The following is a 112,874-nucleotide window of genomic DNA, read 5'->3' as shown; positions in this document are numbered from 1 at the left end:
AGCCACGATCGTCGCGGCGCCGAAGACCCAGCCCTGGGGCGGCTACACCGGGTACTTTGCCGATCCCGACGGCTACCGCTGGGAGGTCGCCTTCAACCCCGGCTGGGAGGTCGATGACGGCGGCACTGTGACGCTGTGACTAGAACAGGCTGCCTACCGGCTTGATGAGTTCGGCGGAGTCATTCTTCACGTTTCCGACCGCGGTACCGACGGCGTCGATCGTCCAGCCCTCGGCAACATCGTGCGCCCCCGAGCGGACCAGGTCCACCAGGGTGGCGGCGTCCCCGGCGTGCGGGTCCAGCCAGGCCTGCATGGTCGCCCGGTCCATCGGCAGCGGGACCCGGTCGTGCAGGGCCGTCAGTTCCGCCAGCATCCCGCCGGCATAGCCTTCGGGCGGCGAGTCGGTGGTCAGGATCGATGTCGAGAGCAGCCAGCGGTGCGGGTCGCCGTCGGCCTTGGACGGGTCCTTCCACCATTCGTACAGTCCGGCGAACACCATCGGGGCGCCGTCGCTCGGGTGCACGTAGTACGGCTGCTTGCTGCGGCCCTCACCGGCTTTCCATTCGTAGTAGCCGTCCGCGGGGACCGCGCAGCGCCGGGACCGCACGGCTTTCCGGAACGAGGGCCTCTCCAGTACGCTCTCGCTGCGGGCGTTGATCATCTTCGAGCCGATCCCGGGATCCTTGGCCCAGGACGGCACCAGCCCCCAGCGCGCAAGGTGCAGCTGCCGCACCGGGTTCCCGTCGATGAGCCGTTCGAGCAGGATGGGCACGTCCGCGGTCGGGGCGACGTTCCACGACGGCGGGATCGCGATCTCGTGTTCGAGTTCGGCGTCGAACTCGGCCAGCAGGTCTCCGACGGCCCGGGCCATCACGTAGCGTCCACACATGCCCTCCAGCATGCCACCGCGGACCGCCGTGCGGGAATAGTGTGCTGCGCGGTACGGTTATTGGAAGTGACGTACGACTTCCGTGGGCGCCCGGCCCTCCACGCCGGCCCCAACCACTAGCTTGAGGAGAACTTCGTGGATTTCACCCCCGAAACCGGCACCATCACCATGTTTTCGACCACGTGGTGCGGCTACTGCACCCGGTTGAAGAAGCAGCTGGACGCGCAGGGCATCGGGTACACCGAGATCAACATCGAGGAAGTCGAAGGCACTGCCGATCTCGTGGAGCAGCTCAACGGAGGCAACCGCACCGTCCCCACCGTGCTGTTCCCGGACGGCACCGCCGCCACCAACCCCTCCGCGGCCGAGGTCAAGAGCCGGCTCGCCGCCTAGCCTTCCTTTATCCAAAAGCAGCATCAAATCACGACGGCGCGGCCCCCACGGGCCGCGCCGTCCCCCGTTGTCCCGGCAGGTTGTGCAGGTAGATTAGCGGGTAAGTTGTGCGGGTAAACCGCGATTCGAGCAGAGGAGCTTATGCCATGGTCCATAAAGTCAAGGGCGCAGTAGTCCGTTCCAAGAATGCCGACGTCACCCTGGAGACGATCCTGGTGCCGGACCCCGGTCCCGGCGAGGCCCTCGTGGACATCCTCACGTGCGGCGTCTGCCACACCGATCTGCACTACAAGCAGGGCGCGATCAACGACGACTTCCCCTTCCTGCTCGGCCACGAGGCCACGGGCGTTGTCAGCGCCGTCGGACCGGACGTCACCGAGGTCGCCCCCGGCGACCGCGTGGTCCTGAACTGGCGTGCCGTCTGCGGCGAGTGCCGGGCCTGCCGCCGCGGTGAGCCCCAGTACTGTTTCAACACCCACAACGCCACCCAGAAGATGACGCTGGAAGACGGCACGGAGCTAAGCGCGGCCCTGGGCATCGGCGCCTTCGCCGAGAAGACCCTCGTGGCGGCCGGCCAGTGCACCAAGGTGGATCCCGACGCCGACCCCGCCGCCGTCGGGCTGCTCGGCTGCGGTGTGATGGCAGGCATCGGCGCCGCGATCAACACCGGGAACGTCCAGCGCGGCGATTCCGTCGCCGTGATCGGCTGCGGCGGGGTGGGCGTGGCGGCCATCGCCGGTGCGGCGCTCGCCGGCGCCACCACCGTGATCGCCGTCGACATCGACCCGAAAAAGCTCGAACGCGCCAAGGACCTCGGCGCCACCCATACCGTCGATTCCTCCGCCGTCGACCCGGTCGAGGCCATCCGCGAACTGACCGGCGGCTTCGGCGCCGACGTCGTGATCGACGCCGTCGGCCGCCCGGAAACGTACAAGCAGGCGTTCTACGCCCGCGACCTCGCCGGCACCGTGGTGCTGGTGGGCGTCCCGAGTCCCGACATGACCCTGGAGCTACCGCTCCTGGACGTGTTCGGCCGCGGCGGCTCGCTCAAGTCCTCCTGGTACGGCGACTGCCTGCCCTCGCGCGACTTCCCCATGCTCATCAGTCTCTACCGGCAGGGCAAGCTGGACCTGGACGCCTTCGTCACGGAGCGGATCACGATCGACCAGATCGAAGAAGCCTTCGACAAGATGCACGCCGGTGCTGTGCTGCGCTCGGTCGTGGAACTGTGAGCGGCGGAACGGTGAACGGCCTGCGGATCGACCGGCTGGTCACCTCCGGGACGTTTTCGCTCGACGGCGGCACCTGGGACGTTGACAACAACGTGTGGATCGTCGGCGATGACACCGAATGTGTCATCATCGACCCCGCGCACGATCCCGCTGCCGTGGCCGCGGCCGTGGCGGGCCGGAAGGTCGCCGCGATCCTGCTCACGCACGGCCACGATGACCACATCCGCGCCGTCGGCGACGTCCGGGCGCTCGTGAATGCGCCCGTGTACCTGAACCGGGACGACTGGATGCTGTGGGAGCGGGTGTTCCCCGGCACCGGGCCGGACCACGCGATTGCCGACGGCGACACCTTCGACGTCGCCGGGGCCAGGCTCACGGCACTGCACACCCCCGGCCATTCGCCCGGATCTATGTGCTTCCTGCTCGAGAGCGAGGGCGCCGTTTCTGAACACACCGTGTTCAGTGGCGACACGCTGTTCCAGGGCGGCCCGGGGGCCACCGGGCGGTCCTTCAGCGACTTCCCCACCATCATCGAGTCCATCCGCCAGCGGCTCCTGCCGCTCCCGGCTGACACGGTGGTCCGCACGGGCCACGGGGACCCGACGACGATCGGCGCCGAAGCGCCGCACCTTGAGGAATGGATCGCGCGCGGGCACTGACCCCGCACCGGTGCCCCGGGCAGGCCCGGTCCGCCACTTCCGGACCGGGCCTGCCCGCCATAGGATGAGGGGCCATGAGCCCTCTTCCCAGCATGGATCCGGCAACCCTCACCGCGGACCTGCGGACCCAGTTCGATGCGTTCCTCGACGAGCACCGGGCGGCACTGCACAACTGCCTGGACGGGCTCACGGAGCAGGAGGCCAGGGCATCGCTGGTCCCCTCGCGGACCACCCTCCTGGGGCTGGTCAAGCACGCCACGTTCGTGGAGAAGGTCTGGTTTGACGAGGCCATCACGTGCCGGACCCGGGCGGAGATCGGGATCCCTGCCACCCCGGACGAATCGTTCATCCTCGATGCGGGCGATACTATCGCGGGCCTGCAGGCCGCCTACAGCCGGGCCTGCGAGGACTCCCGCCGGGCGGCCGCACCGCTGGATCTTGACGACCTCGTCCGGGGCAACCGGCGCGGTGCGCTGCCCCTGCGGTGGGTCTACCTGCACATGCTCCGGGAACTCGCCCAGCACTGCGGTCACGCGGACATCCTGCGCGAGCAGATCCTGGCCGCCCGGAGCTAACGCTGTGAGTGCCTGAAACCCGATCGAGTGCTCCAGAACTGCCGTTTTCGCCCATGAAGACGGCAGTTACGGAGCACTCGATGGTTGACCCAGCCTCCGCCGGTCTCGCCAGTTGCCCACTAGGGTGGTTCGAATGAAACAGGCAGTCATTCTTGGCGGCACCGGTGTGCTGGGCCGGGCCGTCGCGCACCGTTTCCTGGAGGCCGGGTGGCAGGTCCGCATCACGGGCCGGGACGCGTCAAAGATGCCGTCCGCTCTCCGTGCTGCGGGCGCCCGTTTCCTCGCATCGGACCGGCGCAACGGACACGATCTGGCGCAGGCCCTGGGAAACGGCGCGGACCTTGTAGTTGATGCCGCCTGTTACACAGCTGCCGACGCCCGCCTGCTGCTCCCCCACCTTTCCGGGGTCGGCTCTGCAGTCATGCTGTCCAGCAAAGCCGTGTACACCGACGACGCCGGCTACCACGTCAACTCCGATGTCCCGCCGCGCTTCCCGCATCCCATCCGGGAGGACCAGCCCACCATGAAGCCGCTGAACGGCGGCTACGATTCCCGCGAGGGCTACGGCGCCAACAAAGTCGCCGCCGAACATGTGCTGCTCGACACCGGGCATCCCGTCACTGTCATCCGCCCATCCAAGGTTCATGGCGAGGGCGCAGCCCTGCCGCGGGAGTGGATGTTCGTCAAACGCGTCCTCGACCGCCGCCCCGCGGTATTCCTGGCCGCGGCCGGCGCGGGAGGCGACCATACGACTGCCGCCGTCAACACCGCGGCCCTCATCGAAACGGTCGCCGGCCGCCCGGGACAACGGATCCTCAACAGCGCAGATCCTGATGCGCCCACCGGTCTGGAGATCGCCCGCACCATCGCGGCCCACCTCGACCACGAGTGGGAAGAGATCCTCCTCGAGGCCGGGGACCATCCCGAACTGGGTGCCCACCCCTGGAACTTCACCCCGCCGCTGGTCCTCGACACCCAGGCTTCCACGGCACTGGGTTACGTGCCTGTGGGCACCTACGCGGCGACGGTGACGGCGGAAATCGACTGGCTGCTTGCCTCCGCGGCCAACCGGCCCGGCGCCGCGGACCGGTTCTTCAGCAACTTCACCGACTACGACCTCGAGGACTCGTATCTCACCGGCCATGGCAGGGCGACAGGTGCTCATGCACGCTGAGGACACGACCGTCCCGGGTGCGGGCAAACACGATGTTCTCCCGTTCGTCGCTTACTTCGCGGGGTCCTGAGCCATTTGTCTGGACCGTCGTGGCAACCCGGTGGGAGAAGATGGCTTGTTCCCAAGCAGTTGGATGCGCTGTTCGCTGCTGTGGCAGTCGATCACCCGCCCCACCGCCGGAGGGCCTCAGGGATTAGCAAGGGACACAACTCCCCCGAGGGAGAAAATGGCCTTGGCGGGTTCCGGATCGCTGTGATTCGCAGCGATAAGTGGCGGCGTTTTCGCGGCGCTAAATGTCACATCTGGTGCCCGTAAGCGGATCCATTACCGGGCGCTGCGGCCTTAGGTGAAGGAGTCAACAAGTTCGGGGGCAGTCCCAACCTGCCCGTTTTCGCCGCAGACAATCCCTGTTCGTCCTGTCCCTGCTGTGCACAAAAGCCATGCGACGTCACAAAGGCTGGGCACCTATCACCCGAACTTCTTCCATTGTCCTTCGGAAACCACCTCGACGGAGCCGTCGGCGACCTTGATAGCTGTCTGTTCGTCGATGGCGTAGGCAGGGACGCCTATGTCGGCGGCCCACCACTCTGCGTGGGCCAGGGTGTTGCTCGGGAAAGCGTCCAGGTGCGGAAAGATCGAAAAATCCACCACCCCCAGAGTCCGATCATCCGGAGCGGACGGCCACTCGACGAAGTATTCCCCGATCCGGGGCGTCATCACCATGCTTCCGGCACTCACTCCCACCCACACCGTGTCGGGAAGTGACGGCAGCAGCTCGGCCAGCCCGGACTCCCGCATCCAATGGGACAGGTACGTCGCGTCGCCGCCTTCGACCAAGAGCACGTCAGCCTCCCGAAGCCAAGGGACCCACCGATCCGCGCCGATGGTGGGCAGCGCGGTGAGCTCGAGAACGCCGAGCGACGCCCAGCCCAGGCCGGACAAATGACGGAAGTCGTGCTCGGCGGCCAGGAGGCCCCGCACCGATGCCGGTCCGCACATCGGGTGGCCCCACTGCGCTGTCGGGACGACCAGGGCGCGGCACTGGGCGACCGGCTTGTCGAGAAGCTGCACGAGCGCCGAGTGAATGCTCGGGTTGGTCACGCCGCCTGAGGTAAGCAAGAGCTTCAAACGTGCCTCCAGAGTCCGCGCGTGGATGGTGGATGTGCCCGATACCGCGGGAACGGGCTGGAACTCACCGACAAATCCGGAAAGCACGCCCGTCTGGTGCTCGGCCCTTCAATAGGTACACACCCAGTCAAACTTTGTCCACAGTTCGGCATGGACGCAGACCTCACGTTCGTCTGTCCATCCATGAGAGAAATACCGCCCGGCGCTGGCCGACCCTGCTGACCGTCCCGGTAAGGGTCCTTCACCGGTCGGTCCGACAGTGGCTCTATTGGGGTCCTATTCGATGGCCTCGAGTCCAGCGCGGACCTCGCGTGGCTGAATGTCATAACCCGTTGCGCGCACGCCCGACCAGTTGAGGCCCACGAGAATGCCGTCCCGGTCGAGTCCGTCAATCCACCGCGTGCGCCACACGGCAAGGGGGATTGCCTCTACTTCGAAGGCTCGATAGGCTGCAACGCTGCTTACCACCTTCTCGGCTCTGCTTTGGAGCGACCAGAACGGCATGCTGCGTTCGCCATCTCCGTTGAAGGGCGCAGGGAAGCCACCCGAATCACGGATTCCCCACACCTGCTGGTGCAGGATGATCTCTCGGTAGAAGCGGCTCGCCTGGGCCGCGCTGATACTCACATGCACAGCCTAAATCACTGCCCTCGACCGGGTCCGACCAAGATTCCCTGACCCCAAAAGCAGGCGAGAGCGCCCCCGTGAGGGATCGGCTAGCGGGCGCGGAACTAGCAGACTCAGCGTCCGGGCAGACGATAGATTTGGTGAGTGACGGAACCGCCCCGAATCTCTGCGAATGCGCGAAAGGGACTGCCGTCGGTTTGGATGCGCGAGGCGGCCCGCGTGTGTGCAGTGACGGTCATTGGAGTGGCTCTAGGAGGACCTCTCGAGGTGTGCCTTGAGGCTGGACCAGATCCGCTTCTCTTGCCTGCGCCCCACTGCAGCGAACAGCGGGGTGGCAAGTTTCAGCATTCCCTTGGGCCTGAGGTCCCAGTACCAGCTCATCCGTGTTCCGCCGGCGTCGGGAACAAAGGTGAGGGCTCCATTGATGTCTGCGGTGGCCATGCGGGTCATGGATCCGAGGCGGCTTGGCCGCGTGTACTCGGTGACCTCCAGTTCGAAGGGCGTGCTCCGCTTCCCCGAGGTTGCCACGACGTGCCATAGGGTGCCGGCACCGATCGGTCCGGGCGTGGTCTTCTCGACACTTTGCAACTGCGGGTTGTAGCCGGGCTCGTTGCGCTCGTCGGCGACGTAGTCGAAGACTTCCTCGACTGGGCGTCGGATGAGGATGGAGCCCTTGATCGTCGTCATGATGTTCTCTGCTTTCATGCCACGGGCGCATCTGTGCGCACCCTGGGTTTCACGCCCCGGCTGCACCGTTGTCTGGCGGGCCGGGTCGTCGGAGTTCGTGGGCGAGCTGGCGCAGCGCCATTCGACGGATGAAGGAGCTGAAGGGGCCGACGAGCGCCCAGTAGCGGCGGAAGCGGCGGCGGCTCTTCTCGTCCCTGATGGCGACACGCGTCTCAACCGTCACGATCGAGGAGCCGGCCCCGTAGGGATCGATCCTCAGGCCGGCGGCGATCTTGGCGTAACCCGGCTGGCTGAAGCCGGCGAACTGCTCGGGGGTGGTCGGTACATCTGCAGAGGCTGCGACAGTCTTCCAGGGCCGGCTCACCTGGCCCAGGACCATCTCCGCCCCCGGGGTCTCACCGAGCAGGATCCAGCCCAGGCCGACCATGTCCTTGAGCCGGAACGTCCCCCGGGGCGCTGCGGCGCCGGGTGTCCTCCCGCGTCCCCTCACGGTCTCTGCCACACGTTGCGGCAGTGCCCGGAGGCCGAGCAGGGCCCGGGCCAGCGGGGCCTGGAAGAGGTCCATCTCGCGGGCAGCCTCGTAGCACTCGGCCGGGGGTGCCCGGACGACGTCTGCGTGCACGATGGAGAGGTCGTATTCCGGCAGGAACCGGTCCATGAGCAGCCGGGGGGCAGCTGCGCCTCCAGCATCTGGTTCGGACGGTTGCGCCCGTGCCGCGCTCATAAGGGGATCCCTTCGTCCATATATCCGGCGTCCAGCTGCGCCGGCGCCGACGCCTGTCATCCCTCTGCGGATTCCGCCGGCGACGCGATCAGGACGAGGGCGCCGATGGCGTCTCCGCCCTCCAGCAGCGTGTGGGCCCGGGCCGCCTCCGACAGCGGGAGGCGGCCTGCGATCACCGGACGGATCCGCCCGGCCTCGAGCATCTCGTAGAGGGTGGCCCAGGCCGCCAGCAACGGACGGCGGTCAAGCCGCCACAGCCCTGTGCTGTAAGACCGGATCCTCGCCCCGCGCCCGGCCAGGTTGTGGCGGACCGCCCGGAGCAGCAGGCGCAGGGTCCTGCCGGGGCTTCCGGGATTGGCGTACTCCACCAGCACACCCCCGGAGCGGAGCACCGTCAGGGCATGCTCCACCCACTCGCCGCCCAACCCGTCGAGCACCGCGTCCAACCCCTCAGGCTCGAGACGCCGCACGGCGTCCACGGCGTCCACGATGTCCGCACCCCGCGAGCCGATGGGCACCACCCCGTGGTCGGTGAGCCAGGGGTACTTCGCGGCGTCGGCGGCCCCGTACATCCTCAATCCCAGCAGCTGACCGAGCTGCACTATGGCCGTGCCGATTCCACCGGCGGCCCCGGTGACCAGGACCACCTGCCCGCGCTGGATCCGGGCAGCACGGGAGAGTGCCTGGTGGGCAACCAGGTAGTTCAGGGCCACGGCCACCACCTCACCCGCATCCAGGCCGTCGGGGATCCGCATCATCGGGTGCCGGCGCACGAAGACGTACTCTGCGTATCCGCCCGTCTCCGTCAGTACCACCACCCGATCCCCCGGTGCGACGGCGGTGACGCCTTCCCCCACGGCGTCCACCACGCCTACAGCGGTGTAGCCGGGGGTGAATGGGAACCGCGGCGGATATGTCGACAGTCCTTGGCGCATTTGCACATCGACGGCACTCACGCCGCAGGCCTCGACCCGGACCCGCGTCTCACCCCTTCGGGGTTCCGGCAGCGTGCGGCGCACGACCTCCAGCACCTCCGGGCCGCCCGCCCGGACCGCGACCACGCTGCGGTACTCCGCGGGTCCCGACCGCTGCGTTGTCTCCGCTGCACGAAGGGCCGCGAGGGCGTCCGGGTGGGGAGTCCCCCCGGCGCGCACGACGCGGCCCCAGGACAAGAGCAAGGCAAGATCGGAGTGTGACGGGATCGCGTGGATCCCGACAAATGCCCGTACAGCTGCCATGAGAACCTCCAGGAGCACGATCTCAGGAGTGAGAGGAAAGAACCCACTGCGTGGTTCCTCTCCACTGTCACAACTCCCGGAGGCGCAGAACAGGGCCATTCGCCTCGCACGCAGATCTCAGAACCCTCATCATCGGCCACTAAGCGCTGCAAATTCACTATTTCGTTGTTCAATAGGGTGACCGCCCACTTTCAGTCGGGGGAACTGGCCTTCAACGATGCCGGCCGCATCGGCTGGGCGAGCAGGATCGCAGTCAAGCTCGCTCCGCAGCGGATGTTCAAGGTCGCCTCCAGTCAAGGGAGTGGCTATCCCGGGTTCAAGGACGCACACCAGCCCGAGGTGTGGGACCAGCGGTTGAGACTGGTCGAGGAGACTAGCTTGGCCCATGCCCCCGAGGTGGAGCTTTTCCCGACTTGGTTACGACTGGCGACTCGGCTCTCCGGGAGAATCCCAGGCATGGCCCGCAAAGCTCGAATCCTGCGCTACAGCTTCTAAAGCCCGCCTCGTGCCCCGGGCCACCAACCACCGGCGGTGCGCCGGTGGTTACGAAGGCTGGGCCGTCGTTCCCAGCTGGGCTGTGACGGCTGTGACGGCTGGGACGTGGGCCAGTGGCCCTATGTTGTGGCCGTGGTTGGCCGCCCAGACACCCCGAGCCATGAATCGACAGAAATAGGAGCATCCCGAGGCGATTCAACCTGGTTCCGGGCCTGTTGACGACGCTTCCTACCCGGACCTAGCATGGCGTTGCTGGCCGGTGAAGCTCTTGGTCATAAGCGGAGGGGAGCTGAAGACGGCGGCTCCGGTGATCACCGATTTCGGCGGGGTCCCCGTCGCGGCGATTCCCCGAATTCGGGCAACTAAGCGCCTGGTCCCCGGTCTCGGGGAAGGCTTGGTATGCCGTCTCGGCCGGAGGTCGTTTAGCGGACGCTGGGGGCGACGGGAGCAGCCGCCTGCCGGCTGTTGTGGACCGCGTTCAAGGGACATTCCCTGAACCAGTTTGCGATGCTGATGGTCATCGTCTTCGGACTCGGTCTGGGCCTTTCTTTCCTTACCGGTGACGCGCGGTTTCTGCTGCTCAAGGACTCGGCCATCACCGGCGGCCTTGGTGTTTCGTTTCTGGTTTTGGCCGCCCCTGGGACATCCCCTGACTTTGGACGCAGCCAAGACCTGGAGTCCGGAGCGCGCCGGGGAAATGGACCGGGAATTCCACCGCAACCCGGCCGTGCACCGCTGGCACCTGAAGGTTTCCGCCGTTTGGGGTCGGGACTGATTGCTGAAGCCAGCACGCGGGCGGTCCTGGTCCATCTGCTGCCTATTCACGTCATGGTGGGGGTTTCGGCCGCCCTGGCAGTGACCGTTTTCGCCGCCCTCATCGCCTGGACGGCCTGGGACCTGAAACGACGGCAAGCAGCGTGGTCTTCCTGACGGCTCTATCGCAGCTCATAAGAAGCCCATTGCCTCAGTAGGACCGCTACGCTTTTCGAACAAGGCAGGCAGGACACTCGGGGTAATCAAGCGCCTCCTAACGGGCCCCTGCAGGAGAGCCCAGCCCAAATTACACCTGCGGTCGATGCTCTGTTGCTTAATAAGCATCACAAGTTGATTGGAAGGCTACATCGTGAAGAGGCTCACAGCAAGACTGTGAAGCGGCGGGTCCGCTGCACCGGTTAGGCTGAGGCAATGACGTTGGGGGACGCTGCGGGCAAACCGCCTACCGGGGCTGCGCAGCCCGATCGCGGGGCCGGGCAGCCACCTAGCGGCGCACAGCCGGGGCCACCTCAGGTATTGGACCAATCAAAGCTCCAGGAGTTGGTTGTCCACGTAGGGCGCACCGCTGCAGCAACGTTTGCATCCAACTTCCTCGCCCTGCTCCAGGACCGCCTGACGCAGGTGCAAACGGCTCTGGGCACCGCGAATCTGGCGGCTGCGCTCGGTGCAGTCCTGAGCCTGAAGACAAGCTCGGCAATGGTTGGAGCGGAGCAGTTGACCCGCTACTGCACAGGCCTCGAGAAGGAACTGCGCGAGGGCCGGATCCCGAACGCCGACGCACTCCCCCGCATCGCGGCAGACCTCCGCCCAGCTTTGACGGACGTGCTCGCCAGCATGCCTCCGGACGCTGACGGCTGACCCGGGGCCTACTCGGCGGCAGTTTTGGAAACCGTACCGGCGGCGACGCGTTATTCTTGCGACCGTATCGGCGAGGCAATCTGAGGGAGAATCCGTGATCAAACGAAGCGATGTGCTCGAGGCAACGCGGCGCACCAACGGCTATGTGCGGCGCACGCCCCTGCTCCGCGGAGGCACTCCCACTGCCCCGCTCTGGTTCAAGTGCGAGTTCCTGCAACACACCGGTGTTTTTAAGGCCCGTGGGGCCTTCAACCGTCTTCTCGCCGCTCGCGAGCGCGGAGAACTTGATCCTGAGATCGGCGTGGTGGCGGCGTCCGGCGGCAACGCGGGCCTGGCACATGCCTACGCCGCAGCGGTGCTGGGGGTTCCGGCGACGGTGTTCGTGCCGGAGACGGCACCGCGCGTGAAGGTCGAGCGCCTCCTTGGATACGGGGCAACCGTCCGTCAGGTCGGCGCCGAGTACGCGGAGGCCTATGCGGCTGCCATGGAGTATGTGCAAGCCAGCGGTGCACTGTTCTGCCATGCCTACGACCAGCTTGAGATCGCCGCGGGGGCAGGCACGCTCGCCGAAGAGATCCTGGAGGATGAGCCCGGCATCGACACGATCGTCGTCGCCGTCGGCGGGGGCGGCCTGTACGCGGGCGTCGCCGCCGCTGCCGCGGGCCGCGCGCGCGTCGTAGCGGTGGAACCTTTCAATATTCCTACCCTGCACGCGGCTCTCGACGCCGGCCGGCCGGTCGATGTGCCCGTTTCCGGGATCGCGGCGGACTCCTTGGGCGCCCGTCGCCTGGGTGAGATCGCGTTCAGCATGACGTCGCGTGTCCCGCCGGTCTCCGTCCTCGTGGACGATGCCGCCATTGTGTCCGCCCGGGAACAGCTGTGGAGCGAGTACCGCATCCCCGCCGAGTACGGCGCGGCCGCGGCCTTCGCTGCGCTCACTTCCGGTGCCTACACGCCCCGTCAAGGGGAACGGGTGGCGGTGATCGTGTGCGGGGCCAACACGGACGCCTCCACGCTGGAGACAATCCCGACGCCCGCATCCTGGCAGCGTCCGGCAAAGACCGGGGGCACATGCGAGCGGGACCGTTGCCCGGTCGGCGTTCTTCCGGGGCCGCCACCAGCACGGACTCAGTCTGCGGCCGACTGACGTTCGACCTTGCTTGAATGCCCGGAGACGGGAAACAATGTCCCTGCCGAACTATGGCCCGACCCGATCAAGAGGGTTCCACCAATAGGAAGGCTCCTCAATGACAGCGCGTGATATCTCCTCAGTCGGTGCGCCATGTTGGGTTGACACTCTCCAGCCAGATCCCCGGGCCGCCAAGGACTTCTACGGACCACTATTTGGCTGGAGTTTCGACGATCCAACGCCGATGCCGTCCGGTCTCGATGGCGATTATTTCGCGGCGCGCCTCCGCGGACGACTGGTGGCCGGAATCGGACAGACGCCGCCGCAGTCCCCGCCTGGGTGGACGACCCACGTGCGTGTCGACGACGTCGCGAAGACCGTGGCTCGTGCCGAGCAATCGGGAGGTAGGCATCTGGGACTGTTCGGGGCCGGCAACGACAGCAGCGTCGCCGTCCTTGCCGACGCCACCGGCGTCCCGTTCTGCCTGCGACAGGCTGGCGAGAACGACGGCGCTGAGCTGGCCAATGAGCCGAACTCCTGGGCGATGAGCTCACTTCACACCACGGATGTCGAGCGAGCCCAGGCCTTCTACGGCGCAATGTTTGGCTGGGAACTCGAGCCCGTGCCGGGCGCCCCCTTCTCGCTGTGGCGGCGCTCAGGTCTCGTGGTCGCCGTAGTGACGGCGACGGACGGCGTCGCGGTCCCGCCGCATTGGAGTGTCAACTTCGCCGTCCGCGATGCGGATTCCCTTGTCCGGCACGCCGTCGCCCTAGGTGGCAGCGTCTTGATGGCACCGATGGACACACCGGGATTCCGCAGCGCGGTGATCCGCGACCCCCAGGGCGGCACCATCGCGGTCAGCGCCACCGCCGGCTGACCCATTCCATGGTCTGGCCGTAATTTGGACGGCCTGCACCCCCTAGTTCTCGAACCTGCCGTGTGTGCCTTCTCCGCCTCCGGGTGGAAGACTGGCGCGATGAGGTCGAAGTGGGGGATCTTTCGCTCTGCCGCTGCGCTCGTGTTTGCGGGCCTGCAACTAACGGCTTGCGGAATGACCGACGTCGTTTGCCCTGCAGTTGGTGACGACGCGCACGGGCGCGCACCTGCACGGGGTCTTCGACGGCGCCCGGCAGCCGCCGGCCCCGGCCCTCCTGCTGAGAAACGGCGGCGGCAAGGAGACGACGACGAGTTCTCCGGCACAGCCACGCTCTGGTTCTGACTGGTGACCGCCCCGTGCCGGACTTCAAGATCGTCAGCGCCGCCAGCGATACGGGGTGGTTGTTGAAACCCGGAGCAAACCGTAGCGTTCCAGAATAGGGCGTGAATACTCGGTTGAATCGCTGTGGATGAGTGTCTTGCCCATCGCCAGCGCGGCCCGGGCCCGGGCCGCGGTAACGGCCCGGTAGATGCCTTGGCCGCGCCACTCGGCGCGCGTCGCCCCGCCCCAGATGCCGGCAAATTCCGTGTCAGGAACCGGTTCGAGGCGCCCCGCACTCACCATCGATCCCTGATGTTCGGCCACCCAGAGTTCCATCCCGTCGTCGCGTGCCGCGCGGGCCAGGATTGCGTCGGCATTGCCGTTGGAGACGGAAACGCCGACGACTTCGTCCTGCATTGCGCTCATGGCGCGGATGTCCCGTTCCTCGCTCACGCGGCGGAGGCTGACGCCGGGCGGAAGTTGCACATCCACGGTCAACGCCTCGGCTGGCCCGATCATGATCGACTCGGGCTCATCGGGCTCAAATCCGTTGGCGAGCAACGCGTCATGGAGTCCGGGTGCATCATCGTGTCCACGGGTTTTCCACTCGACCCGCACGATGGCTGGATCGCTGCGGTAGAACGCCAGTGCCTCGCCCACCCATCGCGCGATCGTCGGCGCGCCGGCGCCACCGAGGTCCCGATAGGTCACGAAGCCTCGGCCGCCGGCAAACGTCACCAGACGCAACGGCCCCAGTAGTTCAACGGCGAGCGCGCTCGGGGTCTCCGCATCTGTTCGGAGTTGCTGGTCATAGGCCGTAAGAAGCTGCGTCGAAAGTGTCATCGGCCTCCACGCTACAACGGCGCGGCGGATCCGTCCCGCCAGGGAGTGAGCCTGGGCAGCCAGCGCGGGACATTGGCGCGGTACATCTCATACTCAGAGCCGAACGTCCGTGCCAGCGTGGGCTCTTCGTGGAGTACCACAAACGCGGCCACGGGGGCGGCACCCACGGCGGCAAGGGCAAAGAGCCTGGGCTGCCCCAGCAAGAGGCCCTGCCCGGTAATCGAGGCGGCGAGGGCGACATAGATGGGGTTGCGCACGTATCGGTACCAGCCGCCGACCACCAAATGCTTCGTCGGCGCAAAGGGGGCCGGGGTCCCCTGGCCCTCGACGGCGAACCGGACAAACGAACTTGTGATCACTGCCGCGCCCGCGCCGATGAGCACGACGCCGGCGCATTGCGCGGGCAGTCCGCCCGGCACCGGCCGCTTCACCTTCCAGCGCGTCAACAACCACGGAACGAGTCCGGCCGCCGTCGCCGGCGCGACGGCGAACACCGCCGTGCCAATGGCTGCGAGCCTCTTCTCCCGCGACGTCTCTCCGGATGCCGTCATGCTGATCATTTGAGCCTCCTAAGCGTGCGTTGTTTCCTGGGTTGGCATGGTCCCGGTGTTCCAGGAGCTGACGAAGGCAAGACCGGCAGCCACTGCCGAACTCAGCACAATGGCCCCAAGCCACATCGACACCGGCCATCCAATCCCTGACACCAGGGCGATCCCGATCATCTGGCCTGTCCAGATAAGAGCCGCCAGTACCGCGCTGACCGCCGGCAGCCGGCGGCGGGTCAATTGGCCGCCCCTTCGGGCGAGCAGCACATCCACCACAACTGCAGCTAGCGTGGCACCCGCCGCTCCGGCGACACCTGCCGGGCGGAATCCCGACATCGCCAGGGGCAGCCACGCCACGACGGCGACCAGCATGGCGGCGATGCCGCGAGGTGGCCGCAGGGCTCCCGACCAGGTGTAGAGAAACGGAGCGATGATCAGTGCCGTGGTCACCAGGTAGCTGGCCATGCCGATCGCCGCGGGCATCTCCGCTTGGGTGTGGCCGGGACTGCCGATCGGCGTCGGGACGTATGGGACCGCCGGAGCGGTCCGGACAAAGGCCGAGCAGTAGATGAGGAAGAAGGCGCCCAGACCGGTCATCAGGGCGACGGCCAGCAGCGCCGGCGCCGACAACGCGACGGCGCCCGACCGGCCACGGGCCCGTGCGCTGCGGACGCCGGTGCCGAGTATGAGGAAGAGGCTAAAGCCCAGCAGCAAATGGGTGGGGCTTACCAGCGCATCGAGCGAGACTTCGATTCCCAGGATTTCATGCCATGCCAGGTCCAGAACACCGGCGACGGCAAAAAGGACAACTCCAACCACCGTGCCCCGGTAACCGGCAGGTATCGCGCGGGCGAGCGCCTGCCCGGGCTCGCGGTTCCTCCAGATCACGGTGGCCGTCCACGCTGCCATAGCAAGGAGGCCGGAATAGAGAGCGGCGTGCCAGGGGGTGAAGAACGTTTCCAGTCCGGGAACGTGGAGGTGTGCCCAGCCATCCAGGAAGACCGCCAGGAGGAGCCAGATGCCCAGCAGTTCTGTGACCAGGTCCCGCCCGACGCCGGTCCTGAGAGCCGGGGCTGCCGTGTCAACCATGGTCGTTCTCCTCGCACTCCGCAGACCGCGCTCGGCGATCCGGCACCGCCCGACGTCGGGCTGCAGCCCGACTCCTTAAAGCGTGGACCTTCCGGGGTCCATCCGCCAGATGCGTATCCGCGACCGGTTGTGTTTTGTTCGGCCCCGTCCCATCATGGAGCCGTGGGGCCGCCCGATGAGACTGCCGGCCGGTCACCGCGCCTGTGGCCCAAGGAGGTAGGGGCATGACCGAAACGGCCATCGAGCTCACAGAAGTCACCAAAAGATTCGGCTCCTTCACCGCCATCGACAACCTCAGTCTGCGGGTCGAACGCGGGGAAATCTTCGGCCTGCTCGGGCCCAACGGATCCGGCAAGACAACCACCATCAACATGATCAGCGGCCTGAGCCGTCCGACCTCCGGCGCGGTCACGGTCCTTGGCGTGGACATGCTCGTGGATCCTCAGAGGATCCGACGTTCGCTGGGGACGGTGCCGCAGGAGAACGCCCTCTACGAGGAGCTCACGGCCGAGGCCAACCTCCGCTTTCACGCCGACCTCTTCGACGTGCCCCGGAAGGGCCTCGAGAAGCGGATCACGTCATTGCTCGAGCTCGCGCAGCTGGACGAGCGGCGAAAGAGCCGCGTCTCCACCTTCTCCGGCGGCATGAAACGACGTCTGGCCCTGGTCCGGGCACTGCTCCACGAACCCGAGCTGCTCTACTTCGACGAGCCCGCCCTGGGAGTCGATGTGCAGAGCCGGCGCGCGCTCTGGGACCGGATCCTCGAGCTCAAAGAGCGCGGAACCACCGTGCTCATCACCACGAACTACCTCGAAGAGGCGAACGTCCTCTGTGACCGGCTGGGCATCATCGACCGCGGGCGCCTCGTGGCGCTGGACTCGCCGTCGAACCTTCGCCGCAGCTTCGGTGACACGGTCCTGGAAATGCGCACCCAGCCGGTGCCGACGGAGGACATCGTCCGGAAAGTCCGCGCCCTGCCCGGTGTGGTTTCCGCTGTCGCTGCCGACGAATGGCTGAAGGTCACTGTGGAAGGGGGCGCCGCCGTCACCGGCAAGGTGGTGACGGCGGTGGTCGAATCCACGAGCCTCGAGGAGATCCAGAGCCGGGAACCGAGCCTGGACGAGGTCTTCCTGAGCCTGACAGGCAAGGAGCTCAGGGAATGAGCCTCCGACACAGCCTGCGTGTGGTCCGGGCCGTCGCGGCGGTCGACATCCGCCTCACCCTCCGGGAACCGCTGTTCGCGATAGCCGGCATCATCATCCCGATCAACTTCTTGCTGCTGTTCCTGCTGTTCGCCATCAGCGGGGGCCAGGCGCCGATCGCTGTGGTGATGAATGACCGGGGACCGTTGGCCGGGCAATTCGTTCAGGCCATGGAGAACTCTCAGTCGTTTATCATCCATACGGCCTCCCCGGCCGACGCGGAGCGCGAGATCCGCGCGGGAACCGTCGTCGCCGTCGTGACGGTACCGCAAGACTTTGATGCCGCGCTCAACACCGGACGACGGGTGGACATCCCGGTCGAGCTCAACAACCTCAACGTCGATTTCACCAACGACATCCGGCGGGCGGTGCCGCTGTCCATAACATCCTTCTACGCCAACGCGTTCCCTGAACAGGTCGTCGTGAGGGCGCTCGAGTCCGACGTCCAGGAGCACGACACCGGCTACATTCCCTACCTGGCCGTCAGCATCGTGGTGGCCGGGCTGATGCTCGCCGCGCTGTTGCAGGGAAGCGTCAACGCCGCGCGGGACTACGAGCTGGGAACCATCAAGGAACTGGCACTGGCCCCGGTTAGCCGGCTTGCGATCGGGCTCGGAAAAATTCTTGGCGCAGCCGCGCTCACTGCAGCGTCGGCCATTCTGGTGCTGGGCGTCGTCATCCTGGTGATCGGGGTGCAGCCCCTCCATCCCCTGGAGGTACTTGGGTTTGGCCTTTTGATGATCGCCGCCTTTCTTGCCCTCGGTGTGCTGGTCGGGACACTGGTCCGCCGGCGCCAGCAGGCGATCCCGCTCTCCATCGCCTGCGTCCTGCCGCTGTTCTTTCTGAGCGGTCCGTTCGGACCGGCGAACTGGCTGGGCGAAGTTCCCGGGGCGATCGCGGCCGTGTCCCCGCTCACCTATGCGATCGCCGCCTTCCAGCACGCTTTTCACGGTTTCCAGACGGCCACCCAGGACCTGACCGTCGACACGATGGTCCTGGCAGGGTTCACCCTTCTGACAGTCGCGCTCACCGCGTTTGTTTTCGGTCGCCGGGGGGTCGCGCACTGATGGGGTCCCTCCGGGCGGTGCTTGCCATCGCGGCCAAAGACATCGTGACGTGGGTGCGCACACCCTCGGCGATCGCGGTCAGCCTGCTGCCGCCGATCGCCTTCTTGCTGATCATCTTCGTCGTGGCGGGGGCAACCGGCCGCAATCCGGTGGCAGTGGTGGCCGAGGACACCGGCCCGCAGGCTCAGCGCCTGGTCTCGATCCTCAATGACTCCGACGCGTTCCGCGTCCAGGCCGCAACACCGGATGAGGCGGCGCATTTGCTCGACACCCTCCAGGTGGCCGCCGTGATCACCATCCCTGTCTCCTTCGACGACGACTACCGGATGCACCGGCCGGACCCGGTACAGATCCGGATCAACAATCTGAACCTGGACTTCACCAACGACCTCCGCCGATCGCTGCCGACGGCGATCACGCGCTTTTACGAGGGCGAGCCGGACAACCCCATCATGGTCGGCGTCGCCGAGTCGGATCTGAGGCCGCATGACGTTGACCTCGTGCAGTTCGAACTGGTGCCCATCCTCGTGCTGCTGCTGACGCTCATGGGTGTCGTCAACGGCGGGCTGGCCACCGCCCGGGAATTTGAGGACCTGACCATCAAGGCGCTGCTGCTTGCACCGATCGGCCGTGGTGCCCTGATCGCCGGGAAGATCCTTGGATGCTGGGTGACCACCATGCTGGTGGCAGCGCTGGTGCTGGTCCTGTCGGCGGTCTCGGGCTTCCTGCGGCCGGCGGGCTGGTACTGGCTGCCGGCGCTGGCCGTGATCGGGCTGATCGCACTCGCGGCGGCCGGGGTCGGGGCCGCCCTTGGAGCCACCTTTCGCCGGTTTGCGCCGGTATCGGCGGCCGGGATCAATGTGGCGATCTACCTCTTCTTCCTGAGCGGCGGAATCAGCGTCGCGGCGTTCCTGCCCGGGTGGATTCAGACCATAGCGCACTTCACGCCGACGTTTTACGGGGTGGATGCGCTGGAGGCCGCGATCTTCTACCAGTCGACCGACAACCTTGGCCGGGACGTGGCGGTGCTGGTGCTGACGGCCACAGGCGGCCTGGTCTTGGGCATCATGTCACTCCGGCGGCGGCTTGAGGCCTTTTAGGGCCGCCCCGGAGGAAGGCTTGGCCCCGAAACGTCGGGGACGGGAACCTCGGTACTCGAGATCACTCCCCCAGAGGAACCACCATCACGGGAACACCGGAGAACTCCAGAACACGCAGGGTGTGGCTGCCGATGTAGCGGGTTGCACTGCCGGGACGGTCCACCAACGCCACTACGATCAGGGCCGCCTTGGCTTCGCGGGCCTCGGCCAGGATTTCGGCCGCAACCCGGCCAGAGCGACGGCTAAGAGACACCTGCACTCCTGCCGCCGCCCCCAGCGCGGCCACGTGGCGGAGCGCGGCCTCGGCTGCCAGATCCGCATGTCTGGCCAAGGCGGCCGGGTCGATGGCACCGGGATGTCTATCAAGCGCCCCGGGGTCCCTGACCGTCACGACCCGCAGGCTCGCGCCCAACCGGCGCGCATACTCGACGGCCACTTCCGCTGCGCGGAAAGCTGCCCGGGAGTCATTGACTGCCACCAAGATCACATCGCTCATCGGGTCCCCCTCGTGTCGGAATCCTGCGCCAGGATTGCTGAGTTTCCTGTGGTTCCCGTGTTTCCTGAGTTCCGGTCAGCCGCCCAGCGCAGGCGCAGGCTCTCTTCAAGTTCCTGCGCGTCAAGCTGCCGCCGGATACTCTGCAGTTCATCTTCCAGTCTGGGAATCCAGCGGTTTTCAACCGCCCGCTGCCGGGTCCGGGTCGCGGCGAGTTCGGCAGCCAGCAGCAGTTCCGCACGCTGCACCGCGGCGTAGCGCACCCCGGCCTCGAGAGCCCTGCGATGAACGGCGGCCGCGTAGGACAAGGCCGAGCTTCCCCCCGCGTGTGGCGCCGCCGGGAGCCGGCACTCGGGGTCCTCCGGATACAGCACACCCATGGCGCTGCCCCACGGCACGCTGACCCAGGCGGGCTCCAGCGGAGCCGCTGCCTCAATCCGCATGCTGCCGTCCAGGGCGGCAGCCCGACGCAGCCAGAGCGCTGCTTCCTTGGCCAGCTCCTCCCACTCCGCCCGGCTCAGTTCCATGCGAAGTTGGAACCGTTCCAGCTCGTCCGCCAGGATGTGCTGCTTCCGGTCCAGCAGGCGCGCGCCGTGGCGGGCTGTCATCAGCCGGCGCTCCACCCGGACCTTGCCTGCCCGGCCCGTGCTGGTCATGGCCGGCCTTCCCGATGGGGAAGATACCGTTCCAGGAACGCGGTCGAAACCATGGTCAGCTCCTGTTCCGGAAGCGCACCCAGCGCCGCCCATGCCCTGCCCAGGGTGTCGTCCAGGGACCTGATTTCGTCGCGCCCCTGGTTGAAGAGACCCGTTTCCACCAATTCCCGGTAGTGGATGTAGCTGCGGTCGGTTTCGCTCAGCGCCGCCGCACCCACTAGTTCCGCCAGTTCCGCCGCCTGCCGCGCGCGCGCCATGGCGGCAAGAACCTGGGCGGCCACGTCAAGGTGGTCCTCGCGGGTCCGGTCTTTGCCCGCGCCGCTGCGCATGAGTCGGGACAGCGAGGACAGGACGTCCACCGGCGGGTATATGCCGCGTGCCGCAATGTCGGGCGCAAGGACAATCTGCCCCTCCGTGATGTAGCCGGTCAGGTCCGGTACCGGATGGGTGATGTCGCCGGCCGGCATCGTCAGCACCGGAACGATGGTGACGGAACCATCGTGGTCCTTGACCCGCCCGCACCGCTCATAGAGGGTGGCGAGATCGCTATAGAGGTAGCCGGGGTAGCCCCGCCGGGCCGGGATCTCCCGCCGCGCCGCAGACACTTCCCGAACCGCTTCGGCATAACTGGTCATGTCCGACATGATCACCAGAACGTCGTGGCCCTCAGTGTAGGCGAGTTGTTCGGCAATCGTCAGCGCGATCCGCGGCGTGAGGATCCGTTCAATGACGGGATCGTCGGCAGCGTTGAGCAGGAGCACCAACTCCTTCCCGGCGGAGCGTTCTTCAAGACGGTCACGCACATACGCGATATCCGCGTGCGTCAGCCCCATGGCGGCGAACACCACCCGGAATGAGTGGCCGCCTGACGTCGCCTGTGCCGCGATCTGGGTCGCCAGCGTCAGGTGTGGCAGACCCGGAACGGAGAAGATGGGGAGTTTCTGTCCCCTGACCAGCGTGGTCAAGGCATCGATGACCGAGATGCCGGTCAGGACCGGTTCCTGCGGGGGCTGCCGGTAGACCGGGTTCAGCGGCCAACCGCTGACCGGCAGGCTTGCCGTGCCCGTCACGGGCGGTCCGCCGTCGAGCGGTTCCCCACGTCCATTGCAAACTCTGCCGAGCCACTCCGTTCCCACCTGGACGTGAAGGGGACGGCCCTCGAAGCGGATCCGGATTCCTCCCAGCGACATGCCGTCGGTGCTCTCGAGGACCTGCAACGTCGCGAGGTCCTGGTCCACTTCGAGGACGAGGCCATGGCGCCGCTCGCCGCCGTCCATGTCGATGGTGGCAAATTCATCCCAGCCAACGCCATCAACCCCGCCCGCAATGAGTAGCGGCCCGCGGAGCTCCCGCACATCTCCGTAGGAGATCTGCGCGGCGAAGCCTGCCGACAACGGGACGGACCCGGCACCGTCGGATGCCGAGGCTGTTGCATCATTCATTGCAGGGCCTCCAATGCCTTGAGTACCTCGCCGCTGAGGGCTTGGACAGCGGCCGCGTCCGACGGACCCGTTTCCTCACGGGCGCGAAGCACCCGACCGAGATCGGCTTGTTCGATCGTGGTGGCTGCCACGCCCCCTTCCACAAGTCTCTGGCAGGAATCAACGACGTCGAGCACAAGATCCAGCAGAGCGGCACCTTTGTCCGCCGAACAGAAACCATCGTTGACGCTGAGCGCGTTCTGCATTAGCACGCCATCGCGCAGCAGGCGCCCGCCGAGCAGCACCATCCGTTCGTGGCCCGGCAGCGACGATGTCCCGATGATCTCCGCCAGTTCGGCCAATCGGTCTGACTCCGCCAGAAGGGCGGCGGCCCGGGCCCGGCGCTCGGCCCAGCCCGGATCCCCGTTGGCCGCATGCCAGCTGCCGAGTGCTTCCGCGTCGCGGGCGAACGAGCCTGTCCAGCTCACCGCCGGATAATGCCGGGAATAGGCGAGGTCGCGGTCCAGCGTCCACAGGGAGCGGACGAAGCGCTGGGAGTCCGTGGTTACGGGTTCCGTCATGTCGCCGCCGGGCGGCGAAACGGCCCCGATCACAGTGACGGAGGCGGTCATCCCACCGAGCGTTGTCACGCGGCCGGCCCGCTCGTAGAAGGAGGCAAGTTCGGACGCAAGATTCGCCGGGTAGCCCTCTTCGGCAGGAAGGTCGCCGTTGCGGTTGGCGAATTCACGCAAAGCTTCGGCCCACCGGGAGGTCGAGTCCGCGATCACGACGACGTCGTACCCCATGTCCCGGTAGTACTCGGCGACCGTGATCCCGGTGAAGATACTGGCCTCTCGCGCCATCATCGGCATATTGGAAGTGTTGGCGATAATGACGGTGCGTTCGATCAGCTTCCCGCCGGTCCGCCCGTCCTCGAGCTGGGAGAGTCCGTCGAGGACATCAGCCATCTCGTTGCCCCGCTCCCCGCAGCCCACATAGACAATCACGTCGGCGTCGCTCCACTTGGCGATTTGCTGCAGCAGGAGTGTCTTCCCTGTACCGAAGCCGCCTGGCACCGCTGCCGCGGCCCCGCGCGCCACCGGAAATATCAGATCCAGGACCCGCTGGCCGGTATGCAGCGGCACGGTGCCGGAGTGCCTGGACTGGAAAGGACGCGGCCGGCGCACGGGACAGCGTTCGGCCAGCTCCACCTCGCGGCCGCCGATCACGGCTACGGTGTCGAGGACGTGGACCCGACTCTCCGGGGCCAGCCAGCTGAGCTCGCCGGACACGCCCGCCGGCACCAGGACCCGGTGTTCCACCGCCCCGGAATTGGGGACCGTGCCCAGGACTTGGCCGGCAGAGACAGTGGTGCCGGGCACCGCCGCCGGTTGAAAGGTCCAATCGCGGGCCAACACCGCGGGGTCTTCCGCGGATCCGGACCGCTCCGGGGTCAGCCACATCGGCGCGGACGACAACGGCCGCATCAACCCGTCAAACACGTGTCCCAACAGTCCCGGCCCCATGAGGCCCGCGAGCTCATCACGCGTGGGGACGGCAACATCGCCGGCTTTCAACCCGCCGGTATATTCATAGGCCTGCAAGGTTGCCCGGTTCCCTGCAATGGCGACAGCTTCGGCGCTGATGCGCCGGGGACCGACGGCGATCAACTCCAGCATGGACAGTCCTTCCACCCCCTCGATCTCCACCAGAGGTCCGCTGACACGCACCACGGTGCCGACCCGCCGGGCCGTTACGGGGTCCACAGCTCACGCGCCGCGGGCATGGCGTCCAGGGTCATCTCAGCCAGTACAGGCAGGGAAAGGTCCAGGCGGCGCGGACCGGTCTCGGCGAAGACGCCGCCCTCGAGGGTCTCTGTCACGAGGGCATCAGGGCCCAGCAGTTGCCGGCACAGTACTGTCAGCCGTGCCACCAGTTCCGGGTAGCGCGGGTCTGACGTGAGTCCGGCCGCAGCCTCCCGCACCCGGCGGTGCAGTTCCAGCCGGAGGGAACTGCGCTGTGCCAGGACCAGCTCGTGGGCCTGGCGGCGGGCCCGCGCTGAGCGTAGTGCCGCCTCGGAGCGGGCCGCGTCTTCGCCTTCCTTCACTGCTGCGGCGAGGATCGCTGCGGCTTCGGCCCGTGCGGCATCCAGCAGGGCACCGGCTTGCCGGCTTGCGTCGTCTTTGAGCTCAGCGGCCTGCTGTTCGGCCGCCGAGCGCAGTGCCCGCCGCACCGGCTCCAATGTGGCGTCTGCTTCCGGTGACAGCCCGCTCATGCGGGAAGCACCACGGTCATGGGCGAGAGGGGATCGGTCAGGGCCGGCTCCAGCGCGCGTGCAGAACGGGGGGTGAGGATCACGATGGCCGTGTCCGGGGGCAGTGCCGTCCACGCGCGGCGGATTTCCTCATCCGTGGAACCGGTGAAGATGACGACGCCGGCGAGCCGGAACCCGTCCAGCAACGCCAGTTCACCAATCGCGGCAATGGTTCCGGGCATCGTTCCAGCTCTCCGCGCTCATGCCTTGCCGATAAGGATGATGGCGATGATGAGGCCATAGATGGCGATTCCTTCCGCGAGCCCGACAACAACCATGGCCCGGCCGAAGATTTCCGGGCGTTCACTCATTGCCGCCAGTGCCGCCGATCCGGTGTAGGCCACGGCAAATGCCGCCCCGATCGATGAGCCGGCCACGGCGATGGCCGCCGCGATCAGGGCCGATCCGCCGGCACCGGTGGTCGTGTCAGCGGCCGCCGCGGCCAGGGCAGGCACCTGGCCTGTTGCGGCGGCCGGGCCTGCACTCAACGCGCCGGCCAGAAGGGCCAGGGCTCCTCCCATCACGGCGACGTTGAGCGCCGCCAGCACCTTGAATGCCGATTTTCGCCAGCGTTTGACGAGGAGGACGGCTCCTGTAGCGGCGATAAGGAAGACAGGGATGGCGCCGAACCAGAGGTTCACGGTGATTGCCTTTCAGCCGGTGTGCCGGACGGGATGACCGAAGTGGCGGCGGCCGGATCCCCGGCGGTGGTGGTCAGTTCCGGTGACCACGGCCTGAACGGGCGCCCCTCGGCCTGGAAGACGCGGGAAAAAAGTTCGTAGTATTCGAGGCGCAGGGCCTGGATTCCGGCCACCAGCGCTTCAAGTGCGAAAGTCACGGCATTTCCGACGACGAACACCAGGACGGCGGCGGCAGCGCGCCAATCCGGTCCCCACAACGCCGTCGTCCCGTTCCAGACCACCGTCAACAACGCTGCGTGCGTCAACCCGAAGGCAGCGAGTCGGGCAAAGGAGACCAGGTTCGAGCCCAGCCGGATCACCGTGTCCACAAGCTCGACCAGGGCCTGGAAGACGGCGGTGGCCCCGCCTCCGGCTTCTACGAAGAGTCCGATGTAGATGAAGATGAGTGCGCCGAGACAGATGACCGCCGCGGCAGCCGTCAGGGACCCGGTGCCCGTCGCGAGTCCCCAGACGAGGAGCCCCAGAGCAAGGAACAGAAGGGAGCCGGCGACGCCCGAGCGGGCGTACAGGGCGTAGGCCCAGCCGCCCTCCCTGACACGGTTGATGGTGCCGACGGCGTAGGAGCCGGCAAGCAGCAACGCTCCCACCCACAGGCCGGCGATCAGGAACTGCACCGGGTCTTCCAGGGGTTGCAGCCACAGCACCGGCACCAGGCCGGTGGGGCCAAAGGCCTCCCCGTACAGCGCGCCGAAGAACATCGCGGCCAACCCGGCTGCGCTCACGAACGGCCAGGTCTTGTGCAGTTTGGCCAGTCTTTTGCTCCGGCCCGTGCGGAGGAAGAGTCCCATGCCCAGCAGGATCGCGCCGTGTCCCACATCGCCGAACATCATCCCGAACATCAGCACGTAGGCCACGCCGGCGGCCCACGTGGGATCCAGATCCGCGTAGGGAACGGTTCCATAGGTATCGACGAGTGTCCGGAACACGCCGCTGCGCGCTTGTCCGCCAAGCAGCGTGGGTGGCTGGATCCACTTCGGCCGCGGCAGCGGGACAACGGCGGCCCCGAGCGGGGCAAGCCTGGCCGTCAGTGCGGGAATTTCGCGCCGTGGTGCCCAGGCCGCCAGCGCCGCGGCAGGCCCGGAGACGCTAGCGGCGGCCACCGCCTTGTCCAGTTCCTCGGCGCCGCGGCCCGGCGCGTAGGGAAGGTCAAGTTCGACGACGGCGCTGCGGGCCACTTCTGCGAGCATGCGCTGACGGTCCTGCTCGGGGACCACGAGGGCCACCCGTTCCATCCGGACGGGAGCCAGAGATTCACGCCGCGGCATCGAGCACCTCGCTTGACCCCGCGCCGGCGGCAGCCGCCGCCAGCGCCGCTCGGACACGCCAGGCATCCAGGGCCAGAACCGCGATGGCGCCGAGTACGACGTCCGGCCCGGGCATCGAACCCCGGAGTAGACGGAATCCATCGTTCTCCGCCGCGGCATACGCCCGCGCCTCAGCACGCCAGAGGTCCTTGGGGGACGCAACGCCAAGCACTACGCCCTGTTGAGAGTGCGGAAGGGCGGCGGTGAACCCTTGGATGTCGCTAGCGCTTTCCCAGGAACTGCCAAGTACTGGACGCAACAGGTGCAACACCTGCGCGGAGGGAGCGGCGCCGTCGACCAGCACGATCCTGGCGGCCACGAGTACACACGCCGCGCCGCACCACGGCCGCGCCGCGGCTGCCGTGGCGGCCAGCCTTCGCGCCCATGCGACGGTCAGTGCATCCCGCATCGGGCCCGGTCCGGCGGTGCCGACGTCACCCCAGGCGCTGGCGCGCAGGATGGCGGCGAGTTCTTCGGCCGAGCCCGCCGTCCGGAGCCGGGGCCACGCGGTGGCGAGCGCCCCAAGAGCGTAGAACTCCGGGGTGGGTCCTCCGCCGGCAAGGTGATGAGCTAGGGCCGCAATGTTTTCGATTTCATAAATCCCGGCAGCAGTCCGAGCGAGCGCCGTGCCTGACGCCGGAAGCCAGCCCGCCAGCACCCTCAGTTGCCACAGGACGGTTTCCTGGACGGCACGTTCGGCGGCCGCGAGCCCGCGGGCCCCGGCCAGGCGTTGCCCGTAGCTCGATTCCCGCAGGAGGGCCACGGCACTGTCCAGCGTCGGCTGGGTGGCCATCGCCCGGCTGGTCCCGGCACCGGCGCGCCGCTGCGCCATGGACCGGGCACGCACAGAGGCCGCGACCCAGTCGGCTTTCATGACTGCTCGGCGCTCTGTGGAGTCAGCAGGTTGTCGATGACCTCGCCGACGACGGCGGGAATGCGCGCCAGGCCGGTCTTTTCCAGTGTTGCAGCCTCTTGGCGTGCCTGTTCCAGCAGCTGCGCGTCCCGCTCCGACGCATCCTGTTCGATCCGGGCGGCGGCCCTGACGCGTGCCGCCTCGGCGTCAAGCCGGGCCCGGGCCACGATTGCTGCCGCTTCGGCGCGGGCCCGGGCCACGTCTCCTTCCGCGCTGAGGCGTGCCTCCGCAACGAGCGCCTCGCATGCTGCTACGTCGCCGGCGAGTGCAGCGAACACAGGTGCCAGTTCTGCAGCCCGCCCTTGGTCGTCTGCAGCCGGCACCCCGGCCGGCCCGGCAGCTCCCGGGGTACCTACAGGCCTGAAACGGTCCAGAATACTCAATCGCGCCATCTCGTCTCCCGGGAATTCCTCAGGGCCGCCTTCCGGGTCCGCAGAGCCACATTCCTGAGCAGGTCCTCACATCATCCCCTCGCTCCTGGCACGAAGGCAGAGACTAAAGACCCCAAGGTCGTCCGTCCTCATTGCGGCCGACGACCAGGATGCCCAACCGTCCCGACCCGTTCGCTAATTATGCTGCGCAGGAGCCGGAACCCCTCCCCCAGGGACAGGTCCGGCAGGTAGGCGCGGGTGAGGGCATTGGCGATGCCGGGCAGGGCTGCCGAGTCCGGATAGACCATGTAGAGAGGGACATAGCGGGGATGAAACTTGCTCTTGAAAGCCAAAAGGGACCGGAAGCCGTAGACGGGTTCAAGGGCGGATCCCAGACGATCCAAGAGCCGGTCCAGGCCGGCGGTCGCAGGCGGACGATCCGGCGTCCCGTCCGGGTGGAGGGTGGGAGACACCCGGGCCAGTGGCGCCCCCGAGAGGCTGATGAATTCGCAGTTCTCATCCTTGAGGGTCGTTGCTGCGGAGGCTATGAGGAACTCGATAGCCGGCCGGAAGCCGGTGCTGCGCCTCCTCATGAAATCAAGGGTCCAGCCGACGATCCGTCCGTTGCGGTAGACCGGAAGCCAGGAGGTGACCGCGTGGACCTGTTGGTGGGCGTCAATGGCGAGCAGGCAGCGAACTTCAGGGTCGTTGAGTTCGTCGAGCCCGCCAAGGGTGAACCCCATTTCGGGCATTTTGCGGTCCGCGACCCATTCTTCGGAGATGGCCAGGATCTGGGTCTGGATGCCCAGGCCGGCCGTGGGATAGCGAACCCATTCTGCATGGATTCCGGCCTTGGCCGCGTTGTTCAAGGCCGTGCGTATGTCCTGGAATCTCTTCCCTTTGAACGACAGGGTGTCCAGGGGCAGGACGGTTTCCTGGGCGACCTGGACGGAATCCCAGCCGAGGCCGGATGCGGCATCCCGGACCTCCGCAGCAACGGAGTAAAAGCAGGGCGTCCACCCATTGGTCCGGCAATAGCCGTAGAACTCCTCCACTACCGCCGGGGTCAGGTTCTTGGGTCCGACGGGGCCGCCGGCCGTCAGGGCGATCCCCGCGATGACGCGGTAGGCAATGAAGCTCTGACCCGTGTGGGAGAACCAGTAGGCGTTCCCGGCCCACGTGGTCATCCAGGACATTGAACTGCCTTCCTGTGATGTGAGAATCGCCAACGCTTTGTCTTTGTCATCGCCGTGCCGGGGGTGGGTCGGACGGACAAAGGACTTAAGGACCAGCACGCCCGTGATGGCCCAGAAGACAATGCCGACTCCCTCGTAGAGCAGAACTGCCAAGGTGCTCTCCGGGAAGAAGGCAGGTGGAACGTCCACCGTGAAGCCCAGCGGCAGGAATCTGTCGGGGACGTCGGCCACCAGATCGGCGAGTCCGGGGACGGGGGTGAAATCCGCTGCGAGGACCAGCCCGGCCGCGACATAGATAACGCCCAGGACGCCGGCCAGGGCCAGGACCTGCAGGGCGAGCCGGGTGTACGTCCCGGGGGGTGCGGCGATAGGAAACAACTTCCGGCAGGCCAAGACCACACCGAAAATCATGACGGGGACAAGAAGCGGGACCACAAGTGCCAGCGGTTGGGTGCTGTGGCCCGGCTGGCTCGCATCCACCAATGCCCCCGCGACCGTGTCCGGCCCTGCTGCCAGGAGCACCCCCACCAACGTAATGAGGGCCAGCAGTGATAGCGCGGCCTGGACCACCAGCACACCGGCCCAGGCGAAGCGCCGTCCGCGTCGGAGGCCCTCAGAGAGCAGCAGCAGAAGAAAGGACGGAACAATCGCCATGAAGATTGCGCCCGCCCCTGCCCTCAGTTGCAGGTGCGCGGCCTCACAGTCCCGGTGCTGGGCCGGGACTGCGCAGATGTTCTGCAGTGTCTGGGGGTCCACGGGCCGGATGTCCGTGAAGAGGAAGCGCAAAACCGAGAGCGGCCCGACAGCGTGGGGGGCCAGGCCCGCAACGACCGGTCCGACGGCCGAGACTGCCACGAGGAGGGCTATGAGGATCCTCCCCTCATGCCTTGAACTCACCGGGCGTACCAGCCGGGGGCGGCGGCCCAGAAGGACCGGGCCCAGGAGCGCGCCCGCAGCACCGGCTCCAAGTCGCGCCAGATCGGCGAACCCCCCGTTGTAGAGGGCGAGAAGAATCAGGAGCCCAAAGAGTCCCAGGCGGATCCGCCGCCGCCACAAGGTGCCCATGGAAGCCGTGGCGGCCATGGCGGTCCCGCAGATGAAAGCGCTCGGGCCAAGAAAAAACGTTCCGCCCACTTCCCGGGCCCAGTTCCCCGTCAGGGCACGGGTGCCCGCCCAAAATCCTGCGGCCGCCATGAGCCCCGCAATCTGGGTCGCAACCGCCGCCAGTGCGAATTTCCTGCTGCCCAGCTGCCGTTCCAACGGTATGCAGGCCAACAGCACCAGCACCGTTCCCACCACATAGCCGAGCAGGTCCCGGGCCCAGAACGCGGCGGTCAGAGGCGTCCACCAATGGTTCGGAAACGACTGCGCCGTTGCCGCCACATTGGCCCTCCAGTGCAGTGCAGGGCCGGAGACGATGCTCGAGGAAAGAAGACCCAGGATCCAGAAGACGGCGACAAACGCCAGTGTGACGGGAGCCCCTCGCAACACCGAGAGCAGCCAGCTCGCTGACCTGCGGCGACGGGTCCGCCTGTGCCCGGCGAGGGGCGGCGATTCTGGCACTGGGGATCCTTTCAGGATTTCGGGACACTCAAGGCAGGCCCATCCTGTCGCTTCCATTTGACCACTTACGTCCGAGCCCGCAAAAGGCTGTTCCCCTGATCGTTCATCGACGGCGGCCCAGGGCCGGAACGATGCTAGCACCCCTCAAACTCCCAGCTTCGCCCACGGCTGGCGTGCTATAAAAGCCCCTGAAGGCGCTTGCATTCCCTGTGCGGAGCAGCGTCCGGCCTTGGTGGACCGCCGGCCGTAACCCCAATCGCGGACAGGAGGAAACACGATGGAGCAGCTCCTCAATGTCAGTGTCATCGATGCGGCGTTGCTCTATTCCTTCTATGCCGTTTCCGCCCTCGCGGTCCTCTTCCTGTTCCTGCGCGCCGGGCTCCTGCCGCGCCGGGCCCGCCAGACGGGGCCATCAGCCGGGGAGGTCAGTGACCCGGCGTCGGCCGAAGCAAGACTGCCCGGACGGCGGAGGTGGCTCGTCACAGCGGCCGTAGCCGCGGCCGCCGGCGCCCTCACCGGAGCACTGACACTGTTTGTCTCCGAAGTGGTGCTGAACGTCTTCGGTTTGCCGCTGGACACGGACACCCGCACCTGGGTGATTGTCGCGTTCGCGGGGCTCGGCCTGGCTAGTGCGAGCCTGTGGCGGTCCCGCTGGTGGCGGAAGGCGGTCGCCGTCCTCGCCTGCCTGTTGTTCGTTGCGACAGCAGCGCTCGGGATCAACGCCGGATACGGACTGAACCCGACATTGGGAGCCATGGTGGGCATGAACCAGGCCAAGCATCTGACCCTGCCCAAACTGAATACGGCACAACAGCCGGGAGCCGGGTCAGCCCTCTGGCAAAGCTGGAAGGCACCTGCGGGGATGCCGGCGGTCGGACGCAGCGGGTCAGTCACGATTCCGGCCGATGCCTCCGGATTCCACGCCCGGGACGCCTTCCTCTACCTGCCGCCCGCCGCCCTGGTGGATAACCCGCCGTCCCTGCCGATCGTCATCATGATGATGGGACAGCCCGGAGGCCCCGAACAGAGCAAATCCGCCGTCGAGGAACTCGATGCCCTGGCACAGCAAAACCACGGACTGGCCCCGCTGCTCCTCACGGTGGATCAGCTGGGCGATCCCTACAAGAATCCTGTCTGCGTCGACTCCGCCAAAGGCAACGTCTACACCTATGTCACTACCGACGTCGTCAACTACATCCGCAAGAACCTCAACGTGGCGACCGACCGGACCCAGTGGGCCGTGGCTGGATATTCCAACGGCGGGGAATGCGCGCTCTCGTTCGCGGCCAAGCGACCGGAGATTTTCGGCTCGCTGCTGGACATCTCCGGAGAGCTGGAACCTGTGGACGGCACCGCGGCCAATACCGTGAAAACCATTTTCGGCGGGAGCCAGGCCGCGTTCACTGCGGAGAAGCCCGCAACGATCCTCAAAGCCCACAAGTACGCCGATGAGCTCGCCATTTTCACTAACGGCGCCCTTGACCCGCAATACGGGCCCCAGAGCGCCGCGGCCGAGAAGTACGCGAAGGCCGCCGGCATGACAACGCGCCGGTTCGTCGGGCCCGGAATCGGACACCGCGGGGACGCTGTGAGCTACGGCCTCAAGTCCGGTCTGCCGCTGCTCTTCCAGCGATTCGGCCTGGCCCCGTCATGAGGGCCGCTACCGCCCTCAGTCCGCTGGGCTTCTGAGCTCGCGTGCCGGGCGGCCGACGGCCCGACACCGCCTAACCCTCCTCCCCTGACCTTTATCTAGTCCCACCTCCTGATTGGAACCCCATGTCTGTGCCAATTCTGGCCGCCCAAGACCTCACCAAGACCTACGGTCGCGGGCCCGACCGCTTCGACGCCCTCAAAGGCGTCTCCCTGGAGATCGGCCGCGGAGATTCCGTGGCGATCGTGGGAAAGAGCGGCTCCGGAAAATCAACGCTGATGCACATCCTCGCGCTCCTGGACACCCCCGGCGGCGGGCAGGTCCACGTCGACGGGACTGACGCGAAGACCCTGAGCGGCCGGCGGCTCAACGCGCTGCGGAACACCATGTTCGGCTTCGTGTTCCAGCAGTTCTTCCTCAACCCCGGTTCCACCGTGCTGGAGAACGTCGTCCTCCCCCTCAAGATCGCCGGCGTCGGCAGCCGTGAACGACGCGCCCGCGGGATGGCCGTCCTGGAACAGCTCGAACTGGCCGACAAGGCCAGCAACAAAGCCGGCAACCTCTCCGGCGGCCAGAAACAGCGGGTCGTCATCGCCCGGGCCCTGATCAACAGTCCCCAGGTCCTGTTCGCGGACGAGCCCACCGGGAACCTGGACACGGCCACCGGGCGCATCGTCGAGGACATCCTGTTCGACCTCAATTCCAACCACGGCATCACCCTGATCACCGTCACCCACGACCACGACCTTGCCGCCCGCTTCAACCGCCGTCTCTATATCCGTGACGGCCTGCTGATCAACACCGACGAGGAGCACGCGGCATGAACCCGCTCGAAATCCTGAAGACCGCCATGGCGAACAGCTTCCGCAGCAAGTTGCGCACGCTGCTGACCATCCTGGCGATCTTCGTCGGAGCCTTTACCCTGACCATTACCAACGGCCTTGGCACCGGCATCTCCAATTACATCGACAGCCAGATCGCCGCCGTCGGCTCCAGCAATTCCTTCACGGTCGGTAAAACTGACACGAGCGGCAATCCTGCCTCCGGACCGAAGAAATACGACGCCACTACGAAAGTCCTTGCGGCCGGCGGACGGCCGGGTTCCACTCAGCTGGCCCTCGGCCAGGCCGATCTGGACGCGATCGGCGCCATCCCGGGTATCACCGGCGTCACCCCGGTGACCCGGCTCAGCCCGGACTTCATCCAATGGAACGACCACGACAGGTACCAGCTGTCGGTCAGCCCCCTTGCCGGGGCGCAGCCGCAGCTCGCGGCGGGCGCTGCCCTGGACGATTCCGCAGCCCAGCCGCAGCTGATCCTTCCCTCCAGCTACGTGGCCCCGCTCGGCTTCGCAGACAATAACCAGGCCGTGGGTCAGGACGCCACGATCGGCATCACCGACGCGACCGGAACCATGCACCCTATCACCGCCCGCATCACCGGCATTGAACAGAGCGCCCTGCTCGGCGGCGGCGGCGCTTTCATCAACAAGGCCCTCTCAACAGCCCTCGCCGATGCCCAGGGGACCGGCGCACCGGCCGCGTCAAAGTCCGTCTGGGCGAACGTGACAGCCAGTTTCGCACCGTCCTCCGCCGCCCAGGTCAACGACATGAAGGGCAAGCTCGCCGCAGCCGGCTACACCGCCCAGACCCTCGATGACCGGATCGGCACGGTCAAAACCGTCATCAACGGGATCATCGGCGTCCTGGACGCCTTCGCCGTCATCGCCCTGGTGGCCGCAGGCTTCGGGATCGTGAACACCCTGCTGATGTCCGTGCAGGAACGCACCCGGGAAATCGGCCTCATGAAAGCCATGGGCATGGGCAGTGGATCCGTCTTCGCGCTCTTCAGCACCGAAGCGGCATTTATCGGCTTCCTCGGAAGCGCCATCGGCTCCGCTGCCGCAATCGGGCTCGGCACCGCAGTGAGCGGCGCCTTGGCCCGCGGGCCCCTCAGCGATCTGGAGGGGCTCCACATCCTCGCCTTCGCTCCCGGCTCCGTTGCCGGCGTCATCCTCCTGGTGATGGCCATCGCCTTCATCGCCGGAACCCTCCCGGCGTGGCGGGCAGCGCGGCAAAACCCGATCGATGCCCTCCGCTACGAATAAGGCAGGCCAGGGCCTCGCCGCTGCCGGCCGCAGGCCTCTTCCGCGGCCGGCTCGCGAGGCTTAGACTCGATTGGCTTGACGAAACAGGGAGAAGTTCGGCATGAGACTCGTCGTCGATCTCACTAAATGCCAGGGTTACGCGCAGTGCGCCTTCCTCGCCCCGGACGTCTTCACGATCCAGGGGGACGAGGCACTCACGTACGACCCCGCCCCTGACGAGGAACAGCGAACACGGATCCGGCGGGCCGCGGCCGCCTGCCCCGTACAGGCCATCCGGCTCGACCAGCTTGAGGAGCCGGCGAGTTCGCAACCTCCGGCAGAAACCCCAGGTACGGCAGCCGCTATCGGAAGCAACGGGGGCACGTTCAAACGATCCGGAAGGATCGTCGTCGTAGGCGCGTCACTGACCGGCCTGCGTGCAGCGGAACGGCTGCGCGAGGAGGGGTTCACAGGCTCGCTGACCCTGATCGGCGAGGAAACACACGAGCCGTATGACCGGCCGCCGCTGTCGAAACAGGTCCTGGCCGGTGCGGTACGGTCCGAAGACACGTCGCTGCCACGCCGCCGGCCCCTCGACGTCGACTGGCGTCTGGGCGTCGCGGCCACAGGACTGGATCTGGCCGCACGACAGGTACAGCTCGCCGACGGTAGCCGGATCGGGTTCGACAAGCTGTTGATCGCCACCGGGGTGCGGGCCCGGTCCTGGCCCAACGCAGCGGAGGCGGCGCTGGCAGGAGTCCTGACCTTGCGAACCCGGGAGGATGCGGCCACGCTTCGGAAGCTCCTGGCCGGCCGCCCTCGTCGGGTCCTGGTCATTGGCGCCGGGTTCATCGGTTGCGAAGTCGCTTCGGTGTGCCGCGAACTCGGCCTGCCGGTCACTGTGGCGGAGGCGGGTCCGGCACCGCTCGGCGCGGCGCTCGGCGGTGTGATCGGCGCAATCGCCGGAGAACTGCAGGAAGAGAACGGCGTGGATCTGCGCTGCGGCGTCAGGGTGGTTTCGCTCGAAGGCGACGCGACCGGACAGCTGTGCCGCGCCCACCTGTCCGACGGCACAACGCTGGACGTGGACGTGGCCGTCACCGCGCTCGGGGCCGTCCGTAACGCCGAATGGCTCGCCGGTTCTGGGTTGGCGAGCGGCCCGTGGGGCGTCGCGTGCGACGCCGGCTGCCGCGCTTTCGATGTCAACGGGCTGGTCACTGACGATGTCTTCGTCGCCGGCGACGCGTCCCGCGCCCCGCAGCCGATGTTCGGCTACCAGTTCCTCGCCGTCGAGCACTGGGGCAACGCGATCTCCCAGGCCGAGGTTGCAGCACACAATATGGTCAGCGGTGAGACCGAACGCTGGCCGCACCTTGCCGTGCCGAAATTCTGGTCCGTCCAGTTCGGCACCGAAATCAAGAGCGTGGGCGTGCCTTCGGTCGCGGATGAGGTCGCCATCGTGCAAGGATCGGTCGCGTTGCGGCGGTTCCTGGCCGTCTACGGCTACAAGGGACGCATCGTGGCCGCGGTGGCGTTCAACCAGAACAAATGGCTGGAATTCTACGAACCGCTGATCGAGCAGGCGGCGCCGTTCCCGCCCGCGTTCCACCATGTTGACGAACCCGCCGAAGCCCGGCCGGTGCCGGCCGGATTCCCGGCCGCCGCCAACCCCACCCAGGACGCGACCGTCGTCGTAACAGGCCACTATCCCAATGAGCGACGCGCCAGGCTGACTGACCGCCGCGTCCCGTAGACCGCCGCCCCGGAGACCGGCAACCACCGGCCCCACGACCCAAGGAGCCTTCGCCTTGTCCCAGCCCAGCACATGGGAGCAGATCCTCGACTACTCCAACCGGGCCAACCCGTACCCCTTCTACGACGAGCTCCGCAAGACCCCGGTGACACGGCTTCCGGACGGAAGCTACCTCGTGAGCACCTACGCGGAGATCGCCGCCCTGCTGCACGATCCGCGGGTCAGTTCCGACATTGAGCGCAACCCGGCGGCCGCTGCGATGCGCGCCGCCGCCGGTGAGGACGAGGAAGGGGACGGGCCGGGCATGACTCCAACGTTCCTGAGCATGGATCCTCCTGATCACGACAAGTTCCGGCGGATCACCATGCGGCATTTCGGATCGCCCACCACGCCGGGCAGGGTCGCGGGGATGGAGGCAAGGATGACGGAAATTGTCACCGACCTCATCGACAACATGGCGGCCCGAAGCCGGATCGACGTCGTCGATGACCTCGCGTATCCCCTGCCCGTCACGGTGATCTGCGAACTTCTTGGAGTGCCTCCGGGGGACGAACAGCGCTTCCGGGTCTGGGTGGACGTTGCCCTGCAATCCACGGATCCCGGCCTCGATCCCGAAACACAGCAAAAGAAGCGGATTGAGGCCGGCAAGGAACTGCGGGCTTTCATGCAGGAGCTGGTCGACGCCCACCGGCGCGCTCCGGGGACTGACCTGCTGTCAGCTATGGTCACCGATGACGGCCCGGAAGGCCGCATGCCGGACGAACAACTGGTGGGCACCGGGCTTCTCCTGCTCATCGCCGGCCATGAAACCACCGTGAACCTCATCTCCAACGGCGCCCTGACCTTGCTGCGCCACCCGGCCGAGCTCCAAAGGTTGGGCGATGATCCCGGCCTGGCCATCCCCATGGTCGAGGAGCTGCTTCGCTACGAGCCGCCCGTACATTTCGTCCCGTTCAGAACCGCCCTGGATGACATCGACATCGCCGGCACCACCATCCCGGCCGGTGCTTCCCTCACCCTGGTCCTGGCCGCGGGCAACCGGGACCCCGCCCACGTGGCTGATCCCGGCCTCTTCATCCCAGACCGGCGCAACAACCAACACCTCGGCTTTGGCGGCGGCGTCCATCTCTGCTTCGGGGCGCCTCTGGCCCGGCTGGAAGCGCAAATCGCCCTCACCGCCTTCGCCACCAGGCTGGAGAACCCGCGGCTGGTCTCCGACCCGCCCCCGTACCGGCCGAGCCCGTTCCTGCGCGGCCCCTCCCACCTCCGGGTGGACGTCGACGGCGTCCGCGCCCTGGCCGGGCCACCGGCGGCGGCACGGTCCGGTAGGGCCGACTGACCCGGCGTTGGCTGCGGCCCCGGCGTTGGCCTTGGCCTTGGCCTTGGCCTTGGCCGGCTAGCGGTAGATGTTCTGGTGAATCCTGGCGGCGCCTTCCGATTCCAGCTTCTGCGTGTCCGCGTCGTCTCCGACGAGGCGAAAATTGAGACGGCCGTGGTCGAGGCCCAACTCCAAGATGTGGGTCCCGTGGGACAGGTCCCCACATGCTGCAGCTGATGACGGCGAGCTTACTCGACGTTCAGGGCGCAGAACATACGCCACGGGTCCTGAAGCTCCCAAAAAGTGCCTTCCCCGCGGCACGGCTCTTAACGCCTAATAGCCAGGGGCTTCATCGGAATCACGCACGACACCCGCTCCAGAAGGACATCCCCTGAGCCCGCCACGCGGTTGTGCCTACCGGTGTCATCGCCAGTCAATGTTGTACGGCACGGCGGTGACCACCGCATCTCCGGCCACCGCCCGAAGAGGTACGACAAATGTGTAGGAGAACTGCCGACGAAGAGCAACCCGAAATCGGGGCAAGCAGCAACAGGGCACCCATCAGCGCAGCGGTCGTGAACCGCCGGCCACGGTACTTCAGACAGAATGCCATGCGGTCATTGTCGGCGGAACAACAGCCCGGGGACACGGTTGTGCCGGATTCGTGCCCTGATCGTTGCCGAAGTCTGCCACGTCTGAATGAGCCGGTTACCTCACCCGAGGGAGGGTCCGGCTGTGCCGGTTCTCTGACACGGGAGGATCGAATCTGGCGTCCTCCAGGGTCGCTCCGTCGTGGAACCAGCGACGGTTGTTGTAAAAGCTGATGGCCGGGACCGAGAATGGCGAATCCCGTCACCTCATGGCCGCTTTGGACAACGAGGTGCTTGGTCCCCTCGCGGGGCTCGAGGATATTGCGGCGCCACACAGACGCCGCACGTCCGACGTCGAGGCCGTCAAGATACTGATCGGTCATGACGCCACGGTACGTGGCCCGCCAGGCCGCAACGTGAATCTCTGCCAGCCGTGCGGCGTCGTCTTCGGTCGCGGCCCTGACGCTGGTATCCGGAGTGGTCATGCTCGCGAATCTACCAACTGAGGTCACCGGGGCCGTGCGGCGCGCGCGGGAGGGACTCTCCCGCACGGAAAGAGGTTAGGATCGCAACGCCGGGATGCCTCTCGCCCGCTCGGCCACGCATATTCAAGGAGCCCAAGTGAACCGCGCCCTTCTCGTCATCGACGTGCAGAACGAATACATCTCCGGAAATCTGCCGATCGGTTTCCCCGACCCGGAAGTGAGCCTCGCCAACATCGGCAAAGCCATGGACGCCGCTACGGAAGCGGGCATTCCTGTCATTGCGGTCCAGCAAACTGCGCCGGAAACATCGCCCATTTTCGCCCGCGGCAGCCACGGATTCGCCTTGCATCCCGTCGTCAGCAACCGTAGCCATGACCACCTGATCGAAAAGACCCTTCCCTCCTGCTTCGCCGGCACAGATCTCGCGGAATGGCTCGCTGAGCGTGACATCGACACAGTCGTGATCGCCGGGTACATGACGCAGAACTGCGACGAATCAACCGCCCGGGACGCGGCACACCGTGGACTGAAGGTCGAGTTCCTCTCCGACGCCACAGGAACTCTAGCCATGTCCAACCACGCGGGATCACTGGGCGCCGAAAAGCTGCACACCGCCGTGCTCATGGTCCTGCAGTCGCGCTTCGCCTCTGTCCTGACCACCGGTGAGTGGATCGACGCTGTTGAACACGGCACGCCCGTCCCGAAACCGGACATTTTCGCCAGCACTCAGGCAGGACGCGACGCGGCCGCAGGTCGGGGCTGACCATCCTGCTCCATCCGGCCAAGCAACGCCCTGACATAGGTGCGCTTCCACCCGGGTCGGCCGGTCCGGAGGGGGCCTGTCACTACCTGTATCAACAGCCACTCCCAAACATGCCGATTCTGCGGTTTTCTGTAGAGGAAACCCTGGCGGCCCCACGCGGACCGTCTCCAAGCTCCGGTTCCGGAGACATGAAAGGAAGTCCCGATGTCTACATGGCTCATCACAGGATGCTCGACCGGACTTGGCCGGGCCCTCGCTCAAGCAGTGCTCGCGCACGGCCACAACGCCGTCGTCACGGCACGAAACGCCGCCACCCTGGAGGACATCGCGGCCGAATACCCGGGCACCGCACTGGCCCTCCCCCTCGACGTCACCGACAAGGCACAGATCAGCCAGGTGGTTGAGCAGGCCCGGACGCGCTTCGGCGGCATCGACGTGCTGGTCAACAACGCCGGCTACGGCTACCGCGCCGCGGTGGAGGAAGCGGACGACGCCGACATCCGGCAGTTATTCAACACGAACGTCTTCGGCGCCGTCGACATGATCAAAGCGGTCCTCCCGGACATGCGCGCGAGGAGGGCAGGGAACATCCTGAACATCTCCTCCATTGGAGCACGCATCTCACCGGCCGGGTCCGGCTACTACTCGGCAACCAAGGCGGCCCTGGAGGGCCTGTCCGGGTCCCTCCACAAGGAACTGCAGCCCCTCGGCATCAAGGTCACCGTGATCGAGCCCGGTGCGTTCCGGACCGACTTCGCCGGCCGCTCACTCACCCAGTCGGCGACGGCGATTCCGGACTATGCGCAGACGGCCGGGAAGCGACGCAAGGAGAACGACACGGTCCACGGCACTCAGCCGGGCGACCCGGCCAAGGCCGCAGAAGCCATCCTGGCAGTTGTCGACAGCGCCAACCCACCCTCGCTCATGGTGCTCGGCAAAGACGCTTTCGACGCCTTTGCCGCCGTCGCCGACGCACAGCGCACGCAGCTGGACCAATGGCGCGAGCTCAGCCTCAGCACGGGCATCGACGGCTGAACAGGCCCGGCGGCGTCAACGCCCGGGCCTACGTTCAGACCGCGCGGTACCGGAGCGAGCCGGGAATCTCGCCCCGGGTCCCCAGGCTCTCCCCGTACGCGAATTTTGCCCAGAGTGCCCGCATCGCCCGGCCATGGGCGTTGACCTCGTCCCAGGTCGCACCGGCAAGGAGTCCGGCGGACTCCCACGTCCGCTGGTGGCCGAACAGCAGCGGCAGGTCAACCGTGTGTGCGGCGCCGTAAATGTTGCCGGGTGCCCGCCAGGACAGCACGTAGCTGTGGGCCCGTCCGCCCGCGCGCACATGCCGTCTGGCAAACTGTCTGGCTGACTTGCCGTACACCACTTCGGTGACCACCCAGGTGACGGCCTTGAGCACGGCGCTGCCGACGACGGGAATCCGCGCCACCCGGCTGAGGCGGGGGCTTTGGGGCAGGAACAGCCGGGCCTCCTCCGCCGTGTGGCCAATGAGGATGTCGATCCCCGGCGCGGCAGCATTCCAGGCCTGGTCAACCTCGGATTCCTTCGGCAGGGGCGCGTGCCCGTACTGGGTTCCGAACGGCATGGCAGCCATGAGCCCGAATTTGCTGGCAGCCCGGGCCACGTCCTCCTCGAGGGCGACGACCTCCATCGCCGGGGTGGCGTCGGTGACGGCTTCCGCGGCGGCGCCCATGGCGGCGCTCATCTTTTCCCGCCCGCGGGTAATCCCCAAGGGTGCGCTTTGGATGATGGCCCGCTGGAAGAGGGACGCCGCGTCCGGCGTCGCCATGAGGTGCGCGACGGCGTCGCCGCCGGCCGACTGCCCGAAAGCGGTGACCCTGCCCGGATCGCCACCAAAGGATGCGATGTTGCGCTGCACCCAGCGGAACGCCTCGATCTGGTCCAGCAGGCCCAGGTTGGCGGGCCGGCCGGTGCTGGTGGACAGATATCCGAAGATGCCCAGCCGGTAGGTCACCGAGACGACGATGACGCGGGTTTCGGCAACCAGCACGGCCGGGTCGAAAATCGCCAGGTCCCCCGAGCCGGACGTGTAGGACCCTCCGTGCAGCCACACCATGACCGGCAGCCGTTCGCCGTCCTCGACGTCGGCGGGCAGGGTGATCGACAGATGCTGGCAATGCTCGTCGCCGGGGAGTTCGCCGTAGCGGGTGCCCAGCACGTCGTCCAGGAAGGGGACCGGGGCCTGCGGGCACGCCGGGGAGAGGGACGTTGCCGTGAGCACGTCCGTCCAGTCGGAGGCCGGCGCCGGCGGCTGAAAACGGCCCGCGGTGGCGTATGGAATGCCGGTGGCACGCACGACGGCGCCGTCGCGCCATCCGGTGACGGGACCGCACGGCGGTACGAAAGAATGGTCCGCAGTCATACCGGTTCAGCCGTTTTTCAGCAGGGCCACATCGGAGACAAGGTCAATGTGCTCCAGCATTGCCGCCGCGGCGGCAGCCGAATCCTGAGACCTGATCGCATCGGCGATTTTGCGGTGGGAGGCGAGCGACTGCTCCGGACGGCCGGGCTGTCCAAGCGATTCGAGGCGCGTTTCCAGGACCATTCCGGCGATGAACGTCATCAACTGGGCCAGCACGGCCGAATGGGCGGCGGCGGTCACCGCCTGGTGAAAGAGCTCGTCGCCTCGTGCACCGCGGTCTCCGGTGGCGACTTCTTCCGCCATGGCCTCGAGGGCCTGATCGATGGCCTTCATATCCTGCCCGGTGCGCCGTGCCGCGGCCAGCTCGGCCAGCTTGACCTCGAGCGTGCTGCGCGCCTCAACGATCTCGGGCAGCCGGCCGCGGTGCTCGCGGACGCCCTTGATCACCGAAGGAACGTTGGGCCGGTAGACCAGCACTGCACCTGTGCCGTGCTGGACGTCGATCACGCCGAGCACTTCCAGGGCCACCAGGGCCTGCGCCAGCGTTGCCCGCGAAACCCCCAGCCGCTCGGCAAGGTCCCGCTCAGCAGGCAGCGTGTCGCCAGGACACAGCTGGGCGGCCTCGATGAAATCCATGATCTGCTCCACCAGCTGTTCGTAGAGCCGCGGCCGCGAAACGCGGGAAATCTGATGCGTTGCTGCCTGCTTTGCCATGCGCGTCCTTCCAGCCTGTCCTGACTTCTAAGACTACCGGAGAACTATTGACAAAGACACCTAGTGTCTAGGAGGCTAGGCCACTAAGCCAGTAATCCAATTATCGCCAGATCCGGAGCCCACCTCATGACTTCTGAACCCACGCCGCGCGCCCACGGCCCACTGACCGGTTATCTCGTGGTGGACCTGAGCCGCGCCCTTGCCGGTCCGCATGCCGGGATGATGCGGGCAGACCTCGGCGCGCGGGTGATCAAGGTGGAGAACCCCGGCACCGGAGACGACACCCGCGGCTGGGGCCCGCCGTTCGTGGGCCCCGAGGACGATCCCCAGGCCGCGTACTTCCTGTCCTGCAACCGCAACAAGGAATCCATTGCCCTGGATTTGAAGAGCGACGACGGGCGGGCAGTGCAGCGCGAACGCACCGGCCAGGGCCAGATCGTCCGCACCTCGCTGCTGGCGGCCCTGATCGGGGTCCACGCCTTCCAAGGCACCAGGGCCACCGTGGCCGGCGAGGTTCCCAGGGCCCAGGGCAACCACCACCCCTCCATCGCCCCCTACGGCCTGTTCCACTGCCGGCAGGGCCGGGTCCAGATCAGCGTGGGCAGCGAAAAACTCTGGCGCACGTTCGCTGCCGAGTTCGGGATCGACGCCGCCCGGCCCGAGTTCGTCTCCAATGCCGACCGGGTGCGGAACCGCGAGAAAGTCATCGAGGAAGTCGAGCGGGCATTCTCCGATTTCGACGCAGAGCCGCTGCTCGCCAGACTCAACGGGGCCGGCATCCCGGCCGGCAAGGTCCGCACCCTGGACGAGGTCTACGAATGGGACCAGGTCCGCTCGCAGGGGCTCGTGATCGACGTCGACCACAAAATCCTCGGCACCGTGAGCCTGCCCGGTCCCCCGCTGCGGTTCTTCGGCCCCGCCGGCACTGCCGAAACCACCCCCACCGCGCACACCGCCCCGCCGCTGCTCGACCAGGACGGGGAGCAGATCCGGCGATGGCTCGGGCTGACGGCGGCCAACGGCACGGCCACAGAATCCGGCACGGCACAGGAAGGTCACCAGGCATGCTGACCCAACAGAAAGTCCGGCACATGGACGCGACCGGACTCCTCGCCGCGGTCCTCGATCCGCGCCGGTCGTGGACCCCGATCCCGGGCCGGACTACCGGCAGGAACTCGCCGCCGCCCGGGCCAAGACGGGAGTGGACGAATCCGTCCTCACCGGTGAGGGCCTCATCCGCGGGCGCCGGGTCGCCGTCATCGTCAGCGAATTCCGGTTCCTCGCGGGCTCCATCGGCCTCGCCGCGGCGGAACGGATCGTCAACGCCGTCGAACGGGCCACCCGCGAAGGGCTTCCCCTCCTCGCGGGCCCGGCGTCCGGCGGCACCCGCATGCAGGAAGGGACCATCGCGTTCCTGTCCATGGTGAAGATCAGCGCGGCCGTCCGCGCCCACCGGCAGGCGGGCCTGCCCTACCTGGTCTGCCTGCGGCATCCCACCACCGGCGGCGTCATGGCGTCCTGGGGATCCCTCGGCCACATCACGGCCGCCGAACCCGGAGCCCTGCTTGGCTTCCTTGGGCCACGGGTGTACGAAGCCCTCCGCGGCGAACCGTTCCCGGAGGGCGTCCAGAGGGCAGAAAACCTCTTCGACAAAGGTCTGATCGACGCGGTGGTCCCGCCCGGGCAACTGTCCGACGTCGTCGACCGCGCCTTGAGCATTGTGACCCCAGGCCCGCACCCGCGGGTGGCGCCTCCCGCGACGCTGTCGGTGAAGCCGTCCGACGCCGGCGCCTGGGAATCGATCAGGATTTCCCGCGATCCCCGCCGGCCGGATGTCCGCCAACTGCTCGCGCACGGCGCCCGGGACGTGCTCCCGCTCAACGGCACGGGCCAGGGTGAAAAGGACCCCGGCCTTCAGCTCGCGCTGGCACGCTTCGGCCATCAATCCTGCGTGGTCATCGGCCGCACCCGGCCCCGGCCTTCCCGGCAGACGGCGATGGGCCCGGCGTCCCTCCGCGAGGCCCGGAGCGGCATGCGTGTGGCCGAAGAACTCGGGCTGCCCCTGCTGACCGTGATCGACACCGCCGGCGCGGCGCTGTCCCCGGAGGCCGAGGAAGGCGGCCTGGCAGGCGAGATCGCCCGTTCCCTGCATGACCTCATCGGACTGAACGCCCCCACGGTGTCGGTCCTGCTCGGCCAGGGTGCCGGCGGCGGGGCACTGGCCCTCCTGCCCGCGGACCGGACCATCGCGGCCCAGCATGCCTGGTTGTCTCCCCTCCCGCCCGAAGGCGCCAGCGCCATCGTGCACCGGAGCACCGGCTTCGCGCCGGCCATGTCGGAAGCCCAGGGCGTCAACGTGGCATCGCTGCACGCCAACGGACTCGTGGGGCACATTGTGGACGAATGCCCCGACGCCGCCGACGAGCCGAAGGCCTTCTGCCGGCGGCTGGGGCAGGCCATCGAGTATGAACTCGGTTCCCTCGCCAGTGCAGGAGTCGCCGAGCTACTCCCCCTGCGGCTGGCGAATTACCGCAACCTGGGCGGCCTGCTCGCACCAGTTGCTCCCCGGTCCGGGGCCGGTCCGGCTGGGCACCGCGCCTAGCGCAGGCTCGAGAACTCCGCATCGCGGAGCGCGGCGTAGCGGCCGTAGGCGGCAACCACAGCGGCTTCGACGGCGTCGACGTCGAGGCCCGGCACGAGGTCATCGGCCGCGCCCGCCGTCGACGGGTCCCAGTCCAGGCCGAGCGCGGCGTAACTGGCCTCCAGGACCGAGCGGATCGGGGCGGAATTCTCCACCACGATCACGGAGCTGAAGAGCCAGCCGCCGGCGACCACCCGCTGGGCGGTGCCCACGAGTTTGATGAGGTGTTCCGGCACCTGCGGGTCCCGGCCGTGCACGCTGAACTCGCCGGGGCAGTATTCGCCCGGGATCTCTCCGACGCCGGCGTCCACGCCGGCGTCGCGCAGCGCCCGGGCGAGCAGTTCGCCAAACAGCGAAAACCGGCCTTTGGCCCCGGCGATCGCGTCCGTTTCGGGTTCCAGGTGGTCGATGACCAGCGTTCCTTGGTGGTACGCGGCGGCGCGGCCGCCGGCCTTGCGGACCAAGGGCTCGAAGCCGTGTTCCCGGCAGGCGGCGGCGGCCGCCTCGAAGCCGGCCAGGTGCGTGTCGCGCTGCCCGAAGGCGACCGTGGGAACCGGCCGGTAGAGCCGGAGGGTGGGACCCAGCGCACCAGTCTTGACCTTCTGGAGGAGCCCGAGCGCGAAGTCGAGGTCGGCGGCGGCGCCGAGTGATTCCTCCTGCCGCACCACCGACAGTGTCCGGGGTCCGGCTGGCGCCTGCGGCATGTTGTTATGCTCCCTTATGGTCATCCTGCAATTCCTCGTCGTAGCCGCCGCGTTCGCCATCATCGACGCCATCTGGCTCAAGACGATGAACCCGTTCTACCGCCGCCAGATTGGTGACCTGCTGGCCGACAAGCCCAATCTAGGGTACGCGGTGGTGTTCTACGTGATCTACATTGCCGGGATCGTGTTCTTTGCCCTGCGGCCCGCGCTCGACGGCGGCAGTTGGCTCACCGCCGTCGGCTACGGTGCCGCGCTGGGCGTGTTTGGCTACGCCACTTACGATCTGACCAATGCCGCCACGCTCAAGACCTGGCCGTGGCAGCTGATCGTGGTCGACATCCTCTGGGGTGCGGCCTTGACGGCCCTGGCCACGCTGGCCGGCTGGCTCGTCTTTCACACGAACTAGGAATCTCCCGGACGAACTAGGACTTGCGCAGCGTCAGGATCTGTTCGGCACGGCCGAACGGTCCGGTGAGGTCATGCAGCACCGTGGAGGTCAGCCCGATCCCGTCCGTGCCGAACGAGACCTCGTTATCCAGCCCCAGCCACTCCCCCTCCGGCTGCCGGTACATGTGGATCTGCAGGTCCAGGTTGGGGAAGGCGTAGCTGCCCTTGCCCGGCGGAACCCGGGCGGCAATGCCGTTGGCGGTATCCACGAGGCCGATCAGCCGGGCGAGGTCGCCGCTGTCTGCCCGGTCGGTCAGCGGATAGTCGGTACGGAGCCACACGGTCCCGGAGCCCGCGCGGTGGCCCTCGGCGATGCGCATGTGCAGGGAGGCGATGTAGCCGCCGGGCCAGACGACCGCGGCGTCGTAAGGTTCGCAGTCCTCCGGCGCCGGGATCCGGGGATCCTCGAAGGCCGCGATCGCGGAGGTGTCCGAGGTGATCATCCGCCAGGCGGTGGCGCGGATGGCCGTGCGGCCTGCGGCGACGAGTTCGGCCTGCACCAGCTCGATGGTACGGCCCGGACGCAAGGTGGAAGTCACCACCTCGAAGTCCCCGCCGGGGATCAGCCCGAGGATTTCGTAGCTGAGACGCGCCATGCGCATGTCCTCGCGCGGCTCGTGCCTGGCCAGGCAGTCGGCCATGATCCCTGATGCCGGGGCCATGTGCTGCTCGTGGACGTTCCAGGCGCCCTGGGCGTGGATCGTGGAGCGGAAACGCCCGTCCCCCAGCGCCTCATAGTAGAAATCACCCTCGGCCAGAACAGGCAATTCAGCAGTCAACGTCGACCTTTCGCAGCTTCCATCGGAGAATTCCAGACCACCCTATCGCCGAACGCCGCGCCGGAAGGCCACGGGGTCCTTGATGCGCTCAATATTCAGCGTTCGGCCAGCCGAACTGGGTAGACTCGATCACAGCGTTCGCAACTATCATCCGAAGGGGTGCTCTCCTGATCCGAGTCATCAGCTACAACCTCCGCAAGCACAAGGCCAGTGGCGAGCTGGTCGATCTGGCCCGCGATTTCGAGATTGATGCTTTGTGCCTCCAGGAGTGCGATACCGAGGACCTGCCGGCCACCATCGGCAACCTCCACCTGGCGGACGCCACCCGGGGGAACCGGCTGGGCCTGGCGATCTACTACCGCAAGGACCGCTTCACCGCTTACGACACCAAGACCTTCGCTTTGAAGAAGTCCCTCCACGACCGTGTCCTGGCCCCCGCGCATGAGCGGCTCATCGGAACGCGCGTCACGGACAACGAGACTGACCATGAGCTCGTCATCGCCTCTTTCCACGCGGCGCCGCTGACGGCGTCGAACTCGTTGCGGCGGAACCAGATCCATGCCGCGCACGCCGAGCTGCTCAGCATGGGCGGCGGCCTGATGTCACTGATGGTGGGTGACTTCAACTATCCGTTCTTCACCAAATCCCTCACAGCGCAGATGAAGGACGCCGGCTACGACCTCACGATGAGCGACCGCCGGACCTACACCCGCTACAAGGTCTTCAAGGGCCACTTCGACTTCGCCACCTCCCAGGGGCTGGAGATCGAAAGCGTGGAGACACTGCCCCGCGGCGCCTCGGACCACCTTCCCATCCTGATCACGGCCGAATACGGCCAGGAGGCGTCCGGGAACGGTTCGGGACCCGCCGCTTCGTAGCGGCCGTTCCCGCCTGCCCGGACCGCCCGGGCGTTCAGGGCGTCCGGGGCATCGTGCCGCCGTCAGGAGCCGGCGTTGAAGACGTCCGCGCCAAAGCTGTTCAGGCCCGGCGCCCCGGCATACCCGAGCCGCGGCAGAGAGAAGGCGTCTTCGATGCTGGCCAGGAGGCTGAAGTGGTTGTACGCCTGGTCCGACGTCGTGCCGCCCTTGGTGAACGGTGAGATGACCAGCGCACCGATCTTGCCGCCGGCCGTCCCGCCCGGCAGCAGGGCTGACGGTCCTACCGTCTTTCCCTCGGTTTCATCGAAGGTGATGACCAGCATCCCGTCCTGTTTGAACGCCGGGGAGTCCAGGATCGCCGGGACCTGCTGGCTCAGCCAGCTGTCCGCGGCGGCCAGCCCGCCGGCGCTGCCGTCGACGCAGGGGCTGTCGTGGCCGTCGTTGCACAGATTCGGCGAGATGTAGGCCAAATTCGGTGTGGTGTCCACGGACTGGAGGTCACCGGCAAGCTGGCTGAAGTCCACCACGTTGCTTTGGCAGTCCGGGGACGAGGTGATGGACTCGAAATACACGAACGGATTATGCCGGGTCGCGTACTGGTCGCCCACCTTGGCACCCTGGCTGGTGTCCTTCGCGCCGAGCTGGGGATGCCGGCACGGCGTCCCCATGTCCTCCATGTAGCCTTTCCACGTCTTGCCGGCCGCGCTGAGCTGCCCGGCGACCGTGGGGACCGATGCCGGATACACGCAGCCGGTTCCCTCCACCTGCCCCAGCGCGGCCGTCCCCGTTGGCTTGAAAGCGGCGTACGTGGGGCAGTCGTCGCGGGTCATGGCGTTGGATGCCTGGCCGGAGATCTGGGCCAGGTAGTTCGGGTTCGAGTTGTGGGCGATTCCGTAGTACTCGGACAGCAGGACGCCCTGGTTGCGGAGCGTCTGGGAGAGATAGGTGGCCTCAGAACCGGCACCCCACACCTTGTTGTAGCCCTTGTTCTCGAGGTTGATCACGAACACGTGCCCCGGTTTTGAGCCGGCCTGCGCCGAGGCAGAGCCCCCGGACGTGGTGCCGGGGCTGCTGGTGCCGGCTGACGCGCCGGTACTCGGCGTGGCACTAGGCGTGCCGGATCCAGTTCCCGGGCTGCCACCGGGCGGCGAGGGCTGACACGCTGCTGCTGACAGCACCAGGACTGCTGCAACAAGCAGCCGCGCGGCGATTCGACGTTGAGCTTTCGTGGCGTTCCGGCGCATGGCTTCCGGCTTTCTCGTTAACTCGATCAGCGTGGCATTGGCAACCCTCGTTGTTGAACTCTTACACACCGCGATCAAGAAAGCCCGCGAGGAGCCTAGGCAATAGCTGGGAACCGGCACCGCCAATTCGCTTGGCGTCCGGGCAACCGGAATCGGCCTACCGTTCAGTAGGGGAAGCCGTGGTGGTAGTTTGCAAGCATGAACGCACCATCGGATTCGATTCCGTTGCTGGATCTCAGTGCAGCCAGAGGGCGGGACGGCACTTTTGACCCGGCGTTTATTGAAGCCTTGCGCGATGCTTCGCACCGGGTGGGCTTCTTCCAGCTCACGGGCTACGGGGCCACTCCCGGCGAGGTGGACGAACTCTTCGACGTCACCCGGCGGTTCTTCGAGCTTCCGCTGGAGTCCAGGCTGGAACTGGACAACCGGCTCTCACCGCATTTCCGCGGCTACACGCGGTTGGGCCACGAAGTCACCCGGGGGCGGCCGGATGCCCGTGAACAGCTCGATTTTGGACCGGAGCGCCCCGCCGTCGAGGGCTACCCGCCGGATCAGCCGTATTGGCTGGTGCAGGGGCCAAACCTGATGCCGGACCGCACGTTGCCTGAGCTGCGGAGCGTGTGCATGGCCTGGGCGGACCGCATGTCACGGATCGGAGCAGAACTGCTGAGCGCCATCGCCGTGTCCCTGGAACTGCCGGAAGACTACTTCGACGAACCGTTCCGGGACTCGCCGGCCTGGATGGCCAAGCTCGTCCACTACGTCGGCGGCGTCGTCGCCGATGCCGGTCCCCAGGGGGTCGGCGCCCATGCGGACTACGGATTCGTCACCTTGCTGCTTCAGGACGGGGTCGGCGGACTGCAGGTGCTCCCGCCGGGCAGCGACAACTGGATTCCGGTGGAGCCGGTTCAGGGAGCCCTGGTGGTCAACCTCGGGGAAATGCTCGAAGTCGCGACCCAGGGCTACCTGGCGGCCACCATCCACCGCGTCGAGGCGCCCCCGCCCGGCGTCGACCGCTACACGGTCCCGTTCTTCTGGTCGCCCCGGCTCGACGCCGTCATAGATCCGGTGCCTCTCCCGCCTGCGCTCGCGGCCCGGTCCCGGGGGATCACCGATGACCCGGACAACCCGATGCTCGCATCCTACGGCGCCAACGTGCTCAAGGGCTGGTTGCGGGCCCACCCGGAGGTTGCCCGGATCCATCACCCCGAACTGGTCCCCACCACCGGGTCCTGAACTGCCCAGACGGCGGGGCAACCTCACCGGGCGGGACTTCCCTGCTCAGGCCTTTGGCTGTGCGGCAGCCGTGGCGAGCGCGGCGAGCCCCTTCTCGAAGTCTGCGCCAACCATCTTGTCCATGTTCATGAACAGGGCGAAGACCTTGCCGATGCCCTTGTTCTCCCCGGTCATGGTCCACGTGACCTGAGTGCCGCTGGCTGACGGCGTGAAAGTGAACGTCGTGGGGTTGACGGCCTTGAAGGGCTTGGTGAACTCCAAGCGGATCTTGATGCTGCGCGGCGTGGCGGCGTCCACAATTTCCATGGTGCCGGAGCCGGCCTTCCGGTTGCCGCTCCAGGCGTACTTGGCGCCGACGCCGGATTCGCTGCCGGAATAGCTGCGCTCCATGGCAGGGTCAACCGACTCCCACGGCGACCACTTGGTCCATTCATGGAAGTTGTCGACCAGCGGAAAGATGTCCTCTGCCGGTGCGGGAATGGCTGCGCTGCGCGTGACTTCAAAGGTAGACATGCCGCCATCCTAGGGCGTGGCCGGCCCCACCGGACGCAGGACAGACGGTCAGCCTTGCAACGGGATGACGTCGATCCGCCCGTGCTGATCCGCAACAACCAGAACCCTGGCCGCTGACACGCCTTGCAGTGCCGCCGCCAACTTTTCTTCCTGCGCCGCTCCGGCCCCCTGGAGTGGCCCGGGCGGGCCGCCGGGAAGTGCAGGCACGCCGGTCAGGTCAGCAGCCCTGGCGTCGGCCCGCGTCCAGACGGTGACCCCGGCCCCCGTGACCTCGCTGATGACGCGGCGCAAGGGCGCGGCATCCGTTCCCGCCACCAGGATCACGTGGCCGATCGTTCGCGGACGGACCGGACCGGCCGCGGCGAGGACGGCACGGTCCTGCCTCCACACCGCGAAGTGGTAGCCAAACACGAGCCCGGTGGCGACCAGGAGCCCCAGCGGCGCGCGGATCCGGTCCACGAGGCTTCCGCCGCTGACATCGCTCAGGAAGAACTCGAACAGCCGGAACCCGATCACCAGCAGGGTGACCACCGCAACGACGGCGCTCAGGCCGAACACGGCCACCAGGTAGATCCGCCGGGCGTTCAGTCCGGCGCCGGTCGCGGCGGTTGTCCCCGCCGGCTCCAGTGGACGCCACGCGAGCCACCAGACAGGCCCGCCGACCAGGAGGGAGCTGATTCCCCCGAGCAGGAGGGTCCGCGCCCCGGTGCCGGCCAGCGGCGTCGCCGTCATGGCCAGGACCGAATTGACGATCACGCCGATCCCCGACGCCGCCGCGACCAGCGCGACGCCGGAGGTCACGAGCCTGCCGCCCTGAAGGGTGGCTTCCGAGCGCCCGCTCGCAATGTTGCGGTGGTAGACCCAGACGAGGCAACCGATGGCAGCCGCGGCCACGGCGGGAGCGAGGGGCTCCAGCAACAGCTCCAGCGGTTCGGTACGGTCAAACAGCAGGCGGAGGGCCACAAACAGTGCCACCCCGGACCCGGCCAGGGTGAGGATGCCGGCGCCGAGCACCCCGACGGTGATGAGTGCGACGTCGGCCAGCCCGGTGCGCAGCCGCCGGCCGCCGTCGTGCTTCCAGTGCCACCACCAGACGGCGGTTCCGCCGACGGCCCAGACCAGGGACTGCAGCGCCGACACCCACCATGGCTTGCCCACCGATGCCTCAACCGCGGCGCCCCGCAGGGCGGCATCCAGAAGGGTGGACAGGGCCGAGACGGCGCCGCCGACGCCCAGCACGAGCCCCAGCACCGAGCCGAGCACCGTGGGGACATCGGCCAGCTCGGCCGGACCCTTCCGGGGATGGCGCCACATCCACCGGTGCCAGATCCAGACCGCCGCCCATACCAGGCCCGTGGCCAGCGACAGCCGCCACTCCTGGCCCGGGCCGCCGATCAGCGAGGAGAGCGTGTTGATCAGATTGGTGGAGGCGATCAGCAGGGCAACCATGTAGGCGCCCGTCACATAGAGGCCCCACCCGACGGCGGACCGTTCCTCCGGGTCATCGAGCCGCCGCCAGACCACCCACCACAAGAGGGCCGCGAGCGGGCCGCCGATCAGGGCGAAGGCCAGCGAGCGCGCCAGCCCCGCGACATCGTCCACGGCCAGTTCCGTTCCCGTCACGAACAGGCGCCCCAGCAGTCCGCCGAGCCCGACGGCGGCGATCACCACCAGCGCGAACAACAGCGCGTAGGTGATCAGCCGGCGCACCGTCCGTTGGGCGCTCATTGCTTCACCTGCCCGGGGCACACCGTCAGCTGCCAGGGTGCGCTGTCGATCTGCCAGCCGTTCCCCGACCGGACGAGGTCGAAGACGTCCTCCACCTGGTATTCAGCACTGCCGAACGGGCCGCCCGGCTCGGACACGGTGATGAGCACCCGCACGTCCGCCGACTCCGGCCGCTCGGTGGTGGAGACCAGCGTGACACGCAGGTTCTGCGCGGCCGGACGGCCCTCGGTGTTGCACTTGCTCCGTGCGGCCGGGGTCAAGTAGGCGGACGCGGCCGCCTCATCCCCGGCAATGACGGCAGCGGCATAGCGCTGCACGACGCCCGCGGGCGTCGACTCGGCCAGTGGCGCCGGTTCTCCGCGGGTCAGGACGACAGCCAGGGCAACGATCACAATCACCGCGATCGCGACCATGATGGCCAGCAGGGTCCGGTCGGGCCTGGCGGGGCGCGCCTGCCCGGGCTTCGTTCCCTCCGGTTCCGGTTCTCCTGGAGGTCGTTCAGGCTGGGATCCTTCCGGCGGAGAACTCATGCCGCAAGTATGGACGCGGGGCCGGTGCGCCGTCATGGTGTCTTTCGTCCCGTTCCCGCGGCGGTTGCATCGACGCGGCCGGGGTCACCCACTACGCTCGGAAAATGGGAATCATGCGCAATGCCCTCGCCGCTGTGCTCCTGCTCATGGTCGGCCTGCTCGGCGGAGCCGCCGCGGCGCTCGCCGTGACACCGACCGCCGTCGTGGTTGAGGACCGCGCCGGGGTCCTGGACCAAAACACGCTCCTGCCGGCGGTACGGGCCACCGAGTTCTATCAGCCCACCAAGGTTGCGATCTATACGTACAACGGCACGGCCGCGGACAACCTGAACGAGGAAGTCCTGCGGTTCGCCCGCGCCGAACATCCCGAATGGATCAGTCCCGACGGGCAGAAGTGGGCGGACGGGCTGTTCATTTTTGCCCTGGATCCGGTCGGCCGGCATGTCGGGACGTACATGGGTGAGGACCGCAAGGTCTCCCCCGAACAGCGCGAGGACATCCAGAATGCCTCCAAGGAACTGTTCCGCGATGCCCAGTGGACTGACGGCACCATTGCCGGGGTCCGCCGCGGCGCCGAACTCATCAACCAGCCGTGGTACCGGTCCACGGCTTTCGTCGCCTCGGCCTGGCTGACGGTGACCGCCGCGGCCTGCGGCGCAGCAGCATGGCTGATCGTCCGCTGGCGGACCAGGGTGTCCTGCCGGAAGGAACTCGCACGGGGCGACGCCAGCTACGCGAACGTCAGCATGGATCTGCAGGTCACCGAACTCAACGCCAGCACCATCCCCGAATCCTCGCGGTACGGCAGCACGGTCCTGGAAAAACACCGCACTTTCATGAACCGCTACAACACGGCCACCGAGCTTTCCAACCAGGTGCATGCCCTCAGCCGCCGGGACCTTGGCCGCCGGCCCAACCTCAAACTGATCCGGAACTACGCCGACGCGGCGGCGGAACTGGACGTGCTGGATGACGTGATTGCCGATACCAATGCCCTGCTCAACCGCGGCGCATCCTGGCCGGCCGCCTGGGACCACCAGCTCGCACCGTTCCGCAGAGACCTGAACGGCCTGGAAGAGATGCTCAGCCAGCGCCGTGCCGAGGGATCCTCGGCGACGGCGGCCGCACTGCGGTCCTTCCGCGATGAAAGCCGCAGCGACCTCGAACGCTGGTCATCGGAACTGGCCGACGGCTCAATCTCGCCCGAGACGGCGCTGGACCGGTTGCGTGATGCCCGGACCCGCCTGTCCGACCTGCTGAAGCACCACGCCGAAACCGTGATCGGGGCCTACGCCCGCAACGAGAAGGAGGCCGGACTCATGCGCAAGGACATGGAGAGCGCCCAGGCCGAGACCAAGACCAGGTACGGCCGCTCCTACGAACCGAGCATCCTCGGCACGGTGTATCCGTCCTACTACTTCTTCTCGGTGCCGAGCTTCAATTCCGGCTTCAGCACCGGCGTCAGCAGCGTCAGCAGCGCCCGCGGCGGCGGAGCCACCACCGGGTACGGGTCCAGCGGAGGCAGCTTTTCCGGCTCCGGGAGCTCGTCGGGTTTCTAGGGCGGAGCGTTCTCGGGCCCAGTTCCCGGCGCCCTCCTCGGGTCCCCTTTACGGCCCGTTCCCGGCCCGTTCGACGACGAAATCCCCGCCGGGGAACATGATGGTCTCGTGGCCGTCGTCGAATCTGACATGGTACGGGGGTGCCCCATCGGCCCCCTTGACCTCAAGGATCAGACCGTGCCGGTCCGTGGACTCCACCGTGGTCCCACGGATGATGATGCGGTCTCCTGCGGCTGCCTTCATGGCGGTCACCTGCATTTCTATTGACGCCTGTGTGCCCGAAGATCATTATTGCCCTTGACGGCTGGGGGCGCTATGGCCTTGGACCAAGGAGCCGCGCCGTGCATAGCAAACGGGCAGTATTCCAAACAGGAAAAGCCGCAAAAACCCTTTTCCCGGTGATCAGATTCGCGGCAGGGCCACTCCACGGCCCCGGATACAGACGACGCCGACGGCTCGACTTTCATTCCCCTGATGTGTGCACTCCTGGGGAGCCTGCGCGGTACCGGCCATGATGGGTGCAATCCTCCGCTGGGTCTTGCAGTTCCGTCTGTTGGTCCTCGCCGCGGCGGCGGGAATCCTGGCCCTCGGGCTCACCAGAAGTCCGTGCCAGGCCTTTCCTCAATCCGGATGGTCTTCAAGCCCGGGACCGACCTCTTCCGCGCTCGCCAGCTGGTCTCCGAACGGCTGACCCAGGCACGCGCACTCCCCAACGTGTCGGCGGCACCCGCTGATGCAGCCGCTGTCCTCGACGAGCCGGGTCATGATGATCCGTCTGACCTCCGAAGACATGTCGGCCCTCGACATGTCAGGCTGGCCCGCTGGACCATGAAGCCCGGACTCCTGGCCGTGCCCGGCGTCGCGAACGTGGCGATCTGGGGCCTGCGGGACCAACAACTTCAAGTCCCAGTGGATCCGGCGCAGCGCCAGGCCAAGGGAGTCACGCTGGATGAAGTCATCAAGACGACCGGCAACTCAGTATGGGTTTCGCCACTGAGCTGCCTGGAGGCATCCACACCGGGCACCGGCGGCTTCTTCGAGACGGGCCACCAGCGGATCGGTGTTCAGCATGTCCTGCCGATCACCACGCCGGAGCATCTGGGCCAGGTTCCCATCGAAGGGGCCGCCGGCAATCTCCTAGGAAGTCCTGAACCTCGACTCGACCACGACGCTTGATGCGGCTGCCCTGGCCGCCGTCAACAAGCGTGCGCTGGCGCAAGACCGCCACGGCTATAAAGTCAGCCCTGACATCTACGGCACCACCGAAAGGGCCTGCGCCGGTTCCTAACAGCCATCGTGGCTCAGAACAACGCGGCGGTCACCGTCCGGGTGAGCTGCTGAATGATCGCCGTCCGGGGGCCCATGTCCGAATAGTCGCGGCCGCGCGTGTACACGACGAACACGAAGGCGCGGCCGTCCTTGTCCAGGACGCTGGCATCATGCAGGTTTCCAAACAGCAGCCCGTACTTGTGGTGAACTCCTATGCCGGGCGGAACCGCGGGCGGGATCAGCGTCTCGTAGTTGGTGTTCTGCATGTAGGACAACAGCTGGGCGGTATTGCGCGCATTGAGCAGCTGCCCCGTGTAGAGCAGGTAGAGGGTCCGCGCCATCTCCTCCGGGGTCAGCAGGTTCACCGTGAAGTCGTAGCCGATCCCGATCGACGCGGCGTAGTCCGTCATCCGCCGCTGACCGACTGCCCTCAGGATCAGAAGCCATGAATCGTTATTGCTCTGCTGGACCATCTGGCGGATCTGGACTCCGGCCGTCGAACCGCCCAGCGGGGCACTAAGCGAGGCACGCCCAGTCTCCACGAGGTGGTAGTAGGCCGACGCGGCGAGGATCTTGGCTGTGCTGGCGGCCACGAAATTGCCCTGGACGCCGTAGCCGTGGACCACGCCGTCCGAGACATCGATCAACGACACCCCCAGTGCATACGCGCTGTTGGCCGCGATGATCGCGTTGATCTGCCCGCCCAGTTCGGGGGTGATCGTCGGGACCGTGACGGCAGCGACGGGCTCGTCGGCTATTTTCGCGGGCGTCGTGACGGAGGGGGCCGCAGTCGCGGTCGGCGCGGGGAGGGCCAGATCAGTGGTTTCCGGCTCGGCGGCGTCCGGCGCGGCCGCCTGGCTGGCGTCAGTGACTGCCGGCGATGCCTGCGCCGTGAGCGGGGCCGTAACGGCGGTACCGGAAGCCGCAGCGGCCGCAGCAGCCGCGGGCTCATCCGGGATCCCCGGCATCCCCGCCTGGCCGCTCGCGTAGACGCTGCCGGTCACCGCCAGGGCGACTGCGACGGCGGCCGCCGTCAGGTACTGCGGCCGGATCCTTCCCACCCGCCAGGCGAGGGGCCACGGCCCGGGCTTCGACCCGTCGGCGGCCCGGTGCCCGCCGGACCCGTAATGGCGCGCCGGCTCAGCCATCCCGAACTTCCCGGGGTATCTGTTCGAAAACGTTCGCAGGCATGTTTCTCCCTCGGACGGCGACTGGCCGCTGTGGGGCACTAAAGTCCCTGCATTCTGCCCCCTCCCCGGGCCCCGCGCAAGAGCCTGGCCGTGGGAAAAGCTGCGATCAGCCGGTGAGCTCCCGCCGTCGAAATCCCAGTTCCCGCTGCGCACCGCGCAGCGGCGACCCGGTGAACGGCAGGTCCTCCAGCCTGACGGTGCCGGCGGCGGCGAGCGCGGTCCTGTTGGCCGAGGCCGCCGCTTTCGGCGGAAGGCCCAGCGTGCCGGCAAACTCTGCCCAGTGCCTCGCCTTGAGGTTCCTGGTCTTCCCCGAGACGGGCAGCGCGAGGGTCTCGTCGCCGTAGAGGAGGGTGCACGGGACGTCGAAGACCGGGGCGATTGTGCGTCCCGGTCCGTTCCCGAGGACGGCCAGGTTCTTGGCATGGAGGTCACCGTTGCCGGTCAGCCAGGCAAAGACAAACTGCAGGTAGAGGTTGCGGCTCGCGACCACCGGTGCCTTGCAGATCCCGGCCAGGGCCGCTGCCACCTCCTCCGAACTGACGCCGTACTTCGCCGCCGGCGGCAGCCCCAGCACCTGGGTGCCGTCCTCGAGGGGAAGCCGGATCCAGTCGCCGGCCGGATTCCTGACGCGGTCGAACCGTTCCACCAGCAAACCGGGGAGTCCGTTCCGGTCCGCGATGACCCGGCTCTTGGCCACCGGGATCTTCAGCGACTTCGCGGCACGCAAATGAGCGGCCTCGTTGACCACCAGATGCGGATGTTCCGGCGGGTCCAGTTTAAGCACGTAGCGGTGCCCGCGCAGGGCGAGCGGCGTGGTCAGCATCGAGGCGCTGGTCTTCCGCTGGACCCCCGGCAGGCCGTGCAGGTCCACCGTGTTGGCCAGCATGGAAAAGTCGAGTTCCTCCGGCCGGGACGTGTCTGCCAGGCTGGGCGGTTCTGCCGGAGGGGCGCCCGCGGGGACCACCTGAACGTCCCCCGGCACGTCCGCCCCCACGGCCAGCAGGAGGGTGAGTTCGTCGTCGAAGCTGGTCTTGGTCGCATTCTTCAAGACCGTGAGCCGGTGCCCCTCCGGCAGGAGTCCGGCGAAAAACGCCGGCAACGCCCCGGCAGGGCTCTCCACCGCTGCCGCGGACAGCGGGAGGGAGACGGCCACGGCAGGCTGGCCGGACGTGAGATAGTCCGGGAGATAGTCGAATCTCACCGCGCCGGAATCGGTCCGGCTCAGGTGTCCTGCCCAAACGCCGCTCTTATATACGTCCGCGGACCGGACGAACTTCAGGTCCTGCAGGTCTCCCGGCGCCAGGACCCCCATCACTGCACCGTCAGATGCAGGCCCAGGACATTGCTGACGGCGATGACTGCCTGCAGCGAGGGGTTGCCGCTTCCCGTCTCGATGGCCCGGACGGTGCGCACTGACGTTCCCGCCAGGTGGGCCAGGTCCTCCTGCGTGATTCCGGCGTCCTTGCGGGCGCTCCGGATGCCCGCAGCGACTGACAAAACATCACTCATAGCCCGCCCGCCTCCCGTATTCCCCGCACCGGAAGAGGCAGGATGCTGCCGCTTGGGCGGTTCATGGCTCCCATCCTGCCTCAGTGGCTACAATTCGGCAAGATCCTGCCGGATTGGAGCAGAAGGCAGACATACGGCATGCCCAAAGCCGCCAACCGGCAGGATTCTGCCTTCAACAAGACAATTCAAGCTAAGGCGTTGTGGGCTGGAACTGTGAATCGCAGCGGCATCTGGCGCGCATCTAATAGCGCTATTTGGCGCAACCAGTGCTGTAGGCTCCGAATCGAACCGTGGGGAGACTGATGTTGAACTACTTTCGCGAGACGCAAGAGGCAAGATTCGCGACCTCTGCGCGTCGAATCTATGGCTATGTCTCTGCCGGCATCGTGATGGCCGTCATGGCCTTGGTTTTTTTCCGGCCTCGCACCTCTATGGATTTCCTGGGCGGCCTTCGCCGTTTCTTGCGCTCTGGACGCTTTCCTGACCAGAAAGTGGATCAGAGAGGACGCACTCGAAGCGTATCGGGGCGGCCCGCCCGGCTGATTTTGCTCAGGGCTGTGTGCGCCGGACAGTGTAATGACAGTGGCTGCAACGGCCACCATCGAAACAAAACGGGGAAGCTTCGGACCAACGTCCGACAAATGAAACTGGAAGGCCATCGGTACTGTCCGTCGTCCAACTTGTCGTCAGCCTCTGCGCCTTGGTGGCAACAAGCGCCGTGGCCATCCTGTGGAATCCGATCGACGCAGACTTCATCAATCGCGCCGACAATGCGGGGTGGGACGAAACCATGCTCCTGCCTCACCAAACGGAGCTCTCGCTCGTCGTCAACGCGTCAGTTCTTGCAACGTTTGTCCTCGTCGTGACCGCGTTCCATGGCGTGCTGGCCACACGCCGACGGGCCGGGGTGAGAACTCCTCTCCAGTTCGGCGCGTTCACGCCTCACAGCAAGGCCCCAGGGAATCAACAGGCCCAGCGTCAGGGCCAGGGGAATGGCGATGCCCGCCGTATAGACGGTGAATAGCGCCACCGAGGGCCAGAAAGACAGCCCCCAGTTAGCCACCACCAGCCATGCGAGCACATCGAAGAAGGCCACCCACAAGACTGACCGGATGATCCCTATCCTCTTGGACGGCAGGGCTGGGGATCCCTTTTGGCTGCTCACGCCTCGATGCTACGCGCGGAGGCAATGCGCTGCCTGCAGGCCCTCAATATCGTTTGCTGAGTGCCAACGTGACGACCATCAGTTGGCGGCTGACCGGTGAACCGCGGAGTCATCCGGCTCGTTTTTCGCAACGCGAGGGACTGCCGCTTCGATTCCAGCTCCCCGGCCAGCCGCGCCATAAGACCGAGCTCGCCAGGCATCTTCCGAAGTCGCCGCGCAGGTCCTTGACCGGCGCAGTTATCGCCGGACAACCTTGGCGTATGACAGTTCGAAGCATCGCCGCCGCGGCAGCCACCTTAGCGGTGTTGTGCGGATGCGCCCCGCCGGCAGCGCCAACAAACGACCCCTCGGCATCTCCAACAACCACCGCCGCCTCGAGCAACCCCTTCTCGCTCTTCACGCACTGCGGCATCTACGAGATCCAGGTGCAGCACACGTTCTTTGTTGCCGACCAGCCACTTGACGACGGTCACGGCAATCCCCCTGCAGGCTGGGCAAACCCCTACCAGCCGGGCACCATCACCGTGGCAGGCTTCACGGCCGTCTTCCATGACGACACGGGTCACGCGGTGACCTTCCACGAACGCCCCGGCGCCACGAGCTTCCTGAGAACCTGCTCCTGAGGGTAGCAACGCGGCCGCGCCTGCGTACGCTAGGGGAAACGCAAGGAGCGCCCGATGCGGAAGATCATTATGGCCATGCAGGTGTCCCTCGACGGGTTCTTTGAGGGCCCGGACCGGGACCTGAGCTGGCACATGGTCGACGACGAACTGCACTGCCACTTCAACGAGCAGCTGGCTGCCATGGGCGCCTTCCTGGACGGCCGCGTCACCTACGAGCTGATGGCGGAGTTCTGGCCGACAGCGGATGCGGACCCCGGTGCCAGCGCGCCAGTGGCCGAGTTCGCCCACATCTGGCGGGAGATGCCCAAGATCGTGTATTCCCGGACGCTGACGACGGCCGGCTGGAACACCACTGTGGTGCCGGAGGTCGTGGCCGAAGAAGTCCTGGCGCTGAAGTCGCAGCCGGGCGGCGACCTGGCCCTTGGCGGAGCGAATCTCGCGGACACTTTCCGGCGGCTCGGACTGATCGACGAATACTGGCTGTACGTCCATCCGGTTCTCGTGGGACGGGGTCATCCGCTGTTCAAGCCTGAGGACAAAACAGTCCAGCTCCGGCTATTGGAGACCCGGACCTTCGGCAACGGGGTAACCCTGCTGCGCTACGCGGCGTAATCAGCCCTGCGGAACGTCCGGACGGCACTTCTTAAGCGTTTCTTAATTGCCTCGCGGAAGAGTGGAAACCGGCGCCAACCTGGCGCCCTTGTCCCGAGCCGGAGGATCCCATGACTGGACCCGTCCCTGTTGAACGCGATACAGCACTAGGTCGCCCAGACGCTGTGCGACGAGACACAGCTCGTACCGCCGCGCGGCCGCAGCTGCTGGCCCTCCCCCAGGTCCGCCACTGGTTACTGCTGGGACTCCTGCTCTCCGCCGCCGTCCTGGCTCTCGGCCTGGCGGCTCAGCTGACGCCGGGCTTCAGCGCCACCGAACTCGGGGTCGATCAGGACCTCAGCCAGCATCACGCCGCGGCCCTGACCGCCGTCGCGATGATACTGAACGTCGTGTTTGGCCCGGTCGCCGGCGTCGCACTGATCGCCGCCGTCGCCCTGTGCATCTGGCTGTTCCGCGGCGGACTGGTCAAGGCGATAGCGTTCGGCCTGGTGGCAGTCTCCGGCTGGGTGGCCAGCGAATTCTTCAAGATCCTCGTGGCCCGCCAGCGGCCGAACCCCGCGCTGCTGTTCGATCCTTTGGCACCGGAAACCGGCTCCAACAGCTTCCCGAGCGGCCACGTGTCCTTTGCCGTCGCTCTCGGTTTCGCGCTGTATTTCCTGGCCCGCGGGACCCGCTGGGCCAAGGTAACGGCCTTCGCGGCCGCGGCGATGGCGCTCATCGTGGCGTGGTCCAGGCTGTACATCGGCGTCCACTACCCCTCCGACGTCACGGCATCATTCCTGGCTGCGAGCGCAGCCGTGGTGATGCTCACCGGCCTCTGGAACGTTGCCGCGCCGAGGATCGCGGACCGGCTACCTGCCCGTGCCATCGCCCGCCCGCTGGCCTCTGAGCCGGCATCTGAGAGGAAGTAACCCCCTGCACACCGTGGACATCTCAGCCCTCCTTCCGGCCGCGCAGGCCGCCGGGTCACCGTCGCTGCTGGATCCGGCGAGCCTGCTCGCCGGTCTGGGCCCGGGAGCCTTGGGCGTCATCGCGCTCATGGTCTTCATCGAGTCCGGCGTGCTCTTTCCCTTCCTGCCAGGAGACTCGCTGCTCTTCACCGCCGGGCTCCTGCACCAGCAGCTGCACCTGACGCTGCCGGTGCTGATCGGCGTCGTCACCGCGGCCGCCGTCGTCGGGGACCAGGTGGGGTACATGCTGGGCCGGACCTTCGGCCGGCGATGGTTCAAGGACGATGCCCGGATCCTGAAGACGGCCCACCTGACCACCACCGAAGACTTCTTCCGGCGGCACGGCGGCGCCGCCGTCGTGCTCGCGCGCTTCGTCCCCATGGTCAGGACCTTTGCGCCGCTCAGTGCCGGGATCGCACGCTATGAGTACAAGTCCTTCGTCCTCTGGAACATCACCGGCGCGGCGGCGTGGGCAATCTCCGTGACGATGCTGGGCACCTGGCTGGGGCACTTTGACATCGTCGCCAAAAACATCGACGTCATTGCCGTGGGCATGGTCCTGCTCTCCGTCGTGCCGGGTATCGTGCAGTTCCTCAGGCGCCGCCGCACCAGCCGGCGCGCGGGGCCAGCTGCCGGCGACACGGAAGCGGAAACCGGGGAGGGACTGCCGGCCCGGGAATTGGTCACGGAAGAATAGCTGACATGACAACCGCTGACCGGCCGTCTCTGCTGCTCGTTGAGGATGACGCCGCCCTCGGACCGCTCATCGCCGAGCTGCTGGACCCGGATTACCACGTCCGGCTGGTCACCAACGGTCGTGACGGCCTGCACGCGGGGCTGACCGAGGCCTGGGACGTCATGGTGATCGACCGCGGTCTGCCCGTGATGGACGGCATCGCCCTCATCGGGGCCTTGCGGTCCAAAGGCATCGGCACGCCCATCCTGATCCTGACCGCGCTGGGCGACGCAGAGGAGAAAGTCAGGGGTCTGGACGCCGGCGCCAACGACTACGTGACCAAACCGTTCGACGCCGGCGAACTGGCGGCACGACTGCGCGCACTGACGCGCACCTATGCCGCCGTGCCGGCACCGCTGAGCATCGGGGACTGGGAACTTGACCCGGCGCAGCGCTCGATCCGCTCGGTCTACGGGCACACGGTGTCGCTGACCGCAAAGGAAGGACAGCTGCTGGCAGCCCTGGCCGCGGAACCCGACCGGGTCTTCACCCGGGACGAACTCCTGTCAGCGCACTTCCATGCCTCCGACCAGCCCGGGGTGATCGATACCTACGTCCACCACTTGCGCCGGAAGATCTCCAAGGCCGTCATCCGCACCGTACACGGCGTCGGCTACCAGATCGGCGATGCCCATGAGTAACGGCGGGGGCGCCGGCGAAACCCCGGACCACTCCACACTGCGCAAGGCCTCCCTCAAGGTCGCCTTGCGGATCAGCGCCGCCTGCGCGGTCATGGTCCTTGGACTCCTCGCCGCCACGGCCCTGTACCTCGTCAACCAGCTGGCCCATCCTGAAGTTCCGCGTTCGGCATCGGCCGGGACGGCCTACGCCTACCTGGATTCCCGGGACGTGCTCGAAGCCATGCTCATCGCCGGGGTCGCGGGAATCGTGCTGGCGGGCATCGTCGGATGGCTCAGCGCGCGCAGCGCCATCCGCCCCCTCGGCGACGCCCTGGCCCGGCAACGGCGCTTCGTCCAGGACGCCAGCCATGAACTGCGCACCCCCTTGACCATTCTGGACACCCGGATCCAGCTTGCCCAGCGCAACACCGAGCCCGGCTCCAAACAGGCCCAGGACCTGGCCCGGATCCGGGAGGACGCGGCAACGCTGACCGGGATCGTCAACGAACTGCTCCTGGCGGCCACCACCGACGCCCCTGACCGCTCGGCAGCGCCTGCCGACCTCGCCGGCACCGCCTCCGGCGTCGCCGAGGGCCTGCGGCTGGTCGCGGAGCAACGGGACGTGCGCCTGGACTTCTCCGCCGATGCCCGGCCGCTGGCCCGGATCGACGCCAACGCCTTGCGCCGCGCCGTCCTGGCCCTGGCGGACAACGCCCTCTCCCACACCCCGCCGGGCGGCCGTGTGACCATCACGACGGCGATCGAGCAAAACCGCGCGGTCATCACGGTGGCTGACACGGGGACCGGGATCACCGGCGTGGACCAGGCCCGGATCTTTGACCGCTTCGTGCGGACCGCCAGCACCGGAGGAACGCAGGGACAACGGAGCTTTGGCATCGGCTTGGCCCTGGTCCGGGAAATCGCAGTGGCTGCCGGAGGTGCCGTCGAGGTTGCCTCCACCGGCAGCGCCGGCACCGTCATGAAGATGACGCTTCCGCTCGCCGCCGTCGGGAATCCCTAGGAATCCGTGAGAATCCGGGCAAGGGAAAGACCGGCGATCGCTTGCCCCCAAGGGAAAATCGATCGCCGGTCTTTCCGGACTGGATGGCCCCGGGAGGGCTGTCTGGCCCCTACGGGGTTTAGGCGCGGACGAAGGTCACGCCGCCGGTCGCGGTGAGCCAGGACAGCGGGTGCACGATCGTCTGGTTGGCGCCGTTCATGCCGCCGCTGATCACCTGGCCGTTGCCGGCGTAGATGCCGACGTGGCCGGACTGGACCACCATGTCACCGGGCTGCGGGGCCGCCACAACGGTTCCGAGGCCAAGGAAGGCCCGGGGCCCGATGTCGCCGACGGGCTTACCGGCCGCGCCAAGGGCCTTTTCCACCATCGCGGTGCAGTCCTGGGTGATGCCCAGCTGGCTGTACGCGGCAGAAAGCATGATGGCGTTGCGGCCGCCTGCAGCCGGTGCCGCGGCCGGGGCGGGCGCCGCCGGAGCTGCCTGCACCTGCACGGACGGCGCAGCGGCCACCTTGGGTGCTGCCGCCGGCGCTGCTGCGGGAGCAGCGGCAACGGGCTTGGGCTGTTCGATGACCGGCGCTGCGACAGAGCTCACTGCGGGGCGGTCGAAGCTGATCTTGACGCTTGAATCGGCGCTGACGGGCGCGCTGAGAAGTCCCTTGACGTCTGCGGCGGAGGCCGGAGCAGAGTCCCGCTGCAGGGGTGCCGGGGCTGCGTTGGCGGCCATTCCGCTGGTAAGAACCAGGCCGGATGCGGCGGCGAGGACGGCGGCATGGCGCGCAAAAGTATTGATTGAAGACATGGATGTAGCCTCTCCCAGTGCCTGCGAGGTGAGCTGTCGGATTCGGATGGGAGTCACCCGGCCGCACTCCCGGGCCCGTCGTTGCGGGCACTGTGCGGCTTCACCCCAAGGCCTGCGTATCAGCAGGCCAAAAGTGGTTTCCCCGTCTCTGCCGGTCGTTGGTGCGAGTTACCCCCGGGCCGCGGCAGAGTTAGGCAATCGGCTGGGGAGCGCCCGTATCGGAGACAACAGGCACTTATCCACCGTAGCGCGAACCGCAGGCGAATGTCACATTCAGGTAACGGGCCACGGTGCGGTCCGGCAGTTGCCCATAGGGCGGCGCAGCTTTTCGACCATAAGATGATGCCATCAGCACCACCTTGGAAGCGGAGGCCCGAAATGAACAGCCACTGTGTCGCCATCTGCCAGTTGAGCAACCAGCCCCAGGAGGATTTCGACGTCAATACCGAACTGCTGATCCTGGACGGCCCGGACGTCCATGTGTCCACATGGGATGCGGAGCCACGGGACGGCGGCTTCGACGAACACGTCCTGAACGACCGGGTGGACGCCCTCGGGTTCATGGTTGTCAGCGACTGGGCCTTCCTGGACGGCAAGGCCTACGCGGTGGTGGAACGGCGGTCAGGAACGTAGGGGCGCTGCACCCTCCACGGGACTAGTCTCATTCCATGACAAAGGATTCGGACAAGGGCCATGACGGGAACCCGGTGCTCTGGCACGGGGAGCCCGAGGAACACGACTATCCGGCTGCCGGTCGTTATCTCTCGCTGCTCACCGACGATGCCAGGGCCGCCGCCATCGTGGAGTCGTTGCGCCTGGCGCCGGTAACCCATCACGTGGCCAAGGATATCCTGCGGGCCTCAGGCCTGCCGCTCCTGACCCGGGACAACCCCCATGTGGCCTCCGACCTGGCCAAGATTGCCGACGGCCGTCCGCTCTCCCCCGTCCTCCTGGTCCGCGGGGACCTCGACGCCGGAGTCGCGGCCCAGATTGCCGACGGCTATCACCGGGTCTGCGCTTCCTACCTCACGGACGAGAACACCGACATTCCGGTGAAGCTTGTTGCCCCGATTGGCCCGGGGCCGTCCCGCAGTCTCGAGCCATGACTTTCCTGACCCTGGCGCTGATCGCCGTCGTCGCCTTGGCTGGTCCCTTGCTCGCGCTGCCGGTGCACTGGCGGCTGCCGGTGGTACTGGGCGAACTGCTGGCCGGGATCGCGATCGGACGGACGGGCCTGGGCCTGGTGAACCCGGCAGATCCTACGTTCAGCTTCCTGGCTAACATCGGGTTTGCGCTGATGATGTTCGTGGCCGGAACTCATGTTCCCGTGCGGGATCCTCAAATTCGCTCCGCCCTCGGCAAAGGCACGCGCCGGGCCGTAGCGGCCGCAGCGGCCGCAGTGGTCGTCGGGACCGGCATCGGCCTGCTCTTCGGGACTGGACATGCTCCCCTCTACGTCGTGCTGCTGGCGTCCTCCTCGGCCGCGCTGGTCCTCCCGATCGTCGATTCTCTGCGCCTCGGCGGACCCGACGTCGTTTCCATGACCGCACAGGTGGCGATCGCGGACATAGCCTGCATTGTGGCGCTGCCGCTCCTGGTGGATCCGCCGCACGCAGGCCGGGCGGCCCTGACCGTACTCACCGTGGCGGGCTGCGCTGTGGGGCTTTTCTTCGTACTCCGATGGCTGGAGAGCACGGGAATCCGCGGCCACGTGCACCAACTCTCGGAAAACCGCAAGTTTGCCCTGGAGCTGAGGATCCAGTTGGCGGTGCTGTTTGCCCTGGCCGGTGTCGCGACTTTCGGCAATGTGTCCGTGATGATGGCGGGCTTTTCCTTCGGCCTGGTGGTGGCGGCCGTCGGCGAACCGAGACGGCTGGCCCGGCAACTTTTTGCCCTCAGCGACGGCTTCCTGGGTCCGCTGTTCTTCGTCTGGCTGGGCGCATCCCTCACGCTCAAGGACCTGGCCGGGCATCCGGACATGATTGCGCTCGGTCTCGCGCTGGGAGCCGGAACGTTGCTGGCGCATGCCGGTTTGGCGCTCCTGGGGCTCCCCCTGCCGCTCGGCGTGTTGTCGGCGGCCCAGCTCGGCGTGCCGGTGGCAGCTGCGAGTATCGGCACGCAGCTTGACGTACTGTTCCCCGGCGAGGCAGCAGCCCTGCTGATGGGTGCGTTGATCACAATCGCCGCAAGCGCCGTGGCCGGGTCTCGGGCAGCCAAGAGGTTCACGCTGCCCGCGAAGGCCGGCGGCGGGTCAAGCGAAGCCGGCAGCACCGCCGGCCAAGGTGATCCAGGCGATCCAAGCGCTCCGAAACACTGAACGAGACTGGGTAAGGAAACATCACCCTCCGACGGGCGTGAACTGTAGCTCGGGTCTCCTCTTGGCCATTTCCGCCAGGACCCGCGTTACGGCGGCCCGGACGGCCGCGGCGTCTTCGTCTGTGTCGCGGTCGGATCTGGCGCCGTCGGCGTCCGTGTCGGCGTCGAACGTGAAACCCGGCACGTCCTCGCCGAGCACCGCGCGCGCGTGGCGGACAAACCTGTCCCAATCCCCGGCGCCGGCGCGCAGCGCCATCAGCGGCGAAAGCAGCGCGGCCCGGCGCAGCCAGGGATCGGGCTCGCGCACCCACCGGTCCAGCACGCTGACAGCCCGCACCCTGCCCAGGACGTCCAGACCGTCCACGAGCGGCCCGACGACGTCGACGGCGAGCGGATCCACGAGGTCCGGCAGCCGAGCCTCCCGGATGAAGCCCTCCAACCGGGTGAGATCCGAGTTAGTCAACAGCTTCACGTTGTCCTGCAGCAGCACCACCGCTGCCAGGCGGCGCTCGAAGACCGGCACGGCCCACAGTTCGGAACTCAGTGCCGTGATCTCATCATGCGCGAGTCCGGAATACCGGCGGCCGGCATCCCGGACGGTCCCGCGCACGGCCCCCACGGAGGCGCCGTAGAAACCGAGGCCACCGCCCCCAGGATTCCTTCCCAGCCCGTACCGCAGCGCCTCCGCACGGCTCCAGGAGCCTTCCCGCTGCAGCGCGAGGTCAATGAATTCGCCAGCATCACTCACGGGTCCATTCTTTCCCCTCGGGGCGCGGGCGGGAAAACGCGGAATCGCGCTCCGGCGGCTGCGCCTACCTAGACTGATTGGGACAGGTTTCCGATCGAAAGCGGTTCTCGCAGCCATGCACACCACCACCAGGCACCCCAAGCTGGCCCTTGCCGTCGCACTTTCCGCCGTGACGTTGGGGGTGGCGTCGTGTGCTGCTTCCGGGCCGTCCCCCGAGGTGCCCGCGACGTCAGCGGCGCCGACGACCTCCCCGGCCTCCGCCGCCGATTTTGGCCTCGACATCGCAGGGGCTCCCGGCCGGATCGCCCAGGCCGGTCTCTCGGTGCTCACAGCCGAGGGGAACGTGGACCATTACCATGCGCATCTGGACGTGCTGAAGGACGGCAAGGCCGTAGCTGTGCCGGCCAACATCGGCATCACGGCCGGCCCGGACAACAGGGCCAACGGCATCTCCGCGCTGCACACCCACGACACCACCGGCGTGGTCCACATCGAGTCCCCCACTGCCGGCCAGGTCTTTACTCTCGGGCAGCTCTTCACGGAATGGGGCGTCCTTGGAGGCAGCGGCGCCCCGGGTACCGGGACGGGATCGCTGGACGGCTGGACCCTCTACGTGAACGGCCAGAAGTACGGCTCCGGCATCCGGGACCTCCCGTTGAAGGCACACGACGAGATCGTCCTAAGCTATGGCACTCCCCCGGCAAAGATCCCGGCCGCCTACGAGTTTCCGTCTGGAGAATGAGGGGCGCGGGGCCGCCGCGTCCGATCAAGCCGCGCGACTCCGGCACTTGCGGCGACACGCACAGGTTTGCGGGCCAAGGTAACGATCCAGTAACGTAGGCGACTGGCCGCGAAGGCCTGGCCCGAACGCAGGGTCCCGGACTGGCCCTTGCCGGGCCCGGTTGCGCCGTTCGGCGCCTGCTCGCCCGTGCCCTTGCGGCAGGGGCCGGATGAAGCTTCCCGCACTGGCCGCCGCCCTGGCAGCGACGGTTGTGTGCGCCAGTCACCAAGCCCGGAGGGGTCCGTTGTTCACGAAATCACCGTCCAAAGATGCACAGTCCAAAGAAGCACAGTTCAAGACGACACACTTCAACAAAATCGCCATTGCGCTGACCATGGGCGCACTGTCCCTGACCGGGTGCGGCGCTGCTCCAACGGCAGGAGCCGCAGCCCTTTCCCCGGCCAGCGAGGCCTCACGTCCTGCCGTGGCGTCGACGCCGTCGGCGGCCGCAGCGACTAAGGCGCCTGCCACCGGGTCTGCACTGAAGCCGGTCGGCGGGACGGCCACTGCAGCAGCAGATCCCGGGATTGTGGCGGCGCCGGCAGCCCCCGCCACACCCGCAGCCGCGCCGGTCGATGCGCCCGCCGCGGGTGCCGCGCCGGCGGCAGCCGCCGCGGGTTCGACGCCGGCCGCACCGGTTTCCGCCCAGGCCGCCGTCGCCGCCACCGGCGACGGTTTGCAGGCCGCCACGGCCCGCGGCTGGGGTGCGGTTGTCGCGGGCGACGAGTTCTCCAACACGGGCGCCCCTGACTCCACCAAGTGGAGCGTCTTCAACGGAACCGGACATGCCGGAAAGGGCCTCCGCAGCCCGCAGGCCTGGTCGGTTGCCAATGGCGTGGCCACGGTCAGCGGCAACTCGGCCGGCACCACGGGCGGCATGTCGGCCAAATTTGCCGAGCAGAAGTACGGCAAGTGGGAAACGCGCATGCGGACCAACGCCCGGGACCCGAAGTACCACCCCGTGCTGATCCTGTGGCCCAGCAACAACGCCTCCACCAACTGCGCCGAGATCGACTACGCCGAGGGCAGCACCAACACCGCCCAGATCAAGTTCTTCCTGCACTATGCCTGCAGCGGCTCGAACTTCCAGACGGCTGCGGCCACGACCATCGACACCACTCAATGGCACAACTACGCCGTCGAGTGGACTCCTGCCGGCATCACCGGCTACATCGACGGCGTGAAGACCTTCTCCGACACGAACCCGGCGCACCTGCCCTCCGTGGGCATGCACCAGACGCTGCAGTTGGACTGGTTCCCTGACGGATCAGCCACGAAGCCTTCACAGATGCAGGTCGACTGGGTCCGCGTCTACAAGTAGGCCTCGGTTGCCGGATTCAAACCTTCTGGAGTTCGCGGGCAACCACCGCTGAGACGAGCATAGAGCCGGCCGCCGTCACGGCGTCGATGACCGGCACCCCGAGCCGACGGCGGAGCACGTCCGCCATGCCGATGCTGCTCAGCCCCGTGCTCGCCTGGACAATGACGTCGGCGCCGGCATCAACCAGCATGTGGGCCGCGGCGAGGGCATCGAAAATCCCGGCGGGCATCAGGAACGCATCGGGCGTTTCGAGCCGCCCTCCGCCGTCAATGAGCAGCATGCGGTCGCCCAACGAATCCGCGATCGGGCCCGGCACATGGGCACCCAGTCCCAGGACCCCGATCCTTCCGCCGAACGTCAGTGCGGCGGCCGCGGCTGCGGCGCCCGCCCCGATGACCGGGATATCCACGGCCGCCCGGGTTGCGGCCAGCCCCGGGTCCGACGTGCAACTGATAATCAGGGCGTCGGCCTGCCCGGCCATTTCCTGCGCCAACTGGACCACCTTGGGGGCTGCGGTCTCGAGCGACGCCTGATCGTAGACGCCGGACGGCTGGTCCGGAATGCAGCGGGAGCTGACGGTGAAGCCGAATGCTTCCTGCAGGAGCTTCCCGTGGGTTTGGAGCAGGCGGCGGTCCGACGTCGTCATTACCCGGATCAGTCCAACATGAATGACGCACTACCTTTCCGAACGGATACCTTGCTGCGAGGCTACTCGGCGAGTATTTCCATGTGTTTTCGGGGAGATGACCAATGCAAGCGCTGCCGGCATTTTGGACGTGGCGATCGCGGATGCGGGGCCGCTCAGGGCCTCGACGACGTAACCTGCGCATGAGCTTGGCAAAAACTTCGCTTCCACTGGGGAAGCGCGTCCGTCGCCGTTGTATCGTGTGTCTCGGTGGTCCGCCTTCGGATCCGGGTCCCATACCCGGGATGGGGGGAAGGCGGAAGACCGGTTCCGGGCTCAGCCGGAACGTTGATCAAAGGAATTGCCATGTCGGTGGGGCCGTCGTCAACTCCAGAGCGACCGGAGGACCAGGATCGCGATGACCTGGCATCCGGCGCAGAGCATGCCGCTGGTGCGGCCGGAATCCGACATCAGGCCGCCAGAATCATCGAAGCCGTGCTTGCCGACACTACGCCGGAGCACAACCGCGCCAGGGAGCTGCTCCGCCGGCAGCTTGACGCCCATCCCGGACACCCGGAACGGGCGTTGGTGGAACACCTTGCCGCATTGAAGGCTGTGGCTGGGAAGTCTGACGAGACGCATGGAGGGACGTTTGACGCGTCGTACCGGCTCGAGCAGGACGCCACCATCGGAGAGTAAGCTCCGCTGCGGTGGCTCTCCTCGTGTCTGTTATGCCCTGAGGCTGGAATGAACTGCCGGCGCTGGTTCAAGGAGCCCGGAATGATGACCGGCTGAGGTAGCCATGCCCTCAGACATACTTGCTGAACCAGGCCAGGGTATCGTTCCAGGCGGCGGTGGCCTGCTCCTGGTTGTAACGCTCCCCGGTGTCATTGTGGAAGGCGTGGTCCACGCCGGGATAGACCTTGAGCTCATGCCGGACCTCGGTATTGGCCAGAGCATCCCGGAGCGCCGGCATGGCGCCGGTGATCCGCTGGTCCAGTTCGGCGTAGACACCAAAGACGGACGCCTTGATGGCCGCCACCTTGTCCAGATCGGGCGCGGGTCCGTAGAACGCGGACGTAGCCTTCAAACTGGGGAGCGCCGTCGCCGCCTGCCAGGTGATACCCCCGCCAAAGCAGAAACCGTTCATGGCGATCCGTCCCTGGTCGACGAAGTCCTGGGCACTCAGATAGTCGAAGGCCGCGGCGAAGTCGGAGACGTGCCGCCGGGCTCCGGCCTGGATCAGCGCTCCCGGGACGGCGTCCGGGTCCATGCTCGCCGTTCCGCCTTCCCGGCTCAGCAAGTCCAAGGCCAGTGCCGCAAACCCGGCCTTGGCGAAGCGGCGCGCCACGTCCTGGATATGCGGGGTCAGCCCGCGGTTCTCGTGGCAGATCAGCACCGCCGGTCCAGCCGGACCATGATCAGGCCGCGCAAGGTAGCCGCTGATACCGGTGCCGCCAGCGGTGAACCGCACCGTCGCCGTCGTGAGTCCGGCCGCTCCCTCGGGGACGGACAACGGACTCTTGGCCCCCGGTACCGCACCCGCGGACGACGCCCGTTGCCCCGACACGGCCGAGGACCTAGCCGGCGTCGGCATGGGGTCCGTGCTGCGCGGAACTTCGTCGGGCGTGCAGCCGACCAGGAGCATCGCTGCCGAGGCTGTCGCCATGCTGCCTGTAATGAACGCCACCCGGCGTGTGAACGTGCGTTGGCTCATGGCGCCGGCGCGGTAATCGTCGAAGAATTCCTCAATCAGATACTTCTCAAACTTGCCAAGCTGGATCATGGTGGACCTCCTGGACTTTGCCGTTCATCCTCCTCCGAAGGCCGACTCCCGGCAAGTGATGCGGCTCAGCGTGAGGCCAGCCCTATCAGTCCACGGGCCGCGTGGGCTGATCCGGCCGGCGCCCCGACAACGACTGCACCGTCTCTGCGATCCCCACGTTTTCTCGTTCAAGCTCTTCCATGTACGGCCGTCCGTCTGTTATGAGGCCGTCCCCGGACTCATGGAACAACGCAGCTGCTGCCTCGAGGTCGCGGTCATTGATCGCAGCCAGCAGGCGTTGGATGACTTCGCTCATGTGATCGCTCCTCCCCGCGGCAGGCGAACCCCCACCCGCGGTCCCCTGGCCGCTACGGCTTGAGCACGATCCGGATGGGGCTGCCGTCCTTCTCGCTGAGCATCCGCACGGCTTCGGCGGCGTCAGCGAGCGGCATTATGCGGCTCACGGAGCGGGAGAACTCGATCCGGCCCAGCTCGTAGAGCGAGACGAGATCGGCCACGTCGGCGGGTGCCGAACCGTAGTGCCCCAGAATCTGCTGCCGGAGGTAGCTGAAGAGCATCCCGTTGCTCACGTGCAGGGGTTGATCCGCCAGACCCACGAGCACCATTTTTCCGCCGGCGCCCAGCGATCCCGCCGCCTGTTCCCTGACGGCCGGCACCCCGGCGAAGTCAAACGCCGTGGCGAGTCCGCGGCCGCGCGTCGCCGCACCCATGGCGGCGGTGAATCCGGCGTCGTGGGGGTCAAGGGCGACGTCGGCGCCGAACTCGAGGGCCCGGGCGCGGGCCGCTTCGAGCGGGTCGACGGCGATGATCGGAGCGGCACCCACGAGCCGGAGCAGCTGCACCGCGTGGGCACCGAGACCGCCCACACCCCAGATCCCGGCCGCCTTGCCCGGCTGGATCCTGGCTGTCGAGGTGATGGCCGCCCACGGCGTCGAAACGGCGTCGGGGATGAAGCAGGCCTGTTCAAAGGGGAGGCTGTCCGGCAGCGGAACAACAGTTCCGGCCGAAGCGACTGCGTACTCCGCCCAGCCGCCGTCGTAGTCCACGCCGCGGGTCAGAACGGTGCCGCCGCGCTCCTCGCCGGCCTGGAGGAGGACCCGTTGGCCGAGCCGCAAACCCTCGACGCCGTCGCCGAGCTGGTCGATCACCCCGGCGACTTCGTGCCCGAGGGTCACGGTATCGCCCCGGAGGTACTGCGGCTTGAGCATTCCTTCGATGAGGTGGACGTCAGAGAGGCAGACGCCGGCCGCGGCGACGGCGATCCGTACCTGTCCGGGGCCGGCCTCAGGCTCCGGTACTTCCCTGACCGCGAATGTGGCGGTCCCAACGTCGAGTCGGCCTGCGAGCATGATCTCTCCTTCGAAAAGCGGCTGTGCGTAAGCGGATTCTGCCCGGACTTCCCGGGAGACTGAATCCTCAGGCGTAGGCATTCTTAAGGGTCAGCCGGCACCGCTCCGTAGATGCTGGTGAGCCAGATGTGGAGCAAGGTCTCAACGGTGTCCTCAACGACGCCCGGGAGGGCTGCTGCGGGAAGCGCCGGTCCCGTCGGGTCGAGCCCGGTCAGCGCCGCCGTGATGACGCGCTCGTTGAGCAGATTGAGCGCGCTGGCGAGCAGCCGCGGCTCCGGTCCGGCGGGCGAAGCGCCGCGGTCGCGTTCAGCCCCGATCGCCGCCGCTGTGGCGTCGATCCAGCGGTTTGTCAGCGTGGCCCACTCGGCAGCGAGTTCGGGTTCCGAGGAACGCGCGGCCGCGGCGGCCACCGAGACCCCCCGATGCGCGGCGAACGTTCCGGCGAAGGCTTCGATTGCTTTCCGCCAGGCGGCCGACGGCGCCGCGCCGAGGTCGCTGAAGACATCGGCCGTGCGCTTTTCGGCCTCGTGCGCCACCTGGTCCAGGAGGGTCAGCAGAACAGCCTGCTTCGAAGCGAAATAGAAGTAAAACGTCGGACGCGAGATGCCGGCGCCCCGGGCGAGGTCCTCGATCGTGACGTCCGCAAAGTCCTTTTCGCCGAGCAGCCGTTCCGCCACGTCCAGGATGGCCCGCTGGCGTTCGTCGCCGGACAGCCTGGCCGCCCGGCGTCCCCGGTTTGGAACGCCCTGTGCGGCGTCGTCGGGCGCGGCCTTCGCCGCCGCCGGGCCGGACGACGGCGGCGCAGTTTCTGCGGCGGATGCTGGGTTCATGCGGTCAGCGTAGCACCCTCTCGACAGGGTGTTGACTTCATCAACGACCTGTTCATAGACTGCGGGGCATCGGGGCGGCACCCATCGGCCGCGCAACTATCAGGGAGCACCATCATCGCCGAACATCTCGACGTCCTCATCGTCGGAGCCGGACTCTCCGGCATCGGCGCCGCATGCCGCCTGACCACAGCTTTCCCGTCGAAATCGATGGCGATCCTGGAGGCCCGCGAATCCAGCGGGGGCACCTGGGATCTGTTCCGCTACCCGGGAGTCCGCTCGGACAGCGACATGTTCACGCTCGGCTATCCGTTCCGTCCGTGGGAGACGTCGACGTCGATCGCCCCGGGTGCGTCCATCCTGCAGTACGTGCGCGAAACCGCTTCGGCCTACGGCGTTGACCGCCTGATCCGCTACGGTCACCGCGTGGTGAGGGCCGATTGGTCCTCCGAAACCTCGTTGTGGACGGTCGAGGTCGGCCGCGGCGCCGAGGCGCCGGTGACCTTCACGAGCTCGTTCCTTTTCATCTGCTCGGGCTACTACCGCTACGACGAGGGCTACAGCCCAACGTTCCCGGGCCAGGACAGCTTCACCGGCGAGATCATCCACCCGCAGCACTGGCCGGCGGACTTCGACGCGGCCGGCAAGCGGATCGTCGTGATCGGCAGCGGGGCCACGGCCGTCACCCTCGTTCCCGCGCTGGCAGCCGCCGCGGAGCACGTCACCATGCTGCAGCGCTCCCCCGGCTACATGGCCGTCCTCCCGGACACCGACGACGGTTTCGACACCCTCGTATCCCGGCATGTCCCCCGGCGTATCGCCGGCGTCGTCTCGCGTTGGAAGGGGATCGCGCGGGCGCTGCTGAGCTACCAGATCAGCCGGCGGAGCCCGGAGAAGATGAAGAGCATCCTGCGCCACCAGGTCACGAAGCGCCTGCCCGAGGGTTACGACGTCGAGAAGCACTTCCAGCCGAAGTACAACCCCTGGGACGAGCGCCTGTGCATCGTGCCGAACGGCGACCTCTTCAAGGCCATCCGCTCCGGCCGCGCCGGCGTCGCCACCGACGCGATCGAGACCCTCACGCCGGCGGGGATCCGGCTTGCCTCCGGCGCGGAACTGGCCGCCGACGTCGTGGTGACGGCCACCGGCCTGAATCTGCTGCTCTTCGGCGGCATGGCCCTCAGCGTCGACGGCGTCCCGGTCGACCCGGCAACGAAGGTCACCTATCAGGGCATGATGCTGGCCGACGTGCCGAACCTGGCCTTCGCGATCGGCTACACGAACGCGTCCTGGACCCTCAAGATCGATCTCGTGGTGCACTACGTGGCCCGGATCCTGCGCCACCTTGACCGGAGCGGTCACACCACTGTGACGCCGGTGGCCCCGCCCGACGTCGGTGAACTCAGGCCGCTGATCGACCTTACCTCCGGCTACATCCGCCGCGGCATCGACCAGATGCCAAAACAAGGCGCGCACGCGCCGTGGCGGCTGCACCAGAACTATCCCCGGGACGTCAGGATGTTCCGGCTCAGCCGGCTGCACGGCAACGGCTTGCTGTTCAGTGGACCTGCTGTTCAGTGGACACGGCGTAGCGGCTCGTTCAGGGAAACCCCACAAGTTGGCGGCGTTGTGAGTTCGGACCCGGTGCTGGCGGCACCGCGGAGCATCGCCGTGGACGGCCGCCCGGTCTGCTACCGCGACACCGGTACCGGGTCCCCGGTCCTGTTGCTCCACGGCATCGGCCGGAGCCTTGCGGACTGGGATGAGCAGCACAGGTTGCTGGGGGCCGGCCATCGGGTGATCAGCGTCGATCTCGCCGGGTTTGGCAGCTCGACGGCGTTGCGCGGACGGCACACGCTCGACGCCCTGGCCGAGTGGGTCTCCCGGTTCCTGGACGCCTTGGACGCGGAAGAGGAACTGGGTGCCGTCGACGTTGTCGGCAACTCGCTCGGGGGCGCCGTTGCGATGCGCTTGTCGGTGCTGCGCCCGGAGAAGGTGCGCCGCCTCGTGCTCATCAACAGCGCCGGATTCGGCGCGACCGTGACCCCGGCGCTGCGGCTGATCGCGGTGCCCGTGCTCGGCCGGATGCTCCTGCGGCCCGCGCCGAAGGCCGCGTACCGGACGGAGCGGGCACTCTTTGTGAACCGTTCCTTCGTTTCGCAGGAGCGAATTGCCGCGAGCCTGGCCCGCGGTTCGCAGCGGGGCGCCATGCGGGCTTTCCGCGAAGTGGCCTGCGATCTTGGCACGTTCAGGGGGATCCGGCCGAGGTGGCGGTCGCGCCTGATCGCCGAGGTCGCCGCGGCAGGGAAGCCCGTCCTGATCCTATGGGGCGACTCGGATCTCATTCTGCCGGCCGAGCACTTGGACGAGGCACGCAGGTTGTTGCCCGCGGCCCAAACGCATCTGTTCGAGCAGACAGGACACATGCCGCACATTGAACGGGCCCGGGAGACGGCCGGACTGATCCGGGAGTTCCTGCGCTGACGCCTGGTATCGCTATCCGGTTACCTGCATGGCCGTCGAGTTCCAGGTGAGGCGGCCGTGCTGAAAATCTGATGCCCTGCCGATGGGAATCGAGTACTCGTCACTGGTTGGGTAGCCCAACCGGCTTGTCTCCCAACCGATGGACCCCCACTTGGCCCGGATCGCACCGAGGACAAAGTGAGCCCCGGTCGCGGGCGACCAGAAGATCGAATTCCCACCTGCACCGGAGAAGTGGTTATACCTCCCCACCCCGTCCGCCGTCGCCTTTGTGTCGGTGGTCGGATAACCCAGACCTGTCTCCCGGCCCATTGCGGCCCATTTGGTCCGGACCGCCCCCGTGATCCAGTGCGCCCCGGTGATCTTTGTACAGTAGATCGACGACCCACCTGCGCCGGAGAAGTCGCTGTACCGCCCCAAGCCGTCACTCGTGCGTTTCTCGTCGGTGATGGGATACCCCAGCGGCCCGGACTCAGCACCCAGTGCCCTCCACTTCGCCCGGATCGCACCCTGCACGACATGGGCCCCGGTTATCTTTGTACTGTAGATCGACGACCCACCTGCACCGGAAAAGTCGCTGTACCGTCCCACGCCGTCGGCAGCGCGTTTCTCGTCGGTGATGGGATACCCCAAGGGCCCTGTCTCAGCACCCAGTGCCATCCACTTCGCCCGGATCGCACCCAGGACATAGTGCGCCCCGGTTGTCGGCGTAGCGTAGATCGAGGCCCCGCCAGAGCCGGAGAAGTGGCTATACTTCCCTATCCCGTCAGGCGATGCTTGCTCGTCGCTGGTCGGAAATCCGAGGAAGCCGGCGGCGCCGCCCAAGGCCTTGTAGCGGGCGTAGATCGCACCGATGACCGAGTGAGCACCGGTCGCCGGTGACCAGCAAATCACGCCCCTGTCATAGTCCTGGCATTTCCCTCCTGCGACGTCGTATTCCAGGGTCAGCGAGCGGCCGAGGATTGAACCCGGGCGTCCGGCGTTGGTCTTCCACGCGTACGCCGCGATCGGGTCGTCGGTGCCGTTCCCGGTGAGCATCACCTTCAGCGCGCCCTGGCCGTCGTCGGCGGTGATCAGATAGTAGGTGTCCGTCGTCCCGGCTTGGCCGAAGGCCGACGGCGTGAAGGTCACGCTCTGGTACGCGGATTCACCCGCGGGAATCTTCAGTCCCTCGGCAATGGGTGCAGTGGTCGAAAAGACTCCCTGCGGCGCCTTTGCCTTGGTGATGGTCATGGGCACGTTGCCCGTGTTCTGTATCTGGAACGCCCTGGTGACCGACGTCCCGACCGGGACGTCACCGAAGTCCAGCGAGCGCGGCATTTGCAGGTGCGCCGCTCCTTCGACGGCGGTCGCGGTTACCTTGACTGTCACCTTGCCGCGGTCACTTGCGACGACCAGCGAGTCGGTGACCGGCGTCGCCGTCGTGGGACTGAACATCATGGATACGGCCACCGACGCGAGGGGCTGGATCGTCTGTCCCACGGCCGGCACCGTGGCCGGGTCGACGCTGAGCTGTGCGTTGACCGGCAGGGTGACGCCGGTAATCTTGACGACGGTTGTTCCGGTATTGACGATGTTGACCGTCTGCCGGCTGACCGTCTTGGTGGGTACGTCGGTGAACTGGACCAGGGCCGGGGTCGCGCCCAGGCCCTCCTTCGTGCCGACACCGTGGACGCCGAGGAGGTCGGTCTCGCCGTCGGCGGTTTTGACGGTGAGCGTGCCATCGGCCTGTCCCGCGACCGTCGGCGAGAAGGTCACGGGAACCGTCATGCTTGCCCCTTTGGACAGCTTCCGTGGCAACGTGAGCGTCGTGCCGACCTTGAACGGGGCACCGGCGGTGATGGAGTTGATCGTTACCGCCCGCGACGCCGTGACCGTCACGCTGCCGGTCACCGAGGAACCAACCTTGACCTGGCCGAGGTCGGTGTCCTTCGCCCCGACCGCTGATGTTGTCGGAGCGCCGAAGGCCACGACGTGCCCGTCCCGGGTGCCGACGTATACACGACCGCCGTCAGTGGCTACCGTGGAGAACTTGGCGGCTGTCCCCAGTGGAGCACTGAACACCTCCTGGAGGTTCCCGGTGTTATCCGGAAGTGCACGGTAGGCGCGCAGTTCCGCATCTGCCCCGGTGCCTCCGCTGACGTAGACCACCCAGACCAAGGCGGACGAGCCGTCCGTACCCGAGGACGTCACCACCGGCGAACCGGAACTGAACCCGAAGGTTCCGGCGGAGGTCCCGACGGCGGCGAGACTGACGCCGCCGGTGGCGCCCGGCACGAGTTTGAAGGCCCGAAGATACCCGTTGCTCTCGACGACGTAGAGGTATCCGCCGGTGCTGGTCCCCAGAAACGCGGGCTTTCCCCACACTCCGCTGTACGGACCGGCTTTGTCGAGGACGGCGTCAGTTCCGCCCGGCCCTTGCGCCATGCCGCCCAGATTGTCGCGGTCCAGCAGGTACAGCTGGCCGCCTTTGCCGATTTGCGCCATCAGATGCGGGTGCGCCGCTGTGCCGTAGCCGTCCGGTATCCCGACCGGCGCACCGGACCCCAGATCGGCGTCGTTGCGGTTCAGTCTCGCGTTGTCGGCCGGGCTGAAGAAGTCGGTGGGCTTCAGGTTGCCGTCGGTGCCGACGCGGAGCCGGACCAGCGACTCCGCCAGGGTAGTGGGAGGCTTCGTGCCCGGGCCGGCCTTCGGCGAGATGCCGTTGCCGGTGGTGAGCAGGATCTGGCCGGGGCCGTCGGACACCAGTCCGCCGCCGGACTGCCAGATGCCGCCCTCCGCGTTGGCGTTGCCGGATTCGGTCGCCCACATCGTCGTCTGCCGCCCGGCCGTCGACACACCGACGACGTAGCCGACGAACGGGGTGTAGTCGCAGTGGCTGGCGAATCCGGCGTAGACCACGCCGTTCAGGAGCAGCAGCCCGGGCCGCTGCATCGCTGTCATGGCGTTGAACGGGCGGGCGGGGTCGTTCGTCGGGGCGCCTTCGATGGTGACGGGAAATCCGGGCCGCTCCGCTCCTGTGACCACGTCGAGGGAATGCATATACCAGTGCGGGAGCTGTTTGGTTGCGCCGTCATTCGTCTTCGCCAGCAGGAAGACGCTCTTCGTCGCAGCGTCATAGACCGGCGTCGACGTGATTCCGATATTGGGGGTGAGGTCGCCACAACTGACGGTCGACGCCGGCCACGCCGGCCCGAGTTTGCGCGTCCATTTCTTCGCACCCGTGGCGCTATCCAGTCCGTAGACGGCATTGTTTTCCGTCGCGGCGATCACGGTACCGCCGACCACAAGGGGCTGGGCGTAGACCTGCCCGTCCACGGTCGCAGAGAACAGTTTGCCGAAGTTCGATGATGCGACCGCCGACGGCGAGAGCCCTGGCTCGTCTCTATCCCAGCCCGTCCGCAGCGAATCGGTGGAGATCGTCCCAACGTCCGCAGCGGCGATCTCGCTGACACTCAGCCCGGCCAGTGTGAGCGAGGCCGACACGAGGGCGGCCCATGCATGTCGGGACCACGGGCGGTGCACGGACTGCCTTGCCAGGAGCCTCGCCGCCCGTTCCCTCCGGGCATGTGGCGCTTCGCCCCTTCGCCCACCACGCAGACGGCCAGCGGAATGGCCGGACAACACCGAAGGTACTGTTTGATCATGCATGGTTGAGACCCGTTTCTGACCACTACATTGACTTTATTAACCCAGTACTCAGGAGCCTAGAAGTCGGGCCGGAACGGCGCGCGAGTGAGGCCTACTCGACTTCCACGGGGTGACTCTTGCTTTCTTGCGGGCGCTACTTGCCCGTCGTCCGGGCCCGCCCTGCTGCCTACTTGCTTCCCCGCTGGGTGACAGCCGCGAAGTGGCGTGACGGAGCGATCGCCGAAGAGTGCGTCTGGGCCCGGGTCCTCGCCCATCGCACGAAAGCCGCTACCTCAGTGGAAGCGGCTTTCGTCGTTTCATCATGCGCCCCGCCGATTCGGAGGTCAGGGCCTAAGTCCGCCGACTCAGGCCGTCAACGGCGGTCGTTCATTCGGGGGCGCTGAGGTTGACGATATGGGCGGCCACTGTCCATCCCGAGGCGGTGTAGTCCGCCATCCGGTGCGGGGCGAGGACTGTGTAGAGGGTGTCCGCGCCGTGCACATAGGCCCCGTCCGCTAGTACCGCCACAACCGCCGGCTCAAGGCTCTTCCCGGATTCCGGCGTGAGGATCTGCAGGCCGCCGATGACGGCCAGGCCCTCCTCGATCCTGATACGGCCGTGGGCGACAGGGTGGTCGAAAACGGATATTTCCACGACGTCGTACCGCTCCAGGGGTGCCTGGGCCAACTCGGCGTTCTCGGGCAATTCGGGAGCGGCGTTCATCTCGCCCGTGGGGGCGGTGAGCAGCACCGCCTGGTTTACAGGTTCCAGGCCCCGTGCTGCGGCGTAGTCCAACGCGTCCCCGGACTCCGCGGTGACCAGCGTGAGGACCGCCCCCGGATGCTCGCGGACGGTCTCTGCGGCGCGGTCCGCGTCGGTTCCGGGCCAGGCGAAGATGTACTCCGGAGGGGCCGGGTCAGTGTCCGGTGCGGTGACGATTCCGGAACCCTCCGGCGCTGAAGATTGTCCTCGGACGGCGGCCCAGGCGGCGGCCCAGAGCGGAAGGGTGTCCTGCCAGTCGGCCATGACGCGTTCTCCTCTAAATCTGTTAGGCCGAGGATACGCTCCTGATGTGAAGATGTCGCCGCGCGGGGGCGCAGCGAACGCGGCGGTCCGAGCTCCGGTCCCAGGCAGCGCGCGTGGGACTCTTGCGGCGCCTCGGGCTGGTTCGGATAATTGATGCCGGGGCAGGAGCGGAGGAAACACCGTGGACGAATCAAACGCATTTTTGGCTGCTGTCATGCCGCCCCTGAAGGCGGCGGAAACCGCCCTGCACAACGGCGACGCCGGGCCCCGGCAGCGCCTGTGGTCTTCCAGGGATCCGGTGACGCTGTTCGGTGCCGTCATGACCAAGCGCGGCCCGGAGGAGGTCTCCGCGGCCTTCGATCTTCTCGCCTCCAGGTTTTCGCACTGCACATCGTTCGAGTACGACGTCATAGCGTCCGGCGCCAGCGGAGACCTCGCGTACATTGTGGGCATCGAGCATACGACCGCTTCGGTCGGAGGTGCCGATCCCTTGCCATATGCCCTCAGGGTCACCACCATCTTCCGGCGCGAGAACGAAGAGTGGAAGATCATTCATCGGCACGGCGACGCACTGCCGGATGGCGACCCCTCAGGTAACAACGCCGCGAGAACCCGGGTGCAGCTCGGCCGTCTGGCAACGGCCGACAGTCCGGACCATTCTCAATAGCCCCGGCGCATCAGCACCTGGCCTGGGTGTCGCGTTAGGCTCATCCCATGCTCCCCGATCGCTACCTGGCCGAACTTGCCGGCTCCCTCGACCGCCTCAGCACGCTCGCCCGCCAGCCGGAGGACGTGCTGGCCCGCTCCGTTCCGGCCTGCGCCGGATGGACTCTCGAAGAACTTTTCGGGCATCTCGGTTCAATTGAGCGGTGGGCTGCCGCAGTGGTTCGTGAGGGCACGTTCGTTGAGGAACCGGACGCGCCTGTCGAAGGCGCGGCAGCCTGGTTCCTCGACGGCGTTGCACCCTTCTTCGAGACCCTCATGGCCCTTGATCCAGAGACACGGTGCTGGAATTTTGGACCGCCGCCGCGCACGGCCGGGTTCTGGCTTCGGCGACAGGCGCACGAACACGCCATCCACCTCATCGACGCCTGCCAGACGCTGGGCCTGGAACGCCCTGCTCTCGGCGGGGACTTCATGCTCGACGGGATCGACGAGGTCCTGACGATGTTCACCCCGCGCCAGCTCCGACTGGACCGGATGCCGCCCCCGGACAAGGCCGTAACCTTCCACGTGCCCGGGACCGCGAGCTGGACCCTGGGCCCGGGTCGCGCCGTGGCGTCAATTACGGCGCCGGCGGTTGGGATGTACCTCGGCCTCTGGGGCCGATCCAAGCTCGAGGATACTGCCATCATCGAAGGTGACGCCGCCGTTGCCCTTCGCGTCCTTCGGGGCCCGCTTACGCCGTGAGACCTGGAATTCGGGCTTAGGATACGAACACGTCCCGGGAAGTTGCGGACGCTCCCGGATCCGCCCGACATCTTCCGCACATGGTCCGTATCCGTGAGCTGATTTGATCCGGTGCGCTGGGCGAGGTCCGGACAGTGATCGCGGACCACAATCAGAATCCTGCCGCCCCCGCAGAGCATTCAGGTCATGGAGGCCATGGACGAAGTCAGGCGCCAGATCGGCCTCGCATACGTCAGCGACGAGAAAGCCTAGCCCGCGCCGGCAACGTCTTTGCCTCCCTGGCCATGCGCGGGATTCAAACCCTTGCAATATGCCGCCTGCCCCACGTGCTGGAGGCAGTCGGCAATGGTGCTGACCAGCCGCACCCCAAGCGTGACGGGCGGGTCCCATCGCGTATCGACGATGCGGTCGAAGTCCTCGTCGCCGAGGGCCGTCAGGAACCGCACGGTCTGCCGGTGAACTGCGTCGTAGTAGTCGAACAACAGCTCCCGGGAAACCCGCACCGCGTCGACCTGGCTGCTCGAATGGCCGTAGCCGGTGTCGCGTTTGGGCAGCGGAAGGTCGAATCTGCCGGAGAACCCCTGCGAGGTCCAGACCTGGTCCAGGCCTGCGGCGGAGGCGAGTTGCGCGTCTTCGACCCTGCTGAGGTGCCAGATCAGCCATGCCATAGAATTTCCGTTGCCCGCCGGCCGACGCACCAGAGTCTCGTCGTCGACGCCCTCCAGCGCGGCGGCCACGGTCTCATGGATGCGGCCGAAGGCGTCCAGCAGCAGTTCGTTGGATTTCATCGAGTCCCCTCACGGTGCATCATCGCTGAGTCCCCATGCTTGCACGGAAGCCGCGGCGGTGGGTAGGGCCGGCCCTACACGGACGCCGCCACTGGTCCCGCGGGCTCCTCATCCCCCGCGGTTTGTTCAGGGGCCAGGCTGCTGTCGTCTTCGTAGTGTGTCGCGTTGGCGAGGTCGCGGCCGGCGATGTAGCCGAACGTCAGGGCCGGTCCGAGGTTGATGCCGCCGGCCGGGTAGTGGCCGCCCATGACGGATGCCTGGTCGTTTCCGGCGACGTAGAGGCCTGCAATGGGCCTTCCGGAGGTGTCCAGTACCCGGGCGCGCGAGTCGGCGGCGAGACCCGCGAAGGTGCCGAAGGATCCCGGCACGATCCTGACCGCGTAGAACGGCCCCTTTTCGAGCGGGCGCAGCGACGGGTTGGGCGTGTTCTTCGGGTCCCCGCCGTAGCGGTTGAATTCGCTGGCGCCGCGGTCGAAGTCGGGGTCGACGCCCTTGCGGGCGTTCTTGTTGAAGTCTGCGACGGTCTTGGCGAGGCTTGCCGGGTCGATGCCGCAGGCGACGGCGAGTTCCTCGATGGTCCGGCCTTTCTTGAGGTAGCCGGAGCGCAGGTAGGGGAAGAGCGGTACGGGAAGCGGCTTGGCCATGCCCAGCGGGAATTTGCGCACGAACGTTGCGTCGGCGATCTGCCAGGCCTCGACGGGTTCGCCGGGCGGGGTCGCGTTGAGCATTCCCTCGACGTAGTCGTAGTAGCCATTGGCCTCGTTCACGAAGCGGCGTCCGTCCGCGCGCACGCCGATGCTGCCGGGTTTGGCGCGGTCCATGATGTGCGGGAACGTCCCGGTGCGTCCGTTGCGGTACGGGACCAGGGAGACCGGGCACCAGGCGGCCGGGGACTTCATGTCGGTGTCGAACCGGGCGCCCACGGCCTGGGCCATGGTGATGCCGTCGCCCGTGGTCTCCTTCGGCGCCAGCGTCCAGTGCTCGCGCCCGGTGGGGGTCTTGGGGAACAGCGCGGCGCGCCGGGCGACGTCGTTCGGGAAGCCGCCGGCGGCCAGCACGACGCCGCGCGCGGCCTTGATCTGCAGCTCGCCTTCCGGTGAACTCACCACGGCTCCGGTCACTGTGCCGGCAGCATCCGTGATCAGGCGTTTCGCGGGGGTGGAGACGCGGATGTCCACGCCGAGGTCATCGGCGGATTTCATGAGCCGGCCGGTGAGCGCGGTGCCGTTGACCAGCTGCATGTTGCGCCGGTGGGTCAGGAGATCCAGCAGGTGCAGGCCCACCCGCCAGCCGGCGTGGAAGAGTCCCTGGACGTTGCCCTGGGAGGCCGAGAGGAACTTGGTCAGGTCCGGGCCGGCCATGATGCCCATCCCCAGGAAGGAGGTCTCGTAGAGCTGGTGGCGCATCTTGGCGCGCAGCTCGGGCCTGATCCGCCGGGCGTTGAACGGCTTGGGCCCCACCGAGCGGTGCCCGGTGCCGGCACCGGGCGTGCTGCCGTAGATGTCCTTGATTTTGGCGCCGGGAACAAACTGCAGGCTGGTCTTGTCGTGGAAGAAGCCGACCATGTGCGGGACGGCCTCAAGGAACGCGTCGACCTTGTCGTCGCGGTAGTTCCCGCCCAGCCGGTGGCGCAGGTAGGTGCGGAAGAGTTCGCGGTCCTCGTTGACGCCGTCGGCCTTGGCCAGCGGGTTCCCCGGGGTCCAGGCCCAGCCGCCGGACCACGAGGTGGCGCCGCCGCAGACGTCGGCCTTTTCAACGACGACGACTTTCAGCCCGTGGTAGGCGGCCGTGACCGCGGCGGACAGGCCGCCGGCTCCGGAGCCCACCACCAGGACATCACAGTCCACGCTGGTACGGTCATGATCGGTGTCGAGGGATGCAGGCATGGTGTTTCTCTTTCAGTGGAAGAAGGTGTCGGAGTCCAGGCGCGGGGGCGCCCCGGTGTCCAGTGCGTCGATCGCGTCGAGCTGCTCCTGGCTCAGGGCGAAGGTGAAGACGTCGAGGTTTTCGCGCTGACGGTCAAGGCTTGCGGACTTGGGCACGGCCACCCGGCCGTGTTGAACGTGCCAGCGCAGCACGATCTGCGCGGGGGTCTTGCCCAGGTCCCGGGCCGGGCCGGTCACGGCGGGGTGGCTGAGGAAGGCGCCGTTGCGGCCGAGCGGGCTGTAGGCGGCGGTCAGTATGCCGTGGTCCCGGTGGTAGGCAAGCTGCCTGGGCTGACCGTGTTCGGGGTCGATCTGCACCTGGTTCACCGGAACTTGCAGCCCGGCGTCGTGAACGAGCCGGAGGTGGGCTGGTTTGAAGTTGGACACGCCCCAGGCCCGGATGGAGCCCTCGTCCACCAGGCGTTGAAGTCCTTCGCAGGCCTCGACGAACCGACCTTGCGCCGGGTTGGGCCAGTGCACCAGGAAGAGGTCCAGATAGTCGGTCCGGAGGCGCGTCACGGCGTGGCCGAAGGCCTCGCGCACGCCGTCCCGGCTGTGCCATTCGGTGTTGAACTTGGTGGTGAGGAAAAGCCGGCTGCGCTCGATGCCGCTGCGCCGGATCCCCTCCCCCACGGCGGTCTCATTGGCGTAGTTCTCGGCCGTGTCGATGTGCCGGTAGCCGCTGCCGATCGCCTGGGCCACGGCCGCCGCGGCATCCTCGCCGGTCAGGGGCCAGGTTCCCAGCCCGATGAGCGGGATGCGGACGCCGGGGGCCAGTTCCGCCGTCGTGGTGTCGTCCCTGGTTCCAGTCATCGGGGCCCCGCTCCCTGGAGGATTTCCGTGTCCCGGAGGGTGCCGGCCGCCGCCAGCACCGCGTCGACGCCGGATTTGAGCCGGCGCGCCCAGCCGAGTTCGCCGAGTTGGGCCACGCGGCGGTCCGACGGCGTCTCCGCGCTCAGCGGGAGGGACTCCGGGAGGGCGGCCACGGCGGCGGCGAGGTCGAAGTCGCCTTCGCCGGGCACCTCGCGTTCCGAGCGGGATTCGGTGACGAGATCGTCGCGGCTGGCCGGCCGCCGGGCCGGCCCGTCGCACAGCTGCAGCAGTGGCACCAGGTCTGCGTTGGCGCGCAACTGCTCCCATTGCGCGGCGTCCCCGCTGTCCCGGCCGTCCCCGCCGTTGACAGAGTTGACCGAGTTGACAGAGGTGAAGTCGTTGAACCGGTTGAAGTGCAGGGTGTCCACCACGATCCTGCAGCCAGCCTGCCGGGCGATGTCCGCGGCCTGGGCGATCGAGGCCACGGGCTGGTAGGAGATCGCTTCAAGGGTCGGGGTGATTCCGAAACCGCGGCCGTCCTCGGCCATCCGGGCCAGCGTGTGGACCAGCCGGGAACTGTCCGGATCGGCTCCCGCGACGGTGAGGGATTCCGCCCCCAGGGCCTGTCCGGCTTCCATCATCCGCAGCCAGGCGTCCCGCTGGTCGGTGCCGTCAAGCAGCAGGAATTCGATGTCACGGACACTCACGCCGGAGTCCCGCATTCGGGCCAGGGTTTCCCGCAACATCGGCGAGCCGGGCTGGAGGTCGTAGGGCCGTTCGACGGCAGTCACGGGACGGACCCGGGCTCCGATGAAGTCGAAGCCGGCTGCGGCCGCGATGCCGAGCAGTTGCGGCGGGGCGGTGTTCAGGAGGGACAGTTGGGCGAGCCCCAATGGTCGCCGGGTGCCGTGGGTCATGATGCTGCTCCGTTCAGGCTCATCGTCTTGTTCTCGGTAGTGCTCTCAGTGGTGCTCTCAGTGGTGCCGGGTGTCAGGAGCGCGGCGATGCGCTGGGCTGCGTCGTACCCGCTCTTGACGGCGTTGGAGGCGATGGCCGGCGTCTGGTCCACGACGGTGCCGGCCAGGGTCACCGGCACTCCGGCGGTGCCGCTCAGGTGAGCGTCCCGGACGTCGGCCGGGACCGAGCCGTCCAGCGGGACCACGGAGCGTGAGACCAGGAGGGGCCCCGGTGCGGCCAGCCATTCGTCTCCGGACAGAAGGGCCGGCCCGCTGATCCGGATCCGGGCGCCGTCGTACTCCTCAATGGCCGCGCCCAGGCGGATACGCACCCGGGGGTTGGCGGTCAGCCGGGGCACGGCCAGGATCTTGGCGCGGCGCCCCGATTCCGGGGCGATGACCTCCTGCGGGCCCACCAGGAGCACCGCAGTCCCGCGGTCGGCAAGAGTGTCCGCAACGCTCATGGCGACGGAATCGGCGCCCCACACGGTCACGGCCTCCGGAACGGCGGCGCTGCCGTCGAGGATGTCCGGGTGGGCGGCGAGCCAGGCCCGCACGTCCAGGACGTTCGGGGAATCGTCACCGGGGAACCCGGCGGCCGGCCGAGACCCGCCGGTGGCGATCACGACGGCGTCTGCCCCGGCGTCACGCACCAGCTCGCCGAGGGCGTCGGTGTCCACGCGCGTGCCCGGACGGACGTCGATGCCGAGCCGGGCGTTCTCCTCCGCGGACCATTCGGCGAAGCGGTGGAAGTCCGGCGTGGATTTCATGCGTTCGGCCAGGGCGAACTGGCCGCCGGGGCGGGCGGCGGCGTCGAGCACGGTCACGCGAGCGCCGGCTTCGGCGAGCTCGCGGGCGGCGGTCAGGCCGGCGGGCCCGGCGCCGACCACCACAACGCGGGAGCCGTCGCGGACGGCGGGGGTGGGGACGGGGACGCGGGAACGGCCCACGGCCGGGTTGACCGTGCAGGTCACCTGGCCAAGTCCGAGGTTGTCGATGCAGACGTTGCAGGCAATGCAGGGCCGGTAACGCTCGCCGCGCAGGACGCCGCCCACGAAGGCGGGGTCGGCGTGGATGGCGCGGGCCAGGCTGACGAAGTCGCAGGTCCCCTCGCGGAGGACCTCCTCGATGATCTCCGGGGAGTTCAGCCGGCCGGCCATGCCAAGCGGCAGCCCGAACTGGCGGTATGCCTTGGCGTAGTCGGCCAGGATGCCCGGCTTCCATTCGCCGGACTGCACGATCCATTCGCCGGCCTCGTAGCTGCCGGCCGAGATGTCCAGGAAGTCCAGGTGCTCCAGGTGGGCCTTGGCGATGATCCGGAGCTGCTGCTCGGCGCTGATTCCCTCGGCGGGACCCTCCACGACCGAGACGCGCAGGCCCACGATCGTCTCCGGGACAGCTGCCCGCACGGCGTCGATGACCAGGTTCATGAAGCGTTCGGGGGCGGCGAACTCGTCGGTGCGGTGGTTGGAAATCGGTGACATGAACTGGTGGATCAGGTAGCCGTGGGCGCCGTGGATGGTGATGACGTCGAAGCCTGCCTGCACGGCCCGGCGGGCGCCCTGGGCGTAGGCGGCCACGAGCTCATAGCACTCGGCGGCGGTGAGTTCCCGCGGAACCTCCCCGCCCGCCGTCGCGCACGGGACCGGTGACGGCGCCAGGTTCTTGAACCCGGAGACGGCGGCCTGCGCGGTGCGGCCTCCGTGGTTGAGTTCGACGGCGGCGAGCGCACCTTCGGCGTGCAGGGCGTCGGTGAGCCGGCGCAGCCCGGGAATCATGGCATCCGTGTGCAGGCCCAGCTGGTGGGTGCGGCCCTTGCCGTCGGCGCGGACGAAGGTGGCTTCCGTGGTGACCAGGCCGAGGCCGGCCTTGGCCCGGGTGACGAGGTAGTCGATGTACTGCTCCGTGATGGCGCCCTCGGTGGTGCCGTAGTTGCGCTCCATCGGGGCGGAGGCGAGGCGGTTGCGGAGGGTTTTCGGGGTGCGGCCGTTGCGGCCCAGCGTCAGGGGCTGTGCGCTCAGGGTTTGGGCGCTCAGGGTTTGGGCGCTCAGGGTTTGGTCGACGGGGCGGGTGTTGTGTTCCATGACTGTTCCTTAGCCGGCGACGGGCGCCGGTGTTTGCTGGATGGACGGTAGATCGGCGAAGCGCACGGGTTGCCCGGACCGTGAGGACTCGTAAACGGCGAGGAGGATCCGCAGTGCTTTGGTGGCGTCGTGGCCGGTGATGGCGGGGTCCGTGCCGTCGCGGAGGGCCTGGACGAAGTCACGGACCTGCGTGGTGTGGTGCGGGATCAGTTGGCCGTTGATGGTGGCCAGGTCCACGTTCGGGTGGACGTCTTCGGGATGGACCGGCTCCGCGCTGATCGTCTCCGCCACGGCCCACAGGTCCACGCGGCCGTCGCTGCCTTCCGGAAATTCGGTGAGGGAGGCGGAGGCGCCCGTCTCCCCCGTGACGCGCAGCTGCACGCCCAGGCTCGGGGACACGGCCGTCGAGGCTTCCAGAGTGGCAATGGCCCCGGAGGTGAAAGTGATGACGGCGGCTGCCGAGTCTTCCACCTCGATGTGGGCGCCGTGCTTGTAAGTGTTGATCCTGCCGTAGACCTCGGCCACATCGCCCATGAACCACTGGAGGAGGTCGATGTAGTGGATGGCCTGGGTCATGAGGACTCCGCCGCCGTCGTTGGCCCAGGTCCCCCGCCAGGCGTCCCGGGAGTAGTACTCGGGGTCACGCTGCAGCATCACCGAGCACTGGCCCATGATGGGCCGGCCCAGCGTGCCGTCGTCGATTGCGGCGCGGATGCGCTGCGCCGCCGGCCAGAAGCGGCGCTGGAACAGGACGCCCAGCAACACTTCAGCGGCATCGCAGGCCGCCACCATGCGCTCCGCGGAGGCCAGCTCGATGGCGATCGGCTTCTCGCAGAGCACGTGGACCCCGGCGGCGGCAGCCTGCAGCACGACGTCCTCGTGGGTGGGGTGCGGTGTGCAGACGGACACGAGGTCCAGGTCCAGGTCCAGCAGCTCGCCCACGGTGGCGACGGCCGTCGGAACACCCCACGCGGCAGCGGTGGCCTGCGCCCGGTCCAGGTCGACGTCGCACACGCCAGCGATCTGCACGTTGTCGAGGGCACGGAAGGCCGCCAGGTGGTTGCGGGAAATGGCGCCGCAGCCGGCTATTCCAACGCGGAGCGTGCGGGGGGCCGGGGATGCTGAGGGGGTCATCGGAAGAGCCGTCTTTCTGATCCGGGGATCGTGGAGAAGTGTGGTGGGCTGAGGTGCCAACGCCGCTAGTACGTGGCGCGGCCCCCGGAGAGGTCGAACACGACTCCGGTGGTGTACGAGGCCGCGGGCGACACGATGAATTCGATGAGTGCAGCGGCTTCGGCGGGTGTGCCGAAACGGCCCATGGGGATCTTGGCGGCCTGTGCCGCCTGCTGTTCCGCCGGGACTTCCTGGAACAGCGGTGTCATGACGTTGCCGGGGGCCAGGGCATTGACCGTGACGCCGGAGAGGGCAAATTCCTTGGCCAGTGACTTCACGAGGCCCAGGATGCCGGCCTTGCTGGCGGAGTAGGCGGGCATGTTGATCACGCCCTCCTTGCCCGCTGTCGACGAAAGGTGCAGGAGCCGCCCGTAGGCCGCCGCCGCCATGGCGGGCAGGACTGCCTGGGAGACGATGAAGGCTCCCGTGAGGTTGACCGTCAGGATCCGTTCGAATTCTTCGACCGTAGTACCCAGTGCTGAGGCCACCGGCCCCAGGATGCCCGCGCAGTTCACGACGGCGTCGAGGCCGCCCAGGGCCTGTACGGCCGAGGCAACGGCGGCACGAACGGACTCGGGGTCCGTCACGTCCATCGGAAGTGATTCGGGGTCTTCGCCGGGCCAGCGGGCGGACGGGAGATCCGCCCCGATGACGACGGCGCCTGACGCCCTGAGACGTTCCGTCGTCGCCAGGCCGATGCCGCTCGCTGCGCCGATGACCAGGCAGCGTGACTCCGCGATGGTGCCGGGTGTTGCGGTGCCGGGTGCCACGTCTGAAGTCATGAGCGGGCCTCGGCCCGGAAGCTGGCCAGCATGCGTTCGGCGTCGGGCCGGATGCCGGTGAAGAGCTCGAAGGCGGCGACGGCCTGCCCGACCATCATGCGCCCGCCGTCGAGCACCGCGCAGCCGCGGTCCCGGGCGGCCCCGATCAGTTCAGTTTCGAGGGGCCGGTAGATGACGTCCGCGACCCAGAGTCCGGAATGAAGGAGCTCGGGATCCACCGGAAGACCCGGATGGCCGCTCATGCCGATCGGCGTCGTGTTCACGAGCCCGTCGGCAGTCCGGATGCTCGGGGCCACGGAGTCGGTGCGGGTGACGGACACCTCGCTGTCCGGAAAGTGCGGGGCGAGCCGTGCGGCGAGGCCCTTGGCCCTGGCCGGTTCGATGTCGGCGATCACCAGCTGTTTGGTGCCGGCGCGGAGGAGTCCGTAGGCGACCGCTGCTCCCGCTCCGCCGGCGCCGATCTGGACCACCAGGTTGGTCGCGGCGGTGGGGAGGCCTGCCCGGAAGCCGCCGATGAAGCCGAGGTGGTCCGTGTTGTGGCCGACTGCTTTTCCATCGTGGAAGGTGATCGTGTTCACTGCGCCCAGGATGCGGGCGTCGGGTGAAAGTTCGTCCAGGCCGTCCTGGACCAGCTGCTTGCTGGGGTGGGTGACGTTGAGTCCGTCGTAGCCGAAGTCGGCTGCGGTGCGGACCAGGGCGGCGGACCGCTCGGCGGGCTGGCCGACGGTGTCGAGGTCGATCACCCGGTAGGTGTAGGACAGGCCGAGGTGGTCGGCTTCGGCCTCGTGGAGGCGGGGCGTCAGCGATCCGCCGATGCCGGCGCCGAGCAGGCCGACGACGTGCCGGTGGGTCGGATCGGCAGTCCGGGGCTCGAACGCCCACGTGCTCTCCAGCGTCTGCAGGCTCATGCCCGCACCTTCTCTGTCAGGGCTGCTTCTGCCCCGGATGCGTCTGCCACAACGACTTCTGCCATGACGGTCGACGGCGTCCGGCGCTGCGTGCGCGACTTCTTTAGGCCCAGCAGCGCGGTGGGGGTCCGGTACGTCTCGGGACCGGTGAGGGTCGCGATCGCGGAGATGAGGCAGGCCAGTGCGGCAAAGGTGGCCACGGGGATCCAGTTGGCTTTGTTGCCGCCGATCAGAAGTTCGGAGATCGCGGGAGCGAACCCGGCCAGGAGCAGGCCGAACATGAGGCTGATGGCCATGCCCGAGTACCGGACCTTGACCGGGAACTGCTCCGGGAAGTAGGCGGGGTAAATGGCATTCGCGCCGGTGTAGGCAACGCCGATGAGCAGGATTCCGGTCAGGAAGATCAGCGGAACGTTCGCTGCGGACAGGGCTGAGAAGAACACGTAGATCATCCCGATCTGCAGGACGAGTCCGGTGAGGAAGACCGGCTTGCGGCCGATGCGGTCCGAAAGAAGTCCGGCCACGGGTCCCATGGCCACTGCGGTGACGTTGGCCACGGCGATCACCACGAGCATGAGGCCCTTGTCGATTCCCACCACCGATGTGGCGTAGGAGAGCGCGAAGACGTTGATGATCGTATTGATGATGGTGAACAGTGACATCGCGGTGATGCGGAGCACGGTGACCCAGTGGTAGCGGAACAGGATGACCAGGGGTACCTTGACCACTTCGTCATTTTCTTTCACTTCTTCAAAGACCGGAGGCTCTTCGAGGAGACGCCGCAGCACGAAGGCGATGACGGTCACGATTGCGCTCGCGAGGAACGGGATGCGCCAGCCCCATGCCAGGAGCTGCTCTTCCGGCATGGACGCCACGGGAATGAAGACCAGGGTGGAGAGCACGATGCCGAACATGATGCCGCTCATCGTCCAGCTCGTGTAGAAAGCGCGCTTCGTGTCGGGGGCGTGCTCGAGGGTGAGCGAGCTCGAGCCGGGCGACTCGCCGCCGGCGGACAGTCCCTGAAGCAGCCGAAGGGCCACGATCAGGACGGGTGCGGCCATGCCGATCTGGCTGTAGGTGGGAAGGCAGCCGATCAGGAACGTTGAGGTGCCCATGAGCAGCAGGGTGAAGAGCAGCACGCGCTTCCGCCCGAACTTGTCCCCGAGGTGACCGCAGATCACGGCCCCGAGCGGGCGGGCGACGTAGGCGACGCCGACCGTTGCGAAGGACAGCAGCATCGACGACGGGCCGGGGGCGAAGAACAGCTTCCCGAAGATCAGCGCTGCCGCTGAGCCGAAGATGAAAAAGTCGTAATACTCCAGAGCGCTTCCGACAAACCCTGAGACCGCCGCGATTTTAGCGTTGTTCCGAGGCCGTGCTGACGCCGATGTCGACATTGACATGGTGTTCCCTTCGTGTGACCGGGAACCGGAGCTCCGCTGCCTCCTGACGTGGGCGACAATGCGGATCGGTTCCGCCGCTGTGTGCGGCTCATCCACAAGTGTGATGCGTCGCACTGTGTAAGTCCACGACAGAAATGGTCTATCACTAAGTGGATTTGGGTCCTAATTGCGGTCAGTCGAGCGGGTCCGGGAAGATCTCTTCGACGACGGCGAGGACTGCCGCCAGGACGGCGGAGTCGTTTTCGGAGGACCACGCAATGGCGTGGTTCATGTAGTGCTGCGGGTCCTCCAGGGCCACGTACGTGGCGCCCGACGGGATGATGTTCGCTATTCCGCTGCTCATCAGCGTGACGCCGACGCCGGCCGCGACGAACGTCAGGACCATATACGGATCCGACAGCTCCTGGACGACGCGCGGCCGGAACCCCGCCGCCATGCATGACGCCAGCAGCACCTCCGTCATCGAGGACGACCCGTCCATCGGCGGCGATATGAAGTCATCCCCCGCCAGGCTTTGCAGCGGGATGGACCTTTCGCGGGCCAGCGGGTGATCCAGCGGGAGCACAGCCCCGATTTCCTCGCGGGCAACCAGCCGGGCCGTGACCGAGGGGACGGGGGTTTCGGGGAAGCCGACGAAGGCCAGGTCAAGGGTGCCGTTTGCGACGCTCGCGAGACCGTCCGCTGTGCGCACCCTGCTGGTGAGGTCCAGTTCGATGTCGGGATATCGACGCCGCAAGGCGCGCGTGAGCGGCGGAAGAGTCAAATGGTTCACCGCTCCGGAGAAACCGATCCGGATCTTGCCCCGGATGCCCGCGACCTCCGTTTGGGCGGCCTCGCGCGCCAGGCGCATTTCCTGCAGCACGCGGTAAGCCCGCGGCAGGAGGGCGTAGCCGGCGGGCGTCAGCGCCACACTACGGGTGTTGCGCTCAAAGAGCCGCGTCCCGAGGTCGGCCTCGAGCTTGCGGATCGTCTGGCTCAGCGGGGACTGCGAGGTATGCAGGCGCACCGCCGCGCGGCCAAAGTGGAGCTCTTCGGCAACCGCCACGAACGCTTCAAGCCATCGGATTTCGGTCATTTCAGGCGCCCTAACTCCTCGCCGCGACGGCCCCTTGCGGACCCCTGTCCGGCTCTCGCGTGATGCGGATAATGCTATGAATCAAAACAATAGTGCGGCTATTGAGCCTGCTTCAAGCCTGATGCCCCACGCGGAGTGGATCACGCCAGCAGGGGTGCTTTATCTCAAACAGCGCTGTATGATTTACACAGATCATCGACAGCGCGGAGACGTTGCACCGCATCCCTCAATCCCCTCGTCCTGGAGCCCTGCCATGTCCCTTCGCACCGTCGGTCACACCCTTTCAGCCTCCCACCACCGGCCCGGCCGGCACCGGCGGGGACGGCCCCTCCGGCTGGCAGGGGTCGTGGCGCTGAGCCTCTCCGGGCTGCTGCTCGCCTCCACCTCAACAAACCTCATGGTGGAACAGGTCGAAAAGACCAACACGGCCGCCTACGGTCAGAAGGTCCACATCACCGAGGGAACCATCAACGTCACCAGGACCGGCGGGACCGGACCCGCGATCGTACTGCTCAGCGGGCTTGGAACCCCGGCCCCGGGCCTGGATTTCGCCCCGCTGATCCGCGAGCTGGAAGGCTACCAGGTCATTGCCGTCGAGGGGTTCGGCTACGGCTACAGCGACATGACCGCACGGCCCCGGACCATAGAAAACATCTCCGAAGAACTTCACGAAGTGCTGTCCACACTCGGCGTCAGGGCGCCATATACCCTCATCGGGCACTCCATTGCCGGCTTCTCCACCCTGTACTACGCCAGTAAATATCCGCGCGAAGTGTCGGCGGTGATCGGCATCGACCCGACCGTCCCGGCGAGCAAAGCAACCACGAGCGGAACCCCCGCCCCCGCGGAGACGGCCGCAGCGGACTACTCCTGGGCGCACATTCCTTCGACCATGGGCCTGGTCCGCTGGGCCACAGCCCTGGGTTACGGGGAGCCCGGGGGTGACAGCTTCACGCCGGCCGAACGCGAACACATGCGCCAGATGACCAGCTGGAACTTCGGGAACCAGGCCGTCACGGACGAAACTCTCCGGGTGGGCGAGAACGCCACGAAGCTCCAGGATGTCCGGTACCCCGACAACCTCCCGGTGCTCGACTTCCTGTCCCGGGACACGATGCAAGAGCAGCCGGACTGGTATGCCGCACACGAACGCCAGTTGGCAAACGTCACGCACCACGAGCTGGTTGTCCTCGAGGGAGACCACTACCTGCACTGGACCCAGTCCAAAGCTATGGCGAAGACCATCACGGAGTTCCTGGGCCGAAGCGGGGTGAAGCAGGGCGTTTAGGGCGCCGGATCCGCCGGCGGGATCAGGAGGGCCCGGATGGTTGCCGGAAGGACCCCTGCCGCATCGTCTTCCGTGAGACGCCCCGCGCGGATTTCCGCCGCTGCGCTGTGGAGGACGGCGTAAAAGCAGGCCGCCTGCCACGCGAGAGACTGATCGGCGCGGAAGGTTCCCTCACTCCTGCCTTTTTCAAGGACGGTCATCACCCGCGCGAGCGGCTTGTCATGGTGGGCTCTGATTTGCTCGGCCGAAAGGTACGGTTCGGCCGCCGCCAGGAGCGAGTTGAACTGGTACAGGACCCGCCAGGATGACTGGACGAGGTCCCGGAGGCATTTCCACGTGTCCTGCTTGATGTCTACTGCGGCGAGTTCGGCCTCGGCACGGTCCATTGTCCGGGCGAAGACGGCACCGACGAGTTCCTCCCGGTCCGCGAAGTGTCCATACAGGGTCACCCTGCCCACTCCCGCGACGCGCGCAATTTCAGACATGCTGGCCCCCGGATCATCGCTGAGGCAGGTCAGCGCCGCATCGATGATGGCGTCCTTGTTCCGGACGGCGTCCGCCCGCTTGGTCCGCTCTTTCTGCACCTCAGACACCCGGCCTCCCCGCCCATTCGATTACTCAAACAATTATGTTCAGGTTACCAGCGGGGACCGACGCGCTTCCCTGCTATGACCAGGCCTTGATCGTCTGCCCCGTTTCGGAACCGTAGACGCTGCGGACAAAGGCCGCGGCCGCCACGGCGCCGGGAACGGCAGCGAAACCGGGGAATACCGCCGCATAGGCATCAGCGGACTCCTCCAGCACCGTGGCGCTAACGGTGTTCAACCGCAGGTGCGGCAGCTCCGCAGCGGCACTTTTCACGAAGGCGTCAAGGCCAATATTGGCGATGGCGCTGGGCGATCCGCCCGGGAACGCATAATTTCCCACAATCCCGCTGGTCAGGGTGATGGATCCGCCGTGACGGACGTGGCCGCGGGCGGCCAGGGTGATGCGGACCTGGCACAGCAGCTTGCCGTTGACGGTCGACGCGTAGGTATCCAGAGTCGCATCCGATGCCGACGCCCATTTGGCTCCCCCGATGGTGCTGACCACCGCGTCCACCGTCCCCACCCTGTCAAAGAGGGCCGCGACGCTGGCATCGTCCCGGCAGTCGACGGGATGTTCGGTCGATGACCGTGACGCGCTGATGATGTCCAGCTGCCCTTCACCGACCTTGTCGTGGTGCGCTGACAACGCCCGTACCACGTTTTGGCCGACGGTTCCGGTAGCGCCGATGACGAGGATTCGCATGAGTGTGCCCTTCGTTGTTGATGATGTGCAACCGGAACCCCCGGTTGACGGTCCTATCTGCCCATCTATCTGCGCATTTATCTCCGCAGCGGGTTGAACGCCGCTATCTGGTGCGGCACGGCACCCGTCACGATGTGCTCGGCCAGTAGCTTGCCTGTTGCCGGTCCCAAAACCATCCCCCACATGCCGTGTCCGCCCGCCGCATAAATTCTGTCCGAGGCCAGGCGGCCAACAACGGGCAGACCGTCGGGCGTGATCGGGCGGGAGCCTACCCACTCGTCACGACGAGACCGCCAGTCGATGCCCCGCAGCAGCGGACGAATGGCTCGCGCTACGGACTCAAGCCGGGCAGAGTTCAGAGGCTCGTCCGGATCAAGGAACTCCATGGTTCCCGCGATCCGGAGCGCCCCCTGATAGGGCGTGCAGACAACCCGCTGTTCCGGAAAGTACAGGGGTCCGGCCGGTAGACAATCGCCGTCGACGGTGAACGAGTAGCCCCGACCGGCCTGGACGCCGATTTTCAGCCCCCACCGAGTGGCCAGCCTGGGCAGCAAAGCGCCGGTGGCAAGGACGACGACGTCGGCCGTGAGCCGGTTGCCGTCGTCGGCCGTCACGGTTGCCGACGACGGCCCGGCGCCAACGGAGCATACGTTGGTGCCGTCCATGATCTGACCGCCGGAGGCCTTAAAGGCCTGGGCAAGGTCCCAGACGAAGTCACCCGGATCAAGATAGCTCTGTCCGGATATCTCCAGGCCGTGCGCCACTGCGTCGGAGAGGACCGCCGGACGGTTCCCGTCGGCCAGGGTGCTGACACCGATGCTCTGGCCCATGGCGTGGAGATGTTCCAGTTCCGTCCGGAACGCCGCGGCGGCCCTCGCGCTGCTGAAGCCTGCAACGTAGGGCGCCGCAATGACCGGTGAGGCAATGCCGTGCGCCTTGAGCTCGGCGAAGGACTCATCGACAGCCTTCGTGATGGGCTGGAGCGCTGACATGGTCTGCCGCCACGTCCGGGCGTTCATGTTGGCGGCGAATCGCAGGAGGAATTTCCACAGTTGCGGGTCGAAACGCAGCGGCACGTGCAGCGGGGCGTCCGGATCGGTCAGGCTTTGCAGGGCGTGCTTCCAGGCGCCCGGTTCCGCCAGGGGCATGACCAGGCCCGGGGTCACCCAGCCGGCGTTGCCCCAGCTCGCTCCGGCGGCCGGCCCGGCTTTGTCGATGACGGTGACGGATAGCCCCCGTTGCTGCAGGTGCCAGGCCGTCGACAATCCAACGATGCCGGCGCCGACGACTATGGCTGATTGCGGTGTGTTCATCTGGTTGCTCGCTGTCATCGTCTACAGGTGCCTGCTCAGCATGCGTTCCGCGAAGACGGACAGCCACGTTGCGGGGATCGAGATGGCCGCGTAGAGCAGGCCGGCAATGATGAACACCGGCAGGTACTGGAACGTGGACGAGCCGATCGAGTACGCCTGGCTCATGAGTTCCGGCACGGCAACTGAATAGGCCAACGACGTCGCCTGAAACAGGAGTACTGCGAAGCCCATCAGCGAAGGAAGGGCAATGCGCAATCCCTGCGGGATGACCACGAACCTCAGGCAGTCCCGGTAGCTCATGCCCAGCGCATGGGATCCCTCGACTTCACCCGAGGGCACCGACTGGATGCCGCCGCGGATCAGCTCAGCACTGTAGGCCGCCGTCGTCCAGGTCAGGGCCAAACATGCCGAGGCCATGGAGCTGAGGGTGATCTCGGCGTTCGGCAGGCCGTAGTACATGAGCTGCAGGAGGACCAGGGCCGGCGCGCCGCGGCCCACTTCGACGAAGAACACCGAGAGATAGCGGAACGTTTTGTTGCGGGCGGTCACGCCGAAGGAGAAGACCAGCCCCAGGGGCAGTCCAAAGGCCAGGCTCAGGAGCGTCAGGGTGAGGCTGACTTTGAGTCCGTCAAAGAGTGTCGGGCCGTATTGGATTGCGACATCGACCAGGTTGTTCATCGGGCCACCGCCTTCCGCATCTTGATGTCAAGGTGCCTCGAGAGCAGTCCCAGCGGAACGCTCAATAGTATGTAGACACCGGCAGCCACGAAGAACACCATGATGCCTTCGCCGGACTGCCGGGCGTATTGGCTGGACATGAAGACGATCTCGGCCACGCCGATGGACGACGCGATGGAGGAATCCTTGAGCAGCCCGATGGCAAACGTCGTGTAGGCCGGAACGACGGCCCGCGCCGTTTGCGGGCCGATGATTCGGCTCCAGACCGTGGCCCGGTGGAAGCCCAGCGCCGAGCTGGCCTCCCACTGGCCCTTGGGAATTGACGAGATGGCGCCGCGGAAAATCTCCGCGAGATAGGCTGCCGCCACCACGCCAAGGCCCAGGACGCCGGCCTGCAGGGCGGTGAGCCGGATGGCGCCGATGGAGACGCCGTAGTACAGGATGAAGAGCCACACCACGGGCGGGACTCCTCGCAGCAGGTCAACCAGCCCGCGCGACATCAGCCAGACGAGCCGGTTCCGGCTCCGCAGCCCGGCAACGATGGGCAGCGCGACAACCGTCCCGATCATCAGGGCCAGAATGGTCACGAGGACTGTGAGCGGCAAGCCGATGGCGATGGCCCGGAGCATCTCCATGGCTCAGCGCTCCAGCACGGCGCGGAGGAACCGGCGCGTCCGCTCGTGCTGGGGATCCTGCAGGATTTGTCCGGGCTCGCCCTTTTCGATGATTCCGCCGTCGGCCATCACGACGAGCTCGTCGGCAACGTTTCCCGCGAACGCCATCTCGTGGGTCACCACCACCATCGTCATGCCGGTGCACGCGAGCTCTTTCATGACCTCGAGCACTTCAACCCCCACTTCGGGATCCAGCGCCGAGGTCGGCTCGTCAAACAACATCACCCGCGGGCCAAGGGCCAGCGCCCGGGCAATGGCGATGCGCTGTTGCTGGCCGCCGGAACACCGCGAGGGATATTGGTCGGCCTTGTCGGCCAAGCCCATGCGCTTGAGCAGCTCCATGGACTTCTCGTTGGCCTCGTCGCGGCTGCGTCCAAGAACGCGTTCCTGGGGCAAACTGATGTTCTTCAGGACCGTCATGTGCGGGAAGAGGTTGAAGTGCTGGAAGACCATGCCGGCGCTGCGGCGCAGGGCTGCCAGGTTCTTGGGGTTGGGCTTCCTGCCGGCGTTGATGCGGTGTCCATCAATCTCGATTTCGCCGCTGTCCGGCTGCTCCAACAGATTCATGCACCGCAGGACGGTGCTCTTCCCGGCGCCGCTGGGCCCGATCATGGCCGTGACTGATCCCTCCGGCACTGACAAGGAGACGTCACGAAGCACCACGTTCGAACCGTAGGCCTTGGCAAGATTCTTCACCTGGACCACGGGTGTCCCGGTCCGGATAGTCGGTTCAATCATCAGTTGTTCCATTTCTCATAGTCGTGCCGGGTGCAGGCTTCGTAGAGGGCGGTCGCGACCGCAAGGTCCTCCCACGGCATGCCGGTGGTCTTGAAGACGGCCGGACGGTCCGCGGCCACCTCCCGGCGTTTCAAAACAAGGTCGGCCAGGGTGATCAGGTGGGCGGGCCCGGCGATGGCACCTGATTCCATGGCCTGAATGACATCGCCGGCCTCCCGCGCTGCGGAATCCCTGGACTCCACGCACACCGTGGCCCTGGCCAGCAGCGTGTCATCGAGCTCGCGGTGCTCCCTGTCATGGGACCCGATGGCCACCACCACGGCGGATTCCTTCACCATGGCGCCGTCAAAGAGGGCAGTGGGCGACGCCGTCGCGCAAATGACGATGTCGGCCTCCCGTACGGCTTCCGGTCCGGCGACGGCCGCAGGCAGGCCGAGTCCTTCGGCATTTTTCACAAGCCGCTCCGCTGCTTCCGCGTTGCGGCCGACGATGTCAACGCTGTCCAGCTCAAAGAGTTCGGCAAATGCCACGACGTGGGCCCACGCCTGCACCCCTGTGCCGAACACGACGAGACGCTTCGGTCCGGGCGAAGCCAGGAGCTTGGCCCCCATCACCGAAACGGAGGACGTCCGCAGTTCGGTCAACGCGACGCCATCGAGCACGGCCAGCGGACGCTGGTCGTGTCCGCCGAACAGCGCGTAGAGTCCCTGGATCACGGGAGACGCGGACGCTGCGTTGCCCGGCGTGATGGTCAGGAGTTTGGTGCCGACGTACTGGCCATGGCTCGCCGGCATCTGCATGAACGTTCCGCTGCCCGTTTCTACCCGGGTCCTTGGCGCGCTCGTTTCGGGATCGAACCCGGAGGCCAGGACCGATTCCATGGCGGCCACCGCCTCGCGCGCCGTCAGTGCCGACGCTATGGTCGCGCCGTCGAGGAAGACGGGTGCCGACGGTCGAGGCCAGGTGGGGGTGGCAGGTGAATCCATGGAATCGGTTTCCTTTGCTCGCGGGGCCGGAACGGTCTACGGAGGCGTTCCTACTTCACCAGGCGGGGTTCACCGGTTTCGACGGCCGACTCGGGCAGGCCGTACGACTTCACGATCTCCGCGATCTTGCCGCTGGACTTCATGGCTGCGATGGAGGAATCCACGGCCTTGGTCATGTCGGTGTTGTCCTTGCCGATCGGGAATCCGATCTGGGCAGGTTCCTTGGAGGCAATGACGCGGGCGTCGGCGCTGGCGCCGGCAACCTTGTATTTGGCATCGGACTTGTACATCTGGACGGCGGAGCCGAATCCGTCGATGCCGGCCTGGATGCGTCCGGCCTTGAGGTCTGCCTGCATCTCCACGGCGCTGGGGTAGATGGTCAGGTTGGCGCCCATGACCTTTTTCATGTCCGGCACCCAGAGGTAGCCGTCGACGGTGCCCACCTTCATGCTCTCGAGCTCTCTAATGTCCTTGACCCCGGACTCGGAAATGATCCCCATCTCGTCGGTGTAGACCGGAGCCGACAGGCTGACGATGTCGGCCCGGACAGCGGTGCGGTAGTAGCAGCCGATGGCGACGTCGGCGCGCCCGCTTTGGACGGCCGGGATGGTCCCCGCGTACGACGTCGCCTCGACCTTGATGTCGAGGCAGTTCTTGGCGGCGAACTCCTTAATGATGTCGGCGTCGACGCCGGTGAGCTTGCCGTCCTTATCGGACGAGAACGGGGGGAACTCGGGCGCGGCAACGGTCAGGAAGCCGGCGGAAATGGTCTTGAAGGTTGATGCCGGCTGGCAGCCCTTGGCAACGGAGCTCTCGGCGGCGCCGCCGCAGGCGGACAGGGAGAGCGCCAGCAGGGCAATGGATGTGCCGCCCACCAGAATTTTGCGAGTGTTCATAATGATCCCCTTTGATCAGAGCTGAATTTTGTGCGGTGTTCGACGGTTCGATGCACATCGGAGCAGTTGGTGATGTATGACACACTATCGATTGTCGATTACCAATCTCCATCCATTGCCCGTGGATGTCAAGCATTAAAAATCGCCGCAGAATATGTGGAAACAAGTCGGAAATCGTCGCGACCTTTCCCGGCGGCGCACATGTTTTGACTTAGTGTTAGCCGTGAGGACCACCGTCTGAGGAGCGAAATGCAGGAACAGCGAATAGCCGTTGCGGGAATATCCGAGCTGGGTGAAGGCCGGGTCACGCTCAAAGACGAGGCCACCTCCATAGTCCGCCATGCCCTCATGTCCGGCGACATGCAGCCGGGCAAGATCTATTCAGCCAACGCCCTGGCCACCCAGCTGGGCGTCTCCAACAGCCCCGTACGCGAGGCCATGATGGCTCTGAGCGAAAAGGGTCTCCTTGAAGTGGTTCGGAACCGCGGCTTCCGGGTCGTGGAGATGACCCCGAAGGACCAAAAAGAGGTCTACGACCTCCGCCTGCTGATCGAGGTGACCGCAGTGGGCCGCGTTGCCGAACAAGGCGTCTCCCCTGCAGACGCCGAGCGTCTCACGGAGCTGGCAGAGGCCACGCTCGCAACGGCCAAGCCCGACAAAATGGTCGACTACCTCGAACACGATCAGCAATTTCACTTGGCCATCGTTGAGCTGCTGGGTAACACCCGAATGACGAAGATCATTGAAAACCTGCGGGACCAAAGCCGGATCAGCGGCTCCTACCATCTGGCCGAGCGCGGACTGCTCGCCACCAGCGCCGCAGAACACGGGCCCATCCTGGCCGCCCTGGTGGCCGGCGACCGGAAGCTCGTCGAGTCCCTCATGGTCCAGCACCTCAGCTACTCCCTGCCCTAGGGGATGCCGGCGGCGGACCTGCCGCGCACTGTCCGGCACCTCCTGCCGCCACCGGCCGCCGGAGAATCCGGCTGAAAGTTTTGCTTGACGTAGATCACATCGGACTCCAAGATGGTTATATATAACCCATTACCGATAGTTGTTACCCACAGAGCGGTGGGTAGGCTTCCGCAACTGAGACAGGACGATCAATGTCAAATGTGGTCTCGCTCCAGCTTCCCGCCGGAATCCGGCAGCCTTCGCATGCAGCCGTCGTCATCATCGGTGGCGGCATCATGGGAACCAGCATCGCGTTCCACCTGGCCAAAGCCGGTGTACGCAACATAGTTCTCGTTGACCGGTCCGTTCTGGGCGCAGGATCATCGTCCAAACCCCTTGGCGGCGTGCGGGCGACGTTCTCGGATCCGGCAAACATTGTCCTTGGCCAGCGCAGCCTGCGCGCGTTTGAGGATTTCGGGCAGCGCTTCTCCACGGACATCGGACTGCGCAAGGTAGGCTACCTTTTCCTGTGCCGCAGCGAATCCGAACTTCTGGACTGCGAGCGCAGCACCGTTATCCAAAACGGTCTTGGCAGCACCAGCCGAATGATTTCTCCCGCCGAGGCGGTGGACATCAATCCCTTTCTCCGCCAGGAAGCCTTGATCGGCGCATCGTTCTCACCGGAGGATGGTTTTGCCGAACCGGGGAAAGTGGTCCAGTCGTACGCCGACGCGGCCGCCGCGCTGGGCGTGTGCATCCTTGAGCACACGGAAGTCATGGATGTGGCCGCCTCAGGCGGAAGCATCAGTTCAGTGACCACCAACCGCGGCACCATCACCACCGATGCCGTCATCTGCTGTGCCGGCGCCTGGTCCCAGCGCGTGGGCGACATGGTCAACGTCAACCTGCCGGTGGTCCCGGTGCGGCGGCAGATCGGCATGACCCGCCAGATGAGCTCGCCCATGCCCACCGTGCCGTTCACGCTGGATCTGTCCACCACAATGTACTTCCACAACTACCGCAACGGCATGCTCCTGGGGATTTCCAACTCGAACCAGGAGCCCGGCTTCGCCCGTGACTTCACCCATGAATGGCTCCCCGAGTTCAATGCAGCGGCCCGCGTGTGCGCCCCCGCACTGGAGGCCCCGGAGTTGGAGTGCGGCTGGGCCGGTCTGTATGAGAACACGCCGGATCACAATGCACTCATCGGAGCGTCCAGCTCAGTTGGCGGCTTCTACTACGCCACGGGATTCTCCGGCCACGGCTTCCTGCAGGGCCCTGCCGTCGGCGAACTCGTCAGGGACCTCTACCTGGACCGGGAATCCTTCATGGACCACACCTCGTTTTCCGCCGATCGTTTCCGCACGGCCGACCAGCTCATCCAGGAAGTGCACATCATCTAGCGCGGAACGCCCCGCCGATTTGGCGCTCAAGCCGCATCCCCCGCTCCATCAGCAATGATCGTGAAAGGAACCACGCCATGACCGCCCTTGAAACCTGGGAACTTCGAGCCGAATTCGCGCGGCGGCTCTCCGCCATGTACGGGAGGGAAGTCCCCGCCTACAACACGCTCGTGGAGGTTTCCACCGAGGTGAACGAAGCGTATGCCGCCAAACACGGTGCCGAAGCCGAGCGGCTGGGCAGCATCGCACGGGTGACGGCGGAGCGCCACGGCGCCATCCGCGTCGGCTCCCCGAAGGAAATGGCCCAGGTTGCCCGCATTTTTGCGGCCTTCGGCATGTACCCGGTCGGCTTCTACGACCTTCGGGATGCGTCTTCCAGTTCCGTTCCCGTGGTCTCGACGGCCTTCCGCCCGATCGACGGCGCCGAACTGGCAAAGAATCCGTTCCGTGTCTTCACCTCCATGCTGGCGGCCGAGGATCCGCGGTTCTTTGACCAGGAGCTGCGCGCCGAGCTGGCCGCATTCATCGGCGCCCGGCAGCTGTTCGGTGAGGAACTGCTCACCCTGGCGGACAAGGCCGCCGCGGACGGCGGTCTCGCCGCGGACGACGCCGACCGGCTGCTGGAGCTGGCCACCGCGGCCTTTGAACTCTCCGGCGACCCCGTCGACTATGAGTGGTACAAGAAGCTGGAGGCGGTCTCCGCCGTCGCTTCCGACATCGGCGGCGTTTCCACCACGCACATCAACCACCTCACGCCCAGGGTGCTGGACATCGATGAGCTGTACAAGCGCATGCAGGCCCGCGGCATCAGCATGATCGATGAGATCCAGGGGCCGCCGCACTGGGATGGGCCGGACCTGCTCCTGCGCCAGACGTCCTTCCGGGCGCTTGGTGAAAACCGGGTGTTCCGGTACGCCGACGGGTCCACCAGCGAAGGCGAACTGCGTGTGCGCTTCGGCGAGGTCGAGGCCCGCGGAATTGCCTTGACGGTGGCGGGACGCGACCTCTACGACCGGATGGTCGCCGAGTCCGATGCCCGGTTGGCCGTGGCCCCGGCCGGCACGACGCGTGTCGAGGTCGCCGCCGGGGTCTGGGCGGAGAACCTGCCCCGCACCGAGAAGGAGCTCGCCCTGCAGGGACTGGCCTTTTTCACCTACCGCCTCGACGACGCCGCCCTGGACAGCGCCTCCCTCCGAAGTGCATCCCTGGCTGGCACCGCTTCCCTGGCCGGTCTTGTTGACGCCGGAATCGCCGTCCCGGAACCCATCGTCTACGAAGACTTCCTCCCCCGCTCTGCCGCCGGGATCTTCCAGTCAAACCTCACCGAGGAGGGTTCCAAGGACGAAGCCCAGCTGGGAACCAGCTACGACATCCACCGGATGTCCGAGATCGTCGGCTCCGAAGTCCACGACCCCAACGATCTCTACCAGCGGCAGCAGGACGCATCGATCGCGGCCCTGGGCCGCCGGCTCAACATCACCATCACCCACTAATCAGCCCGCCAGACCAACCAACCTCAGGAGATCACGATGACCGAAACTCTCACCCAGACGTCCGAACTTGCGGCGATCGTCCGCGACGCGCTGGAAGCCTGCGGCGTCAACGTTGACGCCCTCGGAGGCCCGCACGAAGCGTCCTCTCCGCTCACCGGCGAAGTCCTGATGACCCTGCCGGTCAACACACCGGCGGTCATTGAGACGATGATCGGCCAGGCCCACGAGGCCTTCAAGACGTGGCGTGATGTGCCCGCGCCGCTGCGCGGCAACCTGGTCAAGCGCTGGGGCGAGCTGCTGACCGAACACAAGGAGGACCTGGCCAGGATCGTGACGGCCGAGGCCGGCAAGATCCAGTCAGAGGCTCTCGGGGAAGTCCAGGAAATGATCGATATCTGCGACTTTGCGGTCGGCCTGTCGCGTCAGCTCTACGGCAAGACGATGCCCTCGGAGCGCCCCGGACACCGCCTCATGGAGACCTGGCACCCTCTTGGCGTCGTCGGCGTCATCTCCGCCTTCAACTTCCCGGTCGCCGTCTACTCCTGGAATACGGCACTGGCCCTGGTATGCGGCGACACCATCGTGTGGAAGCCATCAGGGATGACCATGCTCAGCGCACTGGCCGCCGATGCCCTGCTGGCCCGCGCCGTCGCCGATGTTGGCGCTCCGACAGACCTGCACAAGCTTGTTCTGGCGGACCGGTCCGGCGGCCAGGTGGTCGTCGATGATCCACGCGTTGCCCTGCTCTCCGCCACCGGTTCGGTCCGGATGGGCCAGGAAATCGCCCCCCGCGTGGCCCGCCGCTTCGGCCGCGCCCTGCTCGAGCTCGGCGGAAACAACGCGGCGATCGTTGCGCCGTCGGCCGATCTGGATCTGGCCCTGCGCGGCATCGTCTTCGCCGCCGTCGGAACCGCCGGCCAGCGTTGCACGTCCATGCGCCGCCTGATCGTGCACGAATCGATCGTCGACGAACTGACCGACAAGCTTGTCAACGCCTACGCCACGCTGCGCATCGGCACCCCCCTGGACGAGGAGAACCTGATCGGGCCGCTGATCAACAAGTCCAGCTTCGATGGCATGCAGGCCGCCATAAAGGCGGCCCAGGAACAGGGCGGCACGGTGCTGTGCGGCGGCGGCCGCGTGAACGCCGACGATGAGCCCGGCGCCTACTACGTGGAGCCGGCGATCGTACGGATGCCGGCCCAGACCGCCGTCGTCAAGGACGAGACCTTTGCACCCCTGCTGTACGTCATGACGTACACGGACTTCGATGACGCCATCGCCATCCAGAACGACGTTCCCCAGGGTCTGTCCTCGGCCGTGTTCACCAACGACCAGGCCGAGGCCGAACGCTTCATGTCGGCCAGCGGTTCGGACTGCGGCATCGCCAACGTCAACATCGGCACCTCGGGAGCCGAAATAGGCGGCGCCTTCGGCGGCGAGAAGGAAACCGGCGGCGGTCGCGAGTCCGGTTCCGACTCGTGGAAGGTCTACATGCGCCAGGCCACGAACACCGTCAATTACTCGGGACAGTTGCCGCTCGCCCAGGGCGTGAAGTTCCTCTAGGCACCCCGGCGGAGACGGTGCCGGCCGGTCCGGCCGGCACCGTCTCCGCGGCCCGTCCCCCGTCAGATCACTTAGCCGCCAGCACCCTTGGCCCCAGCACAGAAGGAGTATCCAACGATGACCAGTCTGTTCGACATGATGGATGAATGGGGACCGGAAAAGATCGTCACGGTCAGCGACGCAAAAACAGGGATGAAGGGCGTGCTGGTCATCGACAACACCGCCCGCGGCATGGGCAAGGGCGGGACCCGGATGCAGCCCGGCGTCACCGTCGAGGAAATTGCCCGCCTGGCCCGGGTCATGACCTGGAAGTGGGCCGGCGTCGACCTTTTCTTCGGCGGCGCCAAAGCCGGTATCCGCGCCGATCCCAACTCGCCCCACAAGGAAGCAATCCTTCGCTCCTTTGTCCGGGCCCTGAGCAATGAGGTCCCGTCCGAGTACGTCTTTGGCCTCGACATGGGGCTGACGGAAAACGACGCAGCCATCATCATCGACGAATTGGGCGACCGCGGCGCTGCGGTGGGCACTCCGTACGACCTCGGCGGCGTGCCCTACGACCAGCTGGGCATTACCGGCTACGGCGTCGCCGAAGTCACCGATGAGGCCGCGGCAACCATCGGCCTCCAGGGCCAGCGCGTGGCCATCCAGGGTTTCGGCGCCGTTGGGCACGCCACGGCGGCCCGGCTGCATGAGCTCGGCTACAGCGTTGTGTCGATTTCCACCGCTGAGGGCGCGCTTCACGATCCCGCCGGGCTGGACATTCCCACGCTGCTGGCCATGCGGCCGCGGCTCGGCGACGGACTGGTCCACGAGTTCCCGGAACTGGCCATCCCGGCGGGCACCGAGTTGTTCGTCGACGCCGAAGTCGCCATCCCTGCGGCCCTGCAGGATGTCCTCCACGCGGGAAACGTCGGCGGCATCTCGGCCAAGCTCGTGGTGGAGGGCGCAAACCTTCCCACCAACGCCGCGGCACAGCAGGCGCTGCGTGCGGCATCCGTGACGGTCGTGCCCGACTTCGTCGCCAACGCAGGCGGCGTGGTCAGCGCAGCCTTCGCCATGGAGTCCCGGTATTCGCCGTTCCGTCCCGAGACGGACCAGATCTTCACCACGGTCTCCCACAAGCTCCGCGAGAACACGGCCATCGTCCTGGCAGAGGCGGAGAAGCTGGATTCCACCACCCACCATGCCGCCCGCTCACTGGCCCAGAACCGTGTCCGCCGGGCCATGGAGCTGCGCGGCGGCAAGCCCCTGCAGTACTAACCTCCCACCACGCAACGCCGCAGGGACAAGGAAGAGCACCACGCATGAACATTGACCAGATTGTCGAAGAACTCACCGCAGCAATTGCGGGCATCGTCGACAGCAGCACCCGTCGGCGTGCGGAATATTCGACCGACGCCTCGAACTACCGCGTGGTGCCCCAGGTGGTGGTCATGCCCAAGACTGCGGACGACGTCGTCGAGGCGGTCAGGATTGCCCGCCGGCACGGACTCGCCGTCACCGGCCGCGGTGCCGGGACGTCGTGCGCCGGCAACGCGGTGGGGCCAGGACTGGTGCTGGACTTCAGCCGGTTCATGAACCGGATCATCAGCATCGATCCGGAAAACCGGACGGCGGTGGTCCAGCCCGGTGTTGTCCTAAGTGACCTGCAGCGGGCTGCCGCCGTCCACGGGCTGCGGTTCGGGCCTGATCCGTCCACGTCCACGCGGTGCACCATCGGCGGGATGATCGGCAACAACGCGTGCGGCCCGCACGGGCTCTCGTACGGGCGCACGGCGGACAACGTGCACCGGCTGCGCTGGCTGACCGGCTCGGGACACGTGGTGGAGCTGGGCGCGGGCAGGGATGCCACGGCCCGGATCCCCGGACTCGATGAGTTCATCACCGCCAACCTGGAGGTCCTCCGGCTGGAATTCGGCCGGTTCGGCCGCCAAATCTCGGGCTACAGCCTGGAGCACCTCCTGCCGGAGAACGGCGCCAACCTGGCCGCCGCCCTGACGGGGACGGAAGGTACCTGCGGCATCATCCTGGAGGCCGAGGTCCGGCTGGTTCCGCTGGCGGCGGCCCCGGCCTTGGCCGTCTTGGGCTACCCGGATATGCCGGCCGCGGCCGACGCGGTTCCCGGCCTGCTTCCGCACCGTCCGCTGGCTCTGGAGGGCCTGGACGCACAGCTGGTCGACGTGGTCCGCAACGCCAAAGGCGTGCACGCTGTCCCCACCATGCCAGCCGGCAACGGCTGGCTCATGGTGGAAGTGGGCGGAGCGACGTCGGAGGAGGCGGTGGCGGCAGCCGAGCGGATGGTCCTGGATGCGGGGGCGATCGACTCGCTGATCCTTCCGGCCGGCCCGGAGGCCACGCGGTTGTGGCAGATTCGGGCCGACGGCGCCGGGCTGGCCGGCAGGACCGCCGCCGGGACCCAGGCCTGGCCGGGCTGGGAAGATTCGGCCGTCCCGCCGGAGCACTTGGGCGACTACCTTCGCGATCTTGAACTGCTCATGGCACGCGAAAACGTGTCAGGGCTGGCGTACGGCCACTTTGGCGACGGCTGCGTCCACGTCAGGATCGACTTCCCGCTGGACGACGATGCCGGTGTGATGCGCCGCTTCCTGACGGCGGCGGCGGACCTCGTCGCCAAGTACGGCGGCTCGCTCTCGGGCGAACACGGCGACGGCCGGGCGCGCGGCGAACTGCTGAAAACCATGTATTCGCCCCGGGCCCTGGCCGCGATGGCCGGGTTCAAAGCACTCTTCGATCTCCAGGACATCTTCAACCCCGGCGTCATCATCAATCCGGACCCGTTCGACGCGCACCTGCGGCGCCCGCACGCCGGCAACCTGCTGGCATCGGACGGTTTTGCGTTTGCGCACGACGGCGGCAACATCACCAACGCCGTGCACCGCTGCGTTGGCGTCGGCAAATGCCGGGCCGATCTCCGCGAGGAAGGCGGGTTCATGTGTCCGTCCTACCTCGCCACCAAGGATGAAAAGGACACGACCAGGGGCCGGGCCCGCGTCCTGCAGGAAATGCTCAACGGCGGCGTAGTGGACATGTCCTGGAAGTCCCCGGAAGTCCATGAGGCCCTCGATCTGTGCCTGAGCTGCAAGGCGTGCGCCAGCGACTGCCCCACCGGCATCGACATGGCCATGTACAAGTCAGAGGCACTGCACCAGAGCTACAAGGGCCGGCTGCGTCCGCTGAGTCATTACACGCTCGGCCGGTTGCCCGCCTGGCTGGGATTGATCGGGCCCCTGGGCCCCCTGGTCAACAAGGCTGCCTCCGTCGGGATCCTCCGCCGGACCATGCTGCGGCTCGCCGGGGCGGATCCCCGCCGGTCCCTGCCGACATTCCCGAAAGCGCCGTTCCATGCCTTGGCGGGGGCCCGTTCCGCAGCCCTGAACACCGCACGGGTCCCGGCGGCGGGCGGCCCGGCAGTGCACACGCCGGCCTCCGCCCACAGGGTCCTGCTCTGGGTTGATTCGTTCTCGGACGCGCTGAGCCCCGAGGTCCCCCTCGCCGCGATCAAGGTGCTGCAGGCCGCGGGATGTGACATCGAAATTGCCGGCCCCGGAGCGTGCTGCGGATTGACGCTGATCTCAACAGGACAGCTGACCGCGGCCAAGGCAGCCCTCAGGAAGACCCTCGACGTCCTGCACCCGCACGTAGCCGACGGCCGGACCGTGATCGGACTCGAACCGTCCTGCACGGCAGTGCTCCGCTCGGACCTGCTCGAACTGCTGCCCGACGACGAACGCGCCCGGCAAGTCTCCGCCCGGACCCGGACCGTCGCGGAATTCCTCACATCCATCAACTGGGAACCACCCGCCAGCAGCGAACGGATTCTTGCCCAACCCCACTGCCATCACAACGCCGTCATGGGGTACGGGAAGGATCTGGAGCTGCTGACGTCCATGGGCTGCGACGTGGACATCTCCAACGGATGTTGCGGCCTCGCCGGCAACTTCGGCATGGAAAAAGGCCATTACGACGTCTCGGTGGCCATTGCCGAACAGGGCATCCTGGGCAAGATCGCGGCTACCCCCGACCGGGACATCCTCGCCGACGGGTTCTCCTGCCGGACCCAAGTGGCCGATCTCGCCGGCCGCGGCTCCCGGCACATCGTCCAGATCGTCGCGGAGGCGCTGGACAACTCCGCGGGTTCCGCACCGAGCAACGCAACACCAAGGGCTGCACGGCAGTAACACTGCGGATGTCCGCCTGGCAATCAACGACGCCGGCGGGCACGTTGCCGCAGTTGCTGGGAGTCTCACCCCGGCGGGAGCAGTCCCGTCTAGATGAGTGAGTCCGAATTGGGCGTGCGCCGCGTGGACGCTGTTAATTGAAGGTGGAGGGTGTTAAACCCTGTTTGTGAAGACAGATCTAAA

Annotated in this window: 108 protein-coding genes, 1 pseudogene and 1 riboswitch (1 of these 110 running past the window's edge); of the genes and pseudogenes, 49 read left to right on the top strand and 60 right to left on the bottom strand. The window is 67.1% G+C overall.

The features are described 5' to 3' along the window. Positions 1-139: the final stretch of a VOC family protein gene (locus tag BLR03_RS10495; RefSeq protein ID WP_091252312.1), read on the top strand. It extends 284 nt beyond the left edge of the window; 139 of the gene's 423 nt are visible here — the last part of the coding sequence; its start codon lies beyond the left edge, outside the window; its stop codon occupies positions 137-139. On the opposite strand, the gene BLR03_RS10490 is transcribed toward BLR03_RS10495, so the two are convergent. Beyond that, positions 140-889: an SOS response-associated peptidase gene (locus tag BLR03_RS10490; protein ID WP_091252310.1), complete on the bottom strand. Its 750-nt coding sequence runs from the start codon at positions 887-889 to the stop codon at positions 140-142. It lies immediately after the preceding gene. Between the two features lie 135 nt (positions 890-1,024). Here BLR03_RS10490 and BLR03_RS10485 point away from each other — a divergent pair, with 135 nt between their 5' ends. The 5 genes from BLR03_RS10485 to BLR03_RS10465 all read left to right on the top strand — a co-directional run bounded on the left by BLR03_RS10485 (position 1,025) and on the right by BLR03_RS10465 (position 4,922). Further along, on the top strand, positions 1,025-1,282 hold the full coding sequence (locus BLR03_RS10485) for a mycoredoxin (RefSeq protein ID WP_091252308.1): 258 nt from the start codon (positions 1,025-1,027) through the stop codon (positions 1,280-1,282). 146 nt (positions 1,283-1,428) lie between these two features. Further along, a complete protein-coding gene (locus BLR03_RS10480; RefSeq protein WP_091252306.1) occupies positions 1,429-2,514 on the top strand; it encodes an S-(hydroxymethyl)mycothiol dehydrogenase in 1,086 nt (361 codons plus the stop codon). Further along, a complete protein-coding gene (locus tag BLR03_RS10475; protein WP_091252303.1) occupies positions 2,511-3,173 on the top strand; it encodes an MBL fold metallo-hydrolase in 663 nt (220 codons plus the stop codon). The genes BLR03_RS10480 and BLR03_RS10475 overlap by 4 nt, the downstream gene beginning before the upstream one ends. Positions 3,174-3,247: 74 nt before the next feature. Beyond that, complete coding sequence (locus BLR03_RS10470) at positions 3,248-3,748, top strand: DinB family protein (RefSeq protein ID WP_091252301.1); 501 nt, start codon at positions 3,248-3,250, stop codon at positions 3,746-3,748. A 133-nt stretch (positions 3,749-3,881) separates the two neighbouring features. Further along, positions 3,882-4,922 carry an NAD-dependent epimerase/dehydratase family protein gene (locus BLR03_RS10465; RefSeq protein ID WP_091252299.1) on the top strand — a complete coding sequence of 347 codons (1,041 nt, stop codon included), beginning with the start codon at positions 3,882-3,884 and terminating at the stop codon, positions 4,920-4,922. A 468-nt stretch (positions 4,923-5,390) separates the two neighbouring features. On the opposite strand, the gene BLR03_RS10460 is transcribed toward BLR03_RS10465, so the two are convergent. The 5 genes from BLR03_RS10460 to BLR03_RS10440 all read right to left on the bottom strand — a co-directional run bounded on the left by BLR03_RS10460 (position 5,391) and on the right by BLR03_RS10440 (position 9,326). Further along, the gene (locus BLR03_RS10460) at positions 5,391-6,050 is read right to left on the bottom strand and encodes a Type 1 glutamine amidotransferase-like domain-containing protein (protein ID WP_091252410.1); all 660 of its coding nucleotides are present in this window, start codon (positions 6,048-6,050) and stop codon (positions 5,391-5,393) included. A 276-nt stretch (positions 6,051-6,326) separates the two neighbouring features. After that, on the bottom strand, positions 6,327-6,677 hold the full coding sequence (locus BLR03_RS10455) for a DUF2750 domain-containing protein (RefSeq protein WP_091252297.1): 351 nt from the start codon (positions 6,675-6,677) through the stop codon (positions 6,327-6,329). A gap of 249 nt (positions 6,678-6,926) precedes the next feature. Beyond that, the gene (locus BLR03_RS10450) at positions 6,927-7,382 is read right to left on the bottom strand and encodes an SRPBCC family protein (protein WP_217639761.1); all 456 of its coding nucleotides are present in this window, start codon (positions 7,380-7,382) and stop codon (positions 6,927-6,929) included. Positions 7,383-7,413: 31 nt separating this feature from the next. Further along, positions 7,414-8,088, bottom strand: coding sequence for a hypothetical protein (locus BLR03_RS10445; protein WP_139184518.1), 675 nt, complete (start codon positions 8,086-8,088; stop codon positions 7,414-7,416). Between the two features lie 56 nt (positions 8,089-8,144). Further along, positions 8,145-9,326, bottom strand: coding sequence for a zinc-binding dehydrogenase (locus BLR03_RS10440; protein ID WP_139184517.1), 1,182 nt, complete (start codon positions 9,324-9,326; stop codon positions 8,145-8,147). Between the two features lie 1,002 nt (positions 9,327-10,328). Between BLR03_RS10440 and BLR03_RS10430 the strand changes: the two genes are divergently transcribed. The 4 genes from BLR03_RS10430 (at position 10,329) to BLR03_RS10415 (ending at position 13,459) form a co-directional block, all read left to right on the top strand. Beyond that, positions 10,329-10,751: a DUF3159 domain-containing protein gene (locus BLR03_RS10430; RefSeq protein WP_139184516.1), complete on the top strand. Its 423-nt coding sequence runs from the start codon at positions 10,329-10,331 to the stop codon at positions 10,749-10,751. 384 nt (positions 10,752-11,135) lie between these two features. Continuing rightward, complete coding sequence (locus BLR03_RS10425; protein WP_217639760.1) at positions 11,136-11,453, top strand: Hpt domain-containing protein; 318 nt, start codon at positions 11,136-11,138, stop codon at positions 11,451-11,453. 94 nt (positions 11,454-11,547) lie between these two features. Continuing rightward, positions 11,548-12,600, top strand: coding sequence for a threonine/serine dehydratase (locus BLR03_RS10420; RefSeq protein ID WP_091252285.1), 1,053 nt, complete (start codon positions 11,548-11,550; stop codon positions 12,598-12,600). Positions 12,601-12,700: 100 nt separating this feature from the next. Further along, positions 12,701-13,459 (top strand): VOC family protein, encoded by a 759-nt coding sequence (locus BLR03_RS10415; protein ID WP_091252282.1) that lies wholly within the window; start codon positions 12,701-12,703, stop codon positions 13,457-13,459. A gap of 375 nt (positions 13,460-13,834) precedes the next feature. On the opposite strand, the gene BLR03_RS10410 is transcribed toward BLR03_RS10415, so the two are convergent. The 3 genes from BLR03_RS10410 to BLR03_RS10400 are packed head-to-tail and all read right to left on the bottom strand — an operon-like array spanning position 13,835 to position 16,257. Beyond that, positions 13,835-14,623 carry a GNAT family N-acetyltransferase gene (locus tag BLR03_RS10410; protein ID WP_091252280.1) on the bottom strand — a complete coding sequence of 263 codons (789 nt, stop codon included), beginning with the start codon at positions 14,621-14,623 and terminating at the stop codon, positions 13,835-13,837. 11 nt (positions 14,624-14,634) lie between these two features. Then, positions 14,635-15,183 (bottom strand): methyltransferase family protein, encoded by a 549-nt coding sequence (locus tag BLR03_RS10405; RefSeq protein WP_254788373.1) that lies wholly within the window; start codon positions 15,181-15,183, stop codon positions 14,635-14,637. Between the two features lie 9 nt (positions 15,184-15,192). Further along, positions 15,193-16,257 carry a hypothetical protein gene (locus tag BLR03_RS10400; protein ID WP_091252278.1) on the bottom strand — a complete coding sequence of 355 codons (1,065 nt, stop codon included), beginning with the start codon at positions 16,255-16,257 and terminating at the stop codon, positions 15,193-15,195. A gap of 224 nt (positions 16,258-16,481) precedes the next feature. On the opposite strand from BLR03_RS10400, the gene BLR03_RS10395 reads away from it, so the two are divergent. The 3 genes from BLR03_RS10395 to BLR03_RS10385 are packed head-to-tail and all read left to right on the top strand — an operon-like array spanning position 16,482 to position 19,626. Next, entirely contained in the window at positions 16,482-17,420 is a 939-nt protein-coding gene (locus BLR03_RS10395) for an ABC transporter ATP-binding protein (protein WP_091252276.1), read from the top strand. Further along, positions 17,417-18,526 carry an ABC transporter permease gene (locus tag BLR03_RS10390; protein ID WP_139184515.1) on the top strand — a complete coding sequence of 370 codons (1,110 nt, stop codon included), beginning with the start codon at positions 17,417-17,419 and terminating at the stop codon, positions 18,524-18,526. The genes BLR03_RS10395 and BLR03_RS10390 overlap by 4 nt, the downstream gene beginning before the upstream one ends. Beyond that, positions 18,526-19,626 carry an ABC transporter permease gene (locus tag BLR03_RS10385; RefSeq protein ID WP_091252272.1) on the top strand — a complete coding sequence of 367 codons (1,101 nt, stop codon included), beginning with the start codon at positions 18,526-18,528 and terminating at the stop codon, positions 19,624-19,626. The genes BLR03_RS10390 and BLR03_RS10385 overlap by 1 nt, the downstream gene beginning before the upstream one ends. A gap of 61 nt (positions 19,627-19,687) precedes the next feature. On the opposite strand, the gene BLR03_RS10380 is transcribed toward BLR03_RS10385, so the two are convergent. The 11 genes from BLR03_RS10380 to BLR03_RS10330 all read right to left on the bottom strand — a co-directional run bounded on the left by BLR03_RS10380 (position 19,688) and on the right by BLR03_RS10330 (position 30,558). Beyond that, on the bottom strand, positions 19,688-20,122 hold the full coding sequence (locus BLR03_RS10380) for a universal stress protein (protein ID WP_091252270.1): 435 nt from the start codon (positions 20,120-20,122) through the stop codon (positions 19,688-19,690). Then, on the bottom strand, positions 20,119-20,775 hold the full coding sequence (locus BLR03_RS10375) for a V-type ATP synthase subunit D (RefSeq protein ID WP_175460487.1): 657 nt from the start codon (positions 20,773-20,775) through the stop codon (positions 20,119-20,121). Before BLR03_RS10375 ends, BLR03_RS10380 begins: the two co-directional genes overlap by 4 nt. Beyond that, complete coding sequence (locus BLR03_RS10370; RefSeq protein WP_091252266.1) at positions 20,772-22,217, bottom strand: V-type ATP synthase subunit B; 1,446 nt, start codon at positions 22,215-22,217, stop codon at positions 20,772-20,774. Before BLR03_RS10370 ends, BLR03_RS10375 begins: the two co-directional genes overlap by 4 nt. Then, positions 22,214-23,962 carry a V-type ATP synthase subunit A gene (locus tag BLR03_RS10365; protein ID WP_091252264.1) on the bottom strand — a complete coding sequence of 583 codons (1,749 nt, stop codon included), beginning with the start codon at positions 23,960-23,962 and terminating at the stop codon, positions 22,214-22,216. The genes BLR03_RS10370 and BLR03_RS10365 overlap by 4 nt, the downstream gene beginning before the upstream one ends. Then, positions 23,950-24,471 (bottom strand): hypothetical protein, encoded by a 522-nt coding sequence (locus BLR03_RS10360; protein WP_091252262.1) that lies wholly within the window; start codon positions 24,469-24,471, stop codon positions 23,950-23,952. Before BLR03_RS10360 ends, BLR03_RS10365 begins: the two co-directional genes overlap by 13 nt. After that, positions 24,468-24,692 (bottom strand): V-type ATP synthase subunit F, encoded by a 225-nt coding sequence (locus BLR03_RS10355; protein ID WP_091252260.1) that lies wholly within the window; start codon positions 24,690-24,692, stop codon positions 24,468-24,470. The genes BLR03_RS10360 and BLR03_RS10355 overlap by 4 nt, the downstream gene beginning before the upstream one ends. 18 nt (positions 24,693-24,710) lie before the next feature. Further along, entirely contained in the window at positions 24,711-25,151 is a 441-nt protein-coding gene (locus BLR03_RS10350; RefSeq protein WP_091252259.1) for an ATP synthase subunit C, read from the bottom strand. Further along, positions 25,148-26,476 carry a V-type ATPase 116kDa subunit family protein gene (locus tag BLR03_RS10345; protein WP_139184514.1) on the bottom strand — a complete coding sequence of 443 codons (1,329 nt, stop codon included), beginning with the start codon at positions 26,474-26,476 and terminating at the stop codon, positions 25,148-25,150. Before BLR03_RS10345 ends, BLR03_RS10350 begins: the two co-directional genes overlap by 4 nt. Then, positions 26,463-27,389: a hypothetical protein gene (locus tag BLR03_RS10340; RefSeq protein WP_091252257.1), complete on the bottom strand. Its 927-nt coding sequence runs from the start codon at positions 27,387-27,389 to the stop codon at positions 26,463-26,465. Before BLR03_RS10340 ends, BLR03_RS10345 begins: the two co-directional genes overlap by 14 nt. Beyond that, entirely contained in the window at positions 27,386-27,706 is a 321-nt protein-coding gene (locus BLR03_RS10335) for a hypothetical protein (protein WP_091252254.1), read from the bottom strand. Before BLR03_RS10335 ends, BLR03_RS10340 begins: the two co-directional genes overlap by 4 nt. Positions 27,707-27,948: 242 nt before the next feature. Beyond that, positions 27,949-30,558, bottom strand: coding sequence for a bifunctional lysylphosphatidylglycerol flippase/synthetase MprF (locus BLR03_RS10330; protein ID WP_254788371.1), 2,610 nt, complete (start codon positions 30,556-30,558; stop codon positions 27,949-27,951). Positions 30,559-30,835: 277 nt separating this feature from the next. Between BLR03_RS10330 and BLR03_RS10325 the strand changes: the two genes are divergently transcribed. From BLR03_RS10325 to BLR03_RS10290, 7 genes are all read left to right on the top strand, one after another. Next, positions 30,836-32,212, top strand: a complete 1,377-nt coding sequence (locus BLR03_RS10325) for an alpha/beta hydrolase (protein ID WP_091252250.1) — start codon at positions 30,836-30,838, stop codon at positions 32,210-32,212. Positions 32,213-32,334: 122 nt separating this feature from the next. Continuing rightward, a complete protein-coding gene (locus tag BLR03_RS10320) occupies positions 32,335-33,033 on the top strand; it encodes an ABC transporter ATP-binding protein (RefSeq protein WP_091252248.1) in 699 nt (232 codons plus the stop codon). Next, positions 33,030-34,316, top strand: a complete 1,287-nt coding sequence (locus BLR03_RS10315; RefSeq protein WP_091252246.1) for an ABC transporter permease — start codon at positions 33,030-33,032, stop codon at positions 34,314-34,316. The genes BLR03_RS10320 and BLR03_RS10315 overlap by 4 nt, the downstream gene beginning before the upstream one ends. A gap of 100 nt (positions 34,317-34,416) precedes the next feature. Next, positions 34,417-36,048: an FAD-dependent oxidoreductase gene (locus BLR03_RS10310; protein ID WP_091252245.1), complete on the top strand. Its 1,632-nt coding sequence runs from the start codon at positions 34,417-34,419 to the stop codon at positions 36,046-36,048. Positions 36,049-36,103: 55 nt separating this feature from the next. After that, positions 36,104-37,387 carry a cytochrome P450 gene (locus tag BLR03_RS10305; RefSeq protein ID WP_091252242.1) on the top strand — a complete coding sequence of 428 codons (1,284 nt, stop codon included), beginning with the start codon at positions 36,104-36,106 and terminating at the stop codon, positions 37,385-37,387. Positions 37,388-38,577: 1,190 nt separating this feature from the next. After that, a complete protein-coding gene (locus BLR03_RS10295) occupies positions 38,578-39,204 on the top strand; it encodes a cysteine hydrolase family protein (protein WP_217639759.1) in 627 nt (208 codons plus the stop codon). Between the two features lie 204 nt (positions 39,205-39,408). Continuing rightward, positions 39,409-40,239, top strand: a complete 831-nt coding sequence (locus tag BLR03_RS10290; protein WP_091252239.1) for an oxidoreductase — start codon at positions 39,409-39,411, stop codon at positions 40,237-40,239. A 34-nt stretch (positions 40,240-40,273) separates the two neighbouring features. Here BLR03_RS10290 and BLR03_RS10285 read toward each other — a convergent pair whose 3' ends face one another. Next, the gene (locus BLR03_RS10285; protein WP_091252237.1) at positions 40,274-41,599 is read right to left on the bottom strand and encodes a carboxylesterase family protein; all 1,326 of its coding nucleotides are present in this window, start codon (positions 41,597-41,599) and stop codon (positions 40,274-40,276) included. A gap of 6 nt (positions 41,600-41,605) precedes the next feature. Further along, positions 41,606-42,313 carry a FadR/GntR family transcriptional regulator gene (locus BLR03_RS10280; RefSeq protein WP_091252235.1) on the bottom strand — a complete coding sequence of 236 codons (708 nt, stop codon included), beginning with the start codon at positions 42,311-42,313 and terminating at the stop codon, positions 41,606-41,608. A 126-nt stretch (positions 42,314-42,439) separates the two neighbouring features. Between BLR03_RS10280 and BLR03_RS10275 the strand changes: the two genes are divergently transcribed. Both BLR03_RS10275 and BLR03_RS10270 read left to right on the top strand, forming a co-directional pair. Then, positions 42,440-43,384, top strand: a complete 945-nt coding sequence (locus tag BLR03_RS10275; protein WP_091252234.1) for a CaiB/BaiF CoA transferase family protein — start codon at positions 42,440-42,442, stop codon at positions 43,382-43,384. Then, positions 43,378-44,915: pseudogene (locus BLR03_RS10270) on the top strand (carboxyl transferase domain-containing protein). The gene BLR03_RS10275 and the pseudogene BLR03_RS10270 overlap by 7 nt, the downstream one beginning before the upstream one ends. Here the strand turns inward: BLR03_RS10270 and BLR03_RS10265 are convergent. Next, positions 44,912-45,658, bottom strand: a complete 747-nt coding sequence (locus tag BLR03_RS10265) for a lipoate--protein ligase family protein (RefSeq protein ID WP_091252232.1) — start codon at positions 45,656-45,658, stop codon at positions 44,912-44,914. The pseudogene BLR03_RS10270 and the gene BLR03_RS10265 overlap by 4 nt on opposite strands. Before the next feature lie 16 nt (positions 45,659-45,674). Here BLR03_RS10265 and BLR03_RS10260 point away from each other — a divergent pair, with 16 nt between their 5' ends. Continuing rightward, positions 45,675-46,064, top strand: coding sequence for a DUF2177 family protein (locus BLR03_RS10260; protein ID WP_091252230.1), 390 nt, complete (start codon positions 45,675-45,677; stop codon positions 46,062-46,064). A gap of 16 nt (positions 46,065-46,080) precedes the next feature. Here the strand turns inward: BLR03_RS10260 and BLR03_RS10255 are convergent, their stop codons facing one another. Next, the gene (locus BLR03_RS10255; protein ID WP_091252229.1) at positions 46,081-46,884 is read right to left on the bottom strand and encodes a thioesterase family protein; all 804 of its coding nucleotides are present in this window, start codon (positions 46,882-46,884) and stop codon (positions 46,081-46,083) included. 170 nt (positions 46,885-47,054) lie between these two features. Between BLR03_RS10255 and BLR03_RS10250 the strand changes: the two genes are divergently transcribed. Then, positions 47,055-47,762, top strand: a complete 708-nt coding sequence (locus BLR03_RS10250; protein ID WP_091252227.1) for an endonuclease/exonuclease/phosphatase family protein — start codon at positions 47,055-47,057, stop codon at positions 47,760-47,762. 62 nt (positions 47,763-47,824) lie between these two features. Here the strand turns inward: BLR03_RS10250 and BLR03_RS10245 are convergent, their stop codons facing one another. Continuing rightward, positions 47,825-48,772 carry an alkaline phosphatase family protein gene (locus BLR03_RS10245; RefSeq protein ID WP_091252225.1) on the bottom strand — a complete coding sequence of 316 codons (948 nt, stop codon included), beginning with the start codon at positions 48,770-48,772 and terminating at the stop codon, positions 47,825-47,827. A gap of 432 nt (positions 48,773-49,204) precedes the next feature. Between BLR03_RS10245 and BLR03_RS10240 the strand changes: the two genes are divergently transcribed. Continuing rightward, positions 49,205-50,242, top strand: coding sequence for an isopenicillin N synthase family dioxygenase (locus BLR03_RS10240; RefSeq protein ID WP_091252224.1), 1,038 nt, complete (start codon positions 49,205-49,207; stop codon positions 50,240-50,242). A gap of 45 nt (positions 50,243-50,287) precedes the next feature. Here BLR03_RS10240 and BLR03_RS10235 read toward each other — a convergent pair whose 3' ends face one another. From BLR03_RS10235 to BLR03_RS10225, 3 genes are read right to left on the bottom strand one after another with little or no spacing between them, the layout of a single operon-like run. Continuing rightward, positions 50,288-50,755, bottom strand: a complete 468-nt coding sequence (locus BLR03_RS10235) for an SRPBCC family protein (protein WP_091252222.1) — start codon at positions 50,753-50,755, stop codon at positions 50,288-50,290. A gap of 48 nt (positions 50,756-50,803) precedes the next feature. After that, positions 50,804-52,483, bottom strand: a complete 1,680-nt coding sequence (locus BLR03_RS10230) for a DUF5671 domain-containing protein (protein ID WP_254788369.1) — start codon at positions 52,481-52,483, stop codon at positions 50,804-50,806. After that, positions 52,480-53,013, bottom strand: coding sequence for an LpqB family beta-propeller domain-containing protein (locus tag BLR03_RS10225; RefSeq protein WP_091252219.1), 534 nt, complete (start codon positions 53,011-53,013; stop codon positions 52,480-52,482). The genes BLR03_RS10230 and BLR03_RS10225 overlap by 4 nt, the downstream gene beginning before the upstream one ends. Before the next feature lie 104 nt (positions 53,014-53,117). On the opposite strand from BLR03_RS10225, the gene BLR03_RS10220 reads away from it, so the two are divergent. After that, on the top strand, positions 53,118-54,572 hold the full coding sequence (locus tag BLR03_RS10220) for a DUF5129 domain-containing protein (RefSeq protein WP_091252217.1): 1,455 nt from the start codon (positions 53,118-53,120) through the stop codon (positions 54,570-54,572). Positions 54,573-54,620: 48 nt separating this feature from the next. Here BLR03_RS10220 and BLR03_RS10215 read toward each other — a convergent pair whose 3' ends face one another. Next, the gene (locus BLR03_RS10215; RefSeq protein WP_091252400.1) at positions 54,621-54,815 is read right to left on the bottom strand and encodes a DUF1918 domain-containing protein; all 195 of its coding nucleotides are present in this window, start codon (positions 54,813-54,815) and stop codon (positions 54,621-54,623) included. 363 nt (positions 54,816-55,178) lie between these two features. Between BLR03_RS10215 and BLR03_RS10210 the strand changes: the two genes are divergently transcribed. Beyond that, positions 55,179-55,748 carry an efflux RND transporter permease subunit gene (locus BLR03_RS10210; RefSeq protein WP_217639758.1) on the top strand — a complete coding sequence of 190 codons (570 nt, stop codon included), beginning with the start codon at positions 55,179-55,181 and terminating at the stop codon, positions 55,746-55,748. Positions 55,749-55,873: 125 nt separating this feature from the next. On the opposite strand, the gene BLR03_RS10205 is transcribed toward BLR03_RS10210, so the two are convergent. From BLR03_RS10205 to BLR03_RS10190, 4 genes are all read right to left on the bottom strand, one after another. After that, complete coding sequence (locus BLR03_RS10205) at positions 55,874-56,989, bottom strand: serine hydrolase (RefSeq protein ID WP_254788367.1); 1,116 nt, start codon at positions 56,987-56,989, stop codon at positions 55,874-55,876. A 148-nt stretch (positions 56,990-57,137) separates the two neighbouring features. Continuing rightward, a complete protein-coding gene (locus BLR03_RS10200; protein ID WP_091252215.1) occupies positions 57,138-58,343 on the bottom strand; it encodes a type II toxin-antitoxin system HipA family toxin in 1,206 nt (401 codons plus the stop codon). Then, positions 58,343-58,540 (bottom strand): helix-turn-helix transcriptional regulator, encoded by a 198-nt coding sequence (locus tag BLR03_RS10195; RefSeq protein WP_091252213.1) that lies wholly within the window; start codon positions 58,538-58,540, stop codon positions 58,343-58,345. The genes BLR03_RS10200 and BLR03_RS10195 overlap by 1 nt, the downstream gene beginning before the upstream one ends. An 835-nt stretch (positions 58,541-59,375) precedes the next feature. Beyond that, the gene (locus tag BLR03_RS10190; RefSeq protein WP_091252211.1) at positions 59,376-59,705 is read right to left on the bottom strand and encodes a hypothetical protein; all 330 of its coding nucleotides are present in this window, start codon (positions 59,703-59,705) and stop codon (positions 59,376-59,378) included. Between the two features lie 260 nt (positions 59,706-59,965). On the opposite strand from BLR03_RS10190, the gene BLR03_RS10180 reads away from it, so the two are divergent. The 6 genes from BLR03_RS10180 to BLR03_RS10155 all read left to right on the top strand — a co-directional run bounded on the left by BLR03_RS10180 (position 59,966) and on the right by BLR03_RS10155 (position 64,267). Then, complete coding sequence (locus BLR03_RS10180) at positions 59,966-60,328, top strand: hypothetical protein (RefSeq protein WP_091252207.1); 363 nt, start codon at positions 59,966-59,968, stop codon at positions 60,326-60,328. Positions 60,329-60,382: 54 nt separating this feature from the next. After that, complete coding sequence (locus BLR03_RS10175; RefSeq protein WP_091252206.1) at positions 60,383-60,940, top strand: dihydrofolate reductase family protein; 558 nt, start codon at positions 60,383-60,385, stop codon at positions 60,938-60,940. Positions 60,941-61,104: 164 nt separating this feature from the next. Beyond that, positions 61,105-61,851 carry a phosphatase PAP2 family protein gene (locus BLR03_RS10170; protein ID WP_254788365.1) on the top strand — a complete coding sequence of 249 codons (747 nt, stop codon included), beginning with the start codon at positions 61,105-61,107 and terminating at the stop codon, positions 61,849-61,851. A 4-nt stretch (positions 61,852-61,855) separates the two neighbouring features. Then, a complete protein-coding gene (locus BLR03_RS10165; RefSeq protein ID WP_091252394.1) occupies positions 61,856-62,587 on the top strand; it encodes a VTT domain-containing protein in 732 nt (243 codons plus the stop codon). A 5-nt stretch (positions 62,588-62,592) separates the two neighbouring features. Continuing rightward, positions 62,593-63,267 (top strand): response regulator transcription factor, encoded by a 675-nt coding sequence (locus tag BLR03_RS10160; protein ID WP_091252203.1) that lies wholly within the window; start codon positions 62,593-62,595, stop codon positions 63,265-63,267. Then, complete coding sequence (locus BLR03_RS10155; RefSeq protein ID WP_091252201.1) at positions 63,260-64,267, top strand: sensor histidine kinase; 1,008 nt, start codon at positions 63,260-63,262, stop codon at positions 64,265-64,267. Before BLR03_RS10160 ends, BLR03_RS10155 begins: the two co-directional genes overlap by 8 nt. A gap of 118 nt (positions 64,268-64,385) precedes the next feature. Here the strand turns inward: BLR03_RS10155 and BLR03_RS10150 are convergent, their stop codons facing one another. After that, a complete protein-coding gene (locus BLR03_RS10150; protein ID WP_091252199.1) occupies positions 64,386-65,066 on the bottom strand; it encodes an NlpC/P60 family protein in 681 nt (226 codons plus the stop codon). A gap of 4 nt (positions 65,067-65,070) precedes the next feature. Further along, a riboswitch (cyclic di-AMP (ydaO/yuaA leader) is annotated at positions 65,071-65,271 on the bottom strand. A 173-nt stretch (positions 65,272-65,444) separates the two neighbouring features. Here BLR03_RS10150 and BLR03_RS10145 point away from each other — a divergent pair. The 3 genes from BLR03_RS10145 to BLR03_RS10135 are packed head-to-tail and all read left to right on the top strand — an operon-like array spanning position 65,445 to position 67,383. Next, a complete protein-coding gene (locus BLR03_RS10145; RefSeq protein ID WP_091252197.1) occupies positions 65,445-65,699 on the top strand; it encodes a hypothetical protein in 255 nt (84 codons plus the stop codon). A gap of 35 nt (positions 65,700-65,734) precedes the next feature. Next, positions 65,735-66,172: a hypothetical protein gene (locus BLR03_RS10140; protein ID WP_091252195.1), complete on the top strand. Its 438-nt coding sequence runs from the start codon at positions 65,735-65,737 to the stop codon at positions 66,170-66,172. Next, entirely contained in the window at positions 66,169-67,383 is a 1,215-nt protein-coding gene (locus BLR03_RS10135; protein WP_091252193.1) for a cation:proton antiporter, read from the top strand. Before BLR03_RS10140 ends, BLR03_RS10135 begins: the two co-directional genes overlap by 4 nt. A gap of 21 nt (positions 67,384-67,404) precedes the next feature. Here the strand turns inward: BLR03_RS10135 and BLR03_RS10130 are convergent, their stop codons facing one another. Further along, entirely contained in the window at positions 67,405-68,130 is a 726-nt protein-coding gene (locus BLR03_RS10130) for a DNA alkylation repair protein (protein ID WP_091252191.1), read from the bottom strand. Between the two features lie 115 nt (positions 68,131-68,245). Between BLR03_RS10130 and BLR03_RS10125 the strand changes: the two genes are divergently transcribed. Together BLR03_RS10125 and BLR03_RS10120 are read left to right on the top strand one after the other, a co-directional pair. Next, positions 68,246-68,872, top strand: coding sequence for a hypothetical protein (locus BLR03_RS10125; protein WP_091252188.1), 627 nt, complete (start codon positions 68,246-68,248; stop codon positions 68,870-68,872). A gap of 208 nt (positions 68,873-69,080) precedes the next feature. Then, positions 69,081-70,232 carry a glycoside hydrolase family 16 protein gene (locus BLR03_RS10120; protein ID WP_254788363.1) on the top strand — a complete coding sequence of 384 codons (1,152 nt, stop codon included), beginning with the start codon at positions 69,081-69,083 and terminating at the stop codon, positions 70,230-70,232. Between the two features lie 16 nt (positions 70,233-70,248). On the opposite strand, the gene BLR03_RS10115 is transcribed toward BLR03_RS10120, so the two are convergent. Next, positions 70,249-70,878 (bottom strand): aspartate/glutamate racemase family protein, encoded by a 630-nt coding sequence (locus BLR03_RS10115; RefSeq protein WP_254788361.1) that lies wholly within the window; start codon positions 70,876-70,878, stop codon positions 70,249-70,251. Between the two features lie 474 nt (positions 70,879-71,352). On the opposite strand from BLR03_RS10115, the gene BLR03_RS23945 reads away from it, so the two are divergent. Continuing rightward, a complete protein-coding gene (locus BLR03_RS23945; RefSeq protein WP_139184511.1) occupies positions 71,353-71,556 on the top strand; it encodes a hypothetical protein in 204 nt (67 codons plus the stop codon). Between the two features lie 109 nt (positions 71,557-71,665). Here the strand turns inward: BLR03_RS23945 and BLR03_RS10105 are convergent, their stop codons facing one another. The 4 genes from BLR03_RS10105 to BLR03_RS24905 form a co-directional block, all read right to left on the bottom strand. Continuing rightward, entirely contained in the window at positions 71,666-72,643 is a 978-nt protein-coding gene (locus BLR03_RS10105; RefSeq protein ID WP_091252181.1) for a dienelactone hydrolase family protein, read from the bottom strand. An 85-nt stretch (positions 72,644-72,728) separates the two neighbouring features. Next, positions 72,729-72,938, bottom strand: a complete 210-nt coding sequence (locus tag BLR03_RS10100; RefSeq protein WP_091252179.1) for a hypothetical protein — start codon at positions 72,936-72,938, stop codon at positions 72,729-72,731. Between the two features lie 52 nt (positions 72,939-72,990). Then, positions 72,991-73,992, bottom strand: coding sequence for a zinc-binding dehydrogenase (locus tag BLR03_RS10095; RefSeq protein ID WP_091252177.1), 1,002 nt, complete (start codon positions 73,990-73,992; stop codon positions 72,991-72,993). Positions 73,993-74,075: 83 nt separating this feature from the next. Further along, on the bottom strand, positions 74,076-74,822 hold the full coding sequence (locus BLR03_RS24905; RefSeq protein WP_091252389.1) for a TetR/AcrR family transcriptional regulator: 747 nt from the start codon (positions 74,820-74,822) through the stop codon (positions 74,076-74,078). On the opposite strand from BLR03_RS24905, the gene BLR03_RS24715 reads away from it, so the two are divergent. Then, entirely contained in the window at positions 74,739-77,303 is a 2,565-nt protein-coding gene (locus BLR03_RS24715; protein ID WP_254788379.1) for an alpha/beta fold hydrolase, read from the top strand. The two genes, BLR03_RS24905 and BLR03_RS24715, sit on opposite strands and share 84 nt — an antisense overlap. A 12-nt stretch (positions 77,304-77,315) precedes the next feature. Here BLR03_RS24715 and BLR03_RS10080 read toward each other — a convergent pair whose 3' ends face one another. Then, positions 77,316-80,786, bottom strand: a complete 3,471-nt coding sequence (locus BLR03_RS10080; protein ID WP_175460485.1) for a choice-of-anchor D domain-containing protein — start codon at positions 80,784-80,786, stop codon at positions 77,316-77,318. Between the two features lie 531 nt (positions 80,787-81,317). After that, entirely contained in the window at positions 81,318-81,956 is a 639-nt protein-coding gene (locus tag BLR03_RS10075) for a hypothetical protein (RefSeq protein ID WP_091252171.1), read from the bottom strand. 181 nt (positions 81,957-82,137) lie between these two features. On the opposite strand from BLR03_RS10075, the gene BLR03_RS10070 reads away from it, so the two are divergent. Then, positions 82,138-82,623: a YybH family protein gene (locus tag BLR03_RS10070; protein WP_254788359.1), complete on the top strand. Its 486-nt coding sequence runs from the start codon at positions 82,138-82,140 to the stop codon at positions 82,621-82,623. 47 nt (positions 82,624-82,670) lie between these two features. Continuing rightward, positions 82,671-83,366: a maleylpyruvate isomerase family mycothiol-dependent enzyme gene (locus BLR03_RS10065; RefSeq protein WP_091252169.1), complete on the top strand. Its 696-nt coding sequence runs from the start codon at positions 82,671-82,673 to the stop codon at positions 83,364-83,366. Positions 83,367-83,614: 248 nt separating this feature from the next. On the opposite strand, the gene BLR03_RS10060 is transcribed toward BLR03_RS10065, so the two are convergent. The 10 genes from BLR03_RS10060 to BLR03_RS10015 form a co-directional block, all read right to left on the bottom strand. Beyond that, positions 83,615-84,154 (bottom strand): mycothiol transferase, encoded by a 540-nt coding sequence (locus tag BLR03_RS10060; protein WP_091252167.1) that lies wholly within the window; start codon positions 84,152-84,154, stop codon positions 83,615-83,617. A gap of 74 nt (positions 84,155-84,228) precedes the next feature. Then, positions 84,229-86,040, bottom strand: a complete 1,812-nt coding sequence (locus BLR03_RS10055) for an FAD-dependent oxidoreductase (RefSeq protein WP_091252166.1) — start codon at positions 86,038-86,040, stop codon at positions 84,229-84,231. A gap of 12 nt (positions 86,041-86,052) precedes the next feature. Further along, the gene (locus tag BLR03_RS10050) at positions 86,053-86,892 is read right to left on the bottom strand and encodes an aldo/keto reductase (RefSeq protein WP_091252164.1); all 840 of its coding nucleotides are present in this window, start codon (positions 86,890-86,892) and stop codon (positions 86,053-86,055) included. Further along, the gene (locus BLR03_RS10045; RefSeq protein ID WP_091252162.1) at positions 86,889-87,809 is read right to left on the bottom strand and encodes a sugar phosphate isomerase/epimerase family protein; all 921 of its coding nucleotides are present in this window, start codon (positions 87,807-87,809) and stop codon (positions 86,889-86,891) included. The genes BLR03_RS10050 and BLR03_RS10045 overlap by 4 nt, the downstream gene beginning before the upstream one ends. Next, the gene (locus tag BLR03_RS10040) at positions 87,806-89,932 is read right to left on the bottom strand and encodes an FAD-dependent oxidoreductase (protein WP_091252160.1); all 2,127 of its coding nucleotides are present in this window, start codon (positions 89,930-89,932) and stop codon (positions 87,806-87,808) included. Before BLR03_RS10040 ends, BLR03_RS10045 begins: the two co-directional genes overlap by 4 nt. Positions 89,933-89,941: 9 nt before the next feature. Then, positions 89,942-91,066 (bottom strand): Gfo/Idh/MocA family protein, encoded by a 1,125-nt coding sequence (locus BLR03_RS10035; RefSeq protein WP_091252159.1) that lies wholly within the window; start codon positions 91,064-91,066, stop codon positions 89,942-89,944. 65 nt (positions 91,067-91,131) lie between these two features. Then, entirely contained in the window at positions 91,132-91,887 is a 756-nt protein-coding gene (locus BLR03_RS10030; RefSeq protein WP_254788357.1) for an SDR family NAD(P)-dependent oxidoreductase, read from the bottom strand. Further along, complete coding sequence (locus BLR03_RS10025) at positions 91,884-92,795, bottom strand: shikimate dehydrogenase (protein WP_091252157.1); 912 nt, start codon at positions 92,793-92,795, stop codon at positions 91,884-91,886. The genes BLR03_RS10030 and BLR03_RS10025 overlap by 4 nt, the downstream gene beginning before the upstream one ends. After that, a complete protein-coding gene (locus tag BLR03_RS10020) occupies positions 92,792-94,198 on the bottom strand; it encodes an MFS transporter (protein WP_091252155.1) in 1,407 nt (468 codons plus the stop codon). The genes BLR03_RS10025 and BLR03_RS10020 overlap by 4 nt, the downstream gene beginning before the upstream one ends. Before the next feature lie 172 nt (positions 94,199-94,370). Further along, entirely contained in the window at positions 94,371-95,273 is a 903-nt protein-coding gene (locus tag BLR03_RS10015) for a LysR family transcriptional regulator (RefSeq protein ID WP_091252154.1), read from the bottom strand. 253 nt (positions 95,274-95,526) lie between these two features. On the opposite strand from BLR03_RS10015, the gene BLR03_RS10010 reads away from it, so the two are divergent. Further along, on the top strand, positions 95,527-96,561 hold the full coding sequence (locus tag BLR03_RS10010; RefSeq protein ID WP_091252152.1) for an alpha/beta fold hydrolase: 1,035 nt from the start codon (positions 95,527-95,529) through the stop codon (positions 96,559-96,561). On the opposite strand, the gene BLR03_RS10005 is transcribed toward BLR03_RS10010, so the two are convergent. From BLR03_RS10005 to BLR03_RS09970, 8 genes are all read right to left on the bottom strand, one after another. After that, the gene (locus BLR03_RS10005; RefSeq protein ID WP_091252150.1) at positions 96,558-97,154 is read right to left on the bottom strand and encodes a TetR/AcrR family transcriptional regulator; all 597 of its coding nucleotides are present in this window, start codon (positions 97,152-97,154) and stop codon (positions 96,558-96,560) included. The genes BLR03_RS10010 and BLR03_RS10005 overlap by 4 nt on opposite strands. A gap of 73 nt (positions 97,155-97,227) precedes the next feature. Beyond that, positions 97,228-97,851: a short chain dehydrogenase gene (locus tag BLR03_RS10000; RefSeq protein ID WP_091252148.1), complete on the bottom strand. Its 624-nt coding sequence runs from the start codon at positions 97,849-97,851 to the stop codon at positions 97,228-97,230. Between the two features lie 77 nt (positions 97,852-97,928). Beyond that, positions 97,929-99,164, bottom strand: a complete 1,236-nt coding sequence (locus BLR03_RS09995; protein ID WP_217639757.1) for an NAD(P)/FAD-dependent oxidoreductase — start codon at positions 99,162-99,164, stop codon at positions 97,929-97,931. 21 nt (positions 99,165-99,185) lie between these two features. Then, positions 99,186-99,842 carry an amino acid ABC transporter permease gene (locus BLR03_RS09990; RefSeq protein ID WP_091252144.1) on the bottom strand — a complete coding sequence of 219 codons (657 nt, stop codon included), beginning with the start codon at positions 99,840-99,842 and terminating at the stop codon, positions 99,186-99,188. Further along, a complete protein-coding gene (locus BLR03_RS09985) occupies positions 99,839-100,477 on the bottom strand; it encodes an amino acid ABC transporter permease (RefSeq protein ID WP_091252142.1) in 639 nt (212 codons plus the stop codon). The genes BLR03_RS09990 and BLR03_RS09985 overlap by 4 nt, the downstream gene beginning before the upstream one ends. Positions 100,478-100,480: 3 nt before the next feature. Beyond that, positions 100,481-101,254, bottom strand: coding sequence for an amino acid ABC transporter ATP-binding protein (locus tag BLR03_RS09980; protein WP_091252141.1), 774 nt, complete (start codon positions 101,252-101,254; stop codon positions 100,481-100,483). Beyond that, on the bottom strand, positions 101,254-102,240 hold the full coding sequence (locus BLR03_RS09975; RefSeq protein ID WP_091252139.1) for an ornithine cyclodeaminase family protein: 987 nt from the start codon (positions 102,238-102,240) through the stop codon (positions 101,254-101,256). The genes BLR03_RS09980 and BLR03_RS09975 overlap by 1 nt, the downstream gene beginning before the upstream one ends. Before the next feature lie 50 nt (positions 102,241-102,290). Further along, a complete protein-coding gene (locus tag BLR03_RS09970) occupies positions 102,291-103,136 on the bottom strand; it encodes a substrate-binding periplasmic protein (protein WP_091252138.1) in 846 nt (281 codons plus the stop codon). Between the two features lie 249 nt (positions 103,137-103,385). Here BLR03_RS09970 and BLR03_RS09965 point away from each other — a divergent pair, with 249 nt between their 5' ends. From BLR03_RS09965 to BLR03_RS09940, 6 genes are all read left to right on the top strand, one after another. Then, positions 103,386-104,051: a GntR family transcriptional regulator gene (locus BLR03_RS09965; protein WP_091252136.1), complete on the top strand. Its 666-nt coding sequence runs from the start codon at positions 103,386-103,388 to the stop codon at positions 104,049-104,051. 191 nt (positions 104,052-104,242) lie between these two features. Next, on the top strand, positions 104,243-105,433 hold the full coding sequence (locus BLR03_RS09960) for an NAD(P)/FAD-dependent oxidoreductase (protein ID WP_091252134.1): 1,191 nt from the start codon (positions 104,243-104,245) through the stop codon (positions 105,431-105,433). A gap of 77 nt (positions 105,434-105,510) precedes the next feature. Beyond that, positions 105,511-106,926 carry a 2-oxoadipate dioxygenase/decarboxylase gene (locus BLR03_RS09955; protein ID WP_091252132.1) on the top strand — a complete coding sequence of 472 codons (1,416 nt, stop codon included), beginning with the start codon at positions 105,511-105,513 and terminating at the stop codon, positions 106,924-106,926. Positions 106,927-106,962: 36 nt separating this feature from the next. Further along, positions 106,963-108,492 carry an L-piperidine-6-carboxylate dehydrogenase gene (locus BLR03_RS09950; RefSeq protein ID WP_091252130.1) on the top strand — a complete coding sequence of 510 codons (1,530 nt, stop codon included), beginning with the start codon at positions 106,963-106,965 and terminating at the stop codon, positions 108,490-108,492. A gap of 117 nt (positions 108,493-108,609) precedes the next feature. Continuing rightward, the gene (locus BLR03_RS09945; protein ID WP_175460484.1) at positions 108,610-109,752 is read left to right on the top strand and encodes a Glu/Leu/Phe/Val family dehydrogenase; all 1,143 of its coding nucleotides are present in this window, start codon (positions 108,610-108,612) and stop codon (positions 109,750-109,752) included. Between the two features lie 44 nt (positions 109,753-109,796). Further along, positions 109,797-112,691 carry an FAD-binding and (Fe-S)-binding domain-containing protein gene (locus tag BLR03_RS09940; RefSeq protein ID WP_091252129.1) on the top strand — a complete coding sequence of 965 codons (2,895 nt, stop codon included), beginning with the start codon at positions 109,797-109,799 and terminating at the stop codon, positions 112,689-112,691. The last annotated feature ends 183 nt before the right edge of the window (positions 112,692-112,874 follow it).

This window comes from Arthrobacter sp. ok909, from assembly GCF_900104405.1.
Lineage (GTDB): Bacteria > Actinomycetota > Actinomycetes > Actinomycetales > Micrococcaceae > Arthrobacter > Arthrobacter humicola.
The sequence above is the reverse complement of the archived record's forward strand: the minus strand, read 5'-3'. Positions and strand labels throughout refer to the sequence as shown.

Bases quoted from the DNA above. Each gene is read 5' to 3' on its own strand.
- BLR03_RS10055 (WP_091252166.1), bottom strand. From the start codon at position 86,040: ATGCCTGCATCCCTCGACACCGATCATGACCGTACCAGCGTGGACTGT.
- BLR03_RS10345 (WP_139184514.1), bottom strand. From the start codon at position 26,476: ATGCCGCGGCGTGAATCTCTGGCTCCCGTCCGGATGGAACGGGTGGCC.
- BLR03_RS10230 (WP_254788369.1), bottom strand. From the start codon at position 52,483: ATGAGCGCCCAACGGACGGTGCGCCGGCTGATCACCTACGCGCTGTTG.
- BLR03_RS10310 (WP_091252245.1), top strand. From the start codon at position 34,417: ATGAGACTCGTCGTCGATCTCACTAAATGCCAGGGTTACGCGCAGTGC.
- BLR03_RS10235 (WP_091252222.1), bottom strand. From the start codon at position 50,755: ATGTCTACCTTTGAAGTCACGCGCAGCGCAGCCATTCCCGCACCGGCA.
- BLR03_RS10370 (WP_091252266.1), bottom strand. From the start codon at position 22,217: ATGAATGATGCAACAGCCTCGGCATCCGACGGTGCCGGGTCCGTCCCG.
- BLR03_RS10470 (WP_091252301.1), top strand. From the start codon at position 3,248: ATGAGCCCTCTTCCCAGCATGGATCCGGCAACCCTCACCGCGGACCTG.
- BLR03_RS10065 (WP_091252169.1), top strand. From the start codon at position 82,671: ATGCTCCCCGATCGCTACCTGGCCGAACTTGCCGGCTCCCTCGACCGC.
- BLR03_RS10360 (WP_091252262.1), bottom strand. From the start codon at position 24,471: ATGAGCGGGCTGTCACCGGAAGCAGACGCCACATTGGAGCCGGTGCGG.
- BLR03_RS10135 (WP_091252193.1), top strand. From the start codon at position 66,169: ATGACTTTCCTGACCCTGGCGCTGATCGCCGTCGTCGCCTTGGCTGGT.
- BLR03_RS10140 (WP_091252195.1), top strand. From the start codon at position 65,735: ATGACAAAGGATTCGGACAAGGGCCATGACGGGAACCCGGTGCTCTGG.
- BLR03_RS10155 (WP_091252201.1), top strand. From the start codon at position 63,260: ATGAGTAACGGCGGGGGCGCCGGCGAAACCCCGGACCACTCCACACTG.
- BLR03_RS10010 (WP_091252152.1), top strand. From the start codon at position 95,527: ATGTCCCTTCGCACCGTCGGTCACACCCTTTCAGCCTCCCACCACCGG.
- BLR03_RS10320 (WP_091252248.1), top strand. From the start codon at position 32,335: ATGTCTGTGCCAATTCTGGCCGCCCAAGACCTCACCAAGACCTACGGT.
- BLR03_RS10415 (WP_091252282.1), top strand. From the start codon at position 12,701: ATGACAGCGCGTGATATCTCCTCAGTCGGTGCGCCATGTTGGGTTGAC.
- BLR03_RS10025 (WP_091252157.1), bottom strand. From the start codon at position 92,795: ATGAGCCTGCAGACGCTGGAGAGCACGTGGGCGTTCGAGCCCCGGACT.
- BLR03_RS10450 (WP_217639761.1), bottom strand. From the start codon at position 7,382: ATGAAAGCAGAGAACATCATGACGACGATCAAGGGCTCCATCCTCATC.
- BLR03_RS10220 (WP_091252217.1), top strand. From the start codon at position 53,118: ATGGGAATCATGCGCAATGCCCTCGCCGCTGTGCTCCTGCTCATGGTC.
- BLR03_RS24905 (WP_091252389.1), bottom strand. From the start codon at position 74,822: ATGAACCCAGCATCCGCCGCAGAAACTGCGCCGCCGTCGTCCGGCCCG.
- BLR03_RS10290 (WP_091252239.1), top strand. From the start codon at position 39,409: ATGTCTACATGGCTCATCACAGGATGCTCGACCGGACTTGGCCGGGCC.
- BLR03_RS09960 (WP_091252134.1), top strand. From the start codon at position 104,243: ATGTCAAATGTGGTCTCGCTCCAGCTTCCCGCCGGAATCCGGCAGCCT.
- BLR03_RS10125 (WP_091252188.1), top strand. From the start codon at position 68,246: ATGCACACCACCACCAGGCACCCCAAGCTGGCCCTTGCCGTCGCACTT.
- BLR03_RS10390 (WP_139184515.1), top strand. From the start codon at position 17,417: ATGAGCCTCCGACACAGCCTGCGTGTGGTCCGGGCCGTCGCGGCGGTC.
- BLR03_RS10160 (WP_091252203.1), top strand. From the start codon at position 62,593: ATGACAACCGCTGACCGGCCGTCTCTGCTGCTCGTTGAGGATGACGCC.
- BLR03_RS10465 (WP_091252299.1), top strand. From the start codon at position 3,882: ATGAAACAGGCAGTCATTCTTGGCGGCACCGGTGTGCTGGGCCGGGCC.
- BLR03_RS10045 (WP_091252162.1), bottom strand. From the start codon at position 87,809: ATGACCCACGGCACCCGGCGACCATTGGGGCTCGCCCAACTGTCCCTC.
- BLR03_RS10355 (WP_091252260.1), bottom strand. From the start codon at position 24,692: ATGCCCGGAACCATTGCCGCGATTGGTGAACTGGCGTTGCTGGACGGG.
- BLR03_RS10275 (WP_091252234.1), top strand. From the start codon at position 42,440: ATGACTTCTGAACCCACGCCGCGCGCCCACGGCCCACTGACCGGTTAT.
- BLR03_RS10410 (WP_091252280.1), bottom strand. From the start codon at position 14,623: ATGACACTTTCGACGCAGCTTCTTACGGCCTATGACCAGCAACTCCGA.
- BLR03_RS10440 (WP_139184517.1), bottom strand. From the start codon at position 9,326: ATGGCAGCTGTACGGGCATTTGTCGGGATCCACGCGATCCCGTCACAC.
- BLR03_RS10195 (WP_091252213.1), bottom strand. From the start codon at position 58,540: ATGAGTGATGTTTTGTCAGTCGCTGCGGGCATCCGGAGCGCCCGCAAG.
- BLR03_RS10280 (WP_091252235.1), bottom strand. From the start codon at position 42,313: ATGGCAAAGCAGGCAGCAACGCATCAGATTTCCCGCGTTTCGCGGCCG.
- BLR03_RS09950 (WP_091252130.1), top strand. From the start codon at position 106,963: ATGACCGAAACTCTCACCCAGACGTCCGAACTTGCGGCGATCGTCCGC.
- BLR03_RS10265 (WP_091252232.1), bottom strand. From the start codon at position 45,658: ATGCCGCAGGCGCCAGCCGGACCCCGGACACTGTCGGTGGTGCGGCAG.
- BLR03_RS09970 (WP_091252138.1), bottom strand. From the start codon at position 103,136: ATGAACACTCGCAAAATTCTGGTGGGCGGCACATCCATTGCCCTGCTG.
- BLR03_RS10480 (WP_091252306.1), top strand. From the start codon at position 1,429: ATGGTCCATAAAGTCAAGGGCGCAGTAGTCCGTTCCAAGAATGCCGAC.
- BLR03_RS10405 (WP_254788373.1), bottom strand. From the start codon at position 15,183: ATGATCAGCATGACGGCATCCGGAGAGACGTCGCGGGAGAAGAGGCTC.
- BLR03_RS10030 (WP_254788357.1), bottom strand. From the start codon at position 91,887: ATGACTTCAGACGTGGCACCCGGCACCGCAACACCCGGCACCATCGCG.
- BLR03_RS09990 (WP_091252144.1), bottom strand. From the start codon at position 99,842: ATGAACAACCTGGTCGATGTCGCAATCCAATACGGCCCGACACTCTTT.
- BLR03_RS09980 (WP_091252141.1), bottom strand. From the start codon at position 101,254: ATGATTGAACCGACTATCCGGACCGGGACACCCGTGGTCCAGGTGAAG.
- BLR03_RS10050 (WP_091252164.1), bottom strand. From the start codon at position 86,892: ATGACTGGAACCAGGGACGACACCACGACGGCGGAACTGGCCCCCGGC.
- BLR03_RS10430 (WP_139184516.1), top strand. From the start codon at position 10,329: ATGCTGATGGTCATCGTCTTCGGACTCGGTCTGGGCCTTTCTTTCCTT.
- BLR03_RS10240 (WP_091252224.1), top strand. From the start codon at position 49,205: ATGAACGCACCATCGGATTCGATTCCGTTGCTGGATCTCAGTGCAGCC.
- BLR03_RS10180 (WP_091252207.1), top strand. From the start codon at position 59,966: ATGACAGTTCGAAGCATCGCCGCCGCGGCAGCCACCTTAGCGGTGTTG.
- BLR03_RS10225 (WP_091252219.1), bottom strand. From the start codon at position 53,013: ATGAGTTCTCCGCCGGAAGGATCCCAGCCTGAACGACCTCCAGGAGAA.
- BLR03_RS10315 (WP_091252246.1), top strand. From the start codon at position 33,030: ATGAACCCGCTCGAAATCCTGAAGACCGCCATGGCGAACAGCTTCCGC.
- BLR03_RS10150 (WP_091252199.1), bottom strand. From the start codon at position 65,066: ATGTCTTCAATCAATACTTTTGCGCGCCATGCCGCCGTCCTCGCCGCC.
- BLR03_RS10340 (WP_091252257.1), bottom strand. From the start codon at position 27,389: ATGAAAGCCGACTGGGTCGCGGCCTCTGTGCGTGCCCGGTCCATGGCG.
- BLR03_RS10015 (WP_091252154.1), bottom strand. From the start codon at position 95,273: ATGACCGAAATCCGATGGCTTGAAGCGTTCGTGGCGGTTGCCGAAGAG.
- BLR03_RS10000 (WP_091252148.1), bottom strand. From the start codon at position 97,851: ATGCGAATCCTCGTCATCGGCGCTACCGGAACCGTCGGCCAAAACGTG.
- BLR03_RS09985 (WP_091252142.1), bottom strand. From the start codon at position 100,477: ATGGAGATGCTCCGGGCCATCGCCATCGGCTTGCCGCTCACAGTCCTC.
- BLR03_RS09945 (WP_175460484.1), top strand. From the start codon at position 108,610: ATGACCAGTCTGTTCGACATGATGGATGAATGGGGACCGGAAAAGATC.
- BLR03_RS10215 (WP_091252400.1), bottom strand. From the start codon at position 54,815: ATGAAGGCAGCCGCAGGAGACCGCATCATCATCCGTGGGACCACGGTG.
- BLR03_RS10020 (WP_091252155.1), bottom strand. From the start codon at position 94,198: ATGTCAATGTCGACATCGGCGTCAGCACGGCCTCGGAACAACGCTAAA.
- BLR03_RS10035 (WP_091252159.1), bottom strand. From the start codon at position 91,066: ATGACCCCCTCAGCATCCCCGGCCCCCCGCACGCTCCGCGTTGGAATA.
- BLR03_RS09965 (WP_091252136.1), top strand. From the start codon at position 103,386: ATGCAGGAACAGCGAATAGCCGTTGCGGGAATATCCGAGCTGGGTGAA.
- BLR03_RS10380 (WP_091252270.1), bottom strand. From the start codon at position 20,122: ATGAGCGATGTGATCTTGGTGGCAGTCAATGACTCCCGGGCAGCTTTC.
- BLR03_RS10060 (WP_091252167.1), bottom strand. From the start codon at position 84,154: ATGAAATCCAACGAACTGCTGCTGGACGCCTTCGGCCGCATCCATGAG.
- BLR03_RS10075 (WP_091252171.1), bottom strand. From the start codon at position 81,956: ATGGCCGACTGGCAGGACACCCTTCCGCTCTGGGCCGCCGCCTGGGCC.
- BLR03_RS10395 (WP_091252276.1), top strand. From the start codon at position 16,482: ATGACCGAAACGGCCATCGAGCTCACAGAAGTCACCAAAAGATTCGGC.
- BLR03_RS10325 (WP_091252250.1), top strand. From the start codon at position 30,836: ATGGAGCAGCTCCTCAATGTCAGTGTCATCGATGCGGCGTTGCTCTAT.
- BLR03_RS10375 (WP_175460487.1), bottom strand. From the start codon at position 20,775: ATGACCAGCACGGGCCGGGCAGGCAAGGTCCGGGTGGAGCGCCGGCTG.
- BLR03_RS10120 (WP_254788363.1), top strand. From the start codon at position 69,081: ATGAAGCTTCCCGCACTGGCCGCCGCCCTGGCAGCGACGGTTGTGTGC.
- BLR03_RS09955 (WP_091252132.1), top strand. From the start codon at position 105,511: ATGACCGCCCTTGAAACCTGGGAACTTCGAGCCGAATTCGCGCGGCGG.
- BLR03_RS10040 (WP_091252160.1), bottom strand. From the start codon at position 89,932: ATGGAACACAACACCCGCCCCGTCGACCAAACCCTGAGCGCCCAAACC.
- BLR03_RS09975 (WP_091252139.1), bottom strand. From the start codon at position 102,240: ATGGATTCACCTGCCACCCCCACCTGGCCTCGACCGTCGGCACCCGTC.
- BLR03_RS10285 (WP_091252237.1), bottom strand. From the start codon at position 41,599: ATGACTGCGGACCATTCTTTCGTACCGCCGTGCGGTCCCGTCACCGGA.
- BLR03_RS09995 (WP_217639757.1), bottom strand. From the start codon at position 99,164: ATGAACACACCGCAATCAGCCATAGTCGTCGGCGCCGGCATCGTTGGA.
- BLR03_RS10105 (WP_091252181.1), bottom strand. From the start codon at position 72,643: ATGATCCAGCTTGGCAAGTTTGAGAAGTATCTGATTGAGGAATTCTTC.
- BLR03_RS10175 (WP_091252206.1), top strand. From the start codon at position 60,383: ATGCGGAAGATCATTATGGCCATGCAGGTGTCCCTCGACGGGTTCTTT.
- BLR03_RS10145 (WP_091252197.1), top strand. From the start codon at position 65,445: ATGAACAGCCACTGTGTCGCCATCTGCCAGTTGAGCAACCAGCCCCAG.
- BLR03_RS10385 (WP_091252272.1), top strand. From the start codon at position 18,526: ATGGGGTCCCTCCGGGCGGTGCTTGCCATCGCGGCCAAAGACATCGTG.
- BLR03_RS10095 (WP_091252177.1), bottom strand. From the start codon at position 73,992: ATGCTCGCAGGCCGACTCGACGTTGGGACCGCCACATTCGCGGTCAGG.
- BLR03_RS10260 (WP_091252230.1), top strand. From the start codon at position 45,675: ATGGTCATCCTGCAATTCCTCGTCGTAGCCGCCGCGTTCGCCATCATC.
- BLR03_RS10205 (WP_254788367.1), bottom strand. From the start codon at position 56,989: ATGGCTGAGCCGGCGCGCCATTACGGGTCCGGCGGGCACCGGGCCGCC.
- BLR03_RS10200 (WP_091252215.1), bottom strand. From the start codon at position 58,343: ATGGGGGTCCTGGCGCCGGGAGACCTGCAGGACCTGAAGTTCGTCCGG.
- BLR03_RS10400 (WP_091252278.1), bottom strand. From the start codon at position 16,257: ATGGTTGACACGGCAGCCCCGGCTCTCAGGACCGGCGTCGGGCGGGAC.
- BLR03_RS10115 (WP_254788361.1), bottom strand. From the start codon at position 70,878: ATGACGACGTCGGACCGCCGCCTGCTCCAAACCCACGGGAAGCTCCTG.
- BLR03_RS09940 (WP_091252129.1), top strand. From the start codon at position 109,797: ATGAACATTGACCAGATTGTCGAAGAACTCACCGCAGCAATTGCGGGC.
- BLR03_RS10100 (WP_091252179.1), bottom strand. From the start codon at position 72,938: ATGAGCGAAGTCATCCAACGCCTGCTGGCTGCGATCAATGACCGCGAC.
- BLR03_RS10445 (WP_139184518.1), bottom strand. From the start codon at position 8,088: ATGAGCGCGGCACGGGCGCAACCGTCCGAACCAGATGCTGGAGGCGCA.
- BLR03_RS10490 (WP_091252310.1), bottom strand. From the start codon at position 889: ATGTGTGGACGCTACGTGATGGCCCGGGCCGTCGGAGACCTGCTGGCC.